General features: G+C 59.7%; 84 protein-coding genes, 1 tRNA gene and 1 pseudogene. 45 read left to right on the forward strand and 41 right to left on the reverse strand.

Going from position 1 to position 108,062, the window contains the following annotated elements:
- Positions 1-169 precede the first annotated feature (169 nt).
- Positions 170-1,051 carry a LysR substrate-binding domain-containing protein gene (locus V8J63_RS07550; protein WP_336463843.1) on the reverse strand — a complete coding sequence of 294 codons (882 nt, stop codon included), beginning with the start codon at positions 1,049-1,051 and terminating at the stop codon, positions 170-172.
- A gap of 218 nt (positions 1,052-1,269) precedes the next feature.
- Between V8J63_RS07550 and V8J63_RS07555 the strand changes: the two genes are divergently transcribed.
- Together V8J63_RS07555 and V8J63_RS07560 are read left to right on the forward strand one after the other, a co-directional pair.
- Positions 1,270-2,907 (forward strand): 5-guanidino-2-oxopentanoate decarboxylase, encoded by a 1,638-nt coding sequence (locus tag V8J63_RS07555; RefSeq protein WP_336463844.1) that lies wholly within the window; start codon positions 1,270-1,272, stop codon positions 2,905-2,907.
- Complete coding sequence (locus V8J63_RS07560; RefSeq protein ID WP_336463845.1) at positions 2,904-4,355, forward strand: aldehyde dehydrogenase family protein; 1,452 nt, start codon at positions 2,904-2,906, stop codon at positions 4,353-4,355. The genes V8J63_RS07555 and V8J63_RS07560 overlap by 4 nt, the downstream gene beginning before the upstream one ends.
- 247 nt (positions 4,356-4,602) lie before the next feature.
- Here the strand turns inward: V8J63_RS07560 and V8J63_RS07565 are convergent, their stop codons facing one another.
- Entirely contained in the window at positions 4,603-5,532 is a 930-nt protein-coding gene (locus tag V8J63_RS07565; RefSeq protein WP_016773445.1) for an AraC family transcriptional regulator, read from the reverse strand.
- A 396-nt stretch (positions 5,533-5,928) separates the two neighbouring features.
- On the opposite strand from V8J63_RS07565, the gene V8J63_RS07570 reads away from it, so the two are divergent.
- Together V8J63_RS07570 and V8J63_RS07575 are read left to right on the forward strand one after the other, a co-directional pair.
- On the forward strand, positions 5,929-6,282 hold the full coding sequence (locus V8J63_RS07570) for a putative quinol monooxygenase (RefSeq protein WP_016773446.1): 354 nt from the start codon (positions 5,929-5,931) through the stop codon (positions 6,280-6,282).
- A gap of 43 nt (positions 6,283-6,325) precedes the next feature.
- Positions 6,326-6,568, forward strand: coding sequence for a hypothetical protein (locus V8J63_RS07575; RefSeq protein ID WP_016773447.1), 243 nt, complete (start codon positions 6,326-6,328; stop codon positions 6,566-6,568).
- On the opposite strand, the gene V8J63_RS07580 is transcribed toward V8J63_RS07575, so the two are convergent.
- The 8 genes from V8J63_RS07580 to V8J63_RS07615 all read right to left on the reverse strand — a co-directional run bounded on the left by V8J63_RS07580 (position 6,569) and on the right by V8J63_RS07615 (position 23,820).
- Complete coding sequence (locus V8J63_RS07580; protein ID WP_071173402.1) at positions 6,569-7,198, reverse strand: flavin reductase family protein; 630 nt, start codon at positions 7,196-7,198, stop codon at positions 6,569-6,571. It abuts the gene before it with no gap.
- A gap of 135 nt (positions 7,199-7,333) precedes the next feature.
- A complete protein-coding gene (locus V8J63_RS07585) occupies positions 7,334-8,653 on the reverse strand; it encodes an MFS transporter (RefSeq protein ID WP_024014128.1) in 1,320 nt (439 codons plus the stop codon).
- 377 nt (positions 8,654-9,030) lie between these two features.
- On the reverse strand, positions 9,031-10,359 hold the full coding sequence (locus V8J63_RS07590; protein WP_016773449.1) for a sigma-54-dependent transcriptional regulator: 1,329 nt from the start codon (positions 10,357-10,359) through the stop codon (positions 9,031-9,033).
- On the reverse strand, positions 10,359-12,119 hold the full coding sequence (locus V8J63_RS07595) for an ATP-binding protein (RefSeq protein ID WP_125917718.1): 1,761 nt from the start codon (positions 12,117-12,119) through the stop codon (positions 10,359-10,361). The genes V8J63_RS07590 and V8J63_RS07595 overlap by 1 nt, the downstream gene beginning before the upstream one ends.
- A gap of 84 nt (positions 12,120-12,203) precedes the next feature.
- Positions 12,204-14,846 carry an RHS repeat domain-containing protein gene (locus V8J63_RS07600; RefSeq protein WP_336463846.1) on the reverse strand — a complete coding sequence of 881 codons (2,643 nt, stop codon included), beginning with the start codon at positions 14,844-14,846 and terminating at the stop codon, positions 12,204-12,206.
- Positions 14,836-17,619 carry an RHS repeat domain-containing protein gene (locus V8J63_RS07605; protein WP_336463847.1) on the reverse strand — a complete coding sequence of 928 codons (2,784 nt, stop codon included), beginning with the start codon at positions 17,617-17,619 and terminating at the stop codon, positions 14,836-14,838. The genes V8J63_RS07600 and V8J63_RS07605 overlap by 11 nt, the downstream gene beginning before the upstream one ends.
- Entirely contained in the window at positions 17,616-22,097 is a 4,482-nt protein-coding gene (locus tag V8J63_RS07610) for a SpvB/TcaC N-terminal domain-containing protein (RefSeq protein ID WP_336463848.1), read from the reverse strand. The genes V8J63_RS07605 and V8J63_RS07610 overlap by 4 nt, the downstream gene beginning before the upstream one ends.
- Before the next feature lie 199 nt (positions 22,098-22,296).
- A complete protein-coding gene (locus tag V8J63_RS07615) occupies positions 22,297-23,820 on the reverse strand; it encodes a fumarate hydratase (protein WP_024014122.1) in 1,524 nt (507 codons plus the stop codon).
- Positions 23,821-24,306: 486 nt separating this feature from the next.
- Here V8J63_RS07615 and V8J63_RS07620 point away from each other — a divergent pair, with 486 nt between their 5' ends.
- Genes V8J63_RS07620 through V8J63_RS07630 form a run of 3 tightly spaced genes read left to right on the forward strand, consistent with a single transcriptional unit; the run spans position 24,307 to position 27,119 of the window.
- Entirely contained in the window at positions 24,307-25,413 is a 1,107-nt protein-coding gene (locus V8J63_RS07620) for a GGDEF domain-containing protein (RefSeq protein WP_016773456.1), read from the forward strand.
- Positions 25,406-26,341 carry an iron-sulfur-binding ferredoxin reductase gene (locus V8J63_RS07625; protein WP_197890851.1) on the forward strand — a complete coding sequence of 312 codons (936 nt, stop codon included), beginning with the start codon at positions 25,406-25,408 and terminating at the stop codon, positions 26,339-26,341. The genes V8J63_RS07620 and V8J63_RS07625 overlap by 8 nt, the downstream gene beginning before the upstream one ends.
- A gap of 28 nt (positions 26,342-26,369) precedes the next feature.
- Positions 26,370-27,119, forward strand: a complete 750-nt coding sequence (locus V8J63_RS07630; protein ID WP_125925618.1) for an enoyl-CoA hydratase-related protein — start codon at positions 26,370-26,372, stop codon at positions 27,117-27,119.
- Positions 27,120-27,214: 95 nt separating this feature from the next.
- Here V8J63_RS07630 and V8J63_RS07635 read toward each other — a convergent pair whose 3' ends face one another.
- From V8J63_RS07635 to pyk, 3 genes are all read right to left on the reverse strand, one after another.
- Positions 27,215-28,507, reverse strand: a complete 1,293-nt coding sequence (locus V8J63_RS07635; protein WP_125925617.1) for a delta-60 repeat domain-containing protein — start codon at positions 28,505-28,507, stop codon at positions 27,215-27,217.
- 222 nt (positions 28,508-28,729) lie between these two features.
- Positions 28,730-30,025, reverse strand: coding sequence for a hypothetical protein (locus V8J63_RS07640; RefSeq protein ID WP_125925616.1), 1,296 nt, complete (start codon positions 30,023-30,025; stop codon positions 28,730-28,732).
- 201 nt (positions 30,026-30,226) lie between these two features.
- Complete coding sequence (gene pyk, locus V8J63_RS07645) at positions 30,227-31,678, reverse strand: pyruvate kinase (RefSeq protein ID WP_024014116.1); 1,452 nt, start codon at positions 31,676-31,678, stop codon at positions 30,227-30,229.
- Positions 31,679-31,850: 172 nt separating this feature from the next.
- Here pyk and V8J63_RS07650 point away from each other — a divergent pair, with 172 nt between their 5' ends.
- Together V8J63_RS07650 and V8J63_RS07655 are read left to right on the forward strand one after the other, a co-directional pair.
- Positions 31,851-32,237, forward strand: a complete 387-nt coding sequence (locus V8J63_RS07650; protein ID WP_125917090.1) for a tetratricopeptide repeat protein — start codon at positions 31,851-31,853, stop codon at positions 32,235-32,237.
- Between the two features lie 231 nt (positions 32,238-32,468).
- Positions 32,469-32,828, forward strand: coding sequence for a PilZ domain-containing protein (locus tag V8J63_RS07655; protein ID WP_197890860.1), 360 nt, complete (start codon positions 32,469-32,471; stop codon positions 32,826-32,828).
- Between the two features lie 92 nt (positions 32,829-32,920).
- Here V8J63_RS07655 and V8J63_RS07660 read toward each other — a convergent pair whose 3' ends face one another.
- On the reverse strand, positions 32,921-33,298 hold the full coding sequence (locus V8J63_RS07660; RefSeq protein WP_130902327.1) for a DUF6124 family protein: 378 nt from the start codon (positions 33,296-33,298) through the stop codon (positions 32,921-32,923).
- 460 nt (positions 33,299-33,758) lie between these two features.
- Between V8J63_RS07660 and V8J63_RS07665 the strand changes: the two genes are divergently transcribed.
- The 4 genes from V8J63_RS07665 to V8J63_RS07680 all read left to right on the forward strand — a co-directional run bounded on the left by V8J63_RS07665 (position 33,759) and on the right by V8J63_RS07680 (position 48,970).
- The gene (locus V8J63_RS07665) at positions 33,759-36,932 is read left to right on the forward strand and encodes a hypothetical protein (protein WP_336463849.1); all 3,174 of its coding nucleotides are present in this window, start codon (positions 33,759-33,761) and stop codon (positions 36,930-36,932) included.
- A 143-nt stretch (positions 36,933-37,075) separates the two neighbouring features.
- On the forward strand, positions 37,076-40,723 hold the full coding sequence (locus V8J63_RS07670; protein WP_336463850.1) for a Tc toxin subunit A: 3,648 nt from the start codon (positions 37,076-37,078) through the stop codon (positions 40,721-40,723).
- Positions 40,724-40,788: 65 nt separating this feature from the next.
- On the forward strand, positions 40,789-44,916 hold the full coding sequence (locus V8J63_RS07675) for a neuraminidase-like domain-containing protein (protein WP_336463851.1): 4,128 nt from the start codon (positions 40,789-40,791) through the stop codon (positions 44,914-44,916).
- On the forward strand, positions 44,909-48,970 hold the full coding sequence (locus V8J63_RS07680) for a hypothetical protein (RefSeq protein ID WP_336463852.1): 4,062 nt from the start codon (positions 44,909-44,911) through the stop codon (positions 48,968-48,970). The genes V8J63_RS07675 and V8J63_RS07680 overlap by 8 nt, the downstream gene beginning before the upstream one ends.
- 9 nt (positions 48,971-48,979) lie before the next feature.
- Here V8J63_RS07680 and V8J63_RS07685 read toward each other — a convergent pair whose 3' ends face one another.
- From V8J63_RS07685 to V8J63_RS07710, 6 genes are read right to left on the reverse strand one after another with little or no spacing between them, the layout of a single operon-like run.
- Positions 48,980-50,308 (reverse strand): DUF58 domain-containing protein, encoded by a 1,329-nt coding sequence (locus tag V8J63_RS07685; protein ID WP_336463853.1) that lies wholly within the window; start codon positions 50,306-50,308, stop codon positions 48,980-48,982.
- Positions 50,305-51,306 (reverse strand): AAA family ATPase, encoded by a 1,002-nt coding sequence (locus V8J63_RS07690; protein WP_125925603.1) that lies wholly within the window; start codon positions 51,304-51,306, stop codon positions 50,305-50,307. Before V8J63_RS07690 ends, V8J63_RS07685 begins: the two co-directional genes overlap by 4 nt.
- Entirely contained in the window at positions 51,303-52,466 is a 1,164-nt protein-coding gene (locus V8J63_RS07695) for a DUF4350 domain-containing protein (protein ID WP_336463854.1), read from the reverse strand. The genes V8J63_RS07690 and V8J63_RS07695 overlap by 4 nt, the downstream gene beginning before the upstream one ends.
- Positions 52,463-54,001, reverse strand: a complete 1,539-nt coding sequence (locus tag V8J63_RS07700) for a DUF4129 domain-containing protein (protein ID WP_336463855.1) — start codon at positions 53,999-54,001, stop codon at positions 52,463-52,465. Before V8J63_RS07700 ends, V8J63_RS07695 begins: the two co-directional genes overlap by 4 nt.
- Positions 53,988-54,965, reverse strand: a complete 978-nt coding sequence (locus V8J63_RS07705) for a stage II sporulation protein M (RefSeq protein WP_336463856.1) — start codon at positions 54,963-54,965, stop codon at positions 53,988-53,990. Before V8J63_RS07705 ends, V8J63_RS07700 begins: the two co-directional genes overlap by 14 nt.
- Positions 54,962-55,678 carry an RDD family protein gene (locus V8J63_RS07710; RefSeq protein ID WP_024014106.1) on the reverse strand — a complete coding sequence of 239 codons (717 nt, stop codon included), beginning with the start codon at positions 55,676-55,678 and terminating at the stop codon, positions 54,962-54,964. The genes V8J63_RS07705 and V8J63_RS07710 overlap by 4 nt, the downstream gene beginning before the upstream one ends.
- Before the next feature lie 267 nt (positions 55,679-55,945).
- Here V8J63_RS07710 and sbcB point away from each other — a divergent pair, with 267 nt between their 5' ends.
- Complete coding sequence (gene sbcB / locus V8J63_RS07715) at positions 55,946-57,376, forward strand: exodeoxyribonuclease I (protein ID WP_336463857.1); 1,431 nt, start codon at positions 55,946-55,948, stop codon at positions 57,374-57,376.
- Between the two features lie 98 nt (positions 57,377-57,474).
- On the opposite strand, the gene mvaT is transcribed toward sbcB, so the two are convergent.
- Positions 57,475-57,852 (reverse strand): histone-like nucleoid-structuring protein MvaT, encoded by a 378-nt coding sequence (gene mvaT, locus V8J63_RS07720; RefSeq protein ID WP_016773476.1) that lies wholly within the window; start codon positions 57,850-57,852, stop codon positions 57,475-57,477.
- 337 nt (positions 57,853-58,189) lie between these two features.
- Here mvaT and purU point away from each other — a divergent pair, with 337 nt between their 5' ends.
- Together purU and V8J63_RS07730 are read left to right on the forward strand one after the other, a co-directional pair.
- Positions 58,190-59,038: a formyltetrahydrofolate deformylase gene (gene purU, locus V8J63_RS07725; RefSeq protein WP_041479808.1), complete on the forward strand. Its 849-nt coding sequence runs from the start codon at positions 58,190-58,192 to the stop codon at positions 59,036-59,038.
- Positions 59,039-59,119: 81 nt separating this feature from the next.
- Positions 59,120-59,269, forward strand: a complete 150-nt coding sequence (locus V8J63_RS07730; RefSeq protein WP_336463858.1) for a hypothetical protein — start codon at positions 59,120-59,122, stop codon at positions 59,267-59,269.
- A 10-nt stretch (positions 59,270-59,279) separates the two neighbouring features.
- Here the strand turns inward: V8J63_RS07730 and V8J63_RS07735 are convergent, their stop codons facing one another.
- The 5 genes and pseudogenes from V8J63_RS07735 to V8J63_RS27730 form a co-directional block, all read right to left on the reverse strand.
- Positions 59,280-60,278, reverse strand: coding sequence for a lysylphosphatidylglycerol synthase transmembrane domain-containing protein (locus tag V8J63_RS07735; protein WP_186567647.1), 999 nt, complete (start codon positions 60,276-60,278; stop codon positions 59,280-59,282).
- The gene (locus V8J63_RS07740; RefSeq protein WP_336463859.1) at positions 60,275-61,045 is read right to left on the reverse strand and encodes a DUF2334 domain-containing protein; all 771 of its coding nucleotides are present in this window, start codon (positions 61,043-61,045) and stop codon (positions 60,275-60,277) included. Before V8J63_RS07740 ends, V8J63_RS07735 begins: the two co-directional genes overlap by 4 nt.
- Positions 61,038-62,129 (reverse strand): glycosyltransferase family 4 protein, encoded by a 1,092-nt coding sequence (locus tag V8J63_RS07745; RefSeq protein WP_172834033.1) that lies wholly within the window; start codon positions 62,127-62,129, stop codon positions 61,038-61,040. Before V8J63_RS07745 ends, V8J63_RS07740 begins: the two co-directional genes overlap by 8 nt.
- Positions 62,130-62,345: 216 nt before the next feature.
- Positions 62,346-63,110, reverse strand: coding sequence for a methyl-accepting chemotaxis protein (locus V8J63_RS27725; protein ID WP_425375757.1), 765 nt, complete (start codon positions 63,108-63,110; stop codon positions 62,346-62,348).
- Positions 63,111-63,203: 93 nt separating this feature from the next.
- Positions 63,204-64,235, reverse strand: a pseudogene (locus V8J63_RS27730) (HAMP domain-containing protein); the annotation flags it as partial.
- A 186-nt stretch (positions 64,236-64,421) separates the two neighbouring features.
- On the opposite strand from V8J63_RS27730, the gene V8J63_RS07755 reads away from it, so the two are divergent.
- Positions 64,422-65,909 carry a helicase HerA-like domain-containing protein gene (locus V8J63_RS07755; RefSeq protein ID WP_125925588.1) on the forward strand — a complete coding sequence of 496 codons (1,488 nt, stop codon included), beginning with the start codon at positions 64,422-64,424 and terminating at the stop codon, positions 65,907-65,909.
- A gap of 91 nt (positions 65,910-66,000) precedes the next feature.
- Here V8J63_RS07755 and V8J63_RS07760 read toward each other — a convergent pair whose 3' ends face one another.
- Entirely contained in the window at positions 66,001-66,456 is a 456-nt protein-coding gene (locus tag V8J63_RS07760) for a DUF721 domain-containing protein (RefSeq protein WP_071173369.1), read from the reverse strand.
- Positions 66,457-66,764: 308 nt separating this feature from the next.
- Here V8J63_RS07760 and secA point away from each other — a divergent pair, with 308 nt between their 5' ends.
- From secA to V8J63_RS07780, 4 genes are all read left to right on the forward strand, one after another.
- The gene (gene secA, locus V8J63_RS07765) at positions 66,765-69,506 is read left to right on the forward strand and encodes a preprotein translocase subunit SecA (RefSeq protein WP_110602531.1); all 2,742 of its coding nucleotides are present in this window, start codon (positions 66,765-66,767) and stop codon (positions 69,504-69,506) included.
- Between the two features lie 122 nt (positions 69,507-69,628).
- Positions 69,629-70,846: a bifunctional glutamate N-acetyltransferase/amino-acid acetyltransferase ArgJ gene (gene argJ, locus V8J63_RS07770; protein ID WP_336463860.1), complete on the forward strand. Its 1,218-nt coding sequence runs from the start codon at positions 69,629-69,631 to the stop codon at positions 70,844-70,846.
- Between the two features lie 178 nt (positions 70,847-71,024).
- Entirely contained in the window at positions 71,025-71,657 is a 633-nt protein-coding gene (locus V8J63_RS07775; protein WP_122602083.1) for a glutathione S-transferase family protein, read from the forward strand.
- Complete coding sequence (locus tag V8J63_RS07780; RefSeq protein WP_125925586.1) at positions 71,654-72,601, forward strand: Nudix family hydrolase; 948 nt, start codon at positions 71,654-71,656, stop codon at positions 72,599-72,601. Before V8J63_RS07775 ends, V8J63_RS07780 begins: the two co-directional genes overlap by 4 nt.
- A 119-nt stretch (positions 72,602-72,720) precedes the next feature.
- Here V8J63_RS07780 and V8J63_RS07785 read toward each other — a convergent pair whose 3' ends face one another.
- The 3 genes from V8J63_RS07785 to V8J63_RS07795 are packed head-to-tail and all read right to left on the reverse strand — an operon-like array spanning position 72,721 to position 76,308.
- Entirely contained in the window at positions 72,721-73,305 is a 585-nt protein-coding gene (locus V8J63_RS07785) for a cob(I)yrinic acid a,c-diamide adenosyltransferase (RefSeq protein ID WP_125925584.1), read from the reverse strand.
- Between the two features lie 3 nt (positions 73,306-73,308).
- Positions 73,309-75,345, reverse strand: a complete 2,037-nt coding sequence (locus V8J63_RS07790) for a sensor histidine kinase (RefSeq protein WP_125925582.1) — start codon at positions 75,343-75,345, stop codon at positions 73,309-73,311.
- Positions 75,346-75,390: 45 nt separating this feature from the next.
- Positions 75,391-76,308 carry a putative 2-dehydropantoate 2-reductase gene (locus V8J63_RS07795; RefSeq protein WP_125925580.1) on the reverse strand — a complete coding sequence of 306 codons (918 nt, stop codon included), beginning with the start codon at positions 76,306-76,308 and terminating at the stop codon, positions 75,391-75,393.
- A gap of 140 nt (positions 76,309-76,448) precedes the next feature.
- On the opposite strand from V8J63_RS07795, the gene V8J63_RS07800 reads away from it, so the two are divergent.
- Together V8J63_RS07800 and V8J63_RS07805 are read left to right on the forward strand one after the other, a co-directional pair.
- Positions 76,449-76,934: a YajQ family cyclic di-GMP-binding protein gene (locus V8J63_RS07800; protein ID WP_016773491.1), complete on the forward strand. Its 486-nt coding sequence runs from the start codon at positions 76,449-76,451 to the stop codon at positions 76,932-76,934.
- Between the two features lie 150 nt (positions 76,935-77,084).
- The gene (locus V8J63_RS07805; protein ID WP_016773492.1) at positions 77,085-77,927 is read left to right on the forward strand and encodes a mechanosensitive ion channel family protein; all 843 of its coding nucleotides are present in this window, start codon (positions 77,085-77,087) and stop codon (positions 77,925-77,927) included.
- 225 nt (positions 77,928-78,152) lie between these two features.
- Here the strand turns inward: V8J63_RS07805 and V8J63_RS07810 are convergent, their stop codons facing one another.
- Positions 78,153-79,424 (reverse strand): OprD family porin, encoded by a 1,272-nt coding sequence (locus V8J63_RS07810; protein WP_041479797.1) that lies wholly within the window; start codon positions 79,422-79,424, stop codon positions 78,153-78,155.
- Between the two features lie 76 nt (positions 79,425-79,500).
- On the opposite strand from V8J63_RS07810, the gene V8J63_RS07815 reads away from it, so the two are divergent.
- From V8J63_RS07815 to V8J63_RS07825, 3 genes are all read left to right on the forward strand, one after another.
- Entirely contained in the window at positions 79,501-79,863 is a 363-nt protein-coding gene (locus tag V8J63_RS07815) for a hypothetical protein (RefSeq protein WP_185757830.1), read from the forward strand.
- A gap of 451 nt (positions 79,864-80,314) precedes the next feature.
- Positions 80,315-80,740: an HIT family protein gene (locus V8J63_RS07820; protein WP_125925578.1), complete on the forward strand. Its 426-nt coding sequence runs from the start codon at positions 80,315-80,317 to the stop codon at positions 80,738-80,740.
- Positions 80,741-80,743: 3 nt separating this feature from the next.
- Positions 80,744-80,950, forward strand: coding sequence for a SlyX family protein (locus V8J63_RS07825; protein WP_016773495.1), 207 nt, complete (start codon positions 80,744-80,746; stop codon positions 80,948-80,950).
- 63 nt (positions 80,951-81,013) lie between these two features.
- On the opposite strand, the gene V8J63_RS07830 is transcribed toward V8J63_RS07825, so the two are convergent.
- Positions 81,014-81,616 carry a cold-shock protein gene (locus V8J63_RS07830; protein ID WP_016773496.1) on the reverse strand — a complete coding sequence of 201 codons (603 nt, stop codon included), beginning with the start codon at positions 81,614-81,616 and terminating at the stop codon, positions 81,014-81,016.
- Between the two features lie 311 nt (positions 81,617-81,927).
- Here V8J63_RS07830 and V8J63_RS07835 point away from each other — a divergent pair, with 311 nt between their 5' ends.
- From V8J63_RS07835 to nadA, 19 genes are all read left to right on the forward strand, one after another.
- Entirely contained in the window at positions 81,928-82,398 is a 471-nt protein-coding gene (locus tag V8J63_RS07835) for a Dps family protein (RefSeq protein ID WP_016773497.1), read from the forward strand.
- Positions 82,399-82,579: 181 nt separating this feature from the next.
- Positions 82,580-82,918 (forward strand): ribbon-helix-helix domain-containing protein, encoded by a 339-nt coding sequence (locus V8J63_RS07840; protein ID WP_038861040.1) that lies wholly within the window; start codon positions 82,580-82,582, stop codon positions 82,916-82,918.
- 130 nt (positions 82,919-83,048) lie between these two features.
- Entirely contained in the window at positions 83,049-83,270 is a 222-nt protein-coding gene (locus tag V8J63_RS07845; protein ID WP_056787910.1) for an FmdB family zinc ribbon protein, read from the forward strand.
- 98 nt (positions 83,271-83,368) lie between these two features.
- Positions 83,369-85,144 carry an aspartate--tRNA ligase gene (gene aspS, locus V8J63_RS07850; protein WP_024014090.1) on the forward strand — a complete coding sequence of 592 codons (1,776 nt, stop codon included), beginning with the start codon at positions 83,369-83,371 and terminating at the stop codon, positions 85,142-85,144.
- A gap of 119 nt (positions 85,145-85,263) precedes the next feature.
- Positions 85,264-86,010 carry a YebC/PmpR family DNA-binding transcriptional regulator gene (locus V8J63_RS07855; protein WP_024014089.1) on the forward strand — a complete coding sequence of 249 codons (747 nt, stop codon included), beginning with the start codon at positions 85,264-85,266 and terminating at the stop codon, positions 86,008-86,010.
- 157 nt (positions 86,011-86,167) lie between these two features.
- The gene (gene ruvC / locus V8J63_RS07860; protein ID WP_016773501.1) at positions 86,168-86,695 is read left to right on the forward strand and encodes a crossover junction endodeoxyribonuclease RuvC; all 528 of its coding nucleotides are present in this window, start codon (positions 86,168-86,170) and stop codon (positions 86,693-86,695) included.
- A 114-nt stretch (positions 86,696-86,809) separates the two neighbouring features.
- Entirely contained in the window at positions 86,810-87,418 is a 609-nt protein-coding gene (gene ruvA / locus V8J63_RS07865; protein ID WP_024014088.1) for a Holliday junction branch migration protein RuvA, read from the forward strand.
- Complete coding sequence (gene ruvB / locus V8J63_RS07870) at positions 87,419-88,480, forward strand: Holliday junction branch migration DNA helicase RuvB (RefSeq protein WP_024014087.1); 1,062 nt, start codon at positions 87,419-87,421, stop codon at positions 88,478-88,480.
- A 127-nt stretch (positions 88,481-88,607) separates the two neighbouring features.
- Positions 88,608-89,075 carry a tol-pal system-associated acyl-CoA thioesterase gene (ybgC, locus tag V8J63_RS07875; RefSeq protein WP_041479792.1) on the forward strand — a complete coding sequence of 156 codons (468 nt, stop codon included), beginning with the start codon at positions 88,608-88,610 and terminating at the stop codon, positions 89,073-89,075.
- Positions 89,065-89,760 carry a protein TolQ gene (tolQ, locus tag V8J63_RS07880; protein WP_008080223.1) on the forward strand — a complete coding sequence of 232 codons (696 nt, stop codon included), beginning with the start codon at positions 89,065-89,067 and terminating at the stop codon, positions 89,758-89,760. The genes ybgC and tolQ overlap by 11 nt, the downstream gene beginning before the upstream one ends.
- A gap of 23 nt (positions 89,761-89,783) precedes the next feature.
- A complete protein-coding gene (tolR, locus tag V8J63_RS07885; RefSeq protein WP_160767866.1) occupies positions 89,784-90,236 on the forward strand; it encodes a protein TolR in 453 nt (150 codons plus the stop codon).
- Positions 90,236-91,312, forward strand: a complete 1,077-nt coding sequence (gene tolA, locus V8J63_RS07890; RefSeq protein ID WP_016773505.1) for a cell envelope integrity protein TolA — start codon at positions 90,236-90,238, stop codon at positions 91,310-91,312. Before tolR ends, tolA begins: the two co-directional genes overlap by 1 nt.
- 17 nt (positions 91,313-91,329) lie before the next feature.
- Complete coding sequence (tolB, locus tag V8J63_RS07895; protein ID WP_016773506.1) at positions 91,330-92,610, forward strand: Tol-Pal system beta propeller repeat protein TolB; 1,281 nt, start codon at positions 91,330-91,332, stop codon at positions 92,608-92,610.
- Between the two features lie 52 nt (positions 92,611-92,662).
- Positions 92,663-93,160 (forward strand): peptidoglycan-associated lipoprotein Pal, encoded by a 498-nt coding sequence (pal, locus tag V8J63_RS07900; protein WP_003178634.1) that lies wholly within the window; start codon positions 92,663-92,665, stop codon positions 93,158-93,160.
- Between the two features lie 6 nt (positions 93,161-93,166).
- Positions 93,167-94,006: a tol-pal system protein YbgF gene (ybgF, locus tag V8J63_RS07905; RefSeq protein WP_024014085.1), complete on the forward strand. Its 840-nt coding sequence runs from the start codon at positions 93,167-93,169 to the stop codon at positions 94,004-94,006.
- A gap of 167 nt (positions 94,007-94,173) precedes the next feature.
- Positions 94,174-94,821 carry a 7-carboxy-7-deazaguanine synthase QueE gene (queE, locus tag V8J63_RS07910; RefSeq protein ID WP_336463861.1) on the forward strand — a complete coding sequence of 216 codons (648 nt, stop codon included), beginning with the start codon at positions 94,174-94,176 and terminating at the stop codon, positions 94,819-94,821.
- Between the two features lies 1 nt (position 94,822).
- Positions 94,823-95,515 carry a 7-cyano-7-deazaguanine synthase QueC gene (gene queC / locus V8J63_RS07915; RefSeq protein ID WP_039758175.1) on the forward strand — a complete coding sequence of 231 codons (693 nt, stop codon included), beginning with the start codon at positions 94,823-94,825 and terminating at the stop codon, positions 95,513-95,515.
- Between the two features lie 62 nt (positions 95,516-95,577).
- Positions 95,578-95,653, forward strand: a tRNA-Lys gene (locus tag V8J63_RS07920).
- Positions 95,654-95,925: 272 nt separating this feature from the next.
- Positions 95,926-96,984, forward strand: a complete 1,059-nt coding sequence (nadA, locus tag V8J63_RS07925; protein ID WP_016773509.1) for a quinolinate synthase NadA — start codon at positions 95,926-95,928, stop codon at positions 96,982-96,984.
- A 179-nt stretch (positions 96,985-97,163) separates the two neighbouring features.
- Here nadA and V8J63_RS07930 read toward each other — a convergent pair whose 3' ends face one another.
- The 9 genes from V8J63_RS07930 to arcC form a co-directional block, all read right to left on the reverse strand.
- Positions 97,164-97,652, reverse strand: coding sequence for an RDD family protein (locus tag V8J63_RS07930; protein WP_024014082.1), 489 nt, complete (start codon positions 97,650-97,652; stop codon positions 97,164-97,166).
- A 97-nt stretch (positions 97,653-97,749) separates the two neighbouring features.
- The gene (locus V8J63_RS07935) at positions 97,750-97,962 is read right to left on the reverse strand and encodes a cold-shock protein (protein ID WP_003227496.1); all 213 of its coding nucleotides are present in this window, start codon (positions 97,960-97,962) and stop codon (positions 97,750-97,752) included.
- 403 nt (positions 97,963-98,365) lie between these two features.
- Positions 98,366-99,490 (reverse strand): glycine cleavage system aminomethyltransferase GcvT, encoded by a 1,125-nt coding sequence (gene gcvT, locus V8J63_RS07940; RefSeq protein WP_123443684.1) that lies wholly within the window; start codon positions 99,488-99,490, stop codon positions 98,366-98,368.
- 110 nt (positions 99,491-99,600) lie between these two features.
- Positions 99,601-100,977, reverse strand: coding sequence for an L-serine ammonia-lyase (locus tag V8J63_RS07945; protein ID WP_016773512.1), 1,377 nt, complete (start codon positions 100,975-100,977; stop codon positions 99,601-99,603).
- Positions 100,978-101,181: 204 nt separating this feature from the next.
- Positions 101,182-104,034, reverse strand: coding sequence for an aminomethyl-transferring glycine dehydrogenase (gcvP, locus tag V8J63_RS07950; RefSeq protein WP_336463862.1), 2,853 nt, complete (start codon positions 104,032-104,034; stop codon positions 101,182-101,184).
- A gap of 11 nt (positions 104,035-104,045) precedes the next feature.
- Positions 104,046-104,429, reverse strand: a complete 384-nt coding sequence (gene gcvH / locus V8J63_RS07955; protein ID WP_336463863.1) for a glycine cleavage system protein GcvH — start codon at positions 104,427-104,429, stop codon at positions 104,046-104,048.
- A gap of 449 nt (positions 104,430-104,878) precedes the next feature.
- Entirely contained in the window at positions 104,879-106,387 is a 1,509-nt protein-coding gene (locus V8J63_RS07960; protein ID WP_110602522.1) for a sigma-54-dependent transcriptional regulator, read from the reverse strand.
- 246 nt (positions 106,388-106,633) lie between these two features.
- Positions 106,634-106,996 (reverse strand): DUF5064 family protein, encoded by a 363-nt coding sequence (locus V8J63_RS07965; RefSeq protein ID WP_042607276.1) that lies wholly within the window; start codon positions 106,994-106,996, stop codon positions 106,634-106,636.
- A gap of 62 nt (positions 106,997-107,058) precedes the next feature.
- Positions 107,059-107,988, reverse strand: a complete 930-nt coding sequence (arcC, locus tag V8J63_RS07970; protein WP_122700292.1) for a carbamate kinase — start codon at positions 107,986-107,988, stop codon at positions 107,059-107,061.
- Between the last annotated feature and the right edge of the window lie 74 nt (positions 107,989-108,062).

Here is a 108,062-nt window from a genome sequence, read left to right on the forward strand (position 1 = left end):
CCCTCTCCCGGGGGAGAGGGAGCCGACCGAGTTGTCTTGGGTCACGCATTGACCTGAACGACCGTGTCGATTATGGATTCGGCGTGGCTGTGTCAGGTCGATGAATTTCTTGAGTATCCCCAATCAGTTCCCTCTCCCTGGGGAGAGGGCTAGGGTGAGGGGAGAGGCTTCAGCGCAAATGAGCCTGCTCAACCAGCCAGAGCATCAGCTCCTCAAGTTGCGGCGAGGGTTCGGCTGCGGCAGGCACCACCACGTAATACGCCAACCCCGTCTTCACCTTCAACGCAAACGGCATCACCAGCCGTCCTGCGTTCAGATCATCGCCAATCAGCGACCAGTCCCCGATCGCCACACCCGTGCCATGGGAGGCCATCGACATCGCCTGATCCAGCGTTTCGAAATGCTGCCCGCTGCCGAGGTTGCCCAGGCGCAATCCCGCTGCATCGAGCCATACCGACCAGTCCTGAATGTCGTGGGTCGGGTGCAATAACAGATGCTCTTGCAAATCCTGCGGTGAATTCAGCGCCGGCGAACCCTTGAGTAATTGCGGCGAGCAGACCGGTGTCAGTTGCTCGTCGAACAGATGCAGCGCGCCTGGCGAATGGTCCGGCGGCGGGCCGTAGATCACGGCGGCGTCGAATTGCTCGCGCTGGAAATCCACACCGTGTTGCAGCGACGCCGTCAATTTGACCGGCACGTCCGGGCGTTCCTTCTGCCATTGCAGCAGACGCGGCAGCAGCCAGCGCATCACGCAGCTCGGCGCCTTGAGTTGCAAGGTTTGCCGCGTCTGACCGATCTGCTCGGTCGCTTCACTGATCAGCCCGAAGACCTTTTCCACTCGCGGCAGCCATTCGCGGCCTTCGGCCGTCAGCGCCAGACCTCGGGCCAGACGAATGAACAACGGATAACCGAGCTGTTCTTCGAGCCCGGCGATCTGCCGGCTCACCGCGCCCTGAGTGATGTGCAACTGCTCGGCGGCGCGAGTGAAGTTGCAGCATTGCGCGGTGATCCAGAACGTATGCAGAGCGGGCAGGGGTGGCAGGCGTTTCATGGCGATCCGAGGTATGACGTGGCGACATGGCTAGTATGACTTTTAATCGATTGTTGCTGCCAGTTGCGCACCGTTCCAATGGGCACTCCACGGACCCTGTGGGAGCGAGCCTGCTCGCGAAGACGGTTCAAGGTTCGACACGGATGTTGGCTGGACCGCTTATTCGCGAGCAGGCTCGCTCCCACAGGGAGTGTTCAGTGAATGAAAGGACAATCAACATGGCAACGTGCGGCGAAGTATTGGTCAAGCTGTTGGAGAATTACGCGGTCGAGCAGGTGTTCGGCATTCCCGGTGTGCACACCGTCGAGCTGTACCGAGGCCTCGCGCGTTCAAGCATCAACCACGTCACGCCTCGTCATGAACAGGGCGCCGGGTTCATGGCTGACGGCTACGCGCGTACCAGCGGTAAACCCGGTGTGTGTTTCATCATCACCGGCCCGGGCATGACCAATATCACCACGGCCATGGGCCAGGCTTACGCCGATTCGATTCCGATGCTGGTGATCTCCAGCGTGCAGTCGCGCAGTCAGTTGGGTGGTGGGCGCGGCAAGTTGCATGAACTGCCGAACCAGAGCGCACTGGTCGGCGGCGTCGCAGCGTTCTCGCACACGCTGATGTCCGCTGCCGAACTGCCGGTGGTGCTTGCTCGCGCTTTCGCGCTGTTCCAGGCCGGGCGACCGCGTCCGGTGCACATCGAAATTCCGTTGGACGTGCTGGTGGAAGAGGCCGATGAGTTGCTCGCCAGCCTGCCGGTGAATATCGATCGCGCCGGCGCCGCACCGGCTGCCGTGGCCCGCATGAGCGAACTGCTCGCCACCGCGCAACGTCCACTGATTCTCGCCGGCGGCGGTGCCATCGACGCAGCGCCGCAGTTGACCCGACTCGCCGAACTGCTCGACGCTCCAGTGGCGCTGACCATCAACGCCAAAGGCATGCTGCCGACCAGTCATCCGTTGTTGATCGGTTCGACGCAGAGCCTGGTCGCCACCCGCGCACTGGTCGCTGAAGCCGACGTGGTGCTGGCGATCGGCACCGAGCTGGCCGAGACCGATTACGACGTGACCTTCGCCGGCGGCTTCGAGATTCCCGGCAAGCTGCTGCGCATCGACATCGATGCCGATCAGACCGTGCGCAACTACCCGCCGCACATCGCACTGGTCGCTGATTCGCGCAACGCCGCGCAAGCATTGCTCAGCGCCTTGTCGCACCAACCGCTGGCCGAGCGCCGCAATGATTGGGGCCAGGTCCGCGCCGCGCGTCTGCGTAATGAATTGGCGGCGAGCTGGGATGCATCAACGCTGGCGCAGACGCGTTTGCTCGAAACCGTGCTGCACGAATTGCCCGAAGCGGTGTTCGTCGGCGATTCCACGCAACCGGTGTACACCGGCAACCTCACGTTCAACCCCGAGCGTCCGCGTCGCTGGTTCAACGCATCCACCGGTTACGGCACCCTCGGCTATGCGTTGCCGGCGGCGATTGGTGCGTGGCTCGGCGGCCAACTCGATAACGGCGCGCGACCGCCAGTGGTGTGCCTGATCGGCGACGGCGGCTTGCAGTTCACCCTGCCGGAACTGGCCAGCGCCGTTGAAGCGCGGGTGCCGGTAATCGTGCTGCTGTGGAATAACCAGGGTTACGAGGAGATCAAAAAGTACATGGTCAACCGCGCCATCGAACCGGTCGGCGTGGACATCTACACCCCGGATTTCGTCGCCGTGGCCAAGGGCCTCGGTTGCGCCGCGCAAGCCATCAGCAGCATCGACGAATTGCGCGCAGCGCTGCGTAAAGCGACGGACCGACAAGGCCCGACGCTGATTGAAATCGACCAGAACCAGTGGATGCAGGCGGTGGCCCAATGATCAGTTTTCCAACCACACTCGACGGGCTCTACATCAACGGTCAATGGTCGTCGGGCCGCGAGCATCTACGGATGATCAATCCCGCTACCGAAGCGCTGCTGACCACCGTCAATGGCGGTGACGAACACGCCGTCGACCAGGCGATCAGCGCGGCGACCGAGGCGTTCGAACACTGGTCGAAAACCACCGGCGCCGAGCGCGCTGCGATCCTGCGCAACATTGCCAACGGCGTGCGCAACGGTCGCGATCACTTGATGAACCTGCAGTCGAGCAACAACGGTAAACCGCAGTTCGAAGCGGCCATCGATGTCGATGACGTGATCGCCACGTTCGACTATTACGCCGGACTCGCCGAAGGCTTCGACGCCGGGCAGGACAGCAACGTGCCGCTGCCCAGCGATGACTTCAGCGCACGCCTGCGTCGTGAGCCATGCGGTGTGGTCGGGCTGATCGTGCCGTGGAATTTCCCCATGGTCACCACCGCATGGAAACTGGCGCCAGCGCTCGCCGCCGGTTGCTGCGTGGTGCTGAAACCTTCTGAAGTGACGCCGCTGCCGGAGCTGGAACTGGCCGCGATCATCGCTGAATCCGGTTTGCCCGACGGCGTGTTCAATCTGGTCTGCGGCACTGGTCTGGCGGTGGGCGCGCCGTTGTCGGCCGATTCACGCATTGCCAAGATCTCCTTTACCGGCAGCAACGCTGTTGGTGTGCAGGTGATGCAACGCGCTGCTGAAACCGTGAAGGGTGTCAGCCTGGAGCTGGGTGGCAAATCTTCCTTGCTGGTGCTGGCGGATGCCGATTTGGAGCTGGCGGTGGAACTGGCGTGTGGTGGGGCGTTTTTCAATGCCGGGCAAATGTGCTCGGCCACCAGTCGCGTGCTGGTGGCCGAGGCATTGATGGATGAATTTCTTCAGCGCCTGCAAAAACGTGCGGAGGCGATCCGAGTCGCTGATCCGTTTGATGCGGATGTGGAGATGGGCGCGCTGGTCAATCAGGCGCAGTACCAGCGGGTGCTTGGGCATATTGATCGCGGTTTGAGCGCCGGGGCGAGGTTGGTGTGCGGCGGCAATCGTCCGGCGCATTTGCCGCGCGGTTATTTTCTGCAACCGACGGTGTTCACCGACGTGCCGCTGGACAGCGCGTTATGGCGTGAAGAGATTTTCGGCCCGGTAGTGTGTGTGCGCGGTTTCGCCAGTGAGAGCGAGGCGATTGCGCTGGCCAACGACACGCAGTTCGGCCTGGTCGCGAGTGTAGTGACGCGCGATGCTGCAACGGCGGATCGCGTGGCCAACGCCTTGCATGCGGGGCTGGTGTGGATCAATGCGCCACAGGTGATCTTCCCGCAGACGGCATGGGGTGGGTACAAGCAGAGCAGTGTCGGCCGCGAACTGGGGCCTTGGGGGTTGGCGGCGTTTTTGGAGATCAAGCACGTCGTGCGAGCGGTGTAGAAGCCTGCCCTCACCCCAGCCCTCTCCCAGGGGGAGAGGGAGCTGACCGAGGTGTCTTGCTTTCTTCGTTGACCTGAAAAACCGAGTCGATTATGGATTTGAAGGTCATCAACCCAACGCTGGGTTGGCCTGGCTTGGCTGATTCCGGATTCAGCACCGATATCGCAAGTCGATGAACCTCTCCAATATCCCCCAATCGGTTCCCTCTCCCTCTGGGAGAGGGCTAGGGTGAGGGGCTTCTATGGAGTTACACCGACAGCCGCAACCGCGCCAGATCTCGCAACGGCGGCGCACCAAACAGGCGGCTGTACTCACGGCTGAATTGCGACGGACTTTCATAGCCCACCCGATACCCTGCCGCCGAGGCTTCCAGCCCTTCGGTCAACATCAGCCGCCGCGCCTCTTGCAGGCGCAGTTGCTTCTGGTACTGCAACGGACTCATCGCGGTCATCGCCTTGAAACGGTGATGCAACGTCGACACGCTGAGGTTCACTTCCCGCGCCAGATCATCGATGCGCAGCGGCTGCTCGAAGTTGCCGTTGAGCCATTTGATGGCCTGGCTGATGCGATGGCTCTGGCTGTTGGCAATCGCAATCTCATACAAACGATGACCCTGCGGACTACGCAGCAGGCGATAGAGAATCTCCCGGCGAATCAGCGGCGCGAGCATGGCGATGTCTTTCGGCGCGTCGAGCAGCCGCGCCAGACGCAGCACCGCGTCGAGCATGGCGCTGTCGATTTTTTCCACGTACAGACCACGTCCGGTCGGCCGCGTCGGGACGCCCATCGGGCCGGCGTCGGCGATCAGCGCGGTGATTTCGGTCGGATCGATATCCAGGCGCACGGCGAGGATCGGTTCCTCTGGCGAGACGTTGACCACGCGGCCGCTGAGCGGCATCGAAACCGACACCACCAGATAATTCAGCGGGTCGTAGTTGAAGAACTCATCGGCCAGGCGGACCTCTTTGCGCCCCTGCGCCATGATGCACAGCGCCGGCTGCGCGAGTACCGGGGCAAAGTCATGGGACTGGGTGTGGCGCGACATCACCAGCGAACCGATCGCGGTCTGGTAGCTGCCATCGTCGCTGGTGTTGCGGCGGATGATCGCCGCCAGCTCCGCGCGCTGCTTTTCCATGTCGGCGCTGGGTTCGGCTTGAAAACGATCGAATGACGTCATGCACGGCATCCTCGGCAAGTGAGGGGGGAATGCAGCAGAGCATATGTTTGTGCAAGCAGCAGCGGTAGACACATTCTGCCAAATGCTTGCCTGATTCTGCCCGCAGGTGCACGCAGGTCACCCGCCAGACGATTCCGTAGGAGCTGCCGAAGGCTGCGATCGTTGATCTTCAAGGCAAAAGCCAAAGATCGCAGCCTTCGGCAACTTCTACACAAAACCCGTATGACAGACGTGTTGCGCGTGTTTACAGGTTGTTACAGGTCGTCTGCGCAGTCTCGCAGGATTGTGCAACGCGAAGGCAGGAATCGACTAACGGCGCAGCCGGCCCGGCCCTTAATCTTTGCTTCAGTCGCAGCCCGTCCCCCGGCTGCCACGCGATTTCATGGAGGGTTGATCATGTCCAAGCAAATGCCTGTCAGTCATATGGCCTTCGTTCGTGCCCAGGCCGGGCGCTCGGCGGAACTCGGTGTGCGCCTGAGCGCGTTGATCGAGGTCTCGCGCGCGGCGCCCGGCTGCCTGAGTTTTTCCCTGCAACAATCGCAGTGCGACGCCGACCTGTGGCTGGTCAGCGGCTACTGGAGCAGCCAACAGATGATGACGACCTATTTCAACAGTCCGTCGATGGAAGTCTTCGCCGAGCTGGTCCAGGACCTGGTGGTCAACAGCCTCGACTTCCACACCTTCAGGGACGTTTCCGCCGCGCAGGCCCTCGGTCAATGCGCCGCGCCGATACACAAACTCGCCGGTTGAGGGTTTAATGTCCGGCTTATTTGATTGAGCCAGGATCCGCGACATGGCACGTAAAGAGTTTGAACGCTTCGAAGCAGTCTCCGCAGTCGTCCCCGTCGAGCTGGGCGGCAACAAGGGTTATTACGCGGCGATCGCGGTCAAGGCCCTGGTCGATGGCGGCGCACCACGCTTTCACAAGTTGCTCGATGAGCAGGTGTTTCCCGGCGCCATTGCTGCCGATGATGCAGCCATCAACGAGCTGGACAAGCTCAAGGGCGTCACCGATGACGCCGAGCTGATCTGGTAATTACTTCTGTGCGCCCGGGCGCCACATCTTGAACAGAGCCTCAGGCCCCAGCTGGAAATAATCCGCCGGCCCGCCGCCGCGCAAAATCGGTTGTGCGGCGGCGGTGTCGTAGATGCCGTCCTTCAGCAGCCATTTGGCAATGTGCACCGCGACCACCTCGCCGAGGATCAGCCAGCTCGGCACGGTTTCGCCATCGGCGCGTTGCAGCTGGATGATCTGCGTGACCTTGCACTCGAAGGACACCGGGCTTTCGGCGACCCGTGGCACCGAAATCACCTTTGACGCCACGGTCGTAAGCCCTGCCAGTTCAAACTCGTTGACCTCAGGCGCGACCATCGCGCAGCTCTGGTTCATCTGCTCGGCCAACGGGCGCGTGGCGAGGTTCCAGACGAACTCCCCGGTCTGTTCGATGTTGTTCAGACTGTCTTTGCGCCCGACACTGGAAAAACCAATGATCGGCGGCACGTAGTTGAAGGCGTTGAAGAAACTGTACGGCGCGAGATTGAGCCGGCCTTCGGCATCCTGGGAGGAAATCCAGCCGATGGGCCGCGGGCCGACGATGGCGTTGAACGGATCGTGAGGCAGGCCGTGGCCGTTGGCGGGTTCGTAGAAGTGGATGTCATCGGGCATGGGGAGCGGATTCCTGAGCTGCATTCGGATGCAGCCATAGTGCAAGGACCCAGCGCATATTTCCAGCCAGACGCGAGACCCCGTAGGGTTCGTGGCAGGACACAGATTTTGTGGCCTGCCAGCGATGTAGCCCCGTCAGTCAGTCACGATCCGCGAATGCTTCTGGGTGTCTTTCATGGTGATGTACACCAGCAGCGACACGGCAATGCACGCGGTGACGTACCAGTAGTAACCGGTTTCCATGCCGATGCTCTTGAACCACAGCGCGATGTATTCGGCAGTGCCGCCGAAGATCGACACGGTCAGCGCGTACGGCAGGCCGACGCCCAGGGCGCGGATTTCGGTAGGGAACAATTCGGCTTTGACCACCGCGTTGATCGAGGTGTAGCCGCTGACAATGATCAGCGCCGCCATGATCAGGAAGAACGCGCCCCACCAGGTCTGGATGGTGTGCAGGGTCATCAGGATCGGCACGGTGAAGATCGTACCGAGCACGCCGAACGCGATCAGGATCGGGCGACGACCGATCTTGTCCGACAGGCCACCGATGATCGGTTGCAGGCACATGAACAGGAACAGCGTGGCGGCGGAAATGGTGGTCGAGTCGGAGATGCTCATGCCGACCGTGTTCACCAGATACTTCTGCATGTAGGTGGTGTAGGTGTAGAACGCCAGGGTGCCGCCCATGGTCAGGCCGACCACGGTCAACAGCTCTTTCGGGTGGCGCATCAAGGTGCGCATGGCGCTTTCCTTGGATTTTTCTTTCTTGGTGAACGACTCGGTTTCTTCCATGCCGCGACGCAGGTACAGCGCTACCACTGCGCAGAGCGCGCCGATGGCGAACGGAATACGCCAGCCCCACGCGTAGAGCTGTTCGGTGGTCAGCATGTTTTGCAGCACGATCAAGACGCCGAGGGCGATGAGCTGGCCGGAGATCAGGGTCACGTACTGGAAGCTGGAGAAGAAGCCGCGACGTTCCTTGGTCGCCATCTCGGACAGGTAAGTCGCCGAGGTGCCGTACTCGCCACCGACCGACAGGCCTTGCAGCAGGCGGGCGAATACCAAGAGGATCGGCGCGCCGATGCCGATGGTTTCATAGTTCGGGCTCAGAGCGATCAGCAGCGAGCCGAAGCACATGAGGTATACCGAGGCCATCAGCGCTTTCTTGCGCCCGACCTTGTCGGCGTACATGCCCATCAGCCAGCCACCGATCGGACGCATCAGGAAGCCCACGGCGAAGATCGCTGCGGTGTTCATCAGTTGCGCGGTGGTGGAACCGGCGGGGAAAAAGGTTTTCGCGAAGTACAGGGAGAAGGCGGCGTACACGTACCAGTCGTACCACTCGACCATGTTGCCGACAGAGCCGCTGAAGATCGATTTGATCCGGCTGGCGGTGGTTCTCGGTTTGGCCGGCACGGCAGCCGACCCAAGGGGCAGGGCGTTGGAGTTATCCATTGAAGGATCCTTCGTTTAATTGTTTTTGTGGAGCGCGTCGGAACGCAGCCTGCCAGGGCTATAGCAGGAGGTGTGCCAAGGGGTGAGGGGCCGGTTTAGAAGGGGTGGCGGGGAGGAGTGAGCGGATTTGTGCCGACTGATTGGGCTGAGTGAGCGGATTTCCGCTTACCGCGTGAAGATCAAAAGCCCCTCACCCTAGCCCTCTCCCAGAGGGAGAGGGGACTGACCGAGGTGTTCTTGTGGGTTACATCGACCTGCAATATCGAGTCGAATACAGATTCGGGAAAGCATGGAGATCGGCTCCCTTCCCCCTCGCCCCCTGGGGGAGAGGGCTGGGGTGAGGGGGATGGATTTCAACTACACCACAAATCTCTGCCTCACTCCGCCAGAAACATCTCCCGACTCAACCCATGCCGCTGCATCTTTTCATTGAAGGTGCGGCGCGGCAGTTGCAGTTCTTCGAGCACGGCTTTGACATCACCCTTGTGCCGGGTCAACGCCGCGCGTAGGCATTGCGCTTCGAACGCTTCCTGCTGCGCCGCCAGCGACTGCCCCGGATCGATTCCGGCGACCGGTTCATCCAGCCCCAACACCTGACGCTCAGCAACGTTGGCCAGTTCGCGAACATTGCCCGGCCAGTCATGGCTGAGCAGGTGACTGAGCTGCGCACCGGTCAACGGCGGAAAGGTCCGGCCCAGACGCTGGGCGGCGTTCTGGGCAAAGGTTTCAAACAGCAACGGAATGTCTTCGCGGCGATCACGCAGCGGCGGCAAGCGCAGTTCGGCGACGTTGAGGCGATACGCCAGGTCCTCACGAAAACGCCCGGCGCGAGCTTCGTCGAGCAGGTCCGGTTTGGTCGCCGCGACGATACGCAAATCAACGCGAATGCTCTGGTTCGAACCCAGCCGTTCGAGCTTTTGTTCCTGCAAGACCCGCAGCAATTTCACCTGCTGGGCCAGCGGCATGCTTTCGATCTCGTCGAGAAACAGCGTGCCGCCATCGGCGTATTCCAGCTTGCCGATGCGCTTGCCCGAGGCGCCGGTAAACGCGCCGCTCTCATGGCCGAACAGCTCGGCCTCGAACAGTTGCTCCGGGATCGCCGCGCAATTGAGCGCTACAAAGGGCTTACCGGCGCGCGGGCCGAAATCATGCAGGCAACGCGCGACCAGTTCCTTGCCGCTGCCGGTTTCACCACGGATCAGCACGTTGACCGGCAACGTCGCCAGATCCAGCACTTGCCGACGCAATGTCTGCAAACCGCGGGACACGCCGAGCAGCGTCGCATCGAGCTTTGCGCGGTTGTCGGCCAGTTCGTGCAGGGCGCGGTTTTCCAGGACCAGGCGGCGTTTGTCCAGCGCCCGGCGCAGGCTGCCGAGCAGGGTTTCCGGGCTGAACGGTTTTTCCAGAAAGTCGTAGGCGCCATCGCGCATGGCTTCGACCGCCATCGGCACATCGCCATGGCCGGTAAGCAGAATCACCGGCAGATCGCTGTCGCGCTTTTGCACTTCGGCGAGCAATTGCAAGCCGTCCATGCCGGGCATGCGCACGTCGCTGAGGATCACCCCGGCAAAATGTTCCGGGAGCGCGGCGAGGCATTCTTCGGCACGGCTGAACAACTGCACCTGAAACCCCGACAGGCTCAGCCACTGTTCAACGGCGTCGCGAATGCTGCTTTCGTCGTCGACCACCATCACCGAATTGAGCATCAGATGTGTGCCTCCAGATCGATTGGCAGGGTCAGGCTGAACACCGCGCCGTGGTCGCCATTCTCGACGCTCAGGCGCCCGCCGGATTCATGCACGATGGCGAAGGATACTGCCAGCCCCAGGCCGAGACCATCGCCCACCGGTTTGGTGGTAAAGAACGGATCGAACACTTGGCCCAGATGTTCCTCGGCAATCCCGCCGCCGTTGTCGCTGACGCTGAGCCGCCACAATTGTTCATCGGCCTCCAGACGGATTTCCAGGCGCTTGCAGGCTTTACCCTGCATCGCATCCAGCGCGTTGCGCAGCAAATTGATCAACACCTGTTCCAGACGAATCGCATCACCGCGCACCCACGCCGGGCGGGTCAGGTGCAACACAAGGCTGACTTGTTCGTCACGCAGGCGCGCATCGAGCAGTTGCAGCGATTGATCGACCACCGTCGCCAGATCCAGACGTTCGCGCAAACCGCTCGGACTCTTGCGGGCGAAAGTCTTGAGGTGGCCGGTGAGGGCGGCCATGCGCGTGAGCATATCGTCCACCGGTTTCAGCGCCTTGTAGGCGTCATCGACGCGGCCATGTTCGAGCAGCAGGCGCAGAGTCGCCAGTTGCATGCGCTGGGCGGTCAGCGGTTGATTGATTTCGTGGGCCAGTGCGGCGGACATCTGCCCCAGCGCGGCGAGTTTGGCCGATTGCACCAGACCTTCCTGCGCGGTGCGCAAGTCGCGGGTGCGCTCCTCGACCAGACGCTCGAGTTCTTCGCGATTGCGCTGACGGACCTTGGCCAGCCGCCAGCGCTGATTGAGAAACAGCAACAAGAACACCAGCGCCAGCCAAACGCCAGCGGCGGCCAGTGCGGCGTTGCGCAAATCTTCGAAGGCCACTTGCGGACGGCGCAACAGGTGCAGGGTCCAGCCTTCGGTCGTCAGCGGCAGCGATTCCCATAAATAGTCCGCCGTGCCCTGCGGACCTTCGACCCGGCGCAGATCGCTGTTGTCATCGAAGCGCCGTAGCGGCAAATGGGTCAGCGGCAGCAGCGATTGCTTGTCGTACTGGCGGGTGGTTTTGATCTCGGCCAGATCATCGGCGCTCAACGGCCGCAAGGCGCGATAACGCCAACCCGGCTGATTGGCGATAAAGATGATCCCGCGCGCATCGCTGACCAGCAGCGTGTCGCTGCCCTGGCTCCATTCACGTTCCAGTTCGGGAAATTCCAGCTTGACCACCATCGCGCCGAGAAACTCGTCGTTGTCGCCAAGTACGGCGCTGGAAAGGAAATACCCGGGAATGCCGCTGGTCACGCCCACTGCGTAAAAACGCCCGGTGCCTTGGGTGCGGGTCTGGCTGAAGTACGGGCGAAAACCATAGTTGTGGCCGACATAACTGCTCGGCAGCCGCCAGTTGCTGGCGGCCACGGCCAGGCCGGTACGATCCAGCAGTTCCAGGGTCGAGGACTGCGCCGCACCGTTGATCTTTTCCAGCTTCACATTCAATGCCGCTTGCTGCGCAGCATCGACCGGTCCGGCCAGGGCCGAACGCAATTGCGGGTCCAGCGCCAGCACGGCGGGCAGGGCGCGATAGCGGTCGATCAGGGTGTGCAAGGAGTTGGCGTACAACCCCAGTTGCTGATTGGCGCGGGCGGCGTCTTCTTCCAGCGCCTGACGCTCGGCGTGGCGCATCGCGAGCGTCGCGGCAATGACCGTGCCGGCAATGATCAGCAGGGAATACAACGACAGACGCAGGGTACGGGAAGTCGGCAGCATGCTGGATCAAAGGTCGGCAGGACGGGCGGGCACGATAGCATGGGCCGAGATGGCCGGGCGCGCTGTTCGCGCCGGCCGTGTCTGCTAAACAGCTGTCTCCTGTACCTGACGTCGATGCACAAGATTCAACCTCGGCTTCGGCACCGGTCTTGCCTGAGGTTCGGCAGCGAGCGAGCGCTCCAGTTGCTGCAGGCGTTCAGTCACGCCTTGCGCCTCGCTCGGCGCTTCGATGATTGCCTGTGCGGTTTGCATGACCTTGTCGATGGCTTCGAACGGGTCTACACCATTCCTGGACAGCTTCATGACCTGACGCTGTTTTTCTGCATCCAGTGCGTCCAGTTGGGCATAGAACATCTTCTGGATGTGCTCGGAGTAGCTGTTGAGGTTATCCGTGAAGGTCTTGATGCTGTCGATAAGCGCAGCACCTCCATCAAGAAGAGCCCCCGCGCCGTCGACGGCTTTTGCAGCGCCGTCGCCCAGCGTTTTCAGCCCGTCCTTGAGCTCTTGGGTCTGCAGTGTCTGCGCTGCTTTCAAACCTTTCTTGAAGAAGTGGTAACGCAATACCGGAAACACTATTGCCCCCGCGATTGCCCCTGCGCCGGAACCGATGGCGTTGCCGATTCCGGGTACCACGGTGCCGATGACACTGCCGATGGCGATGCCTTTGCCGATACCGTAAAAGACCGATTTGATGCCGGCCCGGGAGGTGATGAATTTGCCGAACGTCATGCTTTTGCGCACCTCCTCGATGTTCTGGCCTTCAGGAATCAGGCCATCGAACTCGGTGGTCAGGTTGTGCAATTGCTCCGCCGCAGTTTGCGCTTGATCAAAAATACCCACCGCTTTTCTGATCAGGTCAAACACCACTTTGAAGGCACCGGTCTGGTCGACATGAACGATCGGGTTGTTACCGACGAATCCATACAGATTCAACCCATCCACATCCCCCGCCGGATCGGCACTGACCCAACGCTGCAACCACGGCGCGTAATACCGGGCGCCGTAGTAGTACAAACCGCTGACATCCATTTCCTTGCCGGAATATCGGATGAAGCGGTATTCGATTTCCGATTCCGGCGCCATCCACGCGGTTTCGCCGAACGGGTAATAGCCTTCTGCGCTGGTGACCACAGCGTTTTCATTGAGCTCCATTACGCAAGAGCCGAGGTGGTCTTCGAGGGTGTAGCGCATCTGGTCGTCTATCGGCACTGAACGTTGCGCCCAATGCAGGCAGCGCGCGTTACCGAGGCTGATGATGTGCAGCTCCTCGCCGTTGTCCTTGCTGCGAATTTCCAGCCCCGGCAGGTAGCGCACCTGGTGGAAATGGCGGACCTTGTCGGTGAACCATTCATGACATTTGAGGACCCGCTGGCCGGCGCTGTACTGGTAATACTCGGCATCGTTATCGCCGTCCTGACGGATAACCAGATCCACGCGCTCCAGCTCATCACGCCTGCTCCATTGCAATGACGGACCGTGGCGCAGCTTGCGTTGATTGCCATGGGGGTCGAACCAGGTACCAAAGTCCGGCGGCTCGTCGCCCGTTTCCCAACGCACCCCGCGATTGCTTTTCTGGTCGATGTACATCGTGCGGGTACGACTGTTGCCGTCGCGCTGATGACGCAATTCGGTCAGATTGCCGCCATCGTCGTAGCTATACGTCTGGGTGTAATTGAGGCGGTTTTTCTCGTCGGGCGGTCGCGGCAGGCCGGGAATGTCCGGGGGCAGCGCGTCGTCATGACCGGTCGCGCGGATCAGGCGGTACAGGGAGTCGTAGTTGAATTCACGGTGGCCGTCGACCCGTTGATTGGCGAACCATAGGGGCTCGAAGGCGTGGTCTTCGATGCGGATGATATTGCCGATGCGATCGTAGAAATATTGCAGATCCTGCAATGCGGGTTGGCCGGGCTTATGGCTGATCCGGGTGCGCAAGCGTCCGTCGGCTGGATCGTAGGTCCATTGGCTGAGCACCAGGTTGCCGTCCTGTTGCTCGATGATCTGGCCATTGGCGTTGTAGTGCGCAGCCAGCAATACGTGGTGCCGTTCTGTGCCTCCGATCAGCAGATCCACTGTTTTAAGCTGTCCTGCGACTCCGTAGCGCGATTGCCGGCAATGCCCGCCGGCGTCGGTTTGCTCGAGCATGGTACCGAGCGGGCTGAATACCTGATGGCTGGCGAAAGATGCGCCGTCGTGAAACAGGCGGGTCTCTTGCAGTGGTTGGCCGGTGAGAGCGTAGCTGGCAACTTCGAACGAACCGGAGGCATCTGTCCGTTGGATCAACTGGCCACGGAGGTTGTTACCTGTATCGGCAGAACCGTCGGCATAGGTGAAGGTATCGAGCTGTGTCTTGTCGTTGCCGGTCATCTCGAGCTTCACCACGCGCAGTTGCTCGTCGAACGACGACTGCCAATGCTGGTAGCGGCCGTCCCATCGCTGCACTGGCTCGCCGGCCAACCCGGGCAGCATCAAACGCTGGCCGCTGTCAACGCTGGCGGTGTACAGCGCATCGCCGTTCAGCGCGTAAACGGTGCTGACGTTGGCAACGGCCAGACGCGGATCCTGCTGCAGTGCCAGACGGCCGGCCAAATTGTATTGCTGGCGAGTCACGAGGGCTTTGGGGGAGGCGCCGGCCAGGTTGCGCAGGTAATCGACCTGCCGGACAGTAAAGCCTCGACCATCAGTGGCCGATAAGGACGGCGTGCGCAAGTGCATGGTTTCATCGTCCATTTTTAAACTTGGCAACCAGTGGACTGCCAGTTTTTTTCGATGCCAGATGTCGCTGCCTTGCCAAATACTGGTTGTCCGTCGACCCCATCTCTTTGTAATGCGCGAGGCCGGCCTGCGCTTGCGCGATGTTCGCAAGTACAGCCCGGTTCCTTTGTTGCAGGCCGGAACGCGTGATGACCGCCAACGTTTCGCTGGACGTGTTGCTGTTCGCATTCGGCAGCACATTGGCGGGCGAAACACTGTCAACGCCCAGTGCATCAAAGGCATTCTCTGCCCATGCAGACCGTTCTTCGATGGCTGCTTTCCAGTCGCTGAGCATTTTCTCGATCTTTTCGATTTTCACCGGGTCGAGGCGGTTCTTGATGTCCTGTGCTTCCTGCGCCCGACTTCCCATATTCAGTGCGCCGGGAATGATGGCGATTACCGATCCGAATACTCTGTTCATCAAAAACACTGGGTTGGTGATCGCATTGAGTGCTGGATGGAGCAGCTCCCTCCTGAAGTCTTTCCAAGAGTTGATCTCCCTGACCGATTCCTGAATTCCCAGACTTTGATCAATCGCGCTGACGGACATCTGCGAGGTCTGCGGTATCAAAGGACCGACGCGAAGCCTGACATGGTCAGCCAGTGGTTCGCCAATAGCTGCGGCGACATCTCCACCGATGTTGCCGCCGATCAAGCCTGAGGGTTTCAACACATTCGGCTTTACTTCAAGAGCGGGGATCATGGTGTCAAATTGCGTACCACCGATGGATCCACCCTCATAACCGATAACGCCTCTGAGGGTTTCTCCCGCTAGATTCATTGCCATGCTCAGTGCAACATCCTGATGAATGATGTTGTGCAGCTGTCCCAGTACTTCTTCGGAATGCCCTTCCACGGCGGATGCGAACGCCGAATACAGCATGATCACGCCTTCTGCACGCTTGTTGCCGTCCGGATCGATGAAACGGATCGGGTTATTTCCCACGAATGCATATAAATTCAGGCCGTCCGCCTGCTCGGCGTCCGCACTGACCCAACGTTGCAACCACGGCGCGTAGTAGCGGGCGCCGTAGTAGTACAAACCGCTGACATCCATTTCCTTGCCGGAATATCGGATGAAGCGGTATTCGATTTCCGATTCCGGCGCCATCCACGCGGTTTCGCCGAACGGGTAATAGCCTTCTGCGCTGGTGACCACAGCGTCTTCATTGAGCTCCATCACGCAAGAGCCGAGGTGGTCTTCGAGGGTGTAACGTATCTGGTCGTCTATCGGCACTGAACGTTGCGCCCAATGCAGGCAGCGCGCGTTACCGAGGCTGATAATGTGCAGCACTTCGCCGTTGTCCTTGCTGCGAATTTCCAGCCCCGGCAGGTAGCGCACCTGGTGGAAATGGCGGACCTTGTCGGTGAACCATTCATGACATTTGAGGACCCGCTGGCCGGCGCTGTACTGGTAATACTCGGCATCGTTATCGCCGTCCTGACGGATAACCAGATCCACGCGCTCCAGCTCATCACGCCTGCTCCATTGCAATGACGGACCGTGGCGCAGCTTGCGTTGATTGCCGTGCGGGTCGAACCAGGTACCGAAGTCCGGCGGCTCGTCGCCCGTTTCCCAACGCACCCCGCGATTGCTTTTCTGGTCGATGTACATCGTGCGGGTACGACTGTTGCCGTCGCGCTGATGACGCAATTCGGTCAGATTGCCGCCATCGTCGTAGCTATACGTCTGCGTGTAATTGAGGCGGTTTTTCTCGTCGGGCGGTCGCGGCAGGCCGGGAATGTCCGGGGGCAGCGCGTCGTCATGACCGGTCGCGCGGACCAACCGGTACAGGGAGTCGTAGCTGAATTCGCGGTGGCCGTCGACCCGTTGATTGGCGAACCAGACGGGCTCGAAGGCGTGGTCTTCGATGCGGATGATATTGCCGGCGCGATCGTAGAAATATTGCAGATCCTGCAACCTGGGCTGAGCAGTTTTTTGACTGGTGCGCGTATGCAGGCGTCCGTCGGCCGGGTCATACGTCCACTGACTCAGGACACCGTTACCGGCCAGTTGCGAGGTGATCTGATTGTTGGCGTTGTATTGCGCATCCAGCAAGACCTGCGTGACTTTCGTCTCGACTTGCAGCTCCATTTGCCTGAGCTGCCCGGCAAGACCATAGCGCGATGCTCTGCGATGGCCGCCGGCATCGGTCTGTTCAAGCACGGCGCCAAGCGGACTGAACACCTGATGGCTGGTGAACGCTTCGTTATCGTGAAAAGTGCGCTTTTCCACCAGTGCCTGTCCGGTGAGGGCATAGCCGGTGATGTCCAGCGAACCTGACGGATCTGTCTCCCGGATCAACCGGCCGCGCAGGTTGGAGTCTGCTTCGGCAGAGCCTGGGGCGTACGTGAAGGTATCGAGCTGATTTTCGCCGTTTCCCGAAACTTCGAGCTGCACCACGCGCAATTGCTCGTCGAAGGTCGACTGCCAGACGTGGCCGCGCTCATCCCAACGGTGTCCGGGCTCCCCGGCCCTGCCCGGCAGCAGCAGGCGCCAGCCGCTATCCCGGCTGTTGGTAAACACGGCGATATCGTTCAGCGCAAACACGCTGGTTGTGTTTGCTGTCGGCAGGCGCGGATCCTGTTGCGCGACCAGACGCCCGGCGACATCGTGGTGCTGGCGGGTCACGAGTGCGCTAGGCGTGTCACCCGCCACGGTACGCAAATAAGCGACCTGACGGACTGGCAGGCCACGTCCGTCGCTGACGCTCAGCGAAGGCGTGCGCCAATGTATGGAGGCGCTCATGAGCCTGACCCACGCGTAGACACCAGCTCTTCGGCGGTATCGTTGAAGTCCTCACTGGCGTGATACCAGGGATGATAAGTCTCGCGGGAAAAGTCGCCCTTGGCGTTGATCAGCTTGATCGGACGCCCCGTTGCGTCATAGAACAGCTGATCGAACAACCCGAGTTGGTGCAGCGATTGATCATTGACGTAGCGGTGGGTGTTGGCGAAAAACGGCCGGTATTGGCGCTGCGGCAGACCTTTGTTGTTGTATTCGACGCGTTCACTGATGCGCCAGCGTGTCTGCGTCGGTTGCTCACCTTCTTCGATGAGCAACTCACCATCCTCACCCACCACATAAGCCAACCCCGGATCGACCTTCTGCTGGGTTTGCAGGACCCGACCAAAGCCGTCGACGCAGGTTTTGACGATCTGGATCTGCGCCTTTATGGCGTCGTAGGGATAGCGGTCGGCGCTGAGCACTACGGTGTGAACCGGTTCTCGGTAAGCCAGTTCGATGGCCATGAGCAATTGCTGGTCTTCAGGCGTCGGGCCGGGATTTCGCGCAAGCCGGCGACGTGCGCTGGCACGGATATGCCCGCCGGGCAACAGGTCACCTTGCTTGATCGAGCGGCTTTGAAGTGTGGAGGCGGGTATCAGGCCCATCCAGCTGAAAAGGTTTTTGTGCAGAGTGCTCGCTGCGTGTCCTACGGTATCTTCCGGAAACTGAATGGCGTATTCCGGACTGGGATCCGGCAAGGTCCAGTCATCGGTCAGCTTGTCGAATCCGGCAGGTTTGCCGTTCTCGGTACCGTGAAAGCTGATGATCAGTGGCTGACCGGAAGGCTCGTAGATGACTTCTTCAGTGTTGTCATTGGCGTCGGTGATTCGCTTGGGTTTCAGGGCGTGATAATCGAACTCCGCGACCTGGACGGCACAACCGTCGGGCAATTCCATGCGCATGACTGTCAGATAGTGTTGATCGTATTCGGCTTTGGTCACGCCATGGCTTGGCGTTTCATTGAAATCGAGCACGTTGTAGAACGCCTGCAAGTCGCCGTACCGGGCCAGATTGAACCGCGACGACCAGAGGTTTGGTTCCTCGCTGGGCGGTGCTTCGAACAGCAGCGCCATGGGTGAGTAACCAATTGCCGCGAGGGCCTCGCGGATATTCAGGTCCGGCACAATGCTGTAAGCGTCCAGCGCGGTTTTATCCAGCAGGGCAAGCTCCAGAGAGTGCGACAGCGCTTCGAATCCGGCGACGCCGTCATCCAGTTCAATACCTTCTACGTCCACATAACGCTGTATGGATTGCGAAGTCAGTACCCTTTCCATGGCCCATTCTTGCGTATCCTGCAGCTCTCTCAGTGATTCGAAAGACACCCGTGCCGGGTTCAACTCGCCGGGGAGCGTACCTTTGGCCAATTTCAGCGCATCGCCCCGTTCCAGATACGGCAAGCCCAATCGCCATTGCTGTGGCTCTGGCAGATTGATCAGACGTGCACGGGTTTCACTGATGTAAAAGTATTGCTGCGCCTCGTCGTGAGCGTCGGACCACCATTGATTCAGATGGTCTTCGGTGAAGGGGGGCGGGCTCTGGGCGGTCAACCTGCGCGCATAGCTCACCGTAAGTGCGTGGGCCGCGGCGCCATAAGCGTTCCAGCGCAGGGTGACATCGTGGCGGCACAGCGGGTCGTTGATAAAGCCGTCGTACTGATAACTGATGGCTTCGACCTGAAGGGGCAGCAGAACGGCTGCGGCATATGGCCCCTGCGGCCGCACCTCGCGAACCAGATAGCGCTTCTCTTCTACCGAGTACAGCGCGGCTGCACCGGCCGCCTGCGCATCGGCGCGGTAGGGGAAAATTTCTGTTCGAGCGACCGAGCCAACCAGTGCCTGCGCAATCCGATAGCGACTGTCGGAGCCCTCCGGGGTGACGGGCTCATCGATTTCACCTTTGGGGTGGTAACGACTGAAGAGGGTTTCGCCCAACGGGCAGGCGTCCACATCCGCGCTGAAATAATCGTCGCGGGAGCGATTGATTTCCTGACCGTTGTGAAACCAGGTGCATGTTTGCACCGGCTCGCTGAAGCCAGGCTCTGAAGGATCGGTTCCAACCTCGCAGTCAAGTTGCTGCAAGTAGCCGAACCCGCGAAATTCCCTCTCCCTGCCGTCGTAGAACCCTTCGCGCCAAGTGAACGACTGGGTCAACCGGTTGCCGGTGATCTCGTCGTGCTGCTCCTGCTTCTTCACCACGGCCAGCGGAAAGGGCAGGTGACATACCGGTGCACGCTCAAGCGCCAGCAGCCGCTCCTTTTCATCCAGCCATTCCTGAGCCGAGCTGCGATAAGTCACGCTGCTGGAACAGCCCATGTTGTTGTTACTGGTGACCAGCAGGTAGGGCTTGGCTGCAACAAAATCGTAGCGCCAATGCCGCGGCTGGATATGCAGCACCGCCAGAATCAGGCTGGCGCAACCGAGGCCTTGCAGGTCGGCGAAACTGACCTGGCACAAACGGTCATAGCGCACGTCTTCAGGCCACGGCACGCTGACGGGAATCTGCTCCAGGCCGTTGCCGCCCCTGTTCAGGTAAATGTCGAACCCTTCGGATTTGAGATAGATCAGCGCGGGCGCGCCGGAGCCATCGAGATCGGCCAGACGTACCCGCGAGGCGTCGAATTCTTCATGGGTGAAGGGCAGGGCGCTGATCTTGCGACCTTGACCGAATTTGCCATGACCAAGATTCGGCCAGCAACGGACCTCGTCATGGCGGATGCGGCACAGCTCGGGCATGTCGCTGCCGAGCAGGTTGCCCAGAAGCACCAGTTCGGTTCGCGAGTTGCTGAACACCGGCAGACGGTCGTCTGCGTATTCATGGGGTATTTCCTGTGCGGCGGCGAAGCCTTTTTCGCGCAGGCTGGCATAGAGGCGCACGCGGTCGGGGCTGATGCTGGCCGCTGACATCAGCCCGTCCCCGCTGAAATCCCCCATGGTCAAAGTCAGATCCTGGTGTTCCCGGGGAAACGTGTCGAACGCGCTGAACAGTTCGAATTGCCGCTGCGCATTCAGCGCATGAAACCCGCAGTAACCCAACCGCGCGATGATCAGGTCCAGGCGGCCGTCGCCGGTCAGATCAAGCAGTTGCGCCACGGCACGGTTGCGATCTGCCACCGGGATCCTGTCCAGCAAAACCCATGGGCCGTAACCGATCAGTTCGGTACCAGGCGCCGCGCGTAGCGGTTCTCGGTAATACCAGGCGTTATCGTAGCGGCAGAGAAAGCCCGGCACGCCCTCGCCATACAAATCGACGCATTGATAGAACCCGCCGTCTTCGATGCCCGGTTGAGTCTCGTTTTCCAACAGGCGTGCAGGTGCCTTGTTGATCTCGAAGGGCGAGTATTCGAACTCTAGCGGCGGTGAGTGCTCGACATTGCCTTGCGCATCGAAGGCCTGATAGTGCGCCGCGCTGATCTGGCTGTAGGCCCACTGCGCAGTGTTCTGGATCGGTCGATATTCCAGCAGCAGGCGACGTGCAAGCTTCGCCTCTGTCGCCAGGCCCCCGGGGAAGTGATGAAACATCAACACTTGCTGGCAGAGCCTGCGGGTGCTCAGCTCAAAACCCTGGCCATAGGTGGAAAACGGATCAGGCCGCAGCCGCCAGCGGTTCACTTCCTCGTAGCTCGGAATCTCCGTCAACGAGTCGCTGCGTTCGCCGTAATCGAACACCAGTTGAAAATGCCATGGCAGATCCGTCGGTCGGTCAGTGTCCCAGCTGTAAAGGTGATCGCTCGCCGTGGCATTGCCGTAACACACTCGTCGCAGATAGCGCTGGGCGCGGTAGTCGTGAATCGGGTCTTGCTCGTCAGGCTGATCGTCGGCCTTGTACTCGTAGCAGATGTGTTCGCCATGGGCGTTCATGCTTTCACACAAAAGCCAGCTGCTGATGCGTGATGGGTCGTCGGGGTCGGCACGGCGGGAGGCGGTGGTTTTGCCGTAGACCTGCAACGTACCGTCGGCGCCGTGGATCAGCCAGAAAGGGGCTCCTCCGTCAGCCGGATGCCAGCATTCGCGCAGGGAAAAATCACTTTCGATCCGCGCCCGGTAAGTCACGACGTTGTGTTCGGGGATGGGGCGGTCTCTGTAGCTGTGTTCCGTGCGCGACTTCAGGTTTCCGGCATCATCGAGCTCTGCCATCCACACCTCGCCGTCATGCCCGATGATTTCATCGTGCTCGGTATAACGTGGAACACCTTTGTTGGTGCGGCGACTGATCTGGCTCAGGCCCAGGTGGCAACCGAGGCCAAACGAACCGTTACCGCTCTGGCTGTTGATTGCCAAGGGTATTTGCGGACCGTAGCCACGACCGCTCGATAGCGGGATCAGCAATTCGCATCCAGCCGAGGCGGTCGGCCCAACGGCGCTCCAGCTTTTGCCGATGGTGGCGATCGATGAGCTTCTGGCGATGGAAGGAGCTGTGATGCTGAGGTCTTGATCGGCCATGGTCGAATCCATTCGCGCTACATAGGGCGTATGGATAGACGCTAACAGGAGTGGGCTGCTAATGGACCTGTCAGATCTGACAGGTGCGCAAGATCGTTTTCTGTGCTTGGGCGATTCTTTTATCGCAATTGGTTTGAACACACAAAAACGGCCGGGGCATTTTTGCGGATGCACCGGCCGTTTTCATGACGCCAGAAGCTTACTGCACTTCTACCGCCAGGCTCTCGCTGATCTTCTGCTGCCAGATCGCCGGGCCAGTGATGTGTACCGACTCACCTTTGCTGTCCACCGCTACGGTGACCGGCATGTCCTTGACCTCGAACTCGTAGATCGCTTCCATGCCCAGCTCGGCAAATGCCAGCACCTTGGACTTCTTGATCGCTTGCGCAACCAGGTAAGCGGCGCCGCCGACAGCCATCAGGTACACGGCCTTGTTGTCCTTGATCGCTTCGATCGCGGTCGGGCCGCGCTCGGATTTGCCGATCATGCCCAGCAGGCCGGTCTGCTCGAGGATCTGGCGGGTGAACTTGTCCATCCGCGTTGCGGTGGTCGGGCCGGCCGGGCCAACCACTTCGTCACCGACCGGATCAACCGGGCCGACGTAATAGATGAAACGACCCTTGAGGTCGACCGGCAGAGTTTCACCCTTGTTGAGCATCTCGACCATGCGCTTGTGCGCGGCGTCGCGACCGGTGAGCATCTTGCCGTTGAGCAGCACGGTTTCGCCCGGCTTCCAGCTCTGCACCTCTTCCGGGGTCAGGGTGTCGAGGTTGACGCGACGGGCCGATGGGCCGGCTTCCCAGACGATTTCCGGGTAGGCGTCCAGCGGTGGTGCTTCCAGCGAGGCCGGGCCGGAACCGTCGAGCACGAAGTGTGCGTGACGGGTGGCGGCGCAGTTGGGGATCATGCACACCGGCAGCGAGGCAGCGTGGGTCGGGTAGTCCATGATTTTCACGTCGAGCACGGTGGTCAGGCCACCGAGGCCCTGGGCGCCGATGCCCAACTGGTTGACCTTTTCGAACAGTTCCAGACGCATTTCTTCGATGCGGTTCTGCGGACCACGGGCCTTCAGCTCGTGGATGTCGATGGATTCCATCAACACTTCCTTGGCCATCACTGCGGCCTTCTCGGCGGTGCCGCCGATGCCGATACCCAGCATGCCCGGTGGGCACCAGCCGGCGCCCATGGTCGGCACGGTCTTCAATACCCAGTCGACGATCGAGTCGGACGGGTTGAGCATGGCCATTTTCGACTTGTTCTCGGAACCGCCGCCCTTGGCCGCCACGTCCACTTCCACGGTGTTACCCGGGACGATGGAGTAGTGAATTACGGCCGGGGTGTTGTCCTTGGTGTTCTTGCGAGCGCCTGCCGGGTCGGCAAGGATCGATGCCCGCAGGACGTTTTCCGGCAGGTTGTAAGCGCGACGCACGCCTTCGTTGATCATGTCGTCCAGGCCCATGGTGGCGCCATCCCAGCGCACGTCCATGCCGACACGGACGAACACGGTGACGATACCGGTGTCCTGGCAGATCGGGCGATGGCCGGTGGCGCACATGCGCGAGTTGATCAGGATCTGCGCCATCGAATCACGGGCCGCTGGCGATTCTTCGCGCAGGTAGGCTTCGTGCATCGCCTGGATGAAATCCACGGGGTGGTAATAGGAAATGAACTGCAGGGCGTCGGCAACGCTCTGAATCAGGTCATCTTGCTTGATCACGGTCATGAGTCGCGCTCCTCTGAAAACGGTGGGGAAGCTACAGGCTTCTAGCTTCGAGCGGCAAGTTAAAGCATTACGCGGACAGCTTGAGCTTGCCGCTTGAGGCTTGCGGCTTATGGCTGTCCCTTTGTGGCGCGACGCTAAAAAGGCGCGGCAGTATACCGCGCCTCGGTGGTGGGGGCACATTGGCTTTTGGTCGGATGACCCTGTGGCGAGGGGATTTATCCCCGCTCGGCTGCGCAGCAGTCGTAAAACCTGTGAGCTCAGAGTGATTGACCGGTTGCAAGGGGCCACTTCGCAGCCCATCGAAGATAAATCCCCTCACCACAGGGACCTGGTGCGGGCATCAATGCAGCTCAATCAGGTCATGCATTTGACGTCAATTTTCGAGCCCGAAAATCGGTGGTCATTTAGCGACCGGCCCTCTAAAGTGGCATCCGGTCTGTAGAGTAGGACACTCGGTCAGCCTCCTATCGCACGGTGAGTCAACGATTGACCCATAACGCCATTCAACGCCTTTTGCTCAAACGCTTCGCCCTCGCTGCGGCCACCTACGGATTGGCTTTGCTGCTGCTGTGGCTGGCGTTTTTCACCGGGCATTATCAGCAATCGCTCAGTGGAGTGGCCATCGGCAGCGCTCTGGTGGTTATCAGTCAGGCGAGCCTTTTCGCCATGTTCTGGAGCGGGCGCAACCAGCGCTTCGCCGACCCCAGCCTGACCGAAGCGCAAGTGCTGATGGGCCTCGGCTGGCAGACGTGGCTGATCGCCCATGTCGACGAGGCACGCGGCGCGTTTCTGGTGTTTTATGTGCTGATCCTGCTGTTCGGCCTGTTCCATCTCACCCGACGGGTGTTCATCCGCTGCGCGCTGCTGGTGTTCTTCAGTTTCTCCGCGATTACCCTGTGGGACGCTTACCACTTCCGCTTGGCCGAGCCTGCGCTCGCGGCGTTGCAAGTGTGCATTCTGGCGATGGTTTTGGCGTGGCTGGTGCTTTACGCACGCTTTGTCCAGGTCTCGCGGCAACGTCAGCGTCAGCGCCGGTTTGCCTTGCAGGCGCATCAGGACACCCTGCGCGGGATGATGCGCCAGCTTGAAGACCTGGTGGCCACCGACGAACTGACCGGGCTGTTCAATCGCCGGCATTTCCTGCGCATCGCCTCGCGCGAGCTCAACGCGTTGGACGGCGACGTAATGCACGGGCTGGCGCTGATCGATCTGGACCACTTCAAACGCATCAACGATCTGCACGGCCACGCCGCCGGCGATCAGGTATTGCAGGCATTTGCCGGTGTGGCGCAAGCCTGCCTGCGCGACGGTGACGTGCTGGCGCGCTATGGTGGCGAGGAATTCGTGGTGCTGGTGCCCGACTGCGATGCCGAACGCCTGACTGCTTGTTGCGAGCGTTTGCGCATCGCCTTCAGCGAGGTGGAATTGATGGGCCTGCAAGTGCGCAACCTGAGCCTGTCGGCGGGCATGACCCTGCTGTCCGTTGGCGATGATCTGGATGAGGCGTTGCAGCGTGCCGATCAGGCGCTGTACCGGGCCAAGCGTGACGGGCGCAATCGTTGTGCCGCCGCGTGGGAGAACGTCGATGCCTGAATTGCGTGTCGGTGATCGGCAGTGGAGGGTTGAGGCGGGCAGCAATCTGCTCGACAGTCTCAATCAGAACGGCGTTGCCGTGCCCTACAGCTGTCGCGCCGGCAGTTGCCATGCCTGTCTGGTGCAATGCGTGCAAGGCCTGCCCAGCGACAACCGTCCGGATGCCTTGAGTGCCGAGCAACGTCAGGACGGTTGGCGCCTGGCCTGCCAATGCCAAGTGGTCGAAGACTTGCAGGTGCATACCTTCGACCCGATTACTGACGGTCTGCCGGCCTTGGTCGAAGCGCTGGACTGGCTCAGCGACAGCGTTCTGCGCCTGCGCCTGACAACGCAGCGGCCATTGCGCTACAGCGCCGGCCAGCATCTGGTGCTGTGGATCGGCCACATCGCCCGCCCGTACTCGCTGGCGAGCCTGCCGCAAGAAGACCGCTTCCTCGAGTTTCACCTCGATTGCCGCCAGCCCGGCGAATTCATCGATGCCGCCCGCAAGCTGCAGATCGGCGACTCGATCCGCCTCGGCGAGCTGCGCGGTGGTGCTTTGCACTATGACCCGGACTGGCATACGCGCCCGCTGTGGCTGCTGGCCGCCGGTAGCGGTTTAGGTCCGTTGTTCGGTGTGCTGCGCGAAGCCTTGCGTCAGGATCACCAAGGCGCCATCCGCGTCATTCACCTGGCCCATGACGAACGTGAGCACTATCTGGCCAAACCCCTTGCCGCACTGGCTGCGCAGCGGGAAAACCTCAGTGTCGAGCTGTGGACCGCGGCCGAGTCGGCCGCCGCTTTGGCGCAACTGCGCCTTGTTTCCCGGCAGACCCTGGCCTTAGTCTGCGGCTCGACGGCCAGTGTCGACGCCTTCGCCAAGCGTCTGTACCTGGCCGGATTGCCGCGCAATCAACTGCTGGCCGACGTGTTTGTGAGCCGCGGTTGAGCGCTGATTTTCAGACGCGAGACACGCCATGACCGAAGCCATTCTGCTGGAACGCGAACGCGGTTTGCTGACCCTGCGCCTCAACCGCCCGGACAAGAAAAACGCCCTGACCCGCGCCATGTACAGCCGCCTCGCCGAAGCACTGAAACAGGCCAACGATGACCCGGAAATCAACGCCGTGCTGATCACTGGCAGCGCCGAGTGCTTCACCGCTGGCAACGACATCGCCGATTTTATCGAGCAACCGCCGAGCGACCTCGACAGCCCGGTGTTCCACTTCATGCTTAACCTGCTCGAGTGCCGCAAACCAGTGATCGCCGCCGTCGCCGGTGCAGCGGTAGGCATCGGCACGACGATGTTGCTGCACTGCGATCTGGTCTATGTCAGCCGCGACGCCCGGCTGCGCATGCCTTTCGTCAACCTCGGATTGTGTCCCGAATTCGGTTCCAGCCTGATCCTGCCGCGTTTGCTTGGGCAGGCGAAAGCTGCGGAGCTGTTATTGCTCGGTGAAGGCTTTAGCGGCGAGCAGGCTGCGCAATGGGGGATTGCCACACAAGCGCTGAACAGTGGCGCGGCTGCGTTGAGCAAAGCAAGGGAAATGGCACTGCGGTTTGATGAGCTGCCGGCCGAAGCGGTGCGCATCAGCAAGCAATTGATGCGAGCGCCGGATCGGGATCTGCTGCGCAAGGTGATCGAGGAGGAGGGTGCGTTGTTCACCCAGCGCCTGCGTTCGCCGGAGGCGGTGGCGGCGCTGATCGGATTTGTCCAACGGCATTGAGAGCGTCGTTGGGCCAATCGCTTTCGATAAGTCACCCCACCTTCTGGATCACCTGACAAAGCGTCCCGCCGTTTATATAGCGGGACTTCCACCCATCAGGCGTGGTAGCGCAACAGTCCGATTTTTCCGTCAGGCAGGCGAGCACAAATCAAAATCTTGCCGTCTTCCTGTAATGTCAAACCAGTTGCTACGTGCAAACCGCTTCCCAACTCAGTGCGAACCCAGCCGTGCGGATAATTGAACGATGGGTCGAATTGCTCATCGATAAATCGCGCGATGACAATATATCCTTCATTGTCACTTCTGACTCCCCCGGCAACTACAGCTTTTCCGTCCGCTTGAATACGTCCGACTAGCCAAGTGGTGAAAGCGCTTTCCTCAAGTTTGGTAAAGAGGGGCTTGCCGCCATTGAATTCACCGTCCGGCTCACCATTGGCCTTGATGCTGATCAGTACGGCGGGTTCGCCTGTTGTATAACCTACACCCAGAATGTGCTGGTTGGGTTGCAATACCATGCTGCGAATCAGAAGTGAATGCGCATCGCTGGCGATAGTAACGAAACCACCCTCACCAAATGTCCTATCGAGCTTACCCGAGGTGTCGTAACGCACAAACATGGCCGAACTGAATGGATCTGAAAGTTCCCCGACATTGCCGCATCCAAGATATTTGCCATCAGCCTGTACCATTAGATTGAGCAGAACGGTGTTACCAAGCAAATATCGGGGATGAATTACCGCGATGTAGCCAATCTGATTGAAATCCGTATCCAGCGTTCCGTTTTCGTTGAGTCGGATAATCAGGCCATGGCTCTGCTGCCAGTCGAAACTGTAATAATGGGACGCAAGTAGTTTGCCGTTGGGCAAAACTTCTACACTGAGCGGTGTGGCGGCGTTCCCCTCGAAGGATTGAGGCTTGACTGTAGAGGGGGCTACGGCCGGTGGCGATAAAATTATATCCAGTACGGTTTGGCCGTTTGTACCGAAATCCGTATCCGGCTGACCTTGAGCGTCGTAGCGGCAAAAAGCCGCGGCGTTCTGGCCTGCAGAACCTTTAACAATACAATGCACAATTATTTTTCCGTCAGGCTGGATGGTTAAGGACTGCACTCCATTCGTGCTTAGTGCAAAACCCGGAAAATTACCTATGACAAACCCGGACTTACCAAAATCGGTGTCCACTTTACCGTCACTCAATAGCCGGCCGAGTATGTATTGGGTCGGGAATGCCACAGGTTGAGCTGCTACGAAGTAAATTTTTTTATCCGGGCCGATCTCCACTCCGTGGATGCTTGCTGACGGGTATGGCGGCACGGTAATCATCGCGACCCCATTTTCGCCAAAATCAAAATCCAGGGTCCCTGCACTGTTTGATGTTTGTATGTTCATTGTATGGTCCGTGATCGATGGTTTTGGATGAGAGCGCCATTGTTCGCCGGAGGCGTTTGCGGCGTTGAGCAGGTTTTTTCGGTGACGGTCAAGACGCCTTCGCGAGCAGGCTCGCTCCCACGGGGGAACGCATTTCAAAGTTGGGAGCGAGCCTGCTCGCGAAAGGGGTTGACCAGACCATAAAACTCTCAATCAGGGGCAGCCGGTAAACTCGTCGCCAGGTCACTCGATCAATCCACGGCCGACGCATTGAACCCGCTGCCCGTCGACTTGCCTTTGGCCGAGGAACGTCATTTTACCTTCACCGATTGCAACCCCGGTCCAGATCCCCCTCTCCAGGTCGAACACTCGCCAGCCTTTGCCATCCGCAAAATCCGTGTCCAATTTGCCGTCATCGGTGAATCTGGCAATAACATGGTTAAAACCAGAGGACAGTTGACTCAACCCGGCAACAAGTATGTGTCCGCTGCTCTGGATAGACGCGTCAAGCCATAAGGTGTCAATGCCTTGCAGTCTGCTCAGAAGTGGTTTGCCTGAGTTGAACTGGATGTTGGGTTTGCCGTCGGATTCCCGGCTGATCAATACGCCATGGTGTGCAGGCTCGGTATACCCAACGGATAACAGCCGCTTATTCGTCTGCCCGATAACTTTCAAGACATTGACGCTCAGCGAGTTCTCTATCGGATCCATCACTTCAAAGCCATCAACGGCGAACGAGTCATCAATTTTCCCGGTAGCAGTCAAGCGGTTGAGTACTGCCCGGTAAGGATCATTGCCACGTACACAGCCCGCGAGCACGTAGGTCCCATCCTGTTTTGCCAATAGATCGTATAGCTCCGTGTGAGTGAAATTCGGGTGGAGAACATAGGCGATTTCTCCCTCGTTGAATTCAATATCCCGTGTGCCGTCAGGCAAGAGTCGAATGACGGCTGTCGCCACTTTGTTTCCATCCCGATCTACGGTGGTATGCAATACGATCTTGCCGTCAGGCAGAACGGTCGACCGCTGGCTACCGGTTTTTGAGTTCGCTGCGTTGGGTAGTTGCTGGTGCTTCTGATCTGCCGTGTCGTCATCCGTGAGGTACACAGCGACTTTGCCGGTTTCGTTGAATGCCGGATCAAGGTTGCCAGCGACGTCGAGACGCACGACTCCTATGGCACGCTTGAGGTTAGCCTGAAAGAAACTGCCGATGAGCAGCAGTTTGCCGTCGGCCTGTTCCACTATTTCGTTAGCGAAGGAATGCGATCCTTCTCCGTCCTCAAATTGACCGGTTACGTAGCCACTCTGGCCAAATTGAGTGTCGTGAACGCCATTGCTATCCAGTCTGATCAAGTAGTAGGCATCACCGTTCGATTGGCCTACGCTTCCCGCGATATAGGTGCGCCCTGATTTGTCGACCATCACCCCCCGCAGGACAAGGTTTCCTGAAAAATCGGGAGGTTTTTTCGGAGTGGCAACGCCCTGATTGCCAAACGTTGGGTCGAATTTACCTGGCGAGATGTTTGCCGCAACGTCCATCTTCAATCCTCCTTGATCACGACTCGTGTCCAGTCTTGAGTGGTTGGGTGGTGAGGTAGCACGCTAGTCAAGAATGGCTCTTGCAACAACTGACAGAACTGACAGTTGACGTTCTGTGAAAACTGGTTTTCAGCGACATGCAGACAACAAAAAGCCCCGCCATTCACATGGCGGGGCTTTTGCGTTTCAGCGGCCGGTCACTCAGACCTGCGGATCACCGACATGCAGGATCTTCATGCCGTTGGTGCCGCCAGTGGTGTGGTAGCTGTCGCCCTTGGTCAGGATGACCCAGTCGCCTTTTTCCACAACGCCGCGCTTGGTCAGTTCGTCGATGGCTTTCTGGCTGACTTCGTGCGGTTCCAGCGAGGCCGGGTCGAACGGGATGGTGTAGACGCCACGGAACATCGCCGCGCGGGCCTGGGCTTCGCGGTGCGGGGTGAACGCGTAGATCGGCACCGAGGAGCGGATACGCGACATGATCAGCGGGGTGAAGCCGCTTTCAGTCAACGCAATGATCGCTTTGACGCCCGGGAAGTGGTTGGCGGTGTACATGGTCGCCAGCGCGATGCTTTCGTCGCAACGGCTGAATTCCTTGCCGATGCGGTGGCTGGACGTCTTGCCGGTCGGGTGCTTCTCGGCGCCGACGCAGATGCGCGCCATCGCCTGCACGGCTTCCAGCGGGTAGAGACCAGCGGCGGATTCTGCCGAGAGCATCACGGCGTCGGTATAGTCGAGCACGGCGTTGGCCACGTCGGACACTTCGGCGCGGGTCGGCATCGGGTTCTGGATCATCGACTCCATCATCTGCGTCGCGACGATCACCGCTTTGTTGTGGCGGCGTGCGTGCAGGATGATTTTCTTCTGAATGCCCACCAGCTCGGCGTCGCCGATTTCCACACCGAGGTCGCCACGGGCAACCATCACTGCGTCGGAAGCCTTGATCAGGCCATCGAGGGTTTCGTCGTCGGCCACGGCTTCGGCGCGTTCGATCTTCGCCACCAGCCAGGCAGTGCCGCCGGCCTCGTCACGCAGTTGACGGGCGTATTCCATGTCGGCGGCGTCACGCGGGAAGGACACTGCGAGGTAGTCGACTTCCATTTCGGCGGCGAGCTTGATGTCGGCCTTGTCTTTTTCAGTCAGGGCCGGCGCGGTCAGACCACCACCGCGACGGTTGATGCCTTTGTGGTCGGACAGCGGGCCGCCGATGGTCACCACGCAATGCAGCTCGGTGGCAGTGGCGGTTTCAACACGCATCACCACGCGGCCGTCGTCGAGCAGCAGCTCGTCGCCCACGCCGCAGTCCTTGACCAGATCCGGGTAGTCGATGCCGACCACTTGCTGGTTGCCTTCGGTCAACGGATGGCTGGTGGAGAAGGTGAACTTGTCACCGATCTTCAGCTCGATCTTCTTGTTGGCGAATTTGGCGATACGGATTTTGGGGCCTTGCAGGTCGCCGAGCAGGGCGACGAAGCGGCCGTGCTTGGCAGCGAGGTCACGCACCAGTTTCGCGCGAGCCTTGTGCTCGTCGGGGGTGCCGTGGGAGAAGTTCAGACGGGCAACGTCCAGACCAGCCAGAATCAGCTGTTCGAGAACTTCCGGCGAGTTACTGGCCGGGCCAAGGGTAGCGACGATTTTGGTACGACGGACGGACATGCAAAGACTCCTGAGTTCAAGCGCAGGCAGAGGCTACTATGCTCGAAGGGTGTAGTCATTGTTCGAATGCACTACTTATCGTTTTCTTTATTGAACGTGGCAACTTCGGGACAAACGCGCCTGAAGATTTTCGACCAGGGGTCGATACAGAGCACAAGACAGGAGAACCCCCATGCGATTGTTGCCCATTGCCGTCCTTGCCCTCAGCGTCCTCGCCGCGACGGGCTGCACCCGTTGGTCGATGAACCATCATTTGAACAACGCCTACAGCGCCTATGAACGTGGCAATTGCGAGCAGGTCATGCTTGAACTGTCCAAAGTAGAACGTGCCAGCCGCGCCCGCCCGTACGTGTGGCCGGAAGTGTCGATGATGCGCGGCCAGTGCCTGGAACGGCAGAAGCTGTACATCGACGCGGTGCAAACCTACCAGTTCATCATCGCTTCGTACCCCAACAGCGAATACGCCTACCGCGCCCGCGCGCGTCTGGAAACCTTGCAGAGCCTGGGCCATTACCCGACACGCAGCGCCGCTGCGGTGGTGCGGCCGACACGCTTCTGACGGTACTGTCGTACAAAATCTGGCCGTCTGTACAAGCTCCGCTATAGTCAAGGAAACCGCTTGCGAGGCTTGTCTCGATGGCGGCGCAACACCTGCGACTGGCAGTGGTAAAAGTGACGGCGATTGTCGCGACCGTCACACCGGAAGCGGGGAGAGCGGGCCTGCCTACAGGCTCGTTCCGAAGCACAGGTGCGGCTCCCTGGCGGAGCCCTGCATGGCGTACAGCACATCATGTTTACCGACCGCCGGATCGAACGGCACCAGTTGCCGTATTACCTCAGAGTGTTCAATAGCATCACCGACAAACCCGTCGGCTTTCTCGGCAACGTGTCTGCGGACGGGCTGATGCTGATCAGCCAGTTGCCGATGATGATCGGGGTGGATTTTCAGTTGCGCGTCAAAGTCCCCGCCCGCGATGGCAGCCAGCAAGTCATCGATTTCAGCGCCTGCTGCGTGTGGTGCCATGAAGACGCCACACCGCTGCATTACGACGCTGGTTTCATCCTGCGGCGTGCGCCGGCGGAGTTCGGCGAGCTGGTGCTGGCGCTGAAGCAGTACTTCAGTTTTCAGCCGTTGCCCGCTTCTGCCTGAACAACAAAAGATCGCAGCCTTCGGCAGCTCCTACAGGGGAACGCATTCCAGATGTAGGAGCTGCCGCAGGCTGCGATCTTTTGATCTTGACGTCACGCCACCGCGATCGCCCGCTCCTGATCCAGCGCCTTCTCCGCCAGCAATAACCCCATCTCGCTCAACTGATAGATCGCCATCGCCAGATGTCGCGGCTTGTCCTCGAGGCTGTCCGCCAGGTCGAGCAGCAGAATGCTGACCGAAGAAAAGGTCTCGTAGGTTTGAATGGCCATCGCTTCGGGGTTGATGTCGGGCGCGACCATGAACATCTGCATGCCGCGATCGACGGAATTGCACGACGGCGCAGCGCCGGGTTTTTTCAGGTAGTGATCGAGGGCTTTTTCAGCGGCCTCGTGGAGTCTGGTGGAATCGGGGGAAGCGTAGGGGGAGGTCGAGTCTTCGCTTTCAGGGGGATTGGGTGTTGGTTTGATCATTGTCGTATTGCCTCGATGAGGGCCAATACCTGTTCGCGACTAAACGAAAAGGGTGGCGGCTGAACGCAGGTTAGTCGACCGGGAGGCATACGAATTACCGGCGCGCCCGAAGGCGCCCTGCGCACAGCCACCATCAAGTGCGGGGATAGGGATTACCCGACTGGATGACGCTTATGCACCTTCATATGCCTACCGGGCGACTAAACCCGACCACTGATTGGCAGCGGCACGGATCACGTTACGGGGCAGCTTCAAAGCGCACAAGCCGGCGGATTCTGAGTGATGTGTAGGCAACGGCGCAACCTGATGTAGCCGCGTGTTAACGACTGAAGGACGTCAGCATGTTGCAGCGTGGGAATAGTTACCGCTGGTCGGGACTGTCAGGTTTTACAGGTGTCATTTCGTGCTTACGGTTCTTCAATGAGGCACCCAGATACCGACGGTATAAGGAAGCTCAACCATGTCCGACCATGAGAACCCAGGCTCCAATTCTCCAGAAGATGGCCCGTTTCCTGAGGACCATCGCCCTTCCCAAAAATCCGATGATCCGATTTCCGAAGAGCCGGGAATCTTGGTCGCGGATTTGGAGTATGAGGCCGGCTCCGGGTCACTGTTAGTAGATACCACGATGGACTTCAAGTTTCGTATACCGGTAAACGATGGCCGCTATCACAAAGTTCATCTGGATTTTCACGGAGCCGATAATTACTACCGGCGTATCACTGAAAGTGCATGGTTGGGGGGCGTCTGGCACAGTATTCGAGTCGAAGATCTTCCCGAGAGTGACCTGCAAGTCAGAGTTGATGGAAGATGGCATTACGTTGATCAATGGTCAAGGTGGACACCGCGGACTTTGCTGGTCAGAAAGGCTGCTCGCATTGCTAGCAATCGTACTGTGACTACAACGGTTCCAGGCCTCGCCGGTAAAGGCAGCAAAATCACGCTTGTGCGTCCCAATTCAGGCACTGTACTGAGCACAACGACCATTACCAATGGCTACGGAAATTGGACTGTCACACTCCTTGATAATGTCCCCCAGGGTTTACAGGATTTCATCATCCGTGAGGAGTATGGAAGTACGCAGGGGCGCTACGCGGGGAAAGCGTCACTGACCGTACTCAAGCCTGTAACGCTCACGCCGTTGCCGCAGGTTATAAATACACAAACGCCGCAATTTGCGGGTACAGGCGGTCTGCACCAAGCGATGACGAGATTGGATGTTTACATCAAAGGCACATCGATCAAAGTATTGGCCGACGCAAAGATCGAAATTGATGGGTCATGGGGTGGTACCAGCACTTATACGTTTGCGTTCGGCGAAAATTATTCTCTAGTCGCCAGTCAAAGATACGATGGCGCAACATCTGTGCCGTCAGTCCAACGAAATTTTTATGTCATTGACCCCCCCCGAATAACGTCTCCTGGATTGACGCAGACGGTGGACATGACATCGACGTTCACAGGCACTGTCGTCGCCGGGATCTCCAGTGCTGTTGCTGTGCGTTCGGAAAACACCCAAGCTCAAATCAGCATCCCAACCGATGCCGCCACAGGCGCATGGTCTGCATCTTTCACGCTGACACCTGGTCCGCATTCAATTGTCGGCACGCATACCTATTTGGGAGTGACATCGCTGACCAGCCAACCCTTCGGCATACGGGTACGCACGGGCAAGCCGACGGTCACATACACGCAAGCCAATGAAACGATCACATTTTCCGGCACCGGACATTTCGACGAGAAGCTCAGAACCGAAATCGAGTTCACTATCCTCGAAAGTCCAGCCGGCCCAATGCCGGTCGCGCCTCCCAACGCACAAGTACAGCGCAACGGCACTTGGAGCACCGCCGTAACGGGCTGGAAACTTGGCACCTATGAGATCAACGCCGTCCAGAAGATCAGAGACAACGCCGGCGGCTGGATCGACTCGCTGCCGCTGACCTTTGAGGTCAAAAACATCCTCCCCGATGTCAGTGACGTGCAATTCACCAACGACTACCAACCGACCTTCAGCGGCAAAGGCTTCAACGGAGCCATGGTGCATCCAAACAGGCCCAATAGCGGATACCTCGAAGCGCCTGAAGCTGAGGTCGACGGCGGGCGATGGTCTACCAAGGCTTCAACGGTCTGGGGACCGTCGTTCGAGCGTGAGGTACACATAAAGCAATTTCTCGACGGTCATCAGTCGCCAAACTGGTTTGTGCTGAAAGTCACCATCGCGCCGCAAGCCCCAGGCCTGAACGACCCTGAAGATGACGGACTTTCGCCCAGGTTCAGCGGCACGTGCTGGCCGGGTGCAACCGTGAACATTGAGTACAGCGACGAAACCGGCATTGTGCACAAGGGCATCGTCAGTGCTGGCACGTGGCAGTTCAGGCGCGACAAAGAATTTGCCCCGGATATTTCCCATACCGTCACGGTAACCCAGCTCGCCGCGCAGCAAACTTCGGAGCCGGCGTCCAGAACCTTTATTGTCAGGAGGCCGATGGTCACGCCAGTGATTACTCAGCCGCCGGACGGCTCGGAAGTCGGCCGTGTCGTAACGGTCGAGGGCACGATGGGAATGGTGGGTGCTACCTTGCAACTGCGTGACAAACGTTTTGGCCGTCCGTTGGGAGAGCCGAAAGTATTGAGCCAGGACGGCGACTGGTCGATTGACCTGAGCCTTCTGGAATTCAGGCTCTACACCTTCGACGCACAGCAGACACTGGACGGTCGACCCTCGCTGTACAGTGACGAGCATGAATTGACGGTGGTGTTGCTGCCGCCAGAATTTCTCCAGCCGATACCAAACGGCAAGTTGCCACGAACTGCATTGCTCAAGGGTACCGGCATGAGGGGCGGGGTTGTCGAAGTCTGTCTGCTAGGGCTCACCGAACCTCTACTCAGTAATGTCGGTGTCGACTGGCAGGGCATTTGGCAAGCCGAAGTGACGTTGCCGGTGGGCAGCAAAACAATCTGGGCTCGGCAAAGGTTCATGGATGAAAGCGGCACACTGCAGGAGTCGAAAGACAGCGAGCCGCTGCACTTTGACGTCGTGCCAGCGGCACCCTTCATTGAAACCCCGATCGAGGACGATGCCATCGGGCAGCAGGTGGTGGTGTGCGGTTTTGGCGTGCCGGGCGATACGGTTACGGTGACGCTGGTCGGTGCCACGCGCTCAGAGCCGGCAAGTGGAATCGTGCAGGAAAATCGCACCTGGTCAGCGATGCTCGATGCAAGTTCGCTGGTCGGGGGGCTTTACCGGCTGGAGGCATTTGCATCCCGGGACGGTTTCGAATCGTTTGAAACCCTGCGCTCGGTCATGTTGGGTACTTTTGTGCCTGTCCTCGACGAGCCGGCGGCGGGACGCTGGGTCACTCAGCCAGTGCAGTTCAGCGGCAAGGGCCGTCCGGGCGTGGGCGCCGTCGTGAGTTGGTACAACCCGGACGTGCAGTGGCTGGCTCAGGCACCTGTGGTCGATGAGCACTGGCGCGGGGAGGCGACGCGGGCACTGCCGCTGGCGGGTAACTGGTACCGATTCCGGCAGACGCTGACTGACGCAGCGGATGACGCGACGATATCCGATTGGGCCGATAGTGCGCGTTTTGAAGTTGAAGGCGCGCGGCTTTTCACAACAATTCCTCAAGCCTGACTTCCGACGAACGGTTATAAAACCTGTCATAAATGACAGTGGACTGAACGGCTTTCGCAGCGCTAAATCGTACTTACTGAATGTGCAGCCCGACGAAGGATGTCGGGCTGTGCGGGCCAGTTGTCGCCTAAAGGAATCTGATCATGGTTGATTCGCGCCGTCCCGCCCTGCAACTGTTCGACCAGTTGTTCAGCGAGAAACAACGAGCACAGGACGTCGGACTGCAGAACCTCGAGACTTACCTGGAAAACGGTGGATCAATTTATCCACTGGTTGAAAAGGGTGTTCAAGGCATGCTCCAGGAGCACTCGCAACTCAGCTTTGAGCAAGCGCAACAATTCTGGCGCGGCGCCAACAGCATAGCCACGTCTCAGCGGCGCCAGTTTATCGAGAGGACGCTGAGGGGGAACAGGGACGCGCCAAAGCGCAGCTCCAGCGGTTTGCTATCGATCGTGGACGGTCCCAATTATCACGCTCTGATCGGTACCGATTTTGCTGCACTGTGCCCGCCAGATGCGCTGGAGTCCATCTGGTCGCCAGTAGCCTATCTGATCGACTTGTTGCGCTGGGTTCGTGACCGTCTGGAGGGCATCAACAAGGAAGAAAAATATGCGCTGCATAACCGGCGCACGGATTTGCTGGCACTGAGCGTCGACTTCAATGCGGTTTATCAGTCGATCTCGTCTGTGGACATCATCGTCGAGGTGCTGGAAAAATTCATTGCGGCGAATACAGATGTCGATTCGATCGAAGACGCGCTGATCGCAGCTCGCTACCCCAACGGCCTGCCTTATTACCAGCATTGGGTCACGATTGATGGTATCGCGCAGGTTCATGATCTGTCGGTGGGCGACTTTGAGCACCGGGTCGACCTCTCTTATCCGTATTTTCTGCAAACCAATGGTCGGGGTGCCAATACTGCAAAGGGTTTCGCCCATGCTTCGCGGCTTGGCCCTTATCAGCGCCTGTTGCTGACAGAAACCCGGGCGGATTTCGAAGATCGCGAAAGTTTCTTTGCGCAAAACTTTGGTACCAGCAAGCTCGACGAATACCTGTTCCTCAATCAGGTGGTGTTCCTGGGTGAGCGCACCAAGCTCGACAGTCGGCAGATCGAAGCCCTGCTGTCGATTGGCGACTTTGCTCCGGTGCGCTCGAGCAATGTCACCTATATAGATGACAAGCCCGAGCATCCGGAAAGCGAGCGCTCGGGGTCAATCTATATCAATGACAACACTGCGCCGGCGGTGCGTATCGATAATGCAAGCGAGCTTCGGCATCGATTGACGGCAAATCCCGACGAGTCCATCGGGTTCAATCGTTATGACCGACTGAATCGGATGGTGCGCCTGGCGAGCTGGACCGGATTGCCGTTCGATCAGGTAGACGTAGTGTTGGCAGCTGCCATGAGGGCGACAGCGCTCGGCAATCGGCCTGAAGACTCTTCAGACAAAATGGAAATAACCAATGGCGTCGTGCATGCACTTGGCCTGTTTCAAAAGTTGCGCGAGCGCTACCAATGCACTGCCGCGGACTTCGCGGTTTTTATCGGTGAGATGTCGGTTTATGGCCGCGGCGAAGCGCTTTCGCAGTTCGATCAGTTGTTCAATTTCGAATCAGGCTATCGCGAACCTTTCAAGCTCGACAACGGTGCGTTTGCGGTAACACCTGTGCCTGGCATGGTGGATCTGACGATCAGCCAGCTCTGCAGTGGCCTGGCGATTGATCCGCAGACTTATTACGTTCTGGCGAAAACAGTGGCCAAGGCTTATGGCTTGACCGAAACACTGAATCGCAACGCAGCGATCATCTCAAGTTTTTATCGTTTGGTGTCGCTGCCCCGGCTGTTGAACATCACACCGGTTGAAGGTGTACTGATGCTGTCGATGCTGGGCGGCGATGAGTGGATCAACCGCTTCGCCGGTGTCCCTGTCATTCACGATGTTCCGGACGGTTTACCGGATGCGCTGGAACTGATCGAGGCTATGCAAAGTTGCGTGCAGTGGTGCGCGCAAAACAATCTGCCGGTGTCGTGGATGTTGCAGCATGCGGTCGACGCGCCACCGGTACAGGAACTGTCCGAACAGGATGAGCAGTTTTTCGAGCAGATTCGCAATTTGCTGCCGACGGCACAGCTGTCCAATAGCACTTTCCTCACGGCTGGCGTACCGACCGCCGGTGCTACTGACTGGATCGAATTCCTCGCGACGTCCGCCGACAGCCTGGGGCCGATAACCGATTTGTATGGTCTGATCCTGCCCTATGAGCAAGGCGCTGAGACGTATCCGGCCTTCGTCCTTCAAAAAATCTCATGGGCGGTCAATAGCGCCTTGGGTGAGATCGAGCCAGCATTGCGGCAGAACATCATCACCAGCATGGTCAGTGCTTTTCTACAGATGCGCGATGCTCAGACTTCGCTGGTAAGGGAGACGCTGGCGGCATACGCCGGCGTGGGTGTGGATCAAGCGTTGCTGGTCCTGGATTGGGCAGGCGTCACGGTGCATCAATTACTCCTGCATGTATTGGAGCGAACCGATATGCAAGCCGAGGCGTCCGGCCGTACACGCGACCGAGCCGCAAGCGCATCATTTGATCTGCTGGCTGAAATCCGCCGGCGCAGTGAGGTGGTGTCGACACTTGGGTTAAGCGCCGCGCTGTTGCAGGAATATCTGGATAGCGGCTACACGGACTGGCTTGTTCAGGCCGACAAACATACGTTGACGGTGCGCACTCTTTATTACCTGACGACGCTCACTCGCGCTTTTGCCCTCGCTTCAGCCGCGAGCAGCCAATCGCCACAGAAGCTTTTGGATTACCTGCGTCAGGTCAACGCATTGCCGGCAGTCAGCGGTGATGCGAAAAGGCTTGCGCAACAGGCGTCTGCCATCAAGCTGGCGAATTTTTTTGGCTGGAGCGTGCAGGAAGTGCGCGAATGTGTCAGCCGCATCGATGCCGACGGGATTCTGAAGAACCTCAGCCAGCTCGATTTGTTGATGCGCGTGCTGACGCTGTCCACCGCGACCGGTATGGATGCGTTAACGATTTTTCTGATCGGTAATCTGCCCGAGACGGTCGACAAAAGTTCCTACGCCAAGGCCGCTGAACATGCCCTGCTCGGCGAGTCCAGTGCGCAGGCGCCAATTGTGCATGCACCGGGCGACGTCACAGGGCTGGTCACGATGACGTGCGAAGTGGTGGATAACAGCACCGTTGTGGCCAATAAGCCAGGCGAAAAAGTCACTTACAAGGTGACCCTCAAAGACGCCAACGGGGAGCCGCTGAGTGGCGTCACCGTCCATTGGCGCGCCACTTTGGGCACCATTAAGGACGACACCACCCTGATCGACGGGACGCTTGTGGCCGAGTTTATTCCCGGCAATGTCATGGGTCACGACACGCCATTGCTCTGGCTGGATTTGTTCGAGCCGCAATATGCCCCTTCCATCGAGATCACGGCCGATTTCGCTACGCTGTTTTTCCCGCTTGAGGAACTTTCACCTACGCCTCTGGATACAGTGGAATACGGCCATGAAGTAGAACTTTATGCGGTGCTGGAAGACGCCTACGGAAACCGCGGACAGAACTCGCTGGTGGAGTGGTTCTGGACAATCGAAGCGCCCGAGAAGAGGGATGCCGTCACTATTCGGCCGGCGCAGGGTTTTACTGATCAGCAGGGGCTTACACGGGTTTTTGTTTCAAGCAGGACGGGCGGCACATTCGTGTTCAGTGTTCGCACTCAGTCTGGGGAAAGCGAAAGAATATTCACCAATGCCATCACGTTCGCCCGGAGCTAGTGGCAGGACGTTGCGTACTGCCTGGCGAACGTTTGTCCCCGGGCCATATTCCAAGGAGCGAGATCATGGCACTGAGTAACATTGGCGGGCTGCTGGAAAAACGTCGCTCGGCCCTGCTCGAATACTGCATTGGTCGAGTGGCCAATACCCGATACCCGTTTCTGAAAACGCCTGACGATCTGTTTGAATTGCTGCGCATCGACCCGCTTGACACCTATCAGGTGAAGAGTTCCAGAGTTGCCGAAGCGACAAGCTGTGTGCAGCAGTACATTCATGCGGTGTATCGAAAGCTGGAGCCAGGCTTTGGAGATCATGAGTTCGACAAGCGTCATCTGCACGAATGGATTTTTTACAGCAATTATTCCGATTGGGCGGCGATGCAAAAAATTCCATGCTATCCGGAAAATTTCATCATTCCATCAGTGCGACTGCGCAAAACCAGTCTGTTCAGAAATCTGGAAAACAACCTTAACCAGGCCCGTTTGAACAACGATACCGTGCAGGCTGCGCTGCAGGAGTATCTACAGGCATTCGAAAAAATCTGCGATCTCGATGTGATCAGCTGTTTCATGGATGGCATGACACCGGCCAAAGCCGATTACTACTTTCTGGGGCGGCAGCGAGTGCAGCCGTTTCAGTATTTTTGGCGCAAGGCCGAGATCGAACTGAGCCCGGCCAGCGCGGCGGTCAACCCGGCGGCCTGGAGTGAATGGCAAGCGGTGGAAATCCCCACCACCAATCAGGTGCTGGATATCCGCCCGGTGTTCTGGAATGGCCGGTTATGTGTGGTCTGGGCCGAATGGCGTGACGCGGTCGTCGGCAGCGCAGCGGAGGCTTTCAGCCCGAGCAAATTGGTGATCAATCTGGCATTCATGACACAGAACGGGCAGTGGTCGGCGCCGTTGTGTGTGCACAGTTCAGAGTGCAAGGACAAGCTTTTGGCGAGCCCCCCCCGACTGATTGCGACTGTGCATGCTGATTACCTTAATCCGAAGGGCAAGTTGGGGATTCTGTTAAGTGGCAAGTTCTCTGAGAAGTCACCCGCAGATTCTCCACCGGAAGATTCTGCTGAAACGGATCTGACAGTGCATGCGATTTACGACGTGCTGATGCGCCCCCTCCTGGACGGTGGCGCGTGGCTGGATCTGGCACTCAAGGAGCGATTCGTCAGCAGCGATACGGTTCAGCACCCGCTCGACATTCAGGTTACTGCTGTCCCTCGCATAACGAACCATGGTTCTCTGACCCCCTATCTTGGTCTGAACGTTATGGCAACGCGCGTCGATGACAACGATGTGCTGACGGTGCAGGGTTTCTGCAGTCCCACGGGACTTGAAAGCGCTATGTTGAATATGGTGCTGCAAGTGACGGGATCGTCTGATATCGATCCGCCGCCGATTAGTGAACTCCAGGATGCAAGCGGTGGCTGGACAACTCAAGCGTGGACTTCCCGGCGGGCGAAAGGCACATGGGCTACGCCAGTCACGGTCTTATTCGCCTCTCCCAGTTCCCCTACAGGACAGAAAGAATTCGACCTGACGATTGTCGATCTCATGGACTTCGTCCCGCCAACTCTGCACAGGAGCAGTGCAGGCACGGCACAGTTCCTCTCATTCAATCAAGCTGGACTGGCGTTGAAATACGTTCGGCTCAATTCATTATTCGGTTCGGAACTGGTAAGGCGTTCGAATATTTCCGTGGACGCCGTGCTGGACTGGTCCAACCAGTTCATTCTCGAACCGTCGCCGACCGGCGCAGAATTTGTTGAACTCAATGGTCCCTTCAACGGTGCCAACGGTCTGAATTTCTGGGAATTGTTTTTTCACCTGCCGCATTTGATAGCCACCCGGTTGCGTGATGAAGAGCGCTTCCAGGAAGCGCAGGACTGGCTGCATTACGTGTTCGATCCACAGGCAACCCAGGATCGGAAAGATCCGCCGGTCCCGATCATGAACCCGAAACCGGCGTACTGGCGTTGCCGGCCCCTGGATATAGAGGGGGCGGGAAGTAATCCGGGGTGGGAAATCCAGAATCCCTCTGATCCGGATGCCATTGGCTATGCCGCACCCGCGCATTTTCAGATCCTGATGTTCACTGACTATGTGGAAAACCTGATGGCGTGGGGCGATTGGTATTACCGCCAATTGACCCGTGACAGTCTGGTGGCCGCCAAGCTTTGCTACGTCCAGGCCGGGTTTCTGATGGGCAAGGCGCCCACCGCCGACACAGCGACTCGTTGGCAGACCGCCACCGTTGAAAACCTTCTGGCCCAGAGTGATTCACGACCGCCTCTTGAAGCGCTTGAAAATACGCAGGATTTCAACCTGGCGGATTACCCGATCGCTTCCGATACCCCGCCGATGCTGGGATTGTTGGCAAGCAAACCTTTTGAAATTCCGATCAATCAATCGCTGCTCGACCTGTTTGCAAGGCCGCAGCAACGGCTTGGTTACCTGCGCGACAATCTCACCATCGATGGCAAACCGCTGGATATATTGCTGTTCAGCCCGATGACGGATCCCAGGCAATTGCTCCGCGATCTGGCCGCTGGCAGCGCGGCCGGACCCAGACCGATGGGGGGGCGGCTGGTGGTCAATGCCTACCGTTGGCGTGTCACGTTCGAAGTCGCACTGCGTGGGGTACAGAGTCTGCGGGATTTCGGCAGTCTGGTGCTGCGACTGCTTGAACAACGCGACCGTGCCGAACAAGAAGAACTGCAGCAGAACCATCTGCTGGAGTTGGGCCGTTACGCCGAAACGGTGCAGGAACAATCCATCGCCCAACTGGAGGCGAATGTAACAGCGCTTCAGCAAAGCCGGGCAATGGCGCAGGAGCGGGCCGATGCCTATGCAACGCGTTACAACGAGAACGTTTCGCCGATCGAGTACCAGGTCATGGCCAGCCTGCAGCAGTCGAAAACATCAGCCCTGCAGGCCAAAGCCGTCAGAGTGGCAGGGGGCGTCATCGCGGCGTTGCCGAAAATCTATGGTACTTCCAACGGTGGCTTCAAGCCCGAACACGCATTCGATGCAATGGCTTTCGGTTTTGACGTCTCTTCGTCACTGCTGCAAATCGACGCCGACCGACAAGCCACGACCGAAGGCTATCGTCGCCGCCGCACTGAATGGGCGCTGCAACGCGATCAGGCGCTGGCGGAGGTGGGCGCAATCAATGCGCAGATCGAAGCGCAAAGCCATGCGGTCAACGCAGCAAGATCCAGCCTTGAACAGACGCTTCGGGCCAACAGTCAAGCGTTGACCATGTTCAACTTCCTCAAAAAACGCGCGAGCAATGCCGAATTGTTCGGCTGGATGCTTGGCCAGCTAAAAGCCCTGCACTACCAGGCGTACGACGCGGTCGTCAGTCTGTGCCTCAGTGCGCAGGCTTCGCTGGCTGCTGAAACCGGCGATTATGATGCACCGGTCCCTTTGCCTCAGGCCTGGCTCGATCACCGTTATGGTCTGGGCTCTGGCGAACAGTTGCACATGTATCTGCTGGACCAGGAACGCAGGCGCTTGCAAAGCTACGAGCGGCGGCTGGAGCTGGTCAAAACAGTTTCCTTGCGGCAGTTGTGCGACGACGGCATCGAGCCTCAAGAGGGCGTGAGCAGTTGGGCAGATGCACACCAGCAATTGATGGCAACAGGTGTATTGGAGTTCAGACTGACCCAGTTGCTGTTCGACCGGGATTACCCCGGCCATTTCTGCAGGCAGATCAGTTCAGTGGAGGTGGATCTGCCTGTCCTGACCGGTCCTTACCAGGATGTCCGGGCAACCTTGCTGCAGATCAGTAGCGTGACGGCGACCCGGCCCACCACACAGTCTGTGCAGTACCTGCATACGCCGACCTCAGGGGTACCTGGCGATCTGGTGTTCAACCTGCGCAGCGCTCAGCAGATCGTTTTATCGGTAGGGCTTTCCGACAGTGGCCTGACCCACCAGAAACCTGATGAAGGTTTACTCAACCCGTTTGAATGCACGGGTGCGGTTTCCCACTGGCGACTGAGTTTTCCTCGACCGCTAAAACAGCCACAAGCTGCAATGCTCAAATCCTTGACCGATATCATTATCCGCGTGCGCTACAGCGCCAAAGCCGGCGAGCCGACGTTCGCCCAAAAAGTCACAGACCTGGTTACCAAGGCTGAAAACGCCAGTTTGAAGATGCCAGTCGAAGGAGCAGGCGACCATGAATGATCCCGTCGTGCAAAACAATCAGAATCTGGTGCTCAATGGTGACTTCAACGATCGGCTCAAAGAGTGGCGCCCCAGCGGGATGATTGGCCTGGCGAGAGAATTCTATGCTGACGAGTTAGTCAATTTCATGGAGGTCGGTGTCGGGGCTTCGGCTACACAGGTAATCAAGGCACCCAAGACCCCCGGCGCCCGCGCGGGTTACGAACTGACGTTTCTATGCGAACTGCGGCCCGGAGTTTCATGGTCGGGCGAATCGGGCTGGTTGCACATCCGCAAGAGCGGCGATGTGTTAATGAGCATCGAACTCACGGCAGAAGAAGGCCGGAAACAGGTGCACGAAGACGCCGGACTGGGGGCGGAGCAGCCGCTGGAATTCAAGCCGCGGGTGTATCAAAGATCACTGGACCAATTGGCGTTCGTCGAAGATGACGAATTGAGCTTCGAGGTCAGCGGTGTCCCGCGCAACGCGGGCGACCGTAGTTCGACAATCTGCATCACTCGAATCGACCTGCAACTGAAGCTTGAACCGTTGCAACTGCAGACGGTGCGACTGGATGACGAAGTTCTGCCACCAGGCCAGACGTTACACCTTTGCCTGGGCGCTTCCCTTGGCGATGACCCGGACGGCTCTTTGTACATTGCGCATCGTCTGTCTTTTACCCCTGTAGACGGCAGCGTCTGGCTGGGTACGGATATCGCACTGATCATTCAGGGCAACCCATTGGAAGCAGTCAAGGCCACCCCTGACTGGGGAGTCGATCAACCGCTGCTGTCGCAGTGGTCGCTCGACTGCCCGGATATGGGAGAAGAGAAAAGTCATGACTTCACAATAAACCTGGTGAACCAGTACAACACCGAGCCTTATGCGATTGACGTGTCGCTGGGGCATCATCGATTGGCGCTTCGCGAAGTGCAGACCGCGGCGTATTACCCCGTCCTCGAGTATGCACAAAGCGTCCGGTTGGGCGTGCAGGTCCTTTCGTTCTACACCGGCCGTTCGCTTGATGGTCGAGAGGTCAGGTGGACGAGTATCGGGCAGGGCGTGCAGGGCACCGCAGTCACTGATGAACAGGGCCTGGCTTACTTCGATTTCGTCCCTGAGCAAGCCGGCGATTTTGTCATCACAGCGTCGGTCGACAGCGCTTATTACGGCAATGGCGAGGTGACTCACGAATTTCCAGTCACGGTGCTGGCGACCGACCCCTGGCGGGACTTGCGTTGCGTTGTCGAAGAGCAGGTAACCCTGTGGGGCGCGACCGGTTATCCCAATCGCGGCACTGATTACCCCTTCATCGTGCGCTTGCCCGCCGACAGCCCTTTGCTGGCGACTGATCTATCGCTGCACTGGAGCGGCGTCGGGCATGAAGAGTTGAAGGTCACGGTCAACCCGCCACTCCAGCAACCGGTCGCTTTCAATGGCGACGATAGTCTCTGGACGCTGGCCTGCGAGGACTGGCTGGATGGTCGCTTCGAACTGTCATTGGTCTGCTCGAAGTTGTTACTGCCATCGCCGCGTAAACCCATGTCGCTGGCGCGCAACAGGGTCAGGATCGCTGACACGCGCGGCCCGAATATTTCGCCGGTTGTCGAGAACTACGAAAAGACCTTGATGCGAGTGCAGGTGGTGCATGTCACTGACAAAGGTGCCGGTGAGCCGGTAATTGATGCGTTCGTCGACTGGCAAACCCCCGAGGGTATTGTCAGGTCTCGTACTGGCAGTGGTGGCTGGGCCAGCCTGTATTACTGGCCGTTGAAGGCTTTGAGCAACGAGACGATTACCGCCAGTGTGAGAGCCTACGAAGGCGGGCCGGCAGATGGACACACGTTTTCGGTCACGGCGTTTGCACGAGACGAGTGGAAGGACAAGGTCAGGATCACGTTTGATGGCTTTCAAATTTCCAGTGACGGAATCGCTTGCAAGCGAGGCAAGACGCACATCCTGACGGTCCGTGCATATGAGAATAGCCCGCTGATTGGCGAGGCAATTACGCTCGGTTGGCGCAACGCAAAGCCAGAGATCGGGCTTGCGGTGAGCGACCTTGATATGCCGAGAATATTGCGCGAAGGGGAAGATCTGAGTTGGTTGTTCAGCTCTGATCGTATCGAAAGTACCAGCAGTATTTTCGAGGTAAGTTTGCTCACCGACACTCTCACGAACAAGGATTTTTCTTGCCGACTGTTATCACCTGACCTCCATGAAGAAATGACCGTGGTCCTGGATCAGATGACCGATCTCAGGGGGCAGCCGCTCTTTCCGTGTATTGGCGCTATACATCGCTATATCTTCCGCACCAATGCGCTGAGTCCTTTAGTGGGTATCCCCATGGATTTGCTGTGGAGGGGAAGCTCGGCGGCAGAGCTCGGAATCGAGTTGAGCCCACCCCCCAATAGCGAAAATGTTGTGGACGACAGCGGGTTTACCTGGACGCTGGACTGTTCAAAAAGTACCAAACCCGGGGTTTTCAAACTTCAGTTCATTATCAGTTTCTTTGGCGTGAGCGACATCAATACGATGACCCTGGCCCACAATAAAATCACGATCGAAGACGTCCGTGCATCTGCGGTGGATCCGGTCATTGGGCAGGATCCTGCGTGGATGTGGCTGAAGGTACGCTCCCCTTATCGTCCCGACCTCCCTCTGGAGCAAGTGGCTGTTCAATGGACAGCCGACGGCAGCACCGAAGTGCACGGGACGGGGGCCGACGGCTGGAGTGGTTTTCCCTTTGCGCCAACCACGGCAGGTGAGCATGTGGTGACAGCGGCGGTTATCAGCCCTTATGACCGTTTTGAAGAGCGCCGCTCCATGCAGGTTCTAGCGCTGGAACGGGATCCGTGGGACGGATTCGAATACAGTTTCGACTCCAGACCGTTTCAGGCACTGGGTGAAAGCGCTGAATTCCCCCGGCGCAAGGGGCAGCATCAACTGAGCGTGAGTGCTCCGCCTGGCAGTGCGCTGCATGACCAATATCTGACACTGGGCATGACCGGCACCGGGCCGGCGGAATTGGGCTTGCGCTTCGAGGAACCACGTCTGGGTGATCCCAGGTTTTTTTCGGAAGCTGGAATGACCTATCGGTTCAACGCGGGCGACCTCAAGGACGGGAGTTTCGGCCTGCGCTTTGCCTCGGCGCGGTTGGCCAGGCTTTCTCCAGTTATTGCGATGTCGCTGGGGCAAGGCGCGCAGGTGGTAAAAATTGCGGATCGTTCGCGCAGCAGTCAGACGCTGTTTTGGGGCGAGGCTGTATCTGAGCGGATCACCATTGTGTCGGGCATCAGTGGCAGACCGATGGTAGGGATGAAGGTTGTCTGGCGCAGTCCGGACCTTGGTGAGGTGACCACCACTACCAACTTCTACGGTGAAGCGCGGATACGGTTCGTGCCGACAACACCGGGTGCGGCGCAACTGACCGCCACGGTGGGCGATGCGCTGTATTCGGAGTCGATTTCCTTAGCGTTTTTGCTGCACGAGCCCCGGGAGATCAAGGAACTGGTCAGCGATTATCCGAGCGGGTATCCGGGGCAACAGATGACCGCGCAAGTCCTGGTAGTGTCAGCGAGTACCGCGCAACCCTTGGCCAATGTCGAAGTGATGTGGGAGTACGACCGCACCTCGCTGCCGACAACCCTGACGGATGCCGAAGGCAAGGCAACGGCGCGCATTGTCTTGGAAGGAGCAGGCGAGGCTGCGTTGCGGGCGTCGGTAAAGGGTGGTTTGGCTGGCTGGGTGGTAAAAACGTTCTGGTTGACCGTCACTGAGTGTCCAGCAGCGGTGGAATCCGTTGTTGCGTCGCCTAATCCGGTTCCCTTGCAGACCTACGTCTCCATGACCGCGCTGATTGTGGCCAAGGAGGGGCGAGAGCCCATGCCCAGACGGAAAATCCTTGTCTCCACTAATGGAGCACCGTTCACTGAGTCGTTTACCAGTCACAGCGGGCGATACCAGGCTCACTGGCGGCCGATGAGCCTTACGGATCAGATTTCGCTGGTCGTCAAAGTAGAAAACAGCGACGGCACTTCGGACAGCGGCGCTGTGCATGTTGCAGTCACCAACTGATCGAATCTGTCAGATCGCAGCGGTCTTTTTCCAGCTCATGTAGCTTGTCACCAGTCCGGCCCCCAGCTCGGCGGGCCGAACATCCATCACTGCAACGCCATGGGCAGTCAGCCGCTCATGGAGTTGCGAGCGGTCATTGAGAAAATCGACGGTGCCGCAGTAGGCGAGTGCCTCCGGCAACGTTTGTATCGTGCTCTGGCGCAATGTATCCAACGCCTGTTCACGCAGGCTCGCCACCAGCACCCGATGTTGCGCGCTCAACCGTCTGACCGCGCCCAGCACTTGATCATCGTCATCGCGCAGATTGGTCACCAGCACCACCAGTGCCCGGCGTTTTTGTCGGGCCAGTAACTGGCTGGCGGCGGCCTGATAATCAGCAGGGAACTGGGTGCTCCCAAGGTCATAAACAGCGTTGAGCAGGACGTTCAGTTGGCCGCTGCCTTTGACTGGCGCGACATGGCACGGCTTATCACCGGCGAAGGTACTCATGCCCACCGCATCCCCTTGGCGCAACGCCACATAACTGAGCAGCAGGCAGGCATTGAGCGCGTGATCGAAGTGCGACAGCTCACCATCGTGACTGCGCATCTGCCGGCCGCAATCGAGCAGGAAGATGATCTGTTGATCGCGCTCATCTTCGTACTCGCGGGCAATCGGCGTGCGCTGGCGGGCGGTGGCTTTCCAGTCGATCTGGCGCAGGCTGTCGCCTTCGCGAAATTCGCGCAACTGATGGAACTCCTGACCCTGACCGCGACGTTGTCGCTGGCGTATGCCGAGCTGGCTGAGCCAGTTGTCGACGGCGCGCAACTCACCGCCGTAAAGCCGGGCGAAGTCCGGGTAGACACGGGTCTCGTCGCGGACGCTGAGCAGGCGTTTGCCGGACCATAATCCCAAGGGGCTGGGCAGGTTGACTTCGCACTGTTCGAAGCAGAAATGCCCGCGTTCGAGAGGTCGCAGACGGTAGGTGAGCTGACTGACATGGCCGGGTTGAAGCTCGACAACTGTTGGCAGATATTCAAACGCGAGGCCGTCGGGTACGTGGTCGAAGACATTGATCTTCAGTGGCTCGGCAAACTCATGGGCGACCTCCAGCTTTACCTCTCCCCAGCGCCCGAGCGCCAGGCTGCCGGGCATCTGCCGTTTGATGCGCGGCGAGGGCAGGCGTCTGAGGCGTACGGCGTCGATAACCGCCAAGGCCAACAGCGCCAGGAGCAACCCCCAGTTGATCGAAATCAGGCTCGAAGGGAGCTCTCTGCCAAGTGCCTGAAAGGCGCCGAGCACGATGCTGACGACCAGCAGCAACGCCAGCCAGATCAGCAGCAGCCGTGAGGGTTTCACAGGCGCGGCGCCGGCACTTGATCGAGCAATTGCGCGAGCACCTGATCGACCTGCAGGCCTTCGATGTCCAGCTCCGGTGCGATGCGCACGCGATGGCGCAGCACCGCCAGCGCGCAGCCTTTGATGTCATCCGGAATCACGAACTCGCCGCCGCGCAACAGCGCCCTGGCCCGGGCACAGCGAACCAGTGCAATCGAGGCGCGCGGTCCGGCGCCGAGGGTCAGGCCCGGCCAGGTCCGCGTGCTGCGCGCCAGGCGCACGGCGTAATCAAGGACCTGATCGTCCAGCGGCAGATCGCTGGCAATACGCTGCAACGCCTGCACGTCTTTGGCTTGCAACACTGTGCGCAGCGGTTGCACATCGAGCATGTCGGCGCGGGTCGAACGACAGACCTGACGGACCATGTTCAGTTCCTGATCGGCGTCGGGATAATCCATGCGCACCTTGAGCATGAAACGGTCGAGCTCGGCTTCCGGCAGCGGATAGGTGCCTTCCTGTTCGATCGGGTTCTGCGTCGCCAAAACCATGAACGGTTGCGCGATGGGCAAGGCGCGACCCTCGAGCGTCACCTGGCGCTCCTGCATGGCTTCGAGCAATGCCGCCTGGGTTTTTGCCGGGGCGCGGTTGATCTCGTCGGCCAGCAGCAGGTTGGTGAACAGCGGTCCTTTGCGCAGCTTGAACTGCTCGGTCTGCAGGTCATACACGGCGTGGCCGGTAACGTCGCTGGGCATCAGATCCGGGGTGAACTGGATGCGTGCGAACTCGCCGCCGAAGCATCGCGCCAGTGCCCGCACCAGCAAGGTCTTGCCCAGGCCGGGCACGCCTTCGAGCAGCACGTGGCCGCCGGCGATCAGCGCGGTCAGGACATCGTCGACCACCGCATCCTGGCCGATCAGCGCCTTGTTCAATTCATTGCGCACTGCCTGCGCCAACTGGCTGGCACGCTGGCGCTGCTGGGCGGCGTGCGTCGCGCTGCCGGGCTCGATCTGTTCAGTCATAACGCGTTCCTCAAAGTTTGCAGATGAGCGACCTGACGGCTGAATTCGGCGCTGGACAAACGCTGCTTCTGACGTGGGCTCAGGGCCTGGCTGATGGCGCGGGTGGGTTGCCGGGTCAGGCGCGATAACGCCAGCCATTGCTCGGCCACATTCAATTGATCGAAACCGGGATGGCGGCGGCGGGCGCGGCGCAGGATGTCTTGCTGCAAGGCTTGCAGCAGCGCCTGCTGGCCGTTGTGGCGCAGGAGGAAGTCGGCACTGGCACGCAGATGCTCCAGCAGTTGGCGGCGACCCGCTGGCGCTGGCATTTGCACCGGGCCGTGACGCACGCCGGCCTGCCACAACCACAGGCCGATCAAGGCGAGCAGGGCGACGATGGCCTGCGGGAAGTAGCGCCAGAGCAAGGTCCACAAGCCATCGTGCGCGGTGTTGTAAATCAGCGTGACGTCGGTGTCGGCGCTCAGGTACCAGAGTAGCCAGGCGTTGTCGTATTTGCCGATAGCGCCGGTTTTCCATAACTCGGCATCGGTGACCACGGTGATCGTGCCGAGGCCGTACACCCGTTGCATCATGTGCGTGGCTTTGGCGCTGTTGGCCCAGGCTTGCGCGACATTGTTCGGGTCGTCGAGGTGGAAGTCGGTGTCGAAACCGGCGTAGGCCGGCGCGTCTTCGTCTTCCAGATACAGTTTGGTCAGTTTCGGGAAGCGGTCCTTTTCAACGTCCCTTGGTGGATCTTTCAAGTCCTTGCTCAGCGATTGGTGCAGTTGCACCTTGTCGAGCAGCAGATCATTGCTTTGCCCGGTTTGCGCATCCCACAGCGATTCAGCGACAAATACCAAGCGTCCGCCGGCGCGAGTCCAGTTCAACACCTGATCGACTTCACGCGGCGTCATCCGCGCGCGCTCGCCGAACAACAACAAGGTGTGGCTGTGCGGATCAATCTGCGGCAGCACCGCCAGGGTCTCGGCGTGACTGACCGCGAGGCCGCGCTCGCGCAGGAACATTTCTGCCGCCAGATAAGGATTGGCTTGCGCGGCAGGCGAGGGGCCGTGATCGACGGTTTCCTGATAGGGCCGGGCCTTGAGGTAGAGGAACAGGCTCAAGCCGCCAAGCAGCAAAAGCGCCAGCGCAGCCAAAGACCAGCCGATGCGCCGGTTCAATGCCCGGCACCTTTGCCGAACAATTCACGCCAGCCGTTGCACAGCTCTGCTTGCAGGTGCGCAGCTGGAAGTCGGTGTCCGTAGGCCATGTTCTGCCAGTGAACAGTGAGGTTGCGGCTGTAGGCGAGCAGGTCCGGGCGTTGCAATTGCTCGATGCGGTTGAGGATCTGGCTCTCGGTGTCGGCGGCTTTCAGCGTCAGGTCGAAATCATGCAACAGATGGCTGAGCAGGCCGCGATAGAGCAGGCCCAGCGCGGCGCGAGGTTCACTCAGCCACAATTGTTCGGCGCTGCTGGCAATGTCATCCGGCAGGGTTTCACGGTTCAGATCGAGGCCGAAGACTTGTGGCGACGCCGGCGGTTTGCTGCGCGCTGGCAGGTTCGGGCGGCGGCTGACGAAAGCCCCGAGGAATTCGCGATAACGCCAGGCCAGCCAGCCCAGCGCGGCAATCAGCGCGCCCCACAACAGCACCTCAATCACGCCGGCGAGGGTATCGAGGTGCCGACCGTCGAGCCAGCCGAGCAGGGTTTTCAGCCATTGCGGAACTTCACCCGCTTGCGCGTTCTCGGTGGGTTTTGCCGGGTCGTCGCCAAAGCGGTAACGGGTGACGCTTTCCTTGTTCTTGAACGGCGGTTGTTCGAGCAGCGACTGAATGCTGTCGCGCGAGGCCTGACTGGTCAGCGGCTGATTGAGCAACCGTGGAGCATCCGGCGCATCGCTGGCCCATACCGGTTGCAGATTCGGCAGCAGCAGACACGCCCCCAGCAACACGCCGAGCACGCCGTTGTTCAAGCGCTGGCGTAAACGGCGGAAGACCAGCTCGATGTCCCAGGCTTCCAGTTGTGTGCGGCGGTTCAGGTACAGGCTGAAACCGCAGGCGACATACACCGGTCCCCAGGCCACCAGGATCAGCGCGTAAAAAACGTTGGTCAGGTGCTCCAGCCAGCGCCAGTCCTGATCGGCGGCTAGTAGTAGCGATTGCCAGTCCCAGTCGGTCTCGATCTGCTGCGGCAAGAGCATGTAGAACAGCAGCATCAAGCCGATCCACAGTGCGGTTTCCAGATGCACTCCGATGATCGTCAACCATTGCGCGGCGCCGCCGTTGCGTTGCAGCAGCACCTGCAGACGTTGTTGTCTGGCCTCGCCGTCGAGACCTTCGAGTTGCGTCACCGGCAGCACAAAGCTGCGACTCAGGCTCAGCCGGCGCCAGGTCAGACTCGCCAACAGTTGCGGCCTGAGCAGGCGTGGCCATTCACGCAAGGCTTGCTTGAGCGTCGGGGTTTCGCCGAACAGCGCTTTGGAGAGGATGTACAGCGGCAGGCGTTCGTAGGCCGGTTTCAGCCACCAGAAAATGAACACCGCCAGCGATGGCGAATCCCACAGCAACAGGCTGAGCAGGGCGAACAGCGGCAGGGTGACGATCGCCCAACTGGTCATCAACAACCGCCGATGCTGCTGGCTCATCAACACGCCCAGGTCCATGGCTTCCCAGGTCGTGCGCGGGCGGATCACTACGCTGGCGTCACTCAGGCGCATGGCGGGTCCTTCCGGCAAACAGCAGATACACCGCGACGGCCAGCCACAGCGCGGCGCCGACGGCGTATTTGGTCAGCGGCGTTACGCTGGTTTTCGACGACCAATAAGCCTCGATAAAGGCTGCGATCAACAGGAACAGCATGGCCCCACACACCAGCAACACGCTTTTGCGCGCGGCCAGGCGCAGCGCCTCGCCCCATGTCAGGCGTCCGGGGGCGATCAGCGCCCAGCCCACCTTCAGGCCCGCCGCTCCGGCGAGGGCGATTGCGCTCAGTTCGAACGCGCCGTGACCAATCACGAACGACCAGAAGGTCTGGCCGAAACCGATCTCGCTGAGATGCCCGGCCACCGCACCGATGATCATGCCGTTGTATAGCAGGAAGAATCCGCTGCCCACGCCCATCAGCAAACCGCTGGCGAATGTCTGAAAGGCGATGCCTGTGTTGTGCATGACGTAATAGCCGAACATCACCCAGTCTTCGCTGGCCGCCCGTTCGGCCGAGCGTCCGAGGTGGCCGGCGACGGGGTCGTACATGCCTTGCATCTCGCGCACCTGTTCGGCCGGAATCAGGTTGTAGATCAGTTCCGGGTTCAGATAAACCAGCACGCCGAAACCGATCAGGCTGCCGAAGAACAACAGGCTGGCGGCCGCAACGAAGCGCCACTGTTCGCGCACCAGTCGCGGGAAGTCGGCGAGGATAAAGCTGATGATGAGCGCCCCGAGGCGACTGCGATGCCGATAGAGCTGTTGATGGCCGCGCAGCACTTGCTGTTGCAATGAATCGATCAGAAAACTGCTGTAGCCACGCGCCTGGGCCAGAGCCAGATGTTGGCAGAGACGCCGATAGGCCTTGGGAAAATCGCTGACTTGCGCCGTATCCTTGCCGTGTTCGAGGCGTTCGAGCGCCACGGCGAAACGCTCCCATTCGGCCTTGTGGCGACTTTCGAACAGGCTCTGCTTCATGGGGTCGGCCCCAACAAACCGCGCGCGATGCCGTTGAGTTCAGACACGGCCTTGGGCGCAGAGATGTGCAACGGCTGCGCCAGCAATGCCGCCAGCTCGTTGACCCGTGCGGGAGAAAGCTCGGCCTGACGCTCGGCGAAACCGAGTACCGCGCGTTGTTCGCTCAAGGTCAGTGGAACGGGGCAGCGACGAGGTTCGGCATCAGGCAATTGCGGTCGGCTCAGCGGCCGTTCGCTGTAAACCACCAAGGTGCCGGCGGCAATGTCGCCGAGGCGTTTGAAGGTCGGGTGTTGCAGGCAACTGAGCGCACCGAGGAAATAGCCGAAGGGCAGTAGATCGACAAAGCGCAGCAGGTTGCGCAATAGCGAGGCCGACCAGCCGATCGGCGTGCCGTCATCGTGTACCACGCGCAAACCCATCCATTGTTTGCCCGGCGAGCGGCCCTGACGCAGCACCTCGAACAACACCATGTACCACCAGCTGATGGCAAACAGCAGCAAGGAACCGAGGCCCATGCCGAGCTTGCCGAGAAATGCCAGCGCGATGAACAGCACGCCGAGGATCAAGCCGCGAATGCCCAGATCGATGGCAAACGCCACCGCGCGCACCATCAACCCGGCGGGGCGCAACGGCAGGTCGATGCCTTCCGGCGTTTCGACCTGATGGCGCGTATCCAGCGGTGCTTTCCTTCGCGGTGCTGTGGGCTCGAGCATGGGCTACCTGATGTTCGCCTGTTCGGGGTGCAAGTGCGCCTGATGCTAGCAGCCTCTCGGGTGTGGGAGCGAGCCTGCTCGCGAATGTGGTGGGTCAGTCAGCCTGTGGGCAACTGACAGAACGCCTTCGCGGGCAGGCTTGCTCCCACAAGGGCAATCCATTCCAGTTGTAGGAATCTGGAGAAATTGCTGTTCGAGGGCGACCAGGCTGGCCGTGGCAGCCCTGAAACGCCTAGACTTCGCCGATCTTCTGTTCAGGATTCGCCCGTGACTTCAATCTTCTGGTACGACTACGAAACCACTGGCATCAATCCGCGCAACGACCGACCGCTGCAGGTGGCCGGGATTCGCACCGACCATGCGCTCAACGAGATCGACGAGCCGGTCAACCTCTATTGCCAGCCCAGCGAAGACATCCTGCCGCACCCGGCGGCGTGCGCGATCACCGGCATCACCCCCGGCCAGCTCGCTGAAAAAGGCCTGAGCGAAGCCGATTTCATGACTCGCGTGCATGCGCAACTGGCCGCACCGGGCACCTGTGGCGCCGGTTACAACACCTTGCGTTTCGACGACGAAATGACCCGCTACAGCCTGTATCGCAATTTCTTCGACCCCTATGCCCGTGAATGGCAGGGTGGCAACAGTCGCTGGGATCTGATTGATGTGGTGCGCGCCGCTTACGCATTGCGCCCGGACGGTCTGGTCTGGCCGACTGATGATGAAGGCCGCGTGACCCTCAAGCTCGAACGCCTGACAGCGGCCAACAATATCCATCACGGGCACGCTCACGAAGCCCTGTCGGATGTGCGCGCCACCATCGCACTGGCGCGGCTGATTCGCGAGAAACAACCCAAGCTCTACGAGTGGCTGTTCCAGTTGCGCAGCAAACAGAAGGTGATGGATCAGATCCGCCTGTTGCAGCCACTGGTGCATGTGTCCGGGCGTTTCTCGGCGGCGCGCAGTTATGTCGGCGTGGTGCTGCCGCTGGCCTGGCACCCGAAGAATCGCAACGCCCTGATCGTCTGTGATCTGCATCTTGATCCGCAGGGGTTGCTGGACCTCGATGCGCAAGCCCTGCGTCAGCGTCTTTATACCCGTCGCGATGAGTTGGCCGAAGGTGAGTTACCGGTACCGCTCAAGCTGATTCATATCAATCGTTGCCCGGTTGTCGCGCCGCTGGCGGTATTGCGCGCACAAGACCAGCAGCGCCTTGGGCTGGACATGGCGCTTTATCAGGAGCGGACAGTGCGACTAACTGACGCACAACAAGTCTGGAAAGATAAAGTCGCGGCGATTTATGCCAGCGAAGATTTCACTCCCAGCGAAGATCCCGAGCAGCAGTTGTACGATGGATTTATCGGTGATCGTGATCGTCGTTTATGCGAACAAGTTCGAACGGCCGACCCTGCGCAATTGGCGCAAGAGCAGTGGCCTTTCGATGATGAACGTTTGCCTGAATTACTTTTTCGATATCGAGCACGCAACTTTCCGGAGACCCTGGATGTGGTCGAGCAAGAGCGCTGGAAATTATTCTGTCAGCAGCGCCTGACGCAACCCGAGGCAGGTGCGCCGAATACCGTGCAGTCATTTATCGAGGCCGCCGAGCAATGGTCGCTTAGTGCGTCACCGATGCAGCGAGAGGTGCTCAATGACTGGCAGAATTATGTCCAGGCATTACGCAAACGTTTGAATCTGTGAAATCGAACATGCCCGGTCAATAAATTACGGGCATAAAAAAACGCCAGCGCTAGCTGGCGTTCTTTTGTTCGCGGATCGCTCTGCGAAGGCGTCGCGGCTTAGCCCAGCAGGGTAGCCCAGCCTTCAACCACGTCGCCGCCCCACTTGGCTTTCCACTCTTTCAGAGTCTTGTGGTTGCCACCTTTGGTTTCGATGACTTCACCGTTGTGCGGGTTTTTGTATTGCTTAACTTTGCGTGCACGCTTGGTGCCGGTAGTTTTTACTGCGCCGCCACGTGGAGCCTTGGATTTGGCTTCTGGATCCAGCAGCGCGATGATGTCACGCAGCGACTTGGAGTATTCACCCATCAGCGTGCGCAGTTTGCCTTCGAATTCCAGTTCGGCTTGCAGTTTGTCGTCTTCGGACAGGTTCTTCAGACGGGCTTGCAGCTCTTTGATGGCTTCTTCGGTGGCGCGATATTCGTTGATCAAGGACATGAGTACTACCTTTTGTAGAATGCTGAATGACAGGGGACAGTGCCGCAATAATAGTCAGGCTGTTTCATCAAGTAAACATTTAGATCGGCTTTTTATTTAAATGAGTTACAGGAATTAGCCGCGCTTTGAATGTTCAGTTAAATAATGTGATGCAGTCAGCACAGATATTTACAGTTGTCTGACAAAAGCCCCACTAAAGCGTCACGGTCTTGACGTAAGACCTGCGTCAGAAAGCCGTTTCGCCATGCTTTGTCCCACCCGGCGCGTATGCGTACTGCAGTTTTCCTGCGCAGTCGCTAGAATGGCGGCCTTTGTGAAGTTCTGGAGTTTCCCCCTCATGCGCACTTTTCGGCTGGTGATCTCTTGCCCGGACCGCGTTGGCATCGTTGCCAAAGTCAGTAATTTTCTGGCCTCTCATAACGGCTGGATCACCGAAGCGAGCCACCACTCTGACAATCAAGTGGGCTGGTTCTTCATGCGTCACGAAATCCGTGCCGATTCGCTGCCGTTCGGTATTGAAGAGTTGCGCGAGAAGTTCGCGCCGATCGCCGAAGAGTTCTCGATGGACTGGCGCATCACCGACACCGAGCAGAAAAAACGCGTGGTGCTGATGGCCAGCCGCGAATCCCACTGCCTGGCCGACCTGCTGCACCGCTGGCACAGCGATGAACTGGATTGCGAAATCGCCTGCGTGATCTCCAACCATGACGACCTGCGCAGCATGGTCGAGTGGCACGGCATCCCTTACTACCACGTGCCGGTCAATCCGCAGGACAAGCAGCCGGCATTCGACGAAGTGTCGCGCCTGGTCAAACAGCACGACGCCGAAGTGGTGGTGCTGGCGCGCTACATGCAGATCCTGCCGCCGGACATGTGCCGCGAATACGCGCACAAAGTCATCAACATCCACCACAGCTTCCTGCCATCGTTCGTCGGCGCCAAGCCGTATCACCAGGCGTCCCTGCGTGGTGTGAAGCTGATCGGCGCGACCTGCCACTACGTGACTGAAGAACTGGATGCCGGCCCGATCATCGAGCAGGACGTGGTGCGTGTCAGCCACAGCGACAGCATCGAAGACATGGTGCGTTTCGGCCGTGACGTCGAGAAGATGGTGCTGGCCCGTGGTCTGCGTTATCACCTGGAAGACCGCGTGCTGGTGCACGGCAACAAGACAGTCGTGTTCTGATCGAGCACGCCACGCTTGAAAAACCAAGGGCCTGGGCGTTGAATCGCTCAGGCCCTTGTCATTTGAGCCCGAGGAAAAGTCATGAGCGATCCACTGGACAAAGCCACTTCCAAAGCGCCCGCCACTCTCGGCGAGGGTTGCCTGAGTCGTTACGACCCGGAGGACATGAGCCCGGACGACGGCACCGAATTCCCCGGTGCCGCCGAACTTTGGGAGCAGCTCCAGCAATAGCAGGACGAACCTAAGAAGCCTGCCTGACGTTCATCAACTTCTTCAGCAACGGCTTGCCCAGCATCAACACGAACACCGGGCCGCCAACCAGCAGATAGAAGTAATACGTCACCACGCGCCAGATCAGGATCGCCGCCGCTGCGGTGGATTTGCCCACCATCGGCGCGAGCAGCGCAGCCGAGGTCAGCTCTGCCGCACCGGCACCGCCGGGTAACAGACTGAACTGGCCGGCGCCCAGCGAGAGCATCTGCACCAGAAAGCTCCACGCCCACTGCAAATCCGCGCCGAGCCCGCGCAAGGCCAGATACAGCACGCTGTAGCGCAGCAGCCAATGCACGCAGGTCAGAGCAAAAACCTGAACCAGCGTTTGCCAGGGCAGTTTCAAGGTGTCGGTAAATGCCGCGAGGAAGTGCAGCAACTTGCGCGCCCAGCGACGGCGAGTGCGTGCCGTGATGTTCATCCCCGCCAACAGCCGCCCGCTCAGGCGAATCAACGCTCGGTGATAACGGGCGATCAACACGCAACTGAACAAACCGCCAAACAGCGAAACGGCGCTGACGGTCAGCAGCCACTCGAGACGATCGCTCAGGTGCTGGAACAGCGCGTAAATCAGAATCCCGCTCAGGGCGCAGAGAAAGAACAGCAGATCGCTGAGCTGATCCATGGCAAACACCGCGCTGCCCCGCGCCGGACGCACGCCGCAACGGGCGAGCAAAGCCATGATCGTCAGCGGCCCGCCGCTGCCGCCGGGCGTGGCGCAGTACGCGAACTCGGCGGCCATCACCACGCCGAGGCTTTTCAATGGCGCGACCTTTTCACGCTGGTCGCCGAGCAACAAACGCAGGCGCAACGTATTGATGCCCCAGCAGAGCAGAATCATGCCGAACATGATCAACAGCCAGTGCAGCGGAAAACTGCGCAGGCGCGCCCAGGTTTCGCCGCCGCCGAGCAGCACCGGAATCAGCACCGCCGCGAGCAGGCCGATCAGCAACAACAGGCTGCGCTTCATGCTGCGCGTTCCAGTTGTCCGCGCTGTCGGGCCAGCCAGTCGATTTTGGTCAGCGGCATGCGCCCTTCCGCCAGCAGCCGCTGCAACGTGTGCAACCAGTAATCGCGAGAAAAGCGGTGACGCATGTCCACCGGATGCAGCCCCAGGCGAATCACCGATGCCTCGCGCCAGCGCTGTTCACGCTGCTCGCTGAGGATTTTCGACAAGCCGCGCCGCCAGGCACTGCGCGCACTCCACACCAGTCCCGGTGCATCGATGGCGCTGAAGTCGGGCAAGCGATAAAGGTGCTGCGGATCGCTGGTGTAGCTGAGCGGCAATTCGCGCAAGGCCTGGCGGGTGCCGTCGCTCATCAGCCAGGCCGGAGCGACGAAACCCTGCACCGGCCAGTCGTAGCGCTGAAACATCTCCAGACCCGCATGCAGGCGGGCCAAGGCTGCTTCGCGAGACAAGCGATAGAACTCGCCTTCATGGGTGTAGACCCGGCGCATGAACCAGTCGCGCGGGGTGTTTGGCATGGGTTCCTGATCGTCGTGGTAGTAGCCGTGCAGCGCCAGCTCATCGCCTCGGGCGACACGGGCATCGAGCACTCGGCGAAACGCAGCGTTGGCGTCTAGGGCATCGTGGCGATGGAAGTCCGGCACCACCAGCCACGTCATCGGCACATCACCCAAGGCATCGACGGCCTCGACGAAGGGCTGGTAATCCGCCCAGGTCGAGGGCGCCACGTCGTGCAATACCAGACACACCGCTTTCATGTTCTCAACCATTGGCCACCCGTGGCAGCGTATGGCCGAGCACCGCGTGATAGTGGCTGAGCAGACTGTCGACCACGGTGTCCCAGGCGTAATGCCGTTCGACGTGCTGGCGCGCCTGTTGACCGAGGCGAGCACAGCCGCGACTGAACAGCTCACGCACGGCGTTGGCCATGGCCTGGGGATTGTTCGGCGCGCAGAGCAGACCGCAGGAATCGTTGACGATTTCTTCAAACGCCCCGGCCGCCACCGCCACCACGGGAATGCCGCAGGCCATGGCCTCAAGGATGACCAGCCCGAAGGTTTCCTGGTCGCCGGCATGCAGCAGCGCATCGGCGCTGGCCATCAGCCGCGCGACTTTCGGCGCCGGGCAGAATTCGTCGATGACGCTGACGTTGTCCGGCACCGCTGCGGGCATCGACGAGCCGACCAACAACAAGTGATAGCGCGGACCGAGGCGCTGCATGCACTTGAGCAGCACCGGCAGGTTTTTCTCCTTGGAACCGCGCCCGGCAAAAATCAGCAGGCGGGTGTCTTCAGCGATTCCCAGCTCGGCACGCAGGCCGGGGTCGCGGGCGTCGGGATGGAAAGTGTGCAGATCCACGCCCAGCGGCTGCACATGGACATTGCGCACGCCGAGCCCGATGAGCTTGTCGGCCATGACCTGGCTCGGGGCAAGGACACGATCGAAATTGCCGTACAGACGAGTCACGTAAGCCTCGACATTCGGCGTGACCCAATGGCCCATGCGATTGCCCGCCAGCAGCGGCAGATCCGAGTGATAAAAGCCGATCACCGGCACATCCAGCTGTCGCCGTGCATCCAGCGCCGCCCATGCGGTGAGGTAGGGATCGCCGACTTCGATCAGATCCGGCTGCAAATCTTGCAGGACGTTTCGCCAAGGCGCCAGGCGCAGGGGGAAGCGATAACCTTTGCCGAAGGGCAGGGCGGGCGCCGGAACCGTGTAAATGCCGTCATGTTCACCCAGTCTCGCGCCGGGGATCAGCAGGCTGTGGCGAATGGCGTTGCGCTCGCCAAGGCGACGGTGTTTGGCATCCAGATAAGTCCGCACGCCTCCGCTGGCCGGGGCGTAGAACATGGTGATGTCGGCGATATGCACGGTGAGCAACCCTCCGCTGTGTCGTTCTCCCTTGATTGACCTTTATCCAGAATAGATGTTCGGTCGGGATTGCGCGGTGGGGTGTCAGTCGGGTTTCGTTGAAAGGTAGATATTCGCGAGCAGGCTCGCTCCCACAATGGAATGCATTTTCCCTGTGGGAGCGAGCCTGCTCGCGAAGTGGCCAGTCGCCGCAGCTTAAATCCTGAAGCTGCCCACCAGTTGCTTGAGACGCGAAGCCTGCTGCTCCAGATCCGAACAAGCGCGCAAGGTCGCTTGCAGGTTTTCCACGCCTTCCTGGTTCAGCGTGTTGATCTCGGTGATATCGACGTTGATCGACTCAACCACCGCAGTCTGCTCCTCGGTCGCCGTCGCCACCGACTGGTTCATCCCGTCGATCTCGCCAATGCGCAGGGTCACGCTGTTCAGGCGTTCGCCGGCGAGGTTGGCGATCTCGACGCTGTCCTGGCTGTGGCGCTGGCTGTCGCTCATGGTGCTCACCGATTCCCGGGCGCCGACTTGCAGCTCCTCGATCATGGTCTGCACCTGTTGTGCCGATTCCTGCGTGCGGTGCGCGAGGTTGCGCACTTCGTCGGCCACCACGGCGAAACCACGACCGGCCTCACCGGCGCGCGCCGCTTCGATCGCTGCGTTCAGCGCCAACAGGTTGGTCTGCTGGGAAATGCTGGTGATCACTTCGAGAATCTGGCCGATATTGACGGTCTTGCTGTTCAGCGACTCGATGTTGGTGCTCGACGCGCTGAGCATGCTCGACAGCTGGTTCATCGCCTTGATGCTGCGCTCGACCACCTGCTGGCCATCTTCGGCCAGCCCCCGGGCATCGCTGGCCTGATTCGACGCTTGCGCGGCGTTGCGGGCAATTTCCTGGGCGGCGGCGCCGAGCTGATTGATCGCGGCGGCAACACTGCTGGTGCGCGAAGCTTGCTGGTCGGAGTTGTACATCGACGAATTCGACGCAGCGACCACGCGCAGCGCGACTTCGTTGACTTGGCCGGTGGCCGAGGACACTTCGCGGATCGAACCGTGAATACGCTCGACGAAGCGGTTGAACGCGGTGCCGAGGATGCCGAATTCATCGTTATTGACGATGTTCAGGCGTTTGGTCAGGTCGCCTTCGCCGTCGGCGATGTCTTCCATGGCGCGGGTCATCACGTGCAGCGGCTGGATCAGCAGGCGGATCAGCATGCCGAGCAGGGCGATGATGATCGCCACGGCAATAATGGTCGCGATCACTGCCGAGGTGCGGAATTCGCTGAGCATCGAGTAGGCCTGGTCCTTGTCGATCGACAGACCGATGTACCAGTTCACCGACGGCAGGCCCTTGATCGGGGCGAAGGTGACGATGCGGGTTTTGCCGTCGACGCTCATTTCGCTGAAATCGCTGCTGATGCGCGGCGTGTCCTGCGGGTAGGCTTCTTTCAGTGACTTCATCACCAAAGCCTTGTCCGGGTGGACGAGGATCTTGCCGTCGGCACTGATCAGAAACGCATAACCCATGCCGTCGAAATCCCGTGCGGCGAGGGTGTCGACCAACGATTGCAGGCTCAGGTCACCACCGACCACGCCGACGCTCTGCCCGGCCTTTTTCGACGCGGTGGCGATGGAGATGATCAACTGGCCGGTGGCCGCATCGATGTAGGGTTCGGTCAGGGTCGAGGTGCTGCTGCTTTCGGCACCTTTATACCAAGGGCGTACGCGCGGATCGAAACCGTCCGGCATCTTCACGTCCGGGCGGATGGTGAAATGCCCGGTGGCATCGCCCAAGTAGGTTGCCATGAACGTCGAGGTCAGGCTTTTCTGTTCCAGCAGGCTGGCGACCGTGGCAGGTTCCGGGTTGATGGCGATGTTCTGCGCGGCGTTCTCGATCAGCAGAATGCGCCCGCTGAGCCAGGTCTGGATGTTGCCGGCGGTGACCTCGCCCATTTCATTGAGGTAGTTGTTCAGGTCATCGCGGATCGCATTGCGCTGCAGCCAGTCGTTGTACAACGTAAACGAGGCGAAAGCGGCAATGACGATGAGAGCGGCGGCAAGCAAAATCTTATGGCTGAAGCGCAGGTTTTTGTTCATGGCTTGGGGTTCCGCTAAGGTCTTAATGTCCTGGGCGTGCTTTGATAGAGACGCGCACTATGGGCAAGGTTGAAAAACTGATATTTCCGGCTCTCCTTAGGGAAATGTCCGACCCGTTTTTCTGGCGGGTCTGTCCAATTGATGTATCGGCCATGTGTCATCAAAGATTAACCATTGGGTGAGAAAATGCCTGACTCCTCGCAACTCGTTATCGGCGCTGATCCGGCCGCGCAACCCATCGCTCAGGCCATGCGCCTGGCCAACCGCCACGGGCTGATCGCCGGCGCCACCGGCACCGGTAAGACCGTGACCTTGCAGCGTCTGGCCGAAGCGTTCAGCGACGCCGGTGTCGCGGTGTTCGCCGCCGACATCAAGGGCGACCTGTGCGGGCTCGGTGCAGCCGGCAACCCGCAGGGCAAAGTGGCCGAGCGCATCGCCGGCATGCCCTGGCTCGGTCACACGCCGCAGGCTTATCCCGTGACGCTGTGGGACATCCACGGTGAATCCGGTCATCCGCTGCGCACCACGTTGAGCGAAATGGGCCCGTTGCTGATCGGCAGCCTGCTCGAGCTGACCGACAGTCAGCAGTCGGCGCTGTACGCGGCCTTCAAGGTGGCGGATCGCGAAGGGCTGTTGCTGCTGGATCTCAAGGATCTGAAAGCGCTGCTCAATCACCTCAAGGATAACCCGCAGTTGCTCGGCGAAGACGCGGCGCTGATGACCACCGGTTCCAGCCAGGCGCTGCTGCGCCGCTTGGCGACGCTGGAACAGCAGGGCGCCGAAGCCCTGTTCGGCGAGCCGGCGCTGCAACTTGAAGACATCCTGCAACCGGGCGCCGATGGCCGGGGACGCATCCATCTGCTCGACGCCAGCCGCCTGGTGCACGAGGCGCCGAAGGTTTACGCAACGTTCCTGCTGTGGCTGCTGGCCGAGTTGTTCGAGCAACTACCCGAGCGCGGCGATGCTGACAAGCCGCTGCTGGCGCTGTTCTTCGATGAGGCGCACTTGTTGTTCGGCGACACGCCCAAGGCCTTGCAGGAGCGGCTTGAGCAAGTGGTGCGTTTGATTCGTTCCAAAGGCGTGGGAGTGTACTTCGTCACCCAGTCGCCGGCGGATCTGCCGGATGACGTGCTGGCGCAGTTGGGCTTGCGCATTCAACACGGCCTGCGTGCGTTTACCGCCAAAGAGCAGAAATCCCTGCGCGCCGTGGCGGATGGCTTTCGGCCGAATCCGGCGTTCGACAGTCTGTCGGTGCTGACTGAGTTAGGTATTGGTGAGGCGCTGGTGGGCACGCTGACCGAGAAGGGCACGCCGGAAATGGTCCAGCGCGTGCTGGTGGCACCGCCGCAGTCGCGGATCGGCCCGCTGACCGAAACCGAGCGCACCGTACTGATCGCCGGCTCGCCGTTCAAGGGCCGTTATGACAAGCCGATCGATCGCGAGTCGGCCTATGAGATCTTGGTGGGCCGCAAAGGGCTGGCGCCCGAGGCTGAAACACCAGCGGGCAAAGCGGCGGCCGAAGAGCCGAGCCTGGCTGACCGCGCTGGCGAATTCCTCGGCACGGCGGCAGGCCAGGCGCTGAAATCAGCGATGCGCCAGGCGGCTAATAACCTTGGCAAGCAGTTGGTGCGGGGTTTGATGGGGTCTCTGCTCGGAGGCAGCAAGCGCCGCTAAAAAGCAAAGATCGCAGCCTGCGGCAGCTCCTACAGTTGAAATGCATTCATTCTGTAGGAGTTGCCGCAGGCTGCGATCTTTTGCTTTTGCTTCAGGCTTTACCTTTGGCATGCGCCGCCAAACGCTCCAGCGCCGCGCGCAATCCCGGATCGCTGATCCCGTCGGCCGTCGACTGAATCGTCTCCGCCGCACTGCTGGACAAATCCATGGTGTGTCCAACCGCCCGATGTTGGACGATCGGCGGGCGCACGCTGAATTTGATCCGCGTCAGGTTGGCGAACTCTTCGAACAGTTGCAGCTGCCGCTGCAGGCGTTTCTGCTGATAGCGCAGGCGCGTTGCCCAATGGCCGTCAGTGACCACCAGCGACAGCTCGCCTTCGCGCCACTTGGCCACCCGGCAATGCTCGCGGGCAGCCGGTTGCAGCTGACTTTCGAGCAGGCGCTGCAAATGCTCCAGACGCTGGGCATGGCCGAGGATTGCTTTCAGCGGTTTGGCTTCGCGTAACAGAACGGCGGGTGCTCTGGCCGTGAGAGGGCGAAACGCCATGATCGAACACCTGAAGGAACAGAGGCGCCATGGTAGCAGAAAGCTGCGGAACCTCTGGGCCATTGCTTTTGTCCCTGATTTGCTCATTAAATCAACGTCTGACTTCTTTCCCCCGACGGGTTGAAGTTGAGCAAAACGCCCCTATTTTAAGTGAGCCCCGTCAAAGCGCAGTGCCAGCATCGTGGAACATCGCCACTTTCCTCACCACCGTTTCCGGGTAGAATGCTCGTTCGCATGCGGCCATGAGGGCTGCACGGGCGACTCACGGGGCCGCCCTCCATCCCTTTAGTGTGGAAGATCCTGCCGATATGTTTGCGCCTTTGTTAAAGAAACTTTTTGGAAGCAAGAACGAGCGTGAAGTCAAACGCATGCTCAAGACGGTGCAGCTCGTCAATGCCTTCGAAGAGCAAATGGTGGCCCTTTCGGACGATCAATTGCGCGCCAAGACCGCCGAGTTCAAGGCCCGTATCGCCAAAGGGGAAACCCTCGACAAGCTGTTGCCGGAAGCCTTTGCCGTCGCCCGCGAGGCCGGCAAGCGTGTGATGGGCATGCGCCACTTCGACGTGCAACTCGTCGGCGGCATGACTCTGCACGAAGGCAAGATTGCCGAAATGCGCACCGGTGAGGGCAAGACCCTCGTGGCCACCCTGGGTGTTTACCTCAACGCACTGTCCGGCAAGGGCGTGCACGTTGTGACCGTGAACGACTACCTGGCCCGCCGTGACGCCAACTGGATGCGCCCGCTGTATGAATTCCTCGGCCTGACCGTCGGCGTCGTGACGCCGTTCCAGCCGCCGGAAGAGAAGCGCGCCGCCTACGCCGCCGACATCACCTACGGCACCAACAACGAATTCGGTTTCGACTACCTGCGCGACAACATGGCGTTCAGCATGGATGAAAAATTCCAGCGCGAACTCAACTTTGCCGTGATCGACGAAGTCGACTCCATCCTCATCGACGAAGCGCGTACTCCGCTGATCATTTCCGGTCAGGCCGAGGACAGCTCCAAGCTGTACATGGAGATCAACAAACTGATCCCGCAGCTGGAACTGCACGTCGAGGAAGTCGAAGGCCAGGTCACCAAGGCCGGTCACTACACCGTTGACGAAAAGACCCGTCAGGTCGAACTCAACGAAGCCGGTCACCAGTTCATCGAAGAAATGCTCACCCGCGTCGGCCTGCTGGCCGAAGGCGAGAGCCTGTACTCGGCGCACAACCTTGGCCTGCTGACCCACGTCTACGCCGGTCTGCGTGCGCACAAGCTGTTCAACCGCAACATCGAATACATCGTCCAGGACGGTCAGGTCGTACTGGTCGACGAACACACCGGTCGTACCATGCCGGGTCGTCGTCTGTCCGAAGGCCTGCACCAGGCTATCGAAGCCAAGGAAGGTCTGAACATTCAGGCCGAGAGCCAGACCCTGGCCTCCACCACCTTCCAGAACTACTTCCGTCTGTACACCAAGCTGTCCGGCATGACCGGTACCGCCGACACCGAAGCCTTCGAATTCCACCAGATCTATGGTCTGGAAGTCATGGTCATCCCGCCGAACAAACCGTTGGCGCGTAAAGACTACAACGACCTGGTGTTCCTCACCGCCGAAGAGAAATACGCGGCGATCGTGGCCGACATCAAGGAAAGCATGGCTGCCGGTCGTCCGGTGCTGGTGGGTACCGCGACCATCGAGACCTCCGAGCACATGTCCGCATTGCTCGTCAAAGAAGGCATCGAACACAAGGTTCTGAACGCCAAGTTCCACGAAAAAGAAGCTGAAATCATCGCGCAGGCCGGTCGTCCGGGTGCGCTGACCATCGCCACCAACATGGCCGGTCGTGGTACCGACATCCTGTTGGGCGGCAACTGGGAAGTGGAAGTCGCTTCGCTGGAGAACCCGACCCCTGAGCAGATCGCCCAGATCAAGGCCGACTGGCAGAAGCGTCACCAGCAAGTGCTGGAGTCCGGCGGCTTGCAGGTGATCGCTTCCGAGCGTCATGAATCGCGCCGTATCGACAACCAGCTGCGTGGCCGTGCCGGCCGTCAGGGCGATGCCGGTTCGAGCCGCTTCTACCTGTCGCTGGAAGACAGCCTGATGCGCATCTTCGCCTCTGACCGGGTGAAGAACTTCATGAAAGCCCTGGGCATGCAGCCGGGCGAAGCGATCGAGCACCGCATGGTGACCAACGCGATCGAGAAGGCGCAGCGCAAGGTTGAAGGCCGCAACTTCGACATCCGCAAGCAACTGCTCGAGTTCGACGACGTCAACAACGAACAGCGTAAAGTGATCTATCACATGCGTAACACGTTGCTGGCCGCCGACAACATCGGTGAAACCATCGCCGATTTCCGTCAGGACGTGCTCAACGCTACCGTCAGCGCCCACATTCCGCCGCAATCGCTGCCAGAGCAGTGGGACGTGGCCGGTCTGGAAGCGTCGATCGAAAGCGATTTCGGCGTGAAACTGCCGATCCAGCAATGGCTCGACGAAGACGATCACCTGTACGAAGAAACCCTGCGCGAGAAGCTCATGACCGAGCTGATGGCGGCGTACAACGAGAAAGAAGACCAGGCCGGTGCCGAGGCGCTGCGCTCGTTCGAGAAGCAGATCGTCCTGCGCGTACTCGACGACCTGTGGAAAGACCACCTGTCGACCATGGATCACCTGCGTCACGGCATTCACCTGCGTGGCTATGCGCAGAAGAACCCGAAGCAGGAATACAAGCGCGAATCCTTCACGCTGTTCTCCGAGCTGCTCGATTCGATCAAGCGCGACTCGATCCGCGTGCTCTCGCACGTTCAGGTTCGCCGCGAAGATCCGGAAGCCGAAGAGCAACGCCTGCGTCAGGAAGCCGAAGCACTGGCGGCGCGCATGCAGTTCGAACATGCCGAAGCGCCTGGGCTGGATCAGCCGGAAGCGTTGGGTGAAGAGGTCGATGTGGCACTGGCCACCGCCGCTGCCCCGGTTCGCAACGAGCAGAAGCTGGGCCGCAACGAACTGTGCTACTGCGGTTCGGGCAAGAAATACAAGCATTGCCACGGGCAGATCCAGTAAAACCCGTTTCAATCGCTGAACACCCCGCGCCGCGACCGGCTCCTGCCGTCGCGGCGTTTTGCCATTTATCCCACCGTCCTTTCCCGTGGCGGTGCTGACATCATTGAGTAAGGAGCGCATTCATGGCTGTTGGTCTTGGTCCTTTGCCAACGTTGCACCCGGTTGCCGGTTTTGAACTCGGTATCGCCTCGGCCGGCATCAAGCGCCCGGGGCGCAAGGATGTAGTGGTGATGCGCTGTGCTGAAGGTTCGACCGTGGCTGGCGTGTTCACCCTGAACGCGTTCTGCGCCGCACCGGTGATCCTGGCGAAAAAACGCGTACAGAACGCCGTGCGTTACTTGTTGACCAACACCGGCAATGCCAACGCCGGCACCGGCGAGCCTGGCTTGGCGGCTGCCGAGCGCACCACCGCCAAGTTGGCCGAGCTGACCGGCGTCGATGCCAGCCAGATTCTGCCGTACTCCACTGGCGTGATCGGCGAGCCGCTGCCGGTCGAGAAGATCGAAGGCGCGCTGCAAGCTGCGCTGGATGATCTGTCGGAGAACAACTGGGAAGCCGCCGCCACTGGCATCATGACCACCGATACCCTGCCCAAGGGCGCCAGCCGCCAGTTCGAGCATGACGGCGTGACCATCACTGTCACCGGCATCAGCAAAGGCGCCGGCATGATTCGCCCGAACATGGCGACCATGCTGGGTTACATCGCCACCGACGCCAAAGTCTCCCGCGAGGTGCTGCACAACCTGATGCTCGACGGCGCGAACAAGTCGTTCAACCGCATCACCATCGACGGCGACACCTCGACCAACGACTGCTGCATGCTGATCGCCACTGGCAAGGCGGCGCTGCCGGAAATCACCCGTGCTGAAGGCGAGTTGTTCGCCAAGCTGAAACAGGCGGTATTCGAAGTGTGCATGGACGTCGCCCAGGCCATCGTGCGTGACGGCGAAGGCGCGACCAAGTTCGTCACCGTTGAAGTGAATGGCGGCGGCAACCACCAGGAATGCCTGGACGTCGGTTACACCGTGGCCCACTCGCCGCTGATCAAGACCGCGCTGTTCGCCTCTGACCCGAACTGGGGCCGTATCCTCGCTGCCGTGGGTCGTGCCGGCGTGCCGGATCTGGACGTGAGCAAGATCGACGTGTTCCTCGGTGACGTATGCATCGCCGGCCGTGGCGCTCGCGCCGCGACCTACACTGAAGCACAGGGCTCGGCGGTGATGCAGCAAGAAGAAATCACCATTCGCATCGAACTGGGTCGCGGCGATTGCAGCGAAACCATCTGGACCACCGACCTGTCGCACGAGTACGTGAAGATCAACGCTGAATACCGTACTTGATTCAAGGTGTGGGAGTGGGCTGCCGGCTTCTTCGCGAGCAAGCTCGCTCCCACAGTGGTTACGGCCGTTCACAAATATTGTGTACACCTCAGAACCTGTGGGAGCGAGCTTGCTCGCGAAAGCGGAGGTTGCGACACAATAAATTTTGAAGTTTCCTCTGACGAAAAGGCGCCACACCATGTCCCTGCACCTGATCATCGGCGACAAACTGCTTTCCTCCTGGTCCCTGCGTGCGGCACTGGCGCTGGAGCTGACCGGCGCACCCTACAGCGAAGAGCTGATCAAGCTCGGCAAGCCCGACACCCGCGAGCGCCTGCTCAAGCATTCGCCGACCGGCAAGGTGCCGCTGCTGCAAACCACCCGTGGCACCATCGCCGATTCGCTGGCCATCGCTGAGTACCTCGCTGAGCAGTTTCCGTCCGAGCAACTCTGGCCGAGCGATACCTTTGCCCGCGCCCAGGCCCGCTCGGCCTGCGCACAAATGCACAGCGGCTTCTTCGCCATGCGTAACCACATGCCGTTCAACCTCAGCCAGGACGCACCGCTGAACCCGGTGCCGCCGGAAGTAAAGGTCGATATCGAACGCATGCTCGCGCTGTGGGCCGAATGTCGCGCGGCAGCCACGGAAGAGGGGCCGTACCTGTTCGGTCGTGTCAGTCTTGCCGACGCGTTTTTCGCGCCGATCGCCGTGCGCCTGCGTACCTATCAGGTGAAGCTGCCAGCGGTCGACGAAGCTTACGTTGAAACCATCTACCAATGGCCCGCCTTCAAAGCGTGGCAAAAGGCTGGACTGGAGGAATTGAATCCGTGAAACGCGTCCACGTCGCCGCTGCCGTCATCCGTGACGGTGCCGGCAAAATTCTTATCGCCCGCCGTGCCGACACCCAGCATCAGGGCGGCTTGTGGGAATTTCCCGGTGGCAAGGTCGAGGCTGACGAATCGGTCGAATCGGCACTGGCTCGCGAGCTGCACGAAGAGCTGGGCATCGTCGTTGATGCTGCCCGCCCGCTGATCAAGGTTCGCCACGATTACCCGGACAAACAGGTGTTGCTGGATGTCTGGGAAGTATCAGCGTTCAGCGGCGAACCCCACGGCGCGGAAGGTCAGCCACTGGCTTGGGTCACTGCCAGGGAATTGATTGACTATGAGTTCCCGGCGGCCAATCAGCCGATCGTCGCGGCGGCGCGCTTGCCTGCCGAATACCTGATCACTCCGGAAGATCTGGAAGGCCCGGCCTTGTTGCGCGGCATCCAGAAGGCGATTGCCGGCGGCATCAAATTGATCCAGCTGCGCGCACCCAACGGCTACGACCCGAAATACCGTGATCTGGCGGTCGACGCGGTGGGCCTGTGCGCCGGCAAGGCGCAGTTGATGATCAAAGGGCCGTTCGAATGGCTCGGCGATTTCCCGTCTGCCGGATGGCACATCACCGCTGCCCAACTGCGTAAATACGCAGCGGCAGGACGTCCGTTACCAGCCGAGCGCTGGCTCGCGGCGTCGTGCCATAACGCCGAAGAGCTGGCGCTGGCCGAGCAGATGGGCGTCGACTTTGTCACCCTGTCGCCGGTGCAGCCGACGCTGACGCACCCGGATGCACAGCCGTTGGGGTGGGAGCAGGCGCAGGCGTTGATCGACGATTTCAGTAAACCGGTGTTTCTGCTCGGTGGAGTAGGGCCGGCGGAACGCGAGAAGGCCTGGGGTGTTGGGGCTCAGGGTGTGGCGGGGATTCGGGCGTTCTGGCCTGATCCAGTGTAAGGGCTGCTTGCCCCATCGCTGGCAAGCCAGCTCCCACAGGTTATGGGTGTACACAACGTTTGTGAACGATCTGGATCCCTGTGGGAGCTGGCTTGCCAGCGATGGCGGTATATCAGGCGCTACTTTCCTCCAGGTTTCGCAGCCGGCTGCCACAAAATCTCCGCCACCCCTTGCCGCCGCGCAATCAACCGCGCCACAACAAACAGCAAATCCGACAACCGATTGATATACGCCAGGCCAACCCCGGCCAATGGCTCAACCGAGTTCAAATGCTGACAGCGCCGCTCGGCACTGCGCGCCAGACTGCGGCAGACATGCGCCTGCGCAATCAACATTGAACCACCCGGCAAGATGAAGTTTTCCAGCGGCCCCAGCTCTTCATTCCACACATCGATCGCCGCTTCCAGCCGCTCGATTTCAGCCTCGTTCAACGCCTGATATTCCGGCATCGCCAGTTCGCCACCGAGGTCGAACAGGCGATGCTGACAAGGCGCCAACACTTCGATGATTTCATTCAGCCCCGGATGCACTTCGCGCTCGGCGAGCAAACCGGCCAGCAGCACGCCGACCTGACTGTTCAGCGTATCGACCTCGCCGATCGCCTCGATGCGCGGGTGATCCTTGGGGACGCGACGGCCGTCACCGAGGCCGGTTTCGCCTTTGTCGCCGGTGCGGGTGTAGATCTTCGACAAGCGAAAGCCCATGGGTTACCTCGGTAGTGGATTGGTTTCGGTGGTCAGCGGCGCAGGTTGCGCCAGCGGCAGACGCAGGGTGAAGCAAGTGCCCTGGCCGGGCGCCGACTGCACTTCCATCTGGCCCTTGTGATTGTTGGTGATGATGAAGTACGACACCGACAGACCAAGCCCCGTGCCCTGGCCGATTTCCTTGGTGGTGAAGAACGGCTCGAAGGTACGCTTGCGCACGTTCTCGCTCATGCCGATGCCGTTGTCTTCGACCTGGATCTCGGCCCACGGCGGATTGAGTCTGGTGCGCAGAATGATCCGGCCCGGCTCGCTGTCGTCTTCGCGCTGGTGGATCGCCTGCGCGGCGTTTTTCAGCAGATTGAGCAACACCTGTTCCAGCTCGTTGGCGGTGCCCGGCACCGGACCGAGGGCAGGGTCGAACTGACGAATGATCGCCTGGCCCTTGAAGTCGAAGCCGATGGCCAGATCGAAATCGTTGCCGGCGATCTCAACGGCTTGATCGATCAGCGCCGGCAGATCGCACGGCGCCATTTGCCGGGTGCTGCGGCGGCTGAAGCTGAGCATGTGCGTGACGATTTTCGCCGCGCGGGCGCCGGCCTGCTGAATGCCGTCGAGCAGTTGCGGGACTTCGCGGCCTTGCAGGTAGCGGTTCACCGTGTCCAGTTCAATGCCCAGTTGTTCGGCAGTCTCGATGTTCTTCGGCAGATCCGCCGACAGACGCCGGCGAATGTTTTGCACGTTGTGCAGGATCGCGCCGAGCGGGTTGTTGATTTCATGGGCCATGCCGGCCGCAAGGCCACCGACCGAGAGCATCTTCTCCGACTGCACCATCATTTCTTCCAGCGACAGACGCTGAGTGATGTCGTCGATACGGATCACCACGCCACGCCCGGCACCGCCCATCAGTGGGTAAAACGTCAGCGCGTAATGCTTGGGTTCATCGTCCTTGAACCAGGTCACCCGGTCGACTTTGGCCACGGTGTGCTGTTCGACGGTGGCCTTGAGCTGCGGCAAAAACGGTTTCAGCGGTTCGAAGGCGAGGAAGATCGGTTGGTTCAAAGCCTCATCCAGGCGCGTGCCGGAGAGGGCGCTGGCTTCCTGATTCCATTGAGTGACGTAAAGCTGCTCATCGAGAGCGATGAGCGCCGAGGGCATCGAGTCGATGATGCTGTTGAGGTAATTCTGGAAGCCGGTGAGCTTCTTCTCGATCTTGCTGCGCACCTGGACTTCCAGCTCCAGTTTGCGGTTGGTGTGGCGGGTTTCCTCGGCCAGCCCCTGCGCCTGATCGTAGGCGGCCTGTGAGTCGTCGCGTGCGCGTTTGAGCTGCTGCTCGCGGGCTTCGATGCGCGAAAGCATGGTGTTGAACGCCTCGGCCAGGCTGCCGATTTCGTCATGGTTGCCGCGTGCAGCGCGCAGGGCGTAGTTCTCTTCGCGGGTGACCTGCCGCGACAGTTCTTCGAGCTGATGAATCGGCCGGGTAATCAGGCGCTTGATCTGCCGGGCAATCACCAGCCACAGCAGTACGCTGAAGATCAGGATGCCGAGGCTGGCGGTCAGAGTGCCGGTGTAGAACGCCATCGGCAGTTCGCTGCTGGCCACCAGCAACAGATGCCCCGGCGCGGTGCCGGGGCGGGGCAGGGTGATCAGTTGGTTGCTGCGAAACTCGGTGAGTTGCCAGGCTTCGACGTGGCGGTAGCGCTCGGGGAGACTGAGTTTCTCGCCGCGCTGCACTTGCGCCAGGCGTTCACCCTTGCCGTCATACAGGGCGGCGGCGCGCAGTGGTGAATAACTGTCGAGTTCCTTGAGCAGGCGCTCGGCGCTGCGCGGCGACTCCAGCGCATCGCTGACCAGACTCGGATTGGCGATCAGCCGGCCGATGGTCTGCAGGGCCTGAGGCGCCATGCTTTCCTGAGAAATGTAGTAGGCGGCGCTGATAAAGGTCAGGTTGGCGACCAGCAGAACCGTGGTCAACAACACCAGCAGGGCGGCCAGCAGTTTCTGGCCGACCGGCAGGTTTTCAAGGCGCTGGCGCAATGGCATCAGGTTTATCGCAGCAGGGGAACAAGTCGTCAGCCTAGCGGCTGCTCAGTCGCTGGGCAATCCACGCTTGCGCAGATGCGCCACCAAACGTTGCTGCAACTGCTGCAGATGCGGCAGATGCAACTGATGGCGCTCGGCAACTTTGCAGGCGTGGCCCAACAGATAGCTGATCTCGGTGCGGCGCTGGTTGGCGACGTCCTGATACATCGAAGAGTAATTGGCGGCGGTGGCGTGGATCACTCGTTCGACTTCCGCTTGCAGATTGTCCGCCGCAGCAGGTTGGCCGCAGCGTTCGAGCAGTTCGGTCAATTCAGCACAGAGTGTGGCAACTTCGCAGTGATGCTCGCTCAGCCCGCCGTTACGGCAGTTGTGCAACACGGTCAGCGGGTTGATCGCGCAGTTCAGCGCCAGTTTGCGCCACAGGCGAGTAAGGATATCGGCGCTCCATTCATGGGGAATGTTCGCCGCTTGCAGATCGTCCAGCCAGACCGGCGCCAGCGGATTCGCGCCATCGCCCAGCCAGTTGAAACCGTGACCGGCAAACACCACGCGCCAATCGCCATCGCGGAACGCGCCCTCGGTGCTGGACGCGCTGATGCAGCGCGCTTGCGGCATGCGCGCGGCGACGGCGTCCTGACTGCCTAGGCCGTTCTGCAGCAGGATCAGTTCGGCGTCCGGCGCGAGGCGGGAAGCGAGGCGGGCGACGGCCTCTTCGGCGTCATAGGCCTTGCACGCAACCAGCAATCGGCGAATCGGCTCGGGGCTGTCCGGGGTTTCGCCAGGAACTGCATAGGTATGAGCTTGTCCGTTTTCTACCAGGGTCAAGCCGCCCACTGCCTCGTAGCTGTGCAAGCGCGCCGCATCGCGCAGGATCAGGCGCACTGGCAAGCCGGCGCGAGCCAGACGTGTCGCCCAGAGTGTGCCGAGGCTGCCGGCGCCAAGTACGTGCCAGGTGGTCGACATCAGTTTTTTGCTCGATTGCTTGCAGGCATGTGCGGCTTGCCGTATCGGTAGGAAAAGACCCGTTATAATGAGCCCGATTTTAACCGCAAGCCAAGCGCGCTCCATGCACATCGAGCGCGCCTTTTTATTGGAGAGATTACATGCCGTCGTTCGACGTGGTATCCGAACTGGACAAACACGAACTCACCAACGCGGTCGAGAATGCCGTGAAGGAACTCGATCGTCGTTATGACCTGAAAGGCAAAGGCAGCTTCGAGTTCAAGGAAAAAGACCTGACCGTCAGCCTCACCGCCGAAGCCGCTTTCCAGCTCGAAGCGATGATCGAAATCCTCAAGCTGGCGCTGACCAAGCGCAAGATCGACGTGCAATGCCTCGAGGTCAAGGACGCCTACGCTTCGGGCAAGCTGATGAAGCAGGACGCCATCCTCAAGGAAGGCATCGACAAAGAGCTGGCGAAGAAGATCGTCGGCCACATCAAGGAAGCCAAGCTCAAGGTCCAGGCCGCCATTCAGGGCGAGCAGGTGCGTGTCACCGGCAAGAAGCGCGACGACCTGCAGGAAGCGATCGCGGCCCTGCGTGCCAAGGAATTCGGCATGCCGCTGCAGTTCAACAACTTCCGCGACTGATGTCGGTCGGATGACTTGTGGGAGCGAGCTTGCTCGCGAAAGCGGCGGATCAATCAACTCATTAGCTGAATGACTCACCGCTTTCGCGAGCAAGCTCGCTCCCACATTTTTTGTGTACACCCCGGGAAGCCGGAAATCAGGAGATAGAACATGGATTTGAATGCGGAAGTGGACCACCTGGTCAAGGCGTCCCAGGCGTGGATCCCGATGATCATGGAATACGGCAGCCGCGTGCTGCTGGCAGTGATTACCTTGGCCATCGGCTGGTGGCTGATCAACAAGGTCACGCAAAAACTCGGCGGTCTGCTCGCCCTGCGCAATGCCGACCTCGCGCTGCAAGGCTTTATCAGCAGCCTGGCCAATATCATTCTCAAGGTGCTGCTGATTGTCAGCGTCGCGTCGATGATCGGCGTCGAAACCACCTCGTTCGTCGCGGCCATCGGTGCTGCCGGTCTGGCGATTGGCTTGGCCTTGCAGGGCAGCCTGGCGAACTTCGCTGGCGGCGTGCTGATTCTGCTGTTCCGTCCGTTCCGTATCGGTGACTGGATCGAAGCCCAAGGCGTGGCGGGCACCGTCGACAGCATCCAGATTTTCCACACCGTGCTGCGTACCGGCGACAACAAGACCATCATCCTGCCCAACGGCAACCTGTCGAACGGCATCATCACCAACACCAATCGTCAGCCAACGCGCAAAGTCGTGTTTGATGTCGGCGTGGATTACGAAGCGGATCTGCAGAAGGCCCGTCAGGTATTGCTGGATCTGGCCAAGGATCCCCGCGTCATGCAGGACCCGGAGCCACAGGCAGTGATTTCGACATTGGGCGACAGTTCGATCACTGTTTCCCTGCGCGTATGGGTTAAAACTGCGGACTATTGGGATGTGATGTTCATGTTCAATGAACAGGCGCGAGATCGTTTGAAGGCTGCCGGGATTGATATTCCGTTTCCGCAGCGGGTTATACGCGTAGTGCAGGAATCTGCCACGCAGTAATCGTCTTTGAAGTTGGCTTGGCAGTCAGCAACTAATATAAAACCCGAGCAGTGTGCGCACTCTCGGGTTTTTTATCGGCGGGATAAAACTATGCTGGCTAATAAGTAGCTGGCTAATGTTTGTCTGTTTGATCAGTTATTCATCCATAAAAAAAACCGCCCTCCTGATTCAGGAGGGCGGTTTTGTTAGAGCAGAGCTCTACAGTACGTCAGCTTCGCAACCTTATTAGAGGATGCTCAGTGGATATTCAACGATCAAACGCAGGTCGTTGTTATCACCACCGTTGTAAGAAGTGTTGGAGCGATACCAGGCGCTACGCAGGCGGAAAGACAAGTCTTTCGCTGGACCGTTTTGCATAACGTATTTGGATTCGAAGTCCAGTTCGTGCTCTTTGCCCTCTTCAGCGCCGGTGCTGATGTTGTCACCTTTGATGTAACGGGTCATGAAGCTCAGACCAGGTACGCCGAAGGTAGCCATGTTCAGGTCATAACGGCCCTGCCACGAACGCTCGTCTGCACCGTTGAAGTCAGAGTACTGCACGGAGTTGGCGAGGAAGATAGTGCCGCCGCCGTCCACGCCGTACACGTAACCGGTGTCACCGCTGGAGCGCTGGTGGGCGAGGGTGAATTTGTGCGCGCCGATGCTGTAAGCAGCGCTAAGGGACCAGATGCGGTTGTCGATGTCGCCGGACAGGTCTTGACCCTGGCTCTTGCTCTTGTACCCGTTGAAATCGAAGTTCAGAGACTGTTCGTCGTTGATCGGCAGGGTGTAGTTCAGATTGACGTATTGCTTCTTGAAGTGGTCTTCCACGTCGGATGCTGCAACACCGGCGACAAAACTGTCGGTGAACTGATAGGTAGCACCGGCGATGTCAGCGGATTTCAGGCCACCTTCAACGATGGAGTCACGACCCATCTGGCTTTGCGCGCTCAGCGCGGTAAAGCGACCTGCACTCAGTTCCAGGCCCGGGATCTCTTTGGATACGAGCATGGTGCCGGTAGCGGTCTCAGGCAGCAAGCGGCTGTCGTCGGTGGAAAAAACCGGGCTGGCGACAAACTGGTTACCGTATTTCAGGACAGTGTCGGAAAGACGGAACTTGACTGCTCCACCGCTTTTCGACTGAGTATCTTCAGCTCTGCCGTCGCTATCGGCAGCGAACAGACCGTTGCCAGTGCGGCCGCGTCCAGTGTCCAGCTTGATGGAGCCAAGACCGAAAGCGTCTACACCTACACCGATGGTGCCTTGGGTGAAGCCGGACTCGTAAATGGCATGCATGCCAATACCGGTTTCTTCACGATAGCCCTGGCGCTCACCCGACGGGCTGCTTTTCAGGTTTTCGTTCTTGAAATCACGGTTCATATACAGCATGCGAGTCTTGACGCTGAAGCTGCTGTCTTCAACAAAACCTTTCGATTCATCCTGAGAAGACGCCATTGCGAACTGCGAGGTGCCTGCTGCAACAGCCAGGGCGATCATGCTCCACTTCATCACGCGCATCGTGATTTGCTCCTTTGGTTTTTAGAAGAGTACTGCCGTCCCACCTGTTTTATTATCTGGGCGGCTCTTTCTTTTTGTGTCGGCGCAAACTTATATCACGCCGACATTGTTGGCGATACTTGCGAAATCAACCTTTCAGCTTCTTTACGGCGTTGTCGCAGAAGGAGCGCTGGATGTCGCAAATCCACAGTACCGATGCAACCGGGCTGACAACTTTATCGCTGTTTCCGGGCCTTTTTGCATCGCTAAAAAAGAGTCCCTGGCAAAACACTTGAATCTCCATCGGGCAACCCTGCCACTGTTTTTATTGGCTTCAGGCGACCACTTCCAGTGGTGCGCTTATAGTCCATACCGTTACGAATGCAACAAGCGTGCACAAACCGCAAAAACGCTGCGGTTATTTTTCTGTGTGCAGCTCTCAGATGTGAAAACCTTGTGAAAACGGGGTCTCGGGGCTGTTTTGTTACGGGCTTGACGACGATCCCCCAATGGTGTTGCAACGCACCAAAGCCGCGCAGGACAACCAAAAACGTTACCGGTTCACCCCGCATTGAGTATTTGGCGGATGCCCGACCCACTGAGCGTAGACGTGTTGTGCAGTTTTGGTGCAAAAAAATCACAATCGGGCCCGAGTAAAACTGGCGCCACCCGATTCGAGGGTCGACAGATCAGGGGTTTTCATGCGGATCTTCACGTCAAGGCTCATGTCCGGGGCTGTATTGGTGCGTCGGCGAGATAAATGTCTTATGTCGGCGCGCTTACTGAATTACTGTCGGAGGGAAGCGTGAAGCCCGCTGCATTCGCAGGTATGCTGCCGTTCTGTCGCTTGGCGCGCTGCTTTCACGGCGCCGCCGCTAAGCTGAGTCATAGGATCAGCGGGAGTGCTCACAGTGTTTGCTTTGGATTCACGACTTCAACAGGACGCCCTGGTCATCGGCGACTTCCCGTTGTGCCGGCTGTTGCTGTCCAACGACAGCAATTACCCTTGGTTCATCCTGGTACCTCGTCGCGAGGATATAAGCGAGTTGTTTCAGTTGGATGTCGCCGATCAGCAACAGCTATGGCGGGAAACCACCACCCTTGCCGAGTTACTCAAGGATTCGTTCGACGCCGACAAGCTGAACGTGGCAACCCTGGGTAACGTTGTCAGTCAGTTACACATGCATGTCATTGTGCGTAAGCGTGACGATGCCGCCTGGCCGGCTCCGGTCTGGGGCAGGCACCCGGCCGAGCCGTACAGCGCGGAACAGGTAGCAGCCATTCGCGAGCGCTTGCGTCTGGTGCTGACTGAAGAATTCACCTTTGTGGAGGGCTGAGTCATGAGCCTTGAAGAGCGCGTAACCGATCTGGAAAGCCGTCTGGCCTTTCAGGATGACACCATTCAGGCTTTGAACGATGTGCTGGTGGCCCAGCAGAGAGTCATCGAGCGCCTGCAATTGCAGATGGAGGCGCTGATCAAGCGTCACGAAGAAATGGTCGGGCAGTTCGGTGCTTTTGAAGAAGATGCGCCACCGCCGCATTATTAATCCATTCGGCAGGCATAAAAAAACCGCGAATAGCCAGGCTGTTCGCGGTTTTTTTGCTTTGGATCAGCGACGCGGCAGAGCGGCGATCACGTCCTCGGCTTGCAGGCCTTTGTCGCGGTTCATCACCGAGAACTCGACGCGCTGGCCTTCGACCAGAACACGGTGGCCTTCGCCACGAATGGCGCGAAAGTGCACGAAAATATCATCACCGGAATCCCGGGAGATAAACCCGAAACCCTTGGAAGTGTTGAACCACTTCACGGTGCCGGTATCGCGATTGCTCATGTCATAGGTGGTCGGCGCAGCGGCCGGTGACGATTTGTAGAAGCTGACAGCCAAATGCAGCAGCACGGCAACCAGGGCGATCACCAGGCTGAACAACACCGCCGGCTGGCCAGCGATGACCGGCATCGGCGCGATCAGGGTCAAGGTTTGCAGGACGACAGTCAGTACCAGAAGGGCGCTGACCAGATTTTGCAGATGCTGGCGCGGGCCTTTGTTCCAGTAGGGAATCACTGGAGCGATGACCAGGTTCAGCAGGCCGAAAAAGGCCAGGTAAAGTGCATCGGGCTGTTGCAGGTAAGGAACGGCTTCGGCTTTCAGGCTGGGTATGAACGACAGCAGCAAGGCTGCTGCGCCCATTAGCAGGTGGACGATTTTCAACATTTTGATTGGCTCACGTTATGACGGCTCACAAGGAAGAGCTGAAGGCGCACGGTTCGCTTCAGGACAAAATAAGAGGCGGTGGACACGTACACGGCATCAGCCTATGCGCAACGCCCCGGAAAATAGGGCATGGCGACACACTGCCTATTTAACAGCAAAGCCTGCGGCTACTCAAATCAGCCCGGCCAGCGGCAGAGAAACGGTCGATTTGTCGCAGTCAGATCACGGATTGATAGCTGCGAGCGGGCGCGTGCCTTGCTAAAGTGGGGCTGAACCTGCTGGATGAATTCAATCACTGTTAGGGGGTAAGCATGGCAATTGATATCGGTATCAGTGAAGAAGACCGCAAATCCATCGTCGAAGGGCTGTCGCGACTGTTGTCGGACACCTACGTGCTGTATCTGAAAACCCATAACTTTCACTGGAACGTCACCGGCCCGATGTTCCGCACGCTGCACCTGATGTTCGAAGAGCAATACAACGAGCTGGCGCTGGCCGTCGATTCGATCGCCGAGCGTATCCGTGCGTTGGGCTTCCCGGCGCCGGGTGCTTACGCGACCTACGCGCGTCTTTCTTCTATTAAAGAAGAGGTCGGCGTGCCAAGCGCCGAAGACATGATCAAGCAATTGGTCGAAGGCCAGGAAGCGGTGACCCGTACCGCGCGCGGCATTTTCCCGCTGCTGGACAAGGTCAGCGACGAGCCGACCGCTGACCTGCTGACCCAGCGCATGCAAGTGCACGAGAAAACTGCGTGGATGCTGCGCGCGCTGCTCGAGGAATGACCCGGCCGCTGCGGACGACGTGAGGTCGTCCGCATGCTCTCCAGACTCTTACCGTTGTCGTTGGCTTATCCTACGAGGCTGGTCAACAAGTCGTATGGCGCTAACTTTGTCACTGGGTTTTTATGAAGGCGCAGGATGTTGCCTTATAAATCAGCAGTCATGGCAAAGGAGTGTCAACGCTATGGTCGAAGGAGACAGGCGAAGCGACAGGATGTCGGCTTCGCGGCACGTAATTAAAGTCGACCCGTTTGTCAGCGAGTTCGACATGAATCTGATCCGGCCGCTGTCGCGATCGATTCGCCTCAACGGTTTTGCGACCTGCCTGCGCCTGGAGCAGGTCTACTGGAATATTCTCGGCGGCATGGCCGAGGACAATCATTGTTCGGTCAGCACACTGTTATCCCACGTCGATCGCGAGGTGCATCTGCGTTACGGCGGGGTGAAGAATTTCAGTGCGCTGGTACGGGTGGTTTGTGTCATGAACGGGATCAAAGATCTCGCACCCGCCGTTTCGCGCTGAAACGGCGGTTGCAACGAGGTTGCGGGCTGTGCAGCGTTACGGCTGCACAGCCCGCATTTAATCGATATAATCCCGCGCTTTCGCCGCAAAGCCCTGCGCGCGGCAGCAATCTGATCGCCGAGACACCTCCATGCCAATGTACGATTACCTATGTGCTTCCTGTGGTCATCAGTTGGAAGCCATTCAGAAGATCAGCGACGCACCGTTGGTCGATTGCCCTGCCTGCCAGGCGCCCGAACTGAAGAAGCAGCTGTCCATGCCGGGTTTTCGCCTCAGCGGCAACGGTTGGTACGAGACCGACTTCAAGACCGGAGCCAAGAAGAATCTGGCCGGTGGCGACAAAGCTGACTAGGGTTCCAACCCTGAACGAACGACACGCGTGAGTTTCCGCCCTGCTTGATCGCGGCCGGATCTCCACCGAATTTCGAATTACGAGAAGCGAACCACACCATGATGCGCAGCCACTATTGCGGCCAACTGAACGAAAGCCTGGAAGGCCAGGAAATTACCCTTTGCGGATGGGTTCACCGTCGCCGCGACCACGGCGGGGTGATTTTCCTCGACATCCGTGATCGTGATGGTCTGGCCCAGGTGGTGTTCGATCCGGATCGCGCCGAGAGCTTCGCCGCCGCCGACCGCGTGCGCAGCGAATACGTCGTGAAGATCACCGGCAAGGTGCGTCTGCGTCCGGCCGGCGCGACCAACGCCAACATGGCTTCGGGCATGATCGAAGTGCTCGGTTATGAACTGGAAGTGCTGAACGAGTCGGAAACCCCGCCGTTCCCGCTCAACGAGTTCTCCGACGTTGGCGAGGAAACCCGCCTGCGCTATCGCTTCCTCGACCTGCGTCGTCCGGAAATGGCCGAGAAGCTGCGTCTGCGCTCGCGCATGACCACCAGCATCCGCCGCTTCCTCGACGAGAACGGCTTCCTCGACGTCGAAACGCCGATCCTGACCCGGGCCACTCCGGAAGGCGCGCGTGACTATCTGGTGCCGAGCCGTACCCACGCCGGTTCGTTCTTCGCCCTGCCGCAATCGCCGCAGCTGTTCAAGCAACTGCTGATGGTGGCCGGCTTCGACCGTTACTACCAGATCGCCAAGTGCTTCCGTGACGAAGACCTGCGTGCCGACCGTCAGCCGGAATTCACCCAGATCGACATCGAGACCAGCTTCCTCGATGAAAAAGAGATCATGGGCCTGACCGAGCAGATGATCCGCAACCTGTTCAAGGAAGTGCTGGATCTGGAATTCGGCGAATTCCCGCACATGACCTTCGAAGAAGCCATGCGCCGCTACGGTTCGGACAAGCCGGACCTGCGTATTCCGCTGGAACTGGTCGACGTTGCCGACCAGCTCAAGGAAGTCGAATTCAAGGTCTTCAGCGGTCCGGCAAACGATCCGAAGTGCCGCATCGCCGCACTGCGCGTTCCCGGCGGGGCGAGCATGCCGCGCAAGCAGATCGACGACTACACCAAGTTCGTCGGCATCTACGGTGCCAAGGGCCTGGCGTACATCAAGGTCAACGAGCGTGCTGCCGGTGTTGAAGGCCTGCAATCGCCGATCGTGAAGAACATCCCTGAAGACAAGCTCAACGTGATCCTCGATCGCGTTGGCGCAGTCGATGGCGACATCGTGTTCTTCGGTGCCGACAAGGCCAAGATCGTCAGCGAAGCCCTGGGCGCGCTGCGTATCAAGCTCGGTCACGACCTCAAGCTGCTGACCTGCGAGTGGGCGCCAATGTGGGTCGTCGACTTCCCGATGTTCGAAGAGAACGACGACGGCAGCTTCTCGGCGCTGCACCACCCGTTCACCGCACCGAAGTGCACCCCGCAGGAACTCGAAGCCAACCCGGCCGGCGCACTGTCCCGTGCGTACGACATGGTGTTGAACGGCACCGAGCTGGGCGGCGGTTCGATCCGTATCCACCGCAAGGAAATGCAGCAAGCGGTATTCCGCCTGCTGGGCATCAACGAAGCGGAACAGGAAGAGAAGTTCGGCTTCCTGCTCGACGCGCTGAAGTACGGTGCACCGCCGCACGGTGGTCTGGCTTTCGGTCTGGACCGTCTGGTGATGCTGATGACCGGCGCCCAGTCGATCCGTGAAGTGATCGCCTTCCCGAAAACCCAGAGTGCTGCCGACGTGATGACGCAGGCTCCGGGCGTAGTGGATGCCAAGGCATTGCGCGAGCTGCACATTCGCCTGCGCGAAACGCCAAAGGCTGAGTAAGACGGGCCTGAAGGCGCATCTTCGGATGCGCCTTTTTTCTTTCTCAGGTCGAATTTTTCAATTGCCGGCCGCTGCCTTGGCGGGGCGGGCAAGGTTTCAAAGAGCATTCGGAGCAAGTTATGGCAGGTCATTCCAAGTGGGCAAACATCAAGCACCGCAAAGAACGTCAGGATGCCAAGAGGGGCAAGATCTTCACCAAGTGGATCCGAGAACTGACCGTTGCGGCCCGTCAGGGTGGCGGTGATCCGGGTTCCAACCCGCGTCTGCGTCTGGCTCTGGACAAGGCGTTGAGCGCCAACATGAGTCGCGACATCATCGATCGCGCCGTTGCGCGCGGTGCCGGCGCCACTGAAGCGGACAACGTTGAAGAACTGACCTACGAAGGTTACGGCCCGGGCGGCGTGGCGGTGATGGTCGAGTGCATGACCGACAACCGCAACCGTACCGCCGCAGCCGTGCGTCATGCGTTCAGCAAGTGTGGCGGCAACCTCGGCACCGACGGTTCGGTGGCCTATCTGTTCGAGCGCAAGGGCCAGATCAGTTTCGCCCCGGGTGTCGATGAAGACGCACTGACCGAAGCGGCGCTGGAAGCCGATGCCGATGACGTGGTCACCCACGAAGACGGTTCGATCGACGTGTTTACCTCGTTCACCGGTTTCTATGCGGTGCGCAACGCGCTGGAAGCGGCCGGGTTCAAGGGCGACGACGCGGAAATCGTCATGCAGCCAACCACCAGCGCCGAGCTGGATCTGGAAGGTGCGGAGAAGGTGCTCAAGTTGATCGACATGCTTGAGGATCTGGATGACGTGCAGAACGTCTATTCCAACGCGGATATCCCGGAAGACGTTGCCGCTCAGCTTGGCTGATGTAAATAGAAAGGTCGCAGTTTTTTGCTGGCTCTACACTTCTTCTGTAGGAGCTGCCGAAGGCTGCGATCTTTTGATCTTTTAAAAACACAAAGATCGCAGCCTTCGGCAGCTCCTACATGTACCCTCAGCTTTCGCATCATTTTCTGCAGGCGTTATGACTCTAATTCTTGGTATCGACCCCGGTTCACGCATCACCGGTTACGGGATCGTTCGCGATACCGGGCGGGGCGGCTGCATCTATGTGGCCTCGGGCTGCATTCGCACCGGCTCCGGCGAGCTGCATGAACGTCTGCAAATCGTCTATCGCGGCGTGCGCGAAATCATCAAGACCTACGGACCGGTGACCATGGGCATCGAAAAGGTGTTCATGGCGAAAAACGCCGACTCGGCGCTGAAACTCGGTCAGGCGCGCGGCGCTGCGATTGTCGCCGGCGCCGAAGAGTGTCTGGAAATCGCCGAGTACACCGCCACGCAAGTCAAACAGGCCGTGGTCGGCACCGGTGCGGCCAATAAGGAGCAGGTGCAGATGATGGTCATGCACATGCTCAAGTTGACCAGCAAGCCGCAGATCGACGCCTCCGACGCCCTCGCGATCGCCATTTGCCATGCGCACACGCGCTCAAGCCTGCTGCCGCACGGGCTGGGAACCGCACGCAGTCGTGGCGGGCGCCTGCGTCTCTGATAGCATCAGCATCAATTTTCCTGAAAGTGGCTTTGCGGTGCCTAGGTTGCCGGCGCGCAAGCCACCCTCAATCGTCGCCAGCCCACGGCTGGCCAGCGCTCAAGGATTCAAAACGTGATTGGACGCTTGCGCGGCACCCTGGCTGAGAAACAGCCGCCGCACCTGATTCTCGATGTCAATGGCCTCGGCTATGAGGTGGAAGTGCCGATGACCACGCTTTATCGGTTGCCGTCGGTCGGTGAACCACTGACCCTGCACACCCATTTGGTCGTACGCGAAGATGCGCAATTGCTCTATGGTTTTGCCGGCAAGCGTGAGCGAGACTTCTTTCGCGAGCTGATCCGTCTCAACGGGGTCGGACCGAAACTGGCGCTGGCGTTGATGTCGAGCCTGGAAGTCGATGAGCTGGTGCGCTGCGTGCAGTCTCAGGACACTTCGGCGTTGACCAAGGTGCCGGGGGTTGGCAAGAAGACCGCCGAGCGTCTGCTGGTGGAATTGAAAGATCGCTTCAAGGCCTGGGAAACCTCGCCGGCGATGTTCGCGCTGGTGCCGAATCAGCCGGACGGCCCGGCGCCGGTCAACAGCGCCGAGACCGATGCGGTCAGCGCGTTGATCTCGCTGGGCTACAAGCCGCAGGAAGCGAGCAAGGCGATTTCCGCGATCAAAGACAAGAACCTGAGCAGCGAAGACCTGATCCGCCGCGCTCTGAAGGGAATGATTTAAGTGATTGAAGCTGATCGTCTGATCGCCGCCGCGCACAGCCCGCGCGAGCGCGAAGAAGTCCAGGATCGGGCCATCCGCCCGGTCAGTCTGGCCGACTACATTGGCCAGCCGACCGTGCGCGAGCAGATGGAGCTGTTCATCCAGGCTGCCCGTGGCCGCAGTGAATCCCTCGATCACACCCTGATCTTCGGCCCACCGGGGCTGGGCAAGACCACGCTGGCCAACATCATTGCCCAAGAAATGGGTGTGTCGATCAAGAGCACCTCCGGGCCAGTGCTGGAGCGTCCGGGTGATCTGGCCGCATTGCTGACCAATCTTGAGCCGCACGACGTGTTGTTCATCGACGAAATCCATCGTCTGTCGCCGATCGTTGAAGAAGTGCTGTACCCGGCGATGGAAGATTTCCAGCTCGACATCATGATTGGCGAGGGGCCGGCGGCGCGTTCGATCAAACTGGATCTGCCGCCATTCACGCTGGTCGGCGCCACCACCCGCGCCGGCATGCTGACCAATCCGTTGCGAGATCGCTTCGGTATCGTCCAGCGCCTGGAGTTCTACAGCACGGCGGATCTGGCAACCATCGTCAGTCGTTCGGCGGCGATTCTCGGTCTGCCGCTGGATCCGGAAGGTTCGTTCGAGATCGCTCGTCGCGCCCGTGGCACGCCGCGAATTGCCAACCGTCTGCTGCGTCGGGTGCGCGACTTTGCCGAAGTACGCGCCAAGGGCCACATCACCAAAGCGGTGGCGGATCTGGCGCTGAACCTGCTGGACGTCGATGAACATGGTTTCGATCATCAGGACCGGCGTCTGCTGCTGACCATGATCGAGAAGTTCGACGGCGGCCCGGTCGGTATCGACAGTCTGGCGGCGGCGATCAGTGAAGAACGCCACACCATTGAAGACGTGCTCGAACCGTATCTGATCCAGCAGGGCTATATCATGCGCACGCCACGGGGCAGGGTGGTGACGCGGCATGCCTACCTGCACTTTGGTTTGAATGTTCCGTCACGTATGGGCGAGATGCCCGTGGCAGACGAGTTTCTCGACGCCGTCGACGATTGATACACATTTGCTGGTGATTTATTCAGGGTTTGTACTGTCAGACGACGGTACTTTTGCGTTAAAGCTTTGAAACCACGAAAAACAGTTGTCTGGCCGGATTGGCAACCTGAGGAGTAAGCACTAGAGTATGCGCGCGCAAAACGGGCTTGAGCCGTTCGCACATCGTTGTCGCGTTTATTACGAGGACACCGATGCGGGCGGCATCGTGTATTACGTTAATTACCTCAAGTTTATGGAACGGGCTCGAACCGAGCGGCTACGGGAACTGGGCTTTGCCCAATCTGTGCTTGCCGGAGAGGACCTGTTGTTCGTCGTGCATTCCAGCGAAGCGCGCTACCACGCGCCGGCGCGACTGGATGACGAACTGCTGGTAAGCGCTGATGTAATCGAATTGAACCGTGCCAGCCTGCGCTTCAAGCAGCAGGTCAGGCGGGCCACGGATAATGTGCTGCTCTGCGAAGGGCAGTTTTTGGTGGCCTGCGTGCGCACCGACAGTTTGAAACCCCGGGCCCTTCCCGAAGACCTGCGTGCGGCCTTCGCCGACGCGGTCGGCCCGGGTACACACTCAAAGCAGGAGATAAAGCGTGGAAGCTAACGTCGTCGACCATTCCTCCATGTGGAGCCTGGTCAGCAATGCCAGCATCGTGGTGCAGTTGGTAATGTTGACCCTGGTGGCCGCATCGGTGACCTCATGGATCATGATCTTTCAGCGCAGCAACTTGCTGCGTGCCGGTCGACGTGCCCTGGAGAGCTTCGAAGAGCGCTTCTGGTCCGGTATCGATCTGTCCAAACTGTACCGTCAGGCCGGCAGCAACCCTGATCCGGACTCGGGCGTGGAGCAGATCTTCCGTGCCGGTTTCAAGGAATTCTCCCGTCTGCGTCAGCAGCCAGGTGTCGATCCTGAAGCCGTGATGGAAGGTGTCGCCCGTGCCATGCGGGTGGCCATCTCGCGCGAAGAAGAGAAGCTCGAGCAGAGCCTGCCGTTCCTCGCCACCGTCGGTTCGGTCAGCCCGTACATCGGTCTGTTCGGTACCGTGTGGGGGATCATGAACTCCTTCCGCGGTCTGGCCAGCGCTCAGCAAGCGACCCTCGCCACCGTTGCTCCGGGTATCGCCGAAGCCCTGATCGCCACTGCGATCGGCCTGTTCGCTGCGATCCCGGCGGTCATCGCTTACAACCGTTTTGCTGCTCGCAGCGAAACCTTGCTGGGCCGCTACTACACCTTCGCCGATGAATTCCAGGCGATCCTGCACCGCAAAGTGCACACCAGCGAAGAATAAGCAGGTATTTCCCGATGGCTTTAATCGCTCGAGCTCGCAAAAAGCGCAAGCCGGTCGCCGAGATGAACGTGGTGCCCTACATCGACGTGATGTTGGTGCTGCTGGTCATCTTCATGGTGACCGCGCCGATGCTCAATCAGGGCGTGAAAGTTGATCTGCCCAAGGTTTCCAGCGAAGCCTTGCCGCAGGACAACAACACCCAGGTCCTGACCATTTCGATCAAGGCTGACAAGACCTACTACTGGAACCTTGGCAGCGAAGTCGACACCGAGAAGCAACAGGACAGGGCCATGACCCTGCCACAGATGACCGACGCGGTGACCAAGATCATCCGCGCCGGCACCGAGGGCGGCAAACGCACCCAGGTATTCATTCGTGGTGACAAGACTGTCGACTACGGCGCCGTCATGGGTGCCATGGGCGGGTTGCAGAAAGCCGGGGTCGGTAACGTTGGTCTGATTACCGAGGCCCCCTGATGCAGCAACAGCGAGAGCCGTCCGCCTCGGAAAGCTACTTCTGGCCTAGTGTTCTGGCAATCGTCCTGCACGTGCTGGTGTTCGGCATGCTGTTCGTCAGTTTTGCCTTCACGCCCGAACTGCCGCCGGCCAAGCCGATCGTCCAGGCGACTCTGTACCAGCTGAAATCGAAAAGTCAGGCGACCACCCAGACCAATCAGAAGATTGCGGGTGAGGCGAAGAAATCCGCCGCGCGCCAGACCGAAGTCGAACAGATGGAACAGAAAAAGATCGAGCAGGAAGCGGTGAAGGCGGCGGAACAAAAGAAAGAGGAAGCGGCTCAAAAGGCCGAGGAAGCCAAGAAGGCCGACGAGGCGAAGAAAGCGGACGAAGCGAAAAAGGCTGATGAAGCCAAGAAAGCCGACGACGCGAAGAAAGCCGAAGCGAAAAAGGCCGAAGAGAAACAATTGGCTGATATAGCCAAGAAGAAGGCCGAAGACGAAGCGAAGAAGGCTGCTGAGGAAGAGGCGAAGAAAGCCGCTGCCGAAGAAGCCAAGAAGAAGATCGTCGAAGACGCGAAGAAGAAAGCCGCCGAAGACGCCAAGAAGAAAGCTGAAGCTGAAGAGGCGAAGAAGAAAGTCGCCGAAGACGCGAAGAAGAAAGCTGCTGCCGATGCTGCGAAGAAGAAAGCGCAGGAAGCGGCACGTAAATCCGCCGAAGACAAAAAGGCCCAGGCCCTGGCAGATCTGCTTTCCGACACGCCGCAGCGCCAGCAGGCCCTGGCCGATGAGCAGGGTGACGAGGTTGCCGGCAGTTTCGATGACCTGATTCGCGCTCGCGCAGCAGAAGGCTGGGCTCGTCCTCCTTCGGCGCGCAAAGGCATGACGGTCGTGCTGCAAATCGGCATGTTGCCGGACGGTACGGTGACCTCGGTCAGCGTGGCCAAGTCCAGCGGTGACGGTCCGTTCGATGCTTCGGCAGTCGCGGCAGTGAAGAATATTGGACGTTTGACAGAAATGCAGGGAATGAAGCCGAGCGATTTCGCTCCGTATCGTTCATTCAAGATGACATTCACACCTGAGGATCTAGCCTTGTGAGAAACCTTCTTCGAGGAATGCTGGTCGTGATCTGCTGCATGGCAGGGATCGCGGCGGCAGATGAAAAGAACATTCTGGTCACCAGCGGCAGCGACCGGGCTACTCCGATCGCCGTCGTACCGTTCGGCATGCAGGGCGGCGCCGTGCTGCCGGATGACATGGCTGAAATCATTGGCAACGATTTGCGCAACTCGGGCTATTACTCGCCGATTCCGAAAGCCAACATGATCAGCCAGCCAAGCCAGCCGAGCGAAATCATCTTCCGTGACTGGAAGGCGGTGGGTGCTCAGTACATGATGGTCGGCAGCATCGCTCCAGCGGGCGGTCGCCTGCAGGTGCAGTGGGCACTGTTCAACGTCGCCACCGAGCAGAAAGTGGCGGACGGCAGTGTTTCCGGTACGACCGACCAGATCCGTGACATGGCGCACTTCATCTCCGATCAGTCGTTCCAGAAGCTGACCGGCATTGAAGGTGCCTTCTCGACGCGTCTGCTTTACGTAACGGCCGAGCGTTTCTCCGAGAAGAATACGCGCTACACCCTGCAACGCTCCGACTACGACGGCGCGCGCGCAGTGACTCTACTGCAATCGCGCGAGCCGATCCTGTCGCCGCGTTTTGCACCGGATGGCAAGCGTATCGCCTACGTGTCGTTCGAGCAGAAGCGTCCGCGTATCTTCATGCAGAACATCGACACCGGTCGCCGTGAGCAGATCACCAACTTCGAAGGCCTCAACGGCGCGCCAGCCTGGTCGCCGGACGGCAATCGCCTGGCGTTCGTGCTGTCGAAAGACGGTAACCCGGACATCTACGTAATGAACCTCGGTTCGCGTCAGATCAGCCGCGTAACCAATGGCCAGGGCATCAATACCGAACCGTTCTGGGGCAAGGATGGCTCGACCATCTATTTCACCTCGGACCGTGGCGGCAAGCCGCAAATCTATAAAACCAGCGTCGGTGGCGGTGGTGCCGAGCGTGTGACGTTCGTGGGCAACTACAACGCCAACCCGAAACTTTCGGCTGATGAAAAGACTTTGGTGATGATCCATCGTCAGGATGGCTTCACCAATTTCAAGGTGGCAGCTCAGGATCTGCAGCGGGGTAGTGTAAAGATCCTCACTGATAGCACTCTGGACGAGTCACCTACTGTTGCGCCCAACGGCACCATGGTAATCTACGCCACCCGCCAACAGGGCCGGGGAGTCTTGATGCTCGTGTCCATTAATGGACGCGTGAGGCTCCCGCTTCCTACCGCTCAAGGCGAAGTCAGAGAACCGTCCTGGTCCCCTTACCTGAAGTGAGCGGGCGCTACACGTTTTACTTAACACACTGGGGTTCATTAGGAGTTTCACGATGGAAATGCTGAAGTTTGGTAAATTTGCTGCGCTGGCTCTGGCCATGGCTGTAGCTGTAGGTTGCTCGTCCAAAGGCGGCGACAACGCCGGTGAAGGCGCTGTTGATCCAAACGCTGGTTACGGCGCAAACACTGGTGCCGTTGACGGTTCCCTGAGCGAAGAAGCTGCTCTGCGCGCAATCACCACCTTCTACTTCGAATACGACAGCTCGGACCTGAAGCCAGAAGCCATGCGCGCTCTGGACGTTCACGCCAAAGACCTGAAAGCAAACGGCGCTCGCGTTGTTCTGGAAGGCAACACCGACGAACGTGGTACTCGTGAGTACAACATGGCACTGGGCGAGCGTCGTGCGAAAGCCGTTCAGCGCTACCTGGTACTGCAAGGTGTTTCCCCAGCTCAGCTGGAACTGGTTTCCTACGGCGAAGAGCGTCCAGTTGCTACCGGCAACGACGAGCAGTCCTGGGCCCAGAACCGTCGCGTCGAACTGCGTAAGTAATTCGATATGCGAACGTGCCGTCGTGCTGTAACTGTTCTGGCTCTCAGCCTCGCGCCGCTTGCGGCGTGGGCTGCGGTTCCTGTGGTCGATGACAACTCCGGTTATAACAATAGCGGGAGCAGTTATCCGCCTGCGGGTTACGGTACGAACGGCGCCTATGCCGGGGGAGCGGCTTCGGCCCCTGCCTCGGCACAAGGCATGCTGTTCAACCAATTGCAACAGATGCAGGATCAGATCTCGCGCCAACAGGGCGTGATCGAAGAACTGCAGAATCAGGTTTCGCGCATGAAGCAGGAATCCCTGGAGCGATACCAGGATCTTGATCGGCGCATAGGATCCGGCGTTGCACCAGCCGCGACTCCCGAGAATTCTTCTGCCGGTGGCGATGCAAGTGCTGCCGCCGGTGCTGCCGCAGGCGCGGGTGCTGCTGCGGCAGCCCAGGCACCTGCCGCGGGTAGCGAACCGGCTGATCCGGCCAAGGAAAAGCTGTATTACGATGCCGCTTTCGACCTGATCAAAGCCAAGGATTTCGACAAGGCCAGCCAGGCCTTCGCCGCTTTCCTGCGCAAATACCCCAACAGCCAATACGCGGGCAACGCCCAGTACTGGTTGGGCGAAGTGAACCTGGCCAAGGGTGATCTGCAAGGTGCAGGTCAGGCCTTTGCCAAGGTTTCGCAGCTGTATCCCAAGCACAACAAAGTGCCGGACTCGCTGTACAAGCTGGCTGACGTAGAGCGCCGCCTCGGTCACACCGACAAGGTCAAAGGCATTCTGCAGCAGGTGGTGTCCCAATATCCGGGCACTTCCGCCGCGCAGCTGGCCCAGCGTGATTTACAGCGCATGTAAGCCTGTTCATCCGTGTTTTGAAGAAACCCGCGCTTGTCGCGGGTTTTTTCGTTAGAATTCACGCCCTTTTTCTGAAACACGCTTCTTGTGGTCTACGCGTTGGCGGGATTGCCTGAAGTGCCTGACGGAGGCGGACAGCCTGTTTAGCTGTTACGCCCGTGGCGACTATGCAAGACACATTGAGAATTACCGAAGTTTTCTACTCCTTGCAGGGTGAAACTCGGACTGCCGGGCTGCCCACGGTTTTCGTGCGCCTGACCGGTTGCCCGTTGCGTTGCCAGTACTGCGATAGCGCTTACGCGTTCAGCGGCGGCACCGTCCGCACCCTCGACGACATCCTTGAGCAAGTGGCCGGATATCGTCCGCGCTACGTTTGTGTCACCGGCGGTGAGCCGTTGGCTCAGCCGAACGCCATTCCTTTGCTTGAGCGGTTGTGTGATGCCGGTTACGAGGTGTCGCTGGAAACCAGCGGCGCCCTAGACGTATCCGCTGTCGATCCGCGTGTCAGTCGCGTCGTCGATCTGAAAACGCCGGGCTCGAAAGAAGCCCACCGAAACCGTTACGAGAACATCGAACTGCTGACCCGCGACGATCAGGTGAAGTTTGTCATCTGCTCGCGGGAAGACTACGACTGGGCGGTCTCCAAGCTGATCCAGTACGGTCTCGACGAGCGCGCCGGCGAAGTACTGTTTTCGCCGAGTCACCACGACCTGAATGCTCGGGAACTGGCGGACTGGGTAGTGGCGGACAACCTGCCGGTACGCCTGCAATTGCAGCTGCATAAATATCTTTGGAACGACGAGCCGGGGCGCTGAGATGACTGAACAACTGAACACCACTGAAAAACGTGCAGTCATTTTGCTGTCCGGTGGCCTCGACTCGGCCACCGTCGTGGCGATGGCACGCGCCGAAGGCTACGCCTGCTACACCATGAGCTTCGATTACGGTCAGCGCTCGCATGCCGAATTGCACGCTGCCGCCCGTGTGGCTCGCGATCTGGGTGTGGTCGAGCACAAGGTCATCGGGCTGAACCTCAATGGCATGGGCGGCTCGGCGCTGACCGACACCAGCATCGACATTCCGGAAGAGCTGGGCGAAGGCATTCCGGTGACTTATGTACCGGCGCGTAACACGGTTTTCCTGTCGTTGGCATTGGGTTGGGCCGAAGTGCTCGGCGCCCGCGACATCTTCATCGGCGTCAACGCAGTGGATTATTCCGGCTACCCGGACTGCCGTCCCGAGTTCATCGAGTCGTTCGAGCGCATGGCCAATCTGGCGACCAAGGCCGGCGTGGAAGGCAACGGCTTCCGCATTCAGGCGCCACTGCAAAACCTGAGCAAGGCGCAGATCGTTCAGGCCGGCGTTAAGCTCGGCGTTGATTACGGTCTGACGGTTTCCTGCTATCAGGCAGACGATGACGGCCGCGCCTGCGGCAAATGCGACAGCTGCCGCCTGCGTGCAGAAGGCTTCGCGGCGGCCGGTGTGGACGATCCAACCCCTTATTTTTGATTTTTTCAAAAAAGGTGTTGAATAGTCCTTAAAAATCAGTATTATACGCGCCACCACACAGCGGGTCGTTAGCTCAGTTGGTAGAGCAGTTGGCTTTTAACCAATTGGTCGTAGGTTCGAATCCCACACGACCCACCATATTTGGCGGTTTAGAAAATCCGGAAGGCCCACGAAAGTGAGGATTTCCGGGTTTTTTTTTGCCTGCAATTCGGGCGTTCGATGTTTCAGCGCGGCCACACCTGACGCAGGTCAGAATCATCTTTTGTATCAACGGGATATTCTGTAGCCTTGCGCAGCTTCAACGCTGTCCCGTGCCTGATGATACTCACTCTCCCGGCGGTACCCTCTAGTGGTCCGGAGCCGGGTGTATACTCGACTTTCGCGCGAATGCGCCTGCAGGTCTTGCGAACATGACGCAGATTTCCGAACGCCTTCTGGTTCAAGCCCACCTCGACGCCAAACAGCCGAAACCGCTGACGGCAGAAGAGGAGGCTTATTACCGTTCCGCCATCGCCGCCGAGCTCAAGGCTCAGGACGCGGTGCTGGTTGCCCACTTTTATTGCGATCCGGTGATTCAGGCCCTGGCCGAAGAAACCGGCGGCTGTGTTTCCGACTCCCTGGAAATGGCCCGCTTCGGCAACGCCCATCCGGCCAAGACCGTGGTGGTCGCCGGCGTCAAGTTCATGGGCGAGACGGCAAAAATTCTTAATCCGGAAAAACGCGTGCTGATGCCGACTCTGGAGGCGACCTGCTCGCTGGACCTGGGCTGCCCGGTCGACGAGTTCTCGGCGTTCTGCGATCAGCACCCGGAACGTACCGTGGTGGTGTATGCCAACACTTCAGCCGCCGTGAAGGCTCGGGCTGACTGGGTGGTGACTTCGAGCTGCGCACTGGAGATCGTCGAAAGCCTGATGGACAACGGCGAGACGATCATCTGGGGCCCGGACAAGCACTTGGGCACTTACATTCAGCGCAAGACCGGTGCCGACATGCTGCTTTGGGACGGTGCCTGCATCGTCCACGAAGAGTTCAAGTCCAAGCAGCTCGAAGACATGAAAGCGTTGTACCCGGACGCAGCGATTCTGGTGCATCCGGAGTCGCCGACTTCGGTGATCGAACTGGCGGATGCCGTCGGTTCTACCAGTCAGTTGATCGCCGCCGCGCAAAGCCTGCCGAACAAGACCCTGATCGTCGCCACCGACCGTGGCATCTTCTACAAGATGCAGCAGCTGTGCCCGGACAAGGTCTTCATCGAAGCGCCTACCGCCGGTAATGGCGCGGCGTGCCGCAGTTGCGCACATTGCCCATGGATGGCCATGAACACCCTTGAGCGCACGCTCAAGAGCTTGAAGGAAGGCACCAACGAGATCTTTGTCGATCCGGCGCTGATTCCCCAGGCGATCCGCCCGTTGAAGCGCATGCTCGACTTCACCCAGGCAGCGCGGATGAAGCTGGCCGGTAACGCCTGAGTGAACCCCTTGTAGGAGTGAGCCCTGTGGTGAGGGGATTTATCCCCGTTGGGTGGCGAAGCCGCCCTAAATCAAACACCGCGGCATATCAGGGATACCGCGTGGGCTCCTTTACGGCTGCTACGCAGCCGGACGGGGATAAATCCCCTCCCCACAGGGGGGACTCCTGAGTATGGAAATTATTTGCTCTTCTTCGGGATTCGCACCACACGGGTATCCGAATAGATGTCATGCCAGGTGCGCTTCTGCTTGTCGAACAGCGACCAGAAGAAACCCAGCCCGACACACAACCACGACGCGATCGACACCATAAAGCGCAGCAGCGCCTGCCACAGGCTGATCGCTGTGCCGTTGGCGTTCTGCACGCGGATGCCCCACACCTGCATGCCCAGTGTCTGCCCGCCATGGGTCCAGAACTTGGCGAAGAAGCCGAACAATACCAACAGCAGCACCGTGGAATACAGCGGGTCACCATCGAGCTGGCCGGCGTCGGTCATCACCCGCAGCCGTTCTTCGCCAATGATCGCGGCCTGGATCAACTTGTAGATGAAGCCGGTGACGATCAGCAGGGCGGTGCACAGCAGGAAGTCGTAGAACATCGCCGCCAGACGACGACCGAGAGCAACGGGAGGAAAGTCCCCTTGCGGCGTGAGCAGGTGTTTCGACATGGCAGCCTCAAGGCGTGAATGGAAGCGCCATTTTACGGATTAGCGCGCACAAAAAAGCCCCTGATATCAATATCAGGGGCTTTTTCGTATCAGAAGATCAGGCTTCTGCTTGTACTTCGTCAGCCTGCATGCCTTTCTGGCCTTGCACAGCGACGAAAGTCACTTTCTGGCCTTCTTTCAGGCTCTTGAAGCCGTTGCCCTGAATGGCGCGGAAATGTACGAACAGATCCGGACCGCTTTCTGGAGTGATAAAACCAAAACCTTTCTCGTCGTTAAACCACTTGACGGTACCGCTCTGACGTGTGGACATTTCTTATTTCCTTTGACGCATAAATTGATGACAGCCCCTTTCACATGAAAGAGTACTGGAGCTGGTTGCAAGGAGTAAGAAGACGTCGAGCGGGATGTAGCTAACTTGTAGGCTACTGCCCAGGTCACGATTCCAAGCTGACCCATGCAAACACAGTGGACAAACTCTACGCCAACTACGGGAGAAAAAACAAGCCCTGCAAAGGCCCCGGTTTTATTGCTCTTCATGGCAGTTCGTCAGCAAACTAGTTCCGTCTTGGACGATTGTCTGGTTCTATTTTCAGCAAACGTTATAAGCAACGTTCATATTCGAAACCGATGTTAAAAAACGCACTGTTTTATGGCGATTGCGTTACACATTAGTGCACGTATAACGCAATCGCGTTACTTATAGAAACAGTCGATCAACCGCGATAGTAGCGTTGTGGAACAAATGGCATTTTGCTTACAAGCATTTGCACCTTTTTCCCACGGACGATGGCCCACACGGGGGTATCGAGTGCGACGTAAGCGCTGTCGAGGTAACCCATCGCCAATGGCCCGCCCAAGGTCGGACCAAAGCCACCGCTGCAGACGCTGCCGATGATCTCGCCGGCCTCGTTGACGATCTCTGCGCCTTCACGCACCGGGGTACGCTCCTGTGGCAGCAGGCCGACACGTTTGCGTGCGACGCCGTTCTGTTGCTGCGCGAAGATCTGCTCGGCGCCCGGGAAACCGCCGGCCCGCGCTCCATCGGCGCGGCGGGGCTTGGAGATCGCCCACAGGAGGCTGGCTTCGATCGGTGTGGTCTCGGTGTTCATGTCATGGCCGTACAGGCACAGGCCGGCTTCCAGACGCAGCGAGTCGCGGGCGCCAAGGCCGATGGCCTGGACCTCTGGTTCGGCGAGCAGGGCGCGGGCGAGTTTCTCCGCTTCAGCGGCCGGTACCGAGATTTCGAAACCGTCTTCACCGGTGTAGCCCGAACGGCTGACAAAGCAGTCCACGCCCAGCAACGACACACGGTTGAACTGCATGAACGTCATCTTCGCCACGTCCGGCGCAAGACGCGCCAGCACGGTGACGGCTGCCGGACCTTGCAAGGCGAGCAGGGCGCGCTCTTCGAACAGCGCCGTAATGGTGCACTGATCGCCGATGTGTTTTTGCAGATGCGCGAGATCCTGATCCTTGCACGCGGCGTTGACCACCAGGAACAGCTCGTCATTGCCCAGATTCGCGACCATCAGGTCGTCGAGGATGCCACCGCTTTCGTTGGTGAACATCGCATAACGCTGCATGCCTACCGGCAGGTCGACGATGTCCACCGGCACCAGGGTTTCCAGGGCTTTGGCCGCATTGGCGCCGGTCAGACGAATCTGGCCCATGTGCGAGACGTCGAACAACCCGGCTTGCTCACGGGTGTGCTGGTGTTCTTTCATCACGCCGAGCGGGTATTGCACGGGCATGTCGTAGCCAGCGAACGGCACCATGCGCGCGCCGAGTTCGAGGTGCAGTGCGTGTAGCGGGGTTTTCGAGAGTTGTTCGGTGGACATGCGTGGCTCCTTTGAATTTGGGTTGCGGGTGAGAGGCAAGATCAAGAGCCCCTCACCCCAGCCCTCTCCCGGAGGGAGAGGGAGCTGGTTACGTTTGGCTGAGTTCGTAATCAGCATTCGATGATGTTGACCGCCAGGCCGCCGCGGGCGGTTTCCTTGTATTTGCTTTTCATGTCGGCGCCGGTCTGGCGCATGGTGCGGATGACTTTGTCGAGGGAGACGAAATGCTGACCGTCGCCACGCATGGCCATGCGCACCGCGTTGATCGCTTTCACCGAGCCCATCGCGTTGCGCTCGATACAGGGCACCTGCACCAGACCGCCGATCGGGTCGCAGGTCAGGCCGAGGTTGTGTTCCATGCCGATTTCCGCAGCGTTCTCGACTTGCTGCACGCTGCCGCCGAGCACTTCGCACAAGGCGCCGGCCGCCATCGAACAGGCCACGCCGACCTCACCCTGACAGCCGACTTCGGCGCCGGAGATCGAAGCGTTTTCCTTGTAGAGAATGCCGATTGCGGCAGCGGTCAGCAGAAAGCGCACGACGCCGTCGTCATTCGCCCCGGGAATAAAACGCATGTAGTAATGCAGCACCGCCGGAATGATGCCCGCCGCGCCATTGGTGGGCGCAGTGACCACGCGCCCGCCGTTGGCGTTTTCTTCGTTGACCGCCAGTGCATAAAGATTGACCCAGTCGAGCACCGACAGCGGATCGCGCAGCGCCGATTCCGGGTTCTTGCACAATTGCCGATGCAGCGCCGCCGCCCGGCGTTTGACCTTCAAGCCGCCCGGCAAAATGCCTTCGTTACGACAGCCGGCAGCGACGCAGTCCTGCATCACCTGCCAGATTTTCAGCAGGCCGGCACGGGTTTCCGCTTCAGGGCGCCAGGCGCTCTCGTTGGTCAGCATCACCTGACTGATCGACAGGCCATAGGTAGCGCAATGACCGAGCAGATCCTTGGCACTTTTGAACGGGAAGGTCAGCGGCGTGGCGTCTTCGACGATGCGATCGGCACCGGCCGCGTCTTCATCGACAACGAAACCACCGCCGACCGAGTAGTACTCGCGACTGCGGATCTGAATCCCCGCTGCGTCGAAGGCGCGAAAGATCATGCCGTTGGGGTGATAGGCCAACGGTTTGCGGATCATCGCCAGATGTTCTTTCTCGTTGAACGCGATGCTGTGTTCACCGAGCAGATTCAGTCGGCCATTGCCGCGAATTTCTTGCAGGCGCGCGGCGACGGTTTCGGTGTCGACAGTGTCCGGGTGTTCGCCTTCGAGGCCGAGCAGCACGGCTTTGTCGCTGCCGTGTCCTTTACCGGTAGCGCCGAGCGAACCGTACAGCTCGACACGGACGCTGGCGGTGCTGGTCAGCAGGTTTTCCCGGCGCAGCCCTTCGGCGAAACGCGCAGCGGCACGCATCGGGCCGACGGTGTGGGAACTGGAGGGACCGATGCCAATCTTGAACAGGTCGAACACGCTTAACGACATGAGTGGTTCTCCGGTTTCTTGTTATGGGGATTGGCGCAGTTTGACATCGGTGCAGATCCCTTGTGGGAGCGAGCCTGCTCGCGAAAGCGTCGGATCAGCCAACATTTACGCTGGCTGAAATGGCGCCTTCGCGAGCAGGCTCGCTCCCACAGGGGGATCTAGGGTGTTGCTGAAATCGGGGCCGATATTCAGCCCCTCATTCCATTAAGCGTAGCTTTCGATCGACGGGCAGGCGCACACCAGGTTGCGATCGCCGAAGACGTTGTCGACCCGGCCGACCGGCGGCCAGTATTTGCCTTCGATCAGCGACGCGACCGGGTACACCGCTTGCTCGCGGCTGTACGGGTGGGTCCATTCGCCAACCAGTTCCGCTGCGGTGTGCGGGGCGTTTTTCAGTGGGTTGTCTTCCTTGTCCAGCGTGCCGTTTTCCACTGCGCGGATTTCTTCGCGGATGCGGATCATCGCGTCGCAGAAGCGGTCCAGTTCTTCCTTGGATTCGCTTTCGGTCGGCTCGATCATCAATGTGCCGGCGACCGGGAACGACATGGTCGGCGCGTGGAAACCGAAGTCGATCAGGCGTTTGGCGACGTCATCGACGCTGATGCCGCTGCTGTCTTTCAATGGACGCAGATCAAGAATGCACTCGTGCGCCACCAGGCCGTTGCTGCCGGTGTAGAGCACTGGGTAATGCTCTTCGAGGCGACGGGAAATGTAGTTGGCATTGAGGATCGCCAGTTGCGAAGCGCGCTTCAGACCCGCGCCACCCATCATGCGGATGTACATCCAGGTGATCGGCAGAATGCTTGCGCTGCCGAACGGCGCCGCGCAGACCGCGCCTTCCTTGCGTTCCATCTGGCCGTGGCCCGGCAGGAACGGGGTCAGGTGCGATTTGACGCCGATCGGACCGACGCCCGGGCCGCCACCGCCGTGCGGGATGCAGAAGGTTTTGTGCAGGTTCAGGTGCGAGACGTCGCCGCCGAACTTGCCCGGTGCGCAGAGGCCGACCATGGCGTTCATGTTGGCGCCGTCGATGTACACCTGGCCGCCGTTGTCGTGAATGATCGCGCAGATTTCGCGGATGCCTTCTTCGAACACGCCGTGGGTCGACGGGTAGGTGATCATCAGCGCGGCGAGGTGTTCGCGGTGCTCGATGGCTTTGGCGCGCAGGTCTTCAATGTCGACGTTGCCACGGGCATCGCACGCGGTGACGACCACGCGCATGCCAGCCATTTGCGCGGTGGCCGGGTTGGTGCCGTGGGCCGACGACGGGATCAGGCAGATGTCGCGGCGCTCATCGCCACGGCTCTGGTGGTAGGCGCGGATCGCCAGGAGACCTGCGTATTCACCTTGTGAGCCGGCGTTCGGTTGCAGCGAGATCGAGTCGTAACCGGTGGCGGCGCAGAGCATCGCTTCCAGCTCATCGGTCAGTTGCTGGTAACCCGCGCTTTGTGCGGCCGGGGCGAACGGGTGCAGTGCACCGAATTCAGCCCAGGTCACCGGGATCATTTCGCTGGCGGCGTTGAGTTTCATGGTGCACGAGCCCAGCGGGATCATGGTGCGATCCAGTGCCAGGTCCTTGTCCGCCAGTTTGCGCAGGTAGCGCATCAGCTCGGTTTCCGAGTGATAACGGTTGAACACCGGGTGGCTGAGGATCGGCGACTGGCGCACCAGCGCAGCAGGAATGGTGCTCTGCACCGAGGCGGCCAGCGCAGCGAAATCCGGCAGGGTCTTGCCGTCGGCGAACAGGCCCCACAGGGTTTCGATGTCAGTTTGAGTAGTGGTTTCGTCGACCGACAGGCCCAGACGTTCAGCGTCGATCACGCGCAGGTTGATCTGCGCAGCGTGCGCTTTGTCGTGCAGCGCAGCGGTGTGCGCGCCGGTGGCGACGGTCAGGGTATCGAAGAAACTGGCTTGTTCAACTTGAGCGCCGAGAGTAGTAAGGCCCTTGGCCAGAATCGCGGTCAGGTGATGCACGCGGTTGGCGATCTGGGTCAGGCCTTTCGGGCCGTGGTAGACGGCGTACATGCTGGCGATATTGGCCAGCAGCACCTGGGCGGTGCAGATGTTCGAGGTGGCCTTTTCGCGGCGGATATGTTGCTCGCGGGTCTGCATCGCCAGACGCAGCGCCGGTTTGCCGAAACGGTCAACCGAGACACCCACCAGACGGCCCGGCATGTCGCGCTTGAACGCATCTTTGGTGGAGAAGTAAGCGGCGTGCGGGCCACCGAAGCCCAGCGGCACGCCGAAGCGTTGCGCCGAACCGATGGCGACGTCGGCGCCGAATTCACCGGGTGCGGTGAGCAGGGTCAGGGCCAGCAGGTCGGCGGCCACGGCCACCAGAGCGTTGGCGGCGTGGAAGCGCTCGGTCAGCTCGCGGTAGTCGAATACATCACCGTTGCTCGCCGGGTATTGCAGCAGTGCGCCGAAGAACGGCGTCACGTCAGTCAGTTCACGCTCATCGCCGACCACAACGTCAATGCCCAGCGGCTCGGCACGGGTGCGCAGCACGTCGAGGGTTTGCGGGTGGCTGTGGATCGAGGCGAAGAACTGGTGGCTGCCCTTGTTCTTGCTCAGGCGTTTGCAGAAGGTCATGGCTTCGGCAGCGGCGGTGGCTTCGTCGAGCAGGGAGGCGTTGGCGATCGGCAGGCCGGTGAGGTCGCTGATCATCGTCTGGAAGTTCAGCAGCGCTTCGAGACGGCCCTGGGATATTTCTGGCTGGTACGGGGTGTAAGCGGTGTACCAGGCCGGGTTTTCCAGCAGGTTGCGCAGGATCGGCGACGGCGTGTGGCAGTTGTAGTAGCCCTGGCCGATGTAGGTTTTGAACAGTTGGTTTTTGCCAGCGATGGCTTTGATCATCGCCAGGGCGTCGGCCTCGCTGAGGCCATCGTCCATGCCCAGCACGCTGGTGCCCTTGATGCTTTCCGGGATGACGCTGGCGCTCAGGGCTTCGAGCGAGTCGAAGCCGAGGCTGTTGAGCATGGCTTGCTCGTCACCGGCGCGCGGGCCGATGTGACGGGCGATGAATTCGTTGGCGGTGCCGAGATTGATGGCGGTCATGGTGTAACTCCTCAGGCTTCGACTTGGGCTTTGATCAGACGGTCGTAAGCGTCCTGATCAAGCAGTTTGCCAACAGCGGCGGCATCGCTTGGCTGGAAGCGGAAGAACCAGCCTTCGCCCAGGGGATCTTCGTTGACCAGTTCCGGGGCGTCTTGCAGCGCCGGGTTGACTTCCAGCACGTCGCCATCGAGCGGCATGTACACGCCGCTGGCGGCTTTCACCGATTCCACGGTGGCGGCTTCAGCGCCTTTTTCGTAAGCCTGCAGCTCAGGCAGTTGCACGAACACCACGTCGCCCAAGGCGTTCTGCGCGAATGCGGTGATGCCGACAGTGACACTGCCGTCGGCTTCGGTGCGCAGCCATTCGTGATCTTCAGTAAAACGCAACTCGCTCATGGGAACTCCTCAGGGGCCAGACTCGTCTGGTGGACGCGGTGGAAAGCTTGGGGCGGGGAAGCCCTTAATAGATGAGGAGGCAGGTAGCAAGAATGCGGCCAAGGTTGATTTATCTATATAAATCAATGGCTTGAGTTTTTTTGGTGTTTGTTGGGATGTTGCTGTTGTAGCGAAATCGCTACAGCTTGGGGCGAGGAGAAAAGCTGAACGGGATCAAAGCGTTGCGCAGCGCTGGTCACAGGCGGGTGTATCGATATCGTTCCGCTGTAGCGCTTTCGGTACAGGTGGAGGTCGTTTTTGGACGGATTTCGAATCCGCCATAAATCCTGTGGGAGCGAGCCTGCTCGCGAATACGGTGTGTCAGGCGCCAGCTATTTTGCTGATAGACCGCTTTCGCGAGCAGGCTCGCTCCCACATGGGGAATTTCCTGCAATAGGGATGCGCGGTAGTCATGGTTTATTGGGAATGCCGTATTTGCGCAGGCGATGGGCAATGGCGGTATGGGAGGTCTGCAAGCGGCTCGCCAGTTGCCGGGTCGAGGGATAGCTGACGTAGAGCTTCTCGAGCAGCGCTCTTTCGAACGATTCGACCGCTTGCTCGAGGCTGTCGACGTCGGTATCGGCCTGGCGCGCCACTGAAGTGCCGGCGATGTCGAGGTCGCCGATATCGACCAGGCTGCTCTCGCAAATCGCCGCTGCGCGGAAAATCACGTTCTGCAATTGCCGTACGTTGCCCGGCCAGCGATTGCCGAGCAGCGCCGGATAAGTGCCGGGCGCCAGGCGGCAGACCGGGCGCTGGATTTGCGCGCAGGCCTGCTGCATGAAGTAGCGCGCCAGCAGCAGGATGTCCTGACCGCGTTCACGCAGCGGCGGCACTTCGACGTTGAGCACATTGAGGCGATAGAACAGGTCCTCGCGGAACAGGCCTTCGCTGACCATTTTTTCCAGATCGCGGTGGGTCGCGCTGAGGATGCGCACGTTGACCTTTACTTCCCGATCACCACCGACGCGGCGGAAGCTGCCGTCGTTGAGAAAACGCAGGAGTTTGGCCTGCAAGTACGGCGACATCTCGCCGATCTCATCGAGGAACACCGTGCCCTGGTTGGCCAGTTCCATCAGCCCCGGCTTACCGCCACGCGCCGCACCGGTGAAGGCGCCGGGGGCGTAGCCGAACAGTTCGCTCTCGGCGAGGTTCTCCGGCAGCGCCGCGCAGTTGAGGGCGAGAAACGGAGCGCTGTGCCGTGCACTGATGGCATGGCAAGCGCGGGCGACGAGTTCTTTACCGGTACCGGTTTCGCCTTGAATCAACAGCGGTGCATCAAGGGCGGCGACGCGTTGCGCGCGGGCCTTGAGTGTGCGGATCGCCGGAGACTCGCCGAGCAGCGCGTCGAAGCCTTCGGCGTGATCGTGGTGCAGTGCCGAGAGTTGTTCGCCAATGCGGTTCGGTTGATACAGGGTCAGCAGGGCGCCGGCGTCGGTGATCGGCGTGGCGTCGAGCAACAGGGTCTGGCCATTGACAGTGATTTCGCGCAGCGGCAGGCGAAAGCCGTTTTCCAGCAGGGTATCGAGCAGGCCGGGATCATTGAACAGCGCCGAGACGCTTTCGCCGGCCGGTTCGCGACCGTACAGGGCAATCAGCGCCGGGTTGGCCAGCAGCACCTTGCCGGCGCTGTCGAGGGCCAGCACCGGGTCAGTCATCGCCGCGAGCAGGGCATCTAGCTGCAAGTGCCGGCGCTGGCCGGGGAGGATATCGACCACGGTCACCGCTTCCACGCCGAGCACGCGAAACAGCGCATCTTTCAGTTCTTCGAGCACTTGCGGACTGAGGGTCGGCGCGTCGATGTAGACGTTCGGCGGGATCATCTCCACCGCATCCAGATTGAGATTGCGCCCACCGAGGATAGCCAGGACTTCCTGGGTGATGCCGACGCGGTCGATGAAGCTGACGTGGATACGCATGGGGGCGGTTCAGTGATCTGCAGAGCGGAGGGGGGCAAGTATGCCTTAAATCAAAAACCCCCTCACCCCAGCCCTCTCCCGGAGGGAGAGGGAGCAGACCGAGGTGTCTGGGGTTATGCATCGACCTGAAAGTACCGGGCGATTATGGATTCAGTGATGCAGGATCAGGTCGACGCAATGCTGCAGCATCCCCCAATCGGTTCCCTCTCCCTCTGGGAGAGGGCTAGGGTGAGGGGCTTTTGATTTTTATTCGAAATGCTCGAGATTGACCGGATCCCCCGACTGCATATTCAACTTCTGCCGAATGTCTTCAAACATCAGATCGTAATGCTTGTGCACCGAACCGATCTGGCTGTGGGTCTTGGGGATGCCGTACTTCTCGGCGATCCGCGTGACATCGCGGGCGAAGTTGTAGGCCTCTTCCTTGGGCAGGAAAAACGTCTCCTTCATGTCCTTGCCCTGCATGCTGCCGTGCAGGGTGAACTGAATCCCTTTGCCTTTCTGCGGATCGGTGAACACTTCATAGTCCAGATGCACGTTGTAATTGACGTCATCGTCGGTCAACGCGTGCCGCTCGATGTGCAGATGACCGGGTTCGAACTGGGCCATTGAGCTACTCCTTTCAAGGCATGGAAGCGGGGCAGGCCTTGAGCCTGCCCCGGCGTTTATTGTTATCGGTAGCTGATCCCCGGCTTCGCCGTGCTGACCCGCGTACCGGCGGTGCCCTGGACGATGGCTTCGATATCGGCCAGCGAACCGATCACCGCGACCTTGCCAGTATGGCGTGCGAATTCGCAGGCTGCCTGCACCTTCGGTCCCATTGAGCCTGCGGCGAAACCGAGACGTTCGAGTTCGTCCGGGTGGGCTTCGGCGATGGCTTTCTGGGTTGGTTTGCCATAGTCGATAAAAGCCGCGTTGACGTCGGTGGCAATCACCAGCAGGTCGGCTTCCAATTGCTCGGCAAGCAACGACGAACACAGATCCTTGTCGATCACCGCCTCGATACCCTTGAGGTTACGGTTTTCGTCATACATGGTCGGAATACCGCCGCCTCCGGCGCAGATGACGATGCTGCCCTTGTCCAGCAGCCACTTGATCGGACGGATTTCGAAGATGCGTTTCGGCCGTGGACTGGCGACGACGCGGCGGAATTTGTCGCCATCGGCAGCAATTGCCCAGCCTTTCTCGGCGGCGAGTTTTTCCGCTTCGGCTTTCTCGTAGACCGGGCCGATCGGCTTGGTCGGGTTCTTGAAAGCCGGGTCATTGGCGTCGACTTCGACCTGGGTCAGGAGTGTGGCGAACGGCACTTCGAAGTCGAGCAGATTGCCCAGTTCCTGTTCGATGATGTAGCCGATCATGCCTTCGGTTTCAGCGCCGAGCACGTCCAGCGGGTAGGGGGTGACAGAGGTATAGGCCGCCGCTTGCAGCGACAGCAGACCGACTTGCGGGCCATTGCCGTGAGCGATGACCAGTTGGTTGCCGGGATGGATCTTGGCGATTTGCTCGGTGGCGATGCGGATGTTGGCGCGCTGGTTGTCAGCGGTCATCGGCTCACCACGGCGGAGCAGGGCGTTACCGCCCAGGGCTACGACGATACGCATGGTGCAATCCTTCTAAGCAGAGGAATGGCAAACGACTCGATCTCCCTGTCGGAACCGATATCCCTGTGGGAGCG

This window comes from Pseudomonas sp. CCNWLW23, assembly GCF_037095675.1.
GTDB lineage: Bacteria > Pseudomonadota > Gammaproteobacteria > Pseudomonadales > Pseudomonadaceae > Aquipseudomonas > Aquipseudomonas atacamensis.

What these genes read in the sequence shown, in the direction of transcription:
- V8J63_RS07755 (WP_125925588.1), top strand. Translation starts at nt 64,422, where the DNA reads ATGCCTGACTCCTCGCAACTCGTTATCGGCGCTGATCCGGCCGCGCAA.
- queE (WP_336463861.1), top strand. Translation starts at nt 94,174, where the DNA reads ATGCAAGACACATTGAGAATTACCGAAGTTTTCTACTCCTTGCAGGGT.
- V8J63_RS07810 (WP_041479797.1), bottom strand. Translation starts at nt 79,424, where the DNA reads ATGCGCGTGATGAAGTGGAGCATGATCGCCCTGGCTGTTGCAGCAGGC.
- V8J63_RS07965 (WP_042607276.1), bottom strand. Translation starts at nt 106,996, where the DNA reads ATGGCCCAGTTCGAACCCGGTCATCTGCACATCGAGCGGCACGCGTTG.
- V8J63_RS07825 (WP_016773495.1), top strand. Translation starts at nt 80,744, where the DNA reads ATGAGCCTTGAAGAGCGCGTAACCGATCTGGAAAGCCGTCTGGCCTTT.
- V8J63_RS07740 (WP_336463859.1), bottom strand. Translation starts at nt 61,045, where the DNA reads ATGGTTGAGAACATGAAAGCGGTGTGTCTGGTATTGCACGACGTGGCG.
- V8J63_RS07650 (WP_125917090.1), top strand. Translation starts at nt 31,851, where the DNA reads ATGCGATTGTTGCCCATTGCCGTCCTTGCCCTCAGCGTCCTCGCCGCG.
- V8J63_RS07570 (WP_016773446.1), top strand. Translation starts at nt 5,929, where the DNA reads ATGTCCAAGCAAATGCCTGTCAGTCATATGGCCTTCGTTCGTGCCCAG.
- V8J63_RS07795 (WP_125925580.1), bottom strand. Translation starts at nt 76,308, where the DNA reads ATGTCGACCACCTGGCACGTACTTGGCGCCGGCAGCCTCGGCACACTC.
- V8J63_RS07575 (WP_016773447.1), top strand. Translation starts at nt 6,326, where the DNA reads ATGGCACGTAAAGAGTTTGAACGCTTCGAAGCAGTCTCCGCAGTCGTC.
- pyk (WP_024014116.1), bottom strand. Translation starts at nt 31,678, where the DNA reads ATGTCCGTCCGTCGTACCAAAATCGTCGCTACCCTTGGCCCGGCCAGT.
- V8J63_RS07800 (WP_016773491.1), top strand. Translation starts at nt 76,449, where the DNA reads ATGCCGTCGTTCGACGTGGTATCCGAACTGGACAAACACGAACTCACC.
- V8J63_RS07635 (WP_125925617.1), bottom strand. Translation starts at nt 28,507, where the DNA reads ATGAACATACAAACATCAAACAGTGCAGGGACCCTGGATTTTGATTTT.
- V8J63_RS07660 (WP_130902327.1), bottom strand. Translation starts at nt 33,298, where the DNA reads ATGATCAAACCAACACCCAATCCCCCTGAAAGCGAAGACTCGACCTCC.
- V8J63_RS07670 (WP_336463850.1), top strand. Translation starts at nt 37,076, where the DNA reads ATGGTTGATTCGCGCCGTCCCGCCCTGCAACTGTTCGACCAGTTGTTC.
- V8J63_RS27725 (WP_425375757.1), bottom strand. Translation starts at nt 63,110, where the DNA reads ATGTACAACTCCGACCAGCAAGCTTCGCGCACCAGCAGTGTTGCCGCC.
- aspS (WP_024014090.1), top strand. Translation starts at nt 83,369, where the DNA reads ATGATGCGCAGCCACTATTGCGGCCAACTGAACGAAAGCCTGGAAGGC.
- tolB (WP_016773506.1), top strand. Translation starts at nt 91,330, where the DNA reads ATGCTGGTCGTGATCTGCTGCATGGCAGGGATCGCGGCGGCAGATGAA.
- tolA (WP_016773505.1), top strand. Translation starts at nt 90,236, where the DNA reads ATGCAGCAACAGCGAGAGCCGTCCGCCTCGGAAAGCTACTTCTGGCCT.
- V8J63_RS07560 (WP_336463845.1), top strand. Translation starts at nt 2,904, where the DNA reads ATGATCAGTTTTCCAACCACACTCGACGGGCTCTACATCAACGGTCAA.
- V8J63_RS07565 (WP_016773445.1), bottom strand. Translation starts at nt 5,532, where the DNA reads ATGACGTCATTCGATCGTTTTCAAGCCGAACCCAGCGCCGACATGGAA.
- V8J63_RS07625 (WP_197890851.1), top strand. Translation starts at nt 25,406, where the DNA reads ATGCCTGAATTGCGTGTCGGTGATCGGCAGTGGAGGGTTGAGGCGGGC.
- V8J63_RS07555 (WP_336463844.1), top strand. Translation starts at nt 1,270, where the DNA reads ATGGCAACGTGCGGCGAAGTATTGGTCAAGCTGTTGGAGAATTACGCG.
- V8J63_RS07655 (WP_197890860.1), top strand. Translation starts at nt 32,469, where the DNA reads ATGTTTACCGACCGCCGGATCGAACGGCACCAGTTGCCGTATTACCTC.
- V8J63_RS07790 (WP_125925582.1), bottom strand. Translation starts at nt 75,345, where the DNA reads ATGCCATTGCGCCAGCGCCTTGAAAACCTGCCGGTCGGCCAGAAACTG.
- V8J63_RS07745 (WP_172834033.1), bottom strand. Translation starts at nt 62,129, where the DNA reads ATGTTCTACGCCCCGGCCAGCGGAGGCGTGCGGACTTATCTGGATGCC.
- V8J63_RS07710 (WP_024014106.1), bottom strand. Translation starts at nt 55,678, where the DNA reads ATGCTCGAGCCCACAGCACCGCGAAGGAAAGCACCGCTGGATACGCGC.
- V8J63_RS07760 (WP_071173369.1), bottom strand. Translation starts at nt 66,456, where the DNA reads ATGGCGTTTCGCCCTCTCACGGCCAGAGCACCCGCCGTTCTGTTACGC.
- arcC (WP_122700292.1), bottom strand. Translation starts at nt 107,988, where the DNA reads ATGCGTATCGTCGTAGCCCTGGGCGGTAACGCCCTGCTCCGCCGTGGT.
- V8J63_RS07840 (WP_038861040.1), top strand. Translation starts at nt 82,580, where the DNA reads ATGGTCGAAGGAGACAGGCGAAGCGACAGGATGTCGGCTTCGCGGCAC.
- V8J63_RS07585 (WP_024014128.1), bottom strand. Translation starts at nt 8,653, where the DNA reads ATGGATAACTCCAACGCCCTGCCCCTTGGGTCGGCTGCCGTGCCGGCC.
- V8J63_RS07640 (WP_125925616.1), bottom strand. Translation starts at nt 30,025, where the DNA reads ATGGACGTTGCGGCAAACATCTCGCCAGGTAAATTCGACCCAACGTTT.
- ruvC (WP_016773501.1), top strand. Translation starts at nt 86,168, where the DNA reads ATGACTCTAATTCTTGGTATCGACCCCGGTTCACGCATCACCGGTTAC.
- V8J63_RS07580 (WP_071173402.1), bottom strand. Translation starts at nt 7,198, where the DNA reads ATGCCCGATGACATCCACTTCTACGAACCCGCCAACGGCCACGGCCTG.
- V8J63_RS07590 (WP_016773449.1), bottom strand. Translation starts at nt 10,359, where the DNA reads ATGCTCAATTCGGTGATGGTGGTCGACGACGAAAGCAGCATTCGCGAC.
- V8J63_RS07595 (WP_125917718.1), bottom strand. Translation starts at nt 12,119, where the DNA reads ATGCTGCCGACTTCCCGTACCCTGCGTCTGTCGTTGTATTCCCTGCTG.
- V8J63_RS07600 (WP_336463846.1), bottom strand. Translation starts at nt 14,846, where the DNA reads ATGGACGATGAAACCATGCACTTGCGCACGCCGTCCTTATCGGCCACT.
- ybgF (WP_024014085.1), top strand. Translation starts at nt 93,167, where the DNA reads ATGCGAACGTGCCGTCGTGCTGTAACTGTTCTGGCTCTCAGCCTCGCG.
- purU (WP_041479808.1), top strand. Translation starts at nt 58,190, where the DNA reads ATGCGCACTTTTCGGCTGGTGATCTCTTGCCCGGACCGCGTTGGCATC.
- V8J63_RS07845 (WP_056787910.1), top strand. Translation starts at nt 83,049, where the DNA reads ATGCCAATGTACGATTACCTATGTGCTTCCTGTGGTCATCAGTTGGAA.
- V8J63_RS07935 (WP_003227496.1), bottom strand. Translation starts at nt 97,962, where the DNA reads ATGTCCACACGTCAGAGCGGTACCGTCAAGTGGTTTAACGACGAGAAA.
- V8J63_RS07785 (WP_125925584.1), bottom strand. Translation starts at nt 73,305, where the DNA reads ATGGGCTTTCGCTTGTCGAAGATCTACACCCGCACCGGCGACAAAGGC.
- gcvP (WP_336463862.1), bottom strand. Translation starts at nt 104,034, where the DNA reads ATGACCGCCATCAATCTCGGCACCGCCAACGAATTCATCGCCCGTCAC.
- V8J63_RS07690 (WP_125925603.1), bottom strand. Translation starts at nt 51,306, where the DNA reads ATGACTGAACAGATCGAGCCCGGCAGCGCGACGCACGCCGCCCAGCAG.
- gcvT (WP_123443684.1), bottom strand. Translation starts at nt 99,490, where the DNA reads ATGTCCACCGAACAACTCTCGAAAACCCCGCTACACGCACTGCACCTC.
- V8J63_RS07550 (WP_336463843.1), bottom strand. Translation starts at nt 1,051, where the DNA reads ATGAAACGCCTGCCACCCCTGCCCGCTCTGCATACGTTCTGGATCACC.
- V8J63_RS07675 (WP_336463851.1), top strand. Translation starts at nt 40,789, where the DNA reads ATGGCACTGAGTAACATTGGCGGGCTGCTGGAAAAACGTCGCTCGGCC.
- mvaT (WP_016773476.1), bottom strand. Translation starts at nt 57,852, where the DNA reads ATGTCCTTGATCAACGAATATCGCGCCACCGAAGAAGCCATCAAAGAG.
- V8J63_RS07775 (WP_122602083.1), top strand. Translation starts at nt 71,025, where the DNA reads ATGTCCCTGCACCTGATCATCGGCGACAAACTGCTTTCCTCCTGGTCC.
- V8J63_RS07705 (WP_336463856.1), bottom strand. Translation starts at nt 54,965, where the DNA reads ATGAAGCAGAGCCTGTTCGAAAGTCGCCACAAGGCCGAATGGGAGCGT.
- argJ (WP_336463860.1), top strand. Translation starts at nt 69,629, where the DNA reads ATGGCTGTTGGTCTTGGTCCTTTGCCAACGTTGCACCCGGTTGCCGGT.
- V8J63_RS07830 (WP_016773496.1), bottom strand. Translation starts at nt 81,616, where the DNA reads ATGTTGAAAATCGTCCACCTGCTAATGGGCGCAGCAGCCTTGCTGCTG.
- V8J63_RS07805 (WP_016773492.1), top strand. Translation starts at nt 77,085, where the DNA reads ATGGATTTGAATGCGGAAGTGGACCACCTGGTCAAGGCGTCCCAGGCG.
- ybgC (WP_041479792.1), top strand. Translation starts at nt 88,608, where the DNA reads ATGCGCGCGCAAAACGGGCTTGAGCCGTTCGCACATCGTTGTCGCGTT.
- V8J63_RS07610 (WP_336463848.1), bottom strand. Translation starts at nt 22,097, where the DNA reads ATGGCCGATCAAGACCTCAGCATCACAGCTCCTTCCATCGCCAGAAGC.
- V8J63_RS07680 (WP_336463852.1), top strand. Translation starts at nt 44,909, where the DNA reads ATGAATGATCCCGTCGTGCAAAACAATCAGAATCTGGTGCTCAATGGT.
- secA (WP_110602531.1), top strand. Translation starts at nt 66,765, where the DNA reads ATGTTTGCGCCTTTGTTAAAGAAACTTTTTGGAAGCAAGAACGAGCGT.
- V8J63_RS07630 (WP_125925618.1), top strand. Translation starts at nt 26,370, where the DNA reads ATGACCGAAGCCATTCTGCTGGAACGCGAACGCGGTTTGCTGACCCTG.
- V8J63_RS07700 (WP_336463855.1), bottom strand. Translation starts at nt 54,001, where the DNA reads ATGCGCCTGAGTGACGCCAGCGTAGTGATCCGCCCGCGCACGACCTGG.
- gcvH (WP_336463863.1), bottom strand. Translation starts at nt 104,429, where the DNA reads ATGAGCGAGTTGCGTTTTACTGAAGATCACGAATGGCTGCGCACCGAA.
- pal (WP_003178634.1), top strand. Translation starts at nt 92,663, where the DNA reads ATGGAAATGCTGAAGTTTGGTAAATTTGCTGCGCTGGCTCTGGCCATG.
- V8J63_RS07945 (WP_016773512.1), bottom strand. Translation starts at nt 100,977, where the DNA reads ATGTCGTTAAGCGTGTTCGACCTGTTCAAGATTGGCATCGGTCCCTCC.
- V8J63_RS07960 (WP_110602522.1), bottom strand. Translation starts at nt 106,387, where the DNA reads ATGCGTATCCACGTCAGCTTCATCGACCGCGTCGGCATCACCCAGGAA.
- queC (WP_039758175.1), top strand. Translation starts at nt 94,823, where the DNA reads ATGACTGAACAACTGAACACCACTGAAAAACGTGCAGTCATTTTGCTG.
- V8J63_RS07605 (WP_336463847.1), bottom strand. Translation starts at nt 17,619, where the DNA reads ATGAGCGCCTCCATACATTGGCGCACGCCTTCGCTGAGCGTCAGCGAC.
- V8J63_RS07665 (WP_336463849.1), top strand. Translation starts at nt 33,759, where the DNA reads ATGTCCGACCATGAGAACCCAGGCTCCAATTCTCCAGAAGATGGCCCG.
- V8J63_RS07735 (WP_186567647.1), bottom strand. Translation starts at nt 60,278, where the DNA reads ATGAAGCGCAGCCTGTTGTTGCTGATCGGCCTGCTCGCGGCGGTGCTG.
- V8J63_RS07730 (WP_336463858.1), top strand. Translation starts at nt 59,120, where the DNA reads ATGAGCGATCCACTGGACAAAGCCACTTCCAAAGCGCCCGCCACTCTC.
- V8J63_RS07835 (WP_016773497.1), top strand. Translation starts at nt 81,928, where the DNA reads ATGGCAATTGATATCGGTATCAGTGAAGAAGACCGCAAATCCATCGTC.
- V8J63_RS07930 (WP_024014082.1), bottom strand. Translation starts at nt 97,652, where the DNA reads ATGTCGAAACACCTGCTCACGCCGCAAGGGGACTTTCCTCCCGTTGCT.
- V8J63_RS07615 (WP_024014122.1), bottom strand. Translation starts at nt 23,820, where the DNA reads ATGACCGTGATCAAGCAAGATGACCTGATTCAGAGCGTTGCCGACGCC.
- nadA (WP_016773509.1), top strand. Translation starts at nt 95,926, where the DNA reads ATGACGCAGATTTCCGAACGCCTTCTGGTTCAAGCCCACCTCGACGCC.
- V8J63_RS07855 (WP_024014089.1), top strand. Translation starts at nt 85,264, where the DNA reads ATGGCAGGTCATTCCAAGTGGGCAAACATCAAGCACCGCAAAGAACGT.